The organism is Streptomyces griseochromogenes (genome assembly GCF_001542625.1).
GTDB classification, from domain to species: Bacteria; Actinomycetota; Actinomycetes; order Streptomycetales; family Streptomycetaceae; genus Streptomyces; species Streptomyces griseochromogenes.
The window spans coordinates 3365170-3480512 of record NZ_CP016279.1; the positions used below are offsets into that span (position 1 = coordinate 3365170).

The window sequence follows — 115343 nt, forward strand, 5'->3', positions numbered from 1 at the left end:
GGCTTCGCGTTCCGGTCCGCCGTGGTCGGCGGGCGGGTGCCGCAGGAGTATGTGCGTGCGGTGGAGGCCGGGTGCCGGGACGCGCTCGCCGAGGGGCCGCTGGACGGGCACCCGGTGACCGGGTTGCGGGTCACGCTGACCGACGGCTCGACCCATGTGAAGGACTCCTCCGACACGGCGTTCCGCACGGCCGGCCGACTGGGGCTGCGCGCGGCGCTCCGCGCCTGCGTGATGGCCCTGCTGGAACCGGTGGCCGAGGTCACGGTCACCGTGCCGGACGATGCCGTCGGCTCGGTGCTCGGGGACCTGGCCGCCCGGCGCGGCAGGGTCACCGGCTCCGAGAACCGGGGCGGCGCGGCGGTGCTGACCGCCACCGTGCCGCTGGCCGAACTGTTCGGCTACGCGACCCGGTTGCGCAGCCGCACCCAGGGCCGGGGCACCTTCACGACCCGGCCCGCGGGCTACGCCCCGGCGCCGCGACCGGTGCCGGTCCGGTAGCAAGGACGCATGGTTTCCGCACCACGAGCCGGCGCGGTTCGTGGTGCGGAAACCGTGCCTCGGCGTCCTGGCGCCCCCTTGGCGGCCCCACGCGCCGCTCGCCCGGGTCGAGGCCGACCCGTATTGCAACGGACGATTCAAAACGGTTAGGGTCACGTCATGGCCCGACCGAGGACTTTCGACGAGGAGCGGGCCCTGGACGCGGCGATGCGGACGTTCTGGGAGAAGGGCTACGAGGCCACCTCCACGCAGGACCTGTGTGACGCCACCGGGCTGGGGCGCAGCAGCATCTACAACACGTTCAAGAGCAAGCACGACCTGTTCCAGCGGGCGCTGCATCGCTACATGACCACGATGAACGCCGTTCAGCTGGCCGTCCTGGAGGACATCGGCCGCAGCGGCGCCGACCGTATCCGCGCCCTGTTCGCGCTGGTGCTCGACGGTGACGCGGAGAACCGCCCGCAGGGTCACAGCCTGGGCTGTCTCAGTGTGAACACGACGGTCGAACTGGCCGCCCGTGACGCCGTCGCGGCCAGGATCCTGGAGAGCGACACGGCTCGCCGGCTCGACGTCCTGCGTGCGGCGGTCGAGGCGGGCCGCCGTGACGGCAGCATCACGTCCGCCAGGGACGCGGGCGACCTGGCCAGGTTCATCAACGCCACCGTGGCGGGCCTGCGCGTCTCCGCGCAGGGCGGCGCCGACCGCGCGGCCCTGGAGTCGGTCGTGGCGATCGCTCTGGACGCGCTGACCGCCTGAGTCCGCTCGCTCCAGGGACTCCCTCGCGTGGCGCTCGCCCGTGGGCTGTCTCTCGGCTGCCCAAGTTTTGAACCAATCGATCCATAACCGAGTTCGCAACCAGATCCGCAGCCAGACCCATGACGCCTGCCTCCAGCACAGCAAGGAGAACCCACCGTGCCCCGTGCCGTATACGTTCTGGCGCTCGGCATCTTCGCCATGGTGACCAGTGAGTTCGCGGTCGCCGGACTGATGCCGCAGATGGCCGACGGCCTGCACGCCACCGTGCCGCAGATCGGATATCTCATCACCGCGTTCGCCTCCGCGATGGCCCTCGGCGGGCCGGTCATGACCGTGGCGGTGATGAAACTCCCGCCGCGCACGGCCCTGTTGGTACTCTTCGCGGTCTTCCTCGCGGGCAATGTCCTGGCCGCCACCGCGACCGGCTACGGTGTGATGCTGGCCGCCCGTGTCGTCACCGGCGTCGCGTCCCAGGCCTTCTTCGGCGTCGGGATCTCCCTGTGTGCCCGGCTGACCCGGCCGGAGATACGGGGACGCGCCGTCGCCGTGGCCATGAACGGACTGATGCTCGGCACACTGCTCGGCCTGCCCCTGTCCACACTGATCGGTGAACGGCTCGGCTGGCGCGCGGCGTTCTGGGCCGTCTCCGTTCTCGCCCTGGTCGCGGCTGGGGCCACCATGGCCGGTGTGCCCCGGCTGGAGAACGCCCCGAGCGGGGGTCTGCGCGCCGAGGCCGGTGTCTTCGCGCGGCCCCGGCTGTGGCTGGTGCTTGCCACCAGCACCCTGATCATCGGGGCCACCTTCGCCGCGTTCAGTTACTTCAACCCCATCCTGACCGGCCTCACCGGTTTCTCCGCCGGCACCGTGCCGCTGCTGCTCATCGCCTACGGCGCCGCCACCGTCGTCGGCAACATGGTCGTCGGCCGCCTCGCCGACCGGCACGCCGTGCCCGTGCTCGTCGTGGGCCTTCTGCTCAACCTGCTCTTCCTGGCGGGCTTCGCGCTTCTCGCCGACGTGCCCGCCGCGGCCGTGGTCTGCCTGCTCGGCATCGGCCTCGTCGGCGTCACCATGAACCCGGCGATGGCCACCCGCGTCCAGCGCGCCGGCAACGCCGGGCCGCTAGTCAACACCGTGCACACCTCCTTCATCACGCTCGGCGTCATCATCGGCTCGTCCCTCGGCGCGGTCGCCATCGATGCCGGGAGCCTGCGCGGTCCCCTCTGGTTCGGCGCCGCCCTGGCCGCCCTCGGCCTCCTCACCCTCCTGCCCGAGATGCGCCGCCCCGGCCGCGCGGCGGGGCGGCGAGGCAGGACGGTGGCCCGCGGAGGCACGGGGCGGGAGGCGCGGGAAAGGGCGAGGAGGGGCTGAACGGCACACGGGGTGCGGGCCATTGCTCCGGCACGGCCCGCACCCGCACACCTGGCCTGCGTTCCACCTCGCCTGTGTCCCGGCCTTGCGGTCCCGGCCTTGCGGCCCCGCCCGGCTTCCGCTCACGCGTGCGTCGGGCGGGGGCCAACGGACCGTCGAGCCTTGTCGATCGGCGGCCTCCTGCCCCTCTCAGACCAACCGTCGCTCCACCGCCGCCCGCCAAGCCGGAGTCGGTGACGTGTCCAGTGCGGGCCGCGGGCGGTGGCCGCCGGCCGAGAAGAACGCGGCCAGGGGAAGGACCGCCGCGCCCACGGTGACCGCGTCCGGGCCGAGGTGGCCGAGGGCGATGCCGACCCGGCTCGCGGGGAAGCGGAGGGCGTGCGCGAGGGCGTGGGTGCGAACCTCGTCCAGGAAGCCGCCGCCGAGCTGGAGCCCCGCCCAGCCGCCGATCAGGAGCCGTTCCGGCTGGAAGAGGTTGATCAGGTCGGCCAGGCCCGCGCCCAGATACTCGGCGGTCTCGGCGAGGACGGCCGCCGCCACCGGGTCGGGCTCCCGGCCGTCGTCGGGGCGGGCCGCGGCGAGGAGTTCGGTCAGCGCCCGTTCCTCGCCGGCCCCGGCCGACGGTCGCCCGCCCGCCTCCCGCCACCGTGCCACCAGCGCCTCCGCGCCCGCGTACGCCTCCAGGCAGCCGAGGGCGCCGCACCGGCACCGGCGGCCGCCGACCCGTACCGTCAGATGTCCCCACTCCGCGGCCCGCCCCTCGGCCGCCTCCTCGGTGACCACGCAGGCGCCGACGCCGGAGCCGAACAGGACCACGACGGCGCTCCGCGCCCCGCGTCCGGCGCCGAACCACATCTCGGCCTGGCCCAGTGTCTTGGCACCGTTGTCGATGAAGTACGGGATGTGGGAGGGGAGTTGACCGGTGGTCCGGAGCAGGTGTTCCAAGGGGACCGCGTCCCAGCCGGTCGTCTGGCCGTGCACGACGGCGCCCAGCTCGGCGGTGTCCTCGATGATGCCGGGCACGCCGATGCCGATGCCGAGCAGGTCGCCGGGGGAGAGGCGGGCCGCGGTCAGCACCTCGGCGACGCCCTCGTGCACATGGCCGACGACGGCGTCGACGTCGTACCCGCGTGGCCCCAGAGGCCGTTCCGTGCGGGCCAGTTCGGTCAGGGCGAGGTCCAGCAGCTCCACGCGGACCCGGGTCTCGCCGACGTCGACCCCGATCAGCCGCCCGCTGTCCGGCCGTATCCGCAGCAACCGGCGCGGCCGGCCCGCGTCGGAGCCGACGCTGCCCGCCTCCTCCACCAGGCCGTCGGCGAGGAGTTCGGCGACGACGTTGCTCACGGAGCCCGAACTCAGCCCGGTCGCCGGACCGAGGGCGTGCCGGCTCGTCGGGCCGTCGAAATACAACCGTTGCAGAACGGCACCGCGGCTCACCCGCCGCAGGTCACGCACCGTACGGCCGCCCAGCCCTGCCACCTGGCCTCCCTGGCTCGCATGATTCCGAGGCCCGCTCGGCCGGATGCCGCTGCCGGATCCCTTGACGAGCGTTTCTCTTGAGGTTTAACTCACATCCTAAATTAAGCCATGAGGGGCTTCGGGGGCCGAACGGGGTGTCGGCTCCCACGAGTCGCCCCGAGGGTTCTCGACTCCCGGAAAGGGACACCAGGAGCCATGCGCAGCATCCGAGCCGCGGCCGTAGGCGCCGTCACCATGTCTCTCGCCCTCGCGGCCACGGCCTGCGGAGGCGGTTCGGCCGGCGGCGGAGGGTCCGACGACTCGCCGAAGACGCTCACCTACTGGGCCTCCAACCAGGGCTCCAGCATCGCGGTCGACAAGAAGGTCCTGCAGCCCGAACTCGACAAGTTCGAGAAGCAGACCGGCATCAAGGTGAAGCTGGAGGTCGTGCCCTGGTCCGACCTGCTCAACCGGATCCTCACCGCGACCACCTCCGGCCAGGGCCCCGACGTGCTGAACATCGGCAACACCTGGAGCGCCTCCCTGCAGGCCACCGGCGCGCTGCTGCCGTGGGACGCGAAGAACTTCGCCGAGATCGGCGGCAAGGACCGGTTCGTCGATTCGGCGCTCGGCTCGACGGGCGCCCAGGGCAAGGACCCGGCCGCGGTCCCGCTCTACTCGATGGCGTACGCGCTCTACTACAACAAGCAGATCTTCGCCGACGCCGGGATCTCCAAGCCCCCGGCCACCTGGGACGAGCTGATCGCCGACGGCAAGAAGATCAAGGCGAGGGGCAAGTCGGTGCTCGGCGCCGAGGGCTCCAACCTGGCGGAGAACATCCACCACGTCTTCGTCTTCGCCAAGCAGCACGGCGCCGACTTCTTCACCCCCGACGGCAAGCCGGACTTCACCGACCCCAAGGTGGTCGACGCGGTCGAGCAGTACGTCGACCTGATGGCCAAGGACAAGGTCATCCCGCCCGGTGACGCCGAGTACGCGCAGAACCAGTCCGTCAGCGACTTCGCCAAGGGCAGGCAGGCCATGCTGCTGTGGCAGTCCGCCGCCGCCAACCTCAAGTCCCAGGGCATGAGCGAGGACGCCTACGGCATCGCACCCGTGCCCGTGCGGTCCGGCACCCCCGGCGCCGGCACCCAGACCAACTCGATGGTCGCCGGCATCGACATCGCCGTCTTCAAGAACAGTCACAACCTGGACGGCGCCACCCGGTTCGTGAAGTTCATGACCGGCGACGCCGAGCAGAAGATCCTCAACACGGCCTACAGCTCCATCCCGCCGGTCAAGACCGCCCAGGGCGACGCGGCGTTCGGCAGCCCGTCCAACGCGGTGCTGAAGAACACCCTCGCCACCAGCGCCGCCGCGCTGCCGCAGGTGGCGACCGAGTCGCAGTTCGAGACGGTGGTCGGCACGGCCGTCAAGGATCTGTTCGCCGACGCCGCCGCCGGACGCGCGGTGACCACCGACTCCGTCAAGGCGAAGCTGGTGAAGGCCCAGCAGCAGATGCCGGCGGCCTGAGCACGATGACCACCACCGCTCTGAAGGAGCCGGTACGCGAGACCTCCCCCGGTGCGGCGCGCGAACCTCACCGCCGCACCGGGCGGATCCGCCGCCTCTCCCTGCCGTACCTGCTGCTCCTGCCCGCCCTGCTCCTCGAACTCCTCGTCCATCTGGTGCCGATGGCCATCGGCATCGTGATGAGCTTCAAGGAACTCACCCAGTTCTACATCCGCGACTGGGGGAGCGCCCCCTGGTCCGGCGTCGGCAACTACAAGGTGTCGGTGGACTTCGACGCCCCCGTCGGCGAGGCCCTGCTGCACTCCTTCTTCGTCACCGTCGGCTTCACACTGCTGTCGGTCGGCCTGTGCTGGCTGATCGGCACCGCGGCCGCCGTCTTCATGCAGGACACCTTCCGCGGCCGCGGTCTGCTGCGCGCCCTGTTCCTGGTGCCGTACGCGCTGCCCGTCTACGCGGCCGTCATCACCTGGGTGTTCATGTTCCAGCACGACAACGGCCTGGTGAACCACGTCCTGCACGACCAGCTGCACCTCACCGGCAAGCCCTCGTTCTGGCTCATCGGCGACAACAGCTTCTACGCCCTGCTGACGGTGTCGGTGTGGAAGGGCTGGCCGTTCGCGTTCCTCATCGTGACGGCCGCACTGCAGAACATCCCGCACGAGCTGTACGAGGCGGCCGCGCTGGACGGCGCCGGGACATGGCAGCGGATCCGCCGCATCACCCTGCCCTCGCTGCGCCCGGTCAACCAGGTCCTGGTCCTCGTGCTGTTCCTGTGGACGTTCAACGACTTCAACACGCCGTACGTGCTGTTCGGCAAGTCCGCCCCCGAGGCCGCCGACCTCGTCTCGGTGCACATCTACCAGGCCTCGTTCGTCACCTGGAACTTCGGCACGGGATCCGCGATGTCCGTGCTCCTGCTGCTGTTCCTGCTGGTGGTGACGGGTGTGTACCTCCTGCTCACCTCGCGCGGACGGAGGGCCGCCGATGCCTAGGTCACCCATGGCCCCGTCGGGTTCCTTCCTCTGGTCCCGGCGGATCTTCCTCACGCTGCTCACCGGGTTCGTGCTGATCCCGGTGTACGTGATGGTCTCCAGCTCGCTGAAGCCGCTCGCCGACGTCACGGGCAAGTTCCGCTGGCTGCCGAGCGGGCTGACCTTCCGGCCGTACATCGACATCTGGTCGACGGTCCCGCTCGCGAAGTACTTCATGAACTCGCTGATCGTGGCGGGCGCGGCGACGATCTGCTCGGTGGTCGTCGCGGTCTTCGCCGCCTACGCCGTCAGCCGCTACGACTTCCGCGGCAAACGGGTCTTCACGGTGACCGTGCTGTCCACGCAGATGTTCCCCGGCATCCTCTTCCTCCTCCCGCTGTTCCTGATCTACGTCAACATCGGCAACGCCACCGGCATCGCCCTGTTCGGCTCGCGCGGCGGCCTGATCCTCACCTATCTGACGTTCTCGCTGCCGTTCTCCATCTGGATGCTCATCGGCTACTTCGACTCGGTGCCGCGCGAGCTGGACGAGGCGGCGCTGGTGGACGGCTGCGGCCCGCTCGGCGCACTGCTGAGGATCGTCGTACCGGCCGCGATCCCCGGCATCGTCGCGGTCGCCGTGTACGCCTTCATGACCGCGTGGGGAGAGGTGCTCTTCGCGTCCGTCATGACCAATGACACCACCCGCACCCTCGCCGTCGGCCTCCAGGGCTACTCCACCCTCTACGACGTCTACTGGAACCAGATCATGGCCGCCTCGCTCGTGGTGAGCGTGCCGGTGGTCGCCGGGTTCCTGCTCCTGCAGCGCTATCTCGTCGCCGGTCTGACGGCGGGCGCCGTCAAGTGACCGACACCCCGTATTCCGAAGGGACTTCCGTGTCCGAACCCATCGACCTCGCCGCACTCCCGCACGACTTCCTGTGGGGCACGGCGACAGCGGCGTACCAGATCGAGGGGGCCGTCGCCGAGGACGGCCGTTCACCGTCGATCTGGGACACCTTCTCGCACACCCCGGGGAAGATCGCGAACGACGACACCGGTGACGTCGCCTGCGACCACTACCACCGCTGGCGCGAGGACATCGGCCTGATGCGGCAACTGGGCGTCAACGCCTACCGGTTGTCGGTGGCCTGGCCGCGGGTGCTCCCGGGCGGGGACGGTCCGGTCAACGCCAAGGGCCTCGCCTTCTACGACGAGTTGGTGGACGCCCTGCTGGAGGCGGGCATCACCCCGTCGGTCACCCTCTACCACTGGGACCTGCCGCAGGTGCTCCAGGACCGCGGCGGCTGGCCGGAGCGGGCCACCGCGTTCACGTTCGCCGAGTACGCCTCGGCCGTCGCCGAACGCCTCGGCGACCGCGTGGGGCTCTGGGCCACCCTCAACGAGCCCTCCTGCTCTGCCTGGATCGGCCACCTGGAGGGCAAGATGGCCCCGGGCTGGACGGATCTCACGGCCGCCGTCCGCGCCTCCTACCATCTGCTGCTCGGCCACGGCCTCGCCACGCAGGCGATCCGCGCCGCCGTTCCCGGCGCCCAGGTCGGCATCGTCAACAACCTCTCCACCGTCCACGCGGCCACCGGTCGTCCCGAGGACCTGGCGGCCGCCCGCCGCCACGACGGCCATGTCAACCGCTGGTGGCTCGACCCGGTGCACGGCCGCGGCTTCCCCGCCGACATGATCGAGACGTACGGCGTCGAACTCCCCGAGCGGCCCGGCGACTTGAAGACCATCGCGGCCCCGCTGGACTGGCTCGGCCTCAACTACTACTTCCCCGCCTACGTTGCCGACGACCCCGACGGACCCGCCCCCCGCGTCCGTTCCGTGCGCCGCCCGGACGTCCCGCGCACCGGCATGGACTGGGAGATCGACGCGGGCGGCATCGAGACGCTGCTGCTGCGCCTGACCGAGGAGTACGGGGCACGGAAGATCTACGTCACCGAGAACGGCTCGGCCTACCCGGACGTGGTCCACCCCTACGGCACCGTCGACGATCCCGAGCGCCAGGACTACCTGGAGCGGCACCTCGCCGCCTGCGCCTCGGCGGCCCGCAAGGGTGCCCCGCTGGCCGGCTACTTCGCCTGGTCGCTGCTGGACAACTTCGAGTGGGCGTACGGCTACGCCAAGCGCTTCGGCCTGATCCATGTCGACTACCGCACCCAGGTGCGCACGATCAAGGGCAGCGGACACCGGTACGCGGACATCGTCCGTGTCCACCGCGGCCAGTCACGCCGGGCCGCCTGAGCCGGGGCCCGGACGGCCGGTGCGCGGGGGTGCCAGAGCCCCTGCCCACCGGCCCGCAGGGCGGAACAGAGGGGCTGACCTGTCGTTCCCTTCAGCGGCTCGGTGATCGCGCGCCCCGCTTCATGCATATCCAGTGCAAGTGCAGAAGATAAGCATTAGGCCAGCCCCCCCAGACGACCTCGACGGTGCCCGTTCCGTCATCCTGCCGCCCGTCACCCGCCACGCCCCGCTGACTGAACGGAGCGCCGGTGCCTCACGTACCTCCCGACCGTGGGAGGATCCCTCACCATGAGCGCGTCGCCGGCGGTACGGAGCCTGCGCGCCGCGGTGTTCGCCGCGGTGTGCGTGCTGCTGGCTGCCGCCGGACACGGCCTGGCCATGGGCGCCATGCCGCCCCTGTGGGCCGACGCCGCCGGCTTCTGCGCCGTCTTCGCGCTCGGCTGGGCGCTCGGCGGACGGGAGCGGTCGCTGCCCGGCATCGGCGCGGCCATGCTCCTCACCCAGGCCGGGCTGCACCTCGCCTTCGACGCGGCCCACCGGGACATCGGTCCGGGCCGTGCGCAGGCCATGCACATGGCCTCCATGCCGGGTCACACCATGGCGGCGATGCACCTCCACCCCGTGGCTCACACCGGCGCCGCCCACGCCACCGCCGCGCACCTCCTCGCCGCGCTGGCCGCCTCCTGGTGGCTCAGGCGGGGCGAGGCCGCCCTGTGGTCGCTGCTGCGCCGCGCGGTCACGCTCCTGCCGGGCCTCGTCGCCTGGTGGCGGCGCACCCCGCTGCCCGTTTCCGCCGGCCCCGCCCTGTGCGCCCCGGCCGGCCCCGAGCCGCCCCGCCGGCCCGCCCTGCGGCACGCGGTGAGCCGCCGCGGACCCCCGGCCCCGATCCCGTACCCGATCTGACCATCTGACCCACGTCACTCGTACGGAGATCCACTCACTCATGTCCGCGACACGCATCGCCCTGCGCCGTGCCGGTACCCTCACCGCCCTGACCGCCGCCGGGCTCCTCGCCGCCGCCGGCGTCGCCTCCGCGCACGTCACCGTCCACCCGGAGAGCTACGCCAAGGGAGCCACCGACGGCCTGCTGACCTTCCGCGTCCCCAACGAGGAGGACAGCGCCTCCACCACCAAGGTGCAGGTCTTCCTGCCGACCGACCACCCCGTCCTCGGCGTCCTGGTCCACCCACGGGACGGCTGGACCGCCAAGGTGACCACCACCAAGCTCAAGAAGCCGGTCAAGACCGACGACGGCACCATCACCGACGCCGTCTCCCAGATCACCTGGACCGGCGGGAAGATCGGCGCCGGACAGTACGAGGACTTCGACGTCGCCTTCGGCCAGCTGCCCGACGACACCGGCCAGTTGTCGTTCAAGACGCTGCAGACCTACTCCGACGGCAAGGTCGCCCGCTGGATCGAGGAGTCGGCCGGCGGGGACGAGCCGGAGAACCCGGCGCCGGTGCTCAAGCTCACCGCGGGCGGGCAGACCCCGGCCGCCGCGGCGGCGAAGAGCGACAGCGGGGGCAGCACGAAGACGACGGACGCGAGCGACTCCACGGCCCGCGGCCTGGGCGTCGCCGGGCTCGTGGTCGGCGTACTGGGCCTGGCGGCGGCCGCCTTCGCGATCGTACGAAGCCGGGCCGCGCGGTCGTAACCGCGCGCCCACGGGGCACGGGAAAGGGCCCGGACCGCTCGTCGGTCCGGGCCCTTCGCCGTGCGCCGGGTGCCCTCAGCGAGCCGCCAGCTCCAGCAGGCGCGGCTCCGCCGACGCCTCCTCGGCGGCGGCAGCAGGAGCGGCAGTGGCAGCGGCGGCGCTAGGACGGGAGTTCCGCCACAGCCACAGCACGTCCCGGCCGAACGACCAGACCAGCGAGCCCAGCGCCAGCAGCACGACCGCCAGATTGGCCGCGTGCGGCAGCAGCTCGGCGCCCGCCAGCAGCAGGCAGACGCCCTGGATCGCGGCGACCGTCTTGCGGGCGAAGGACGGCGGCAGCGGGGCGTTCAGCCAGGGGGCGACACGAGCCGCTGCCACGAACGCGTAGCGCATGGACCCGATCAGCAGCACCCACGGCCCCAGCTGCATCGCCACGTACACGCTCAGCACCAGGATCAGGAACGCGTCGACCTCCATGTCGAAGCGGGCGCCGAGCGCGGAGGAGGTGCCGGTGCGGCGGGCCACCTTGCCGTCCACCCCGTCCAGAAGGAGCGCCACGGCGGTCAGCCCGACCAGCAGTGTGACCGGCGGCGCGCTCTGGAAGGAGTCGGCGACCAGCGCGGTCACCCCGCCGACCAGGGTGGCCCGGCCGAGGGTGACCCGGTTGGCTGGCCCGAAGGAACTGAGCCGGGAGCGGTGCAGGGCACGGGAGAGAACCGCCCAGGTGGCGAACGCGAAGCCCAGTCCCGTCAGCCAGCCGGCCACGCCCATGCCGATCGCCGTGCCGATCAGGGACAGCAGCAGGATCTGCGCGCCCGCTCCCACAGCGGTCTCCTGCTGAAGCCTCGCGTCAAAAGTGTTGTTCAGGGCCACCGCACACCCTCCGGCCGAGTGACAGAGTCGATCAACGCCGCGTACTGTGCGCGGCCTGTGCACTTCTCGGTACGTGAACAACTTCCCGATCGTTCAGGAGGATGCCGATGAACCGGTCGGCCCGCGCGTTCTGGCTCCGCTCACCCGGCGTCGGCGAGCTGCGCGACGTCACTCTCGCGGACCCCGCCGAGGGCGAGATCGTCGTGCGCGCCCTCTACTCCGGAGTCAGCCGCGGCACGGAGACACTGGTCTTCCGCGGCAGGGTGCCCGAGAGCCAACACGCCGTCATGCGGGCGCCGTTCCAGGAGGGCGACTTCCCGGGCCCGGTGAAGTACGGCTACCTGAACGTCGGGATCGTCGAGGAAGGACCGGAGGCGCTCCTCGGGCGCACGGTCTTCTGCCTGTATCCGCATCAGAGCCGTTACGCCGTTCCGGTGAGCGCCGTGACCGTGGTGCCCGAGCGGGTGCCCGCCCGGCGGGCCGTTCTCGCGGGCACCGTGGAGACCGCCGTGAACGCCCTGTGGGACGCGGCACCGCAGATCGGCGACCGGATCGCGGTGGTCGGCGGCGGCATGGTCGGCTGCTCCGTGGCGGCCCTGCTCGCCCGCTTCCCCGGCATACGGCTGCAGCTGGTCGACGCCGACCCGGCCCGCGCCAAGACCGCCGAGGCGCTAGGCGTGGACTTCGCCGCACCCGCGGACGCGCTGGGCGACTGTGACCTCGTCATCCACGCCAGCGCCACCGAGCAGGGCCTCGCCCGCTCCCTCGAACTCCTCGCCGCCGAGGGCACGGTCGTCGAACTGAGCTGGTACGGCGACCGGCGCATCGCCCTGCCGCTCGGCGAGGCCTTCCACTCGCGCCGGCTCACCGTGCGCAGCAGCCAGGTCGGCACCGTCTCCCCGGCGGCCCGCCCCGGCCGCGGCTACGCCGAGCGGATGGCGCTCGCCCTCGATCTGCTCGCCGACCCGGCGCTGGACGCCCTCATCACCGGGGAGAGCACCTTCGAGGAGCTGCCGGAACTGATGCCGAGACTCGCCTCCGGTGAGATCCCGGCACTGTGCCACCGGATCTCGTACGGCGAAGACGGCCTGACCTGAGAAAAGAGTGAGAGAGGGCTGAACGCGGGGAAGCGAAGAGCCGTACTACACGTCATCCCCCGGCAGTGAGCCGCCGGGGGCACCAGACGCGCCGCACCTGGAGGGTCGTCCGTTGTTCAGCATCACCGTCCGCGATCACATCATGATCGCCCACAGCTTCCGCGGCGACGTGTTCGGGCCCGCGCAGCGACTGCACGGCGCCACCTTCCTCGTGGACGCCACGTTCCGCCGCGAGCAGCTGGACGAGGACAACATCGTCGTCGACATCGGCCTGGCCACCCAGGAACTGGGCGCCGTCACCGGCGAGCTGAACTACCGCAACCTCGACGACGAGCCGGAGTTCGCCGGGATCAACACCTCCACCGAGTTCCTGGCCAAGGTCATCGCCGACCGGCTCGCCGAACGCGTCCACAAGGGCGCACTCGGCGAGGGCGCCAAGGGCCTCAAGAGCCTCACCGTCACCCTGCACGAGTCGCACATCGCCTGGGCGAGTTACGAGCGTGCGCTGTGACCGATCTGGCCCTGGAGAAGACCGGGCAGGCGGCACTCGCCCATGTGCCCGCGCAACGCGCCGCCTCCTCCGCTTCCGCCGCCCCCTTCGCCTCCGAGAACGCCGGGATCGTGCCCATGTCCCTGCGCACCGTGCACTTCGTGATGCCGGGCGGCGTCGACGACCCGGCCACGCCGAGCGGCGGCAACGCCTACGACCGCCGGGTCTGCCTGGACCTGCCGGGCTTCGGCTGGCAGGCCGTGCCGCACGCCGTGCCCGGCAGCTGGCCGCGCCCCGCCCAGGCCGACCGTGACACGCTCGCCCGCACCCTGCGGGACCTGCCGGACGACACCGTCGTCCTGCTGGACGGGCTGGTCGCCTGCGGCGTCCCGGAGATCGTCGTGCCCGAGGCCGAACGGCTGCGGCTCGCGGTCCTGGTGCATCTGCCCCTCGGCGACGAGACCGGCCTGGACCCGGCCGTGGCAGCCGACCTGGACGCCCGCGAACGGGCGGTGCTGCGGGCGGTGTCCGCGGTCGTCGCCACCAGCGACTGGGCGGTCCGCCGACTCATCTCCCACCACGGCCTGGCCCCCGAACGGGTCCACGTCGCCGCACCCGGAGCCGACATCGCACCGCTCGCTCCCGGCACCGACGGCGTCACCCAGCTGCTGTGTGTCGCCGCCGTCACCCCGCGCAAGGGCCAGCACCGGCTGGTGGAGGCGCTGGCCGCGGTGACCGACCTGCCGTGGCGCTGCGTGTGCGTCGGCGGACTGACCAACGACCCCGAGTACGTCGCCCACTTGCGCGACCTGATCCGGCGGCACGGTCTCGAGGACCGCCTGCACCTCGCCGGACCGCAGGCCGGTGCCGCGCTCGACGCCGCCTACGCGACGGCCGACCTGATGGTCCTCACCTCGTACGCGGAGACCTACGGCATGGCGGTCACCGAGGCGCTCGCCCGCGGGATCCCGGTGCTGGCGACCGACGTCGGCGGTGTGCCCGAGGCCGTCGGCCGCGCCCCCGACGGCGGCGTCCCCGGCATCCTCGTCCCGCCGGAGGACCCCGCCGCGCTCGCCGCCGAACTGCGCGGCTGGTTCGGCGAACCCGACGTACGCCGCCGCCTGAAGGCCGCGGCTCGCAGCCGCCGCGCGGCTCTCGGCGGCTGGGCGGCGACCGCCCGCAGCCTGGCCGCGGTACTCGGCCGGCTTCCCGAAACCCCGAGGAGGGCGGCATGAAGGACACGACGACGGTGACCGGGGGGATCCCGGCCCAACCCGGGCCCCGCGAGACGCAGTCGGCGGCCGACGGCGACCCGTCCCAGGTCATCGCCGGGGCCGGGCCCGTGGCCCGCCCCGGCGAACGGGCCACGGTGCGGCTGCGCGAGGGCGGGCAGGAGGAGGAGCCGTCCCGGTACGCACCCGAGTGGCTGCAACTGCGCGAAGGGGCCGACGCGGCCGCCCGGGCGCAGGACCTGCTGGACCCGCTGCGGATCCGGCTGGCCAATCTGCCGGGCCGCGCGGGCGGTCTGGTCGTGCACGACCTGGGCTGTGGCACCGGCTCCATGGGCCGCTGGCTGGCGCCCCGCCTGGACGGCGCGCAGCACTGGATCCTGCACGACCGTGACCCCTACCTGCTGCACTTCGCCGCGGTGGCCTCGGCGCGCTCCGCCGCCGACGGCAGCCGGATCACGGTCGAGACACGGCGCGGCGACATCGCCCGGCTCACCCCCGACGCGCTGTCCGGGGCTTCGCTGGCGACCGCGTCGGCGCTGCTGGACGTCCTCACCCGTGAGGAGATCGAGGCCCTCGCCGACGCGTGCACCGGCGCCGGCTGTCCGGCGCTGCTCACGCTGTCCGTCGCGGGACGCGTCGAACTCACCCCCGCCCACCCCCTGGACGCCGAGATCGCCGAGGCGTTCGACGCCCACCAGCGGCGAGGCGGTCTGCTCGGCCCGGACGCGGTGACCGTGGCCTGCGAGGTGTTCGCCGAGCGCGGGGCGACGGTACGGCTGCAGCCGAGCCCCTGGCGGCTCGGCCCCGCGGAGTCCGCGCTGACCGAGCAGTGGCTGCGCGGATGGGTCGGCGCGGCCGTCGAACAGCGGCCCGGCCTGCGCGAACGCGCCGAACGCTATCTGGACGAGCGCCTGGCCGCCTGCGCGGCGGGCGAGTTGCACGTGGTCGTCCACCACAGCGACCTGCTGGCACTGCCCCGGCCGAGGGGCGGGGCGTCATGAACGGACCGACGGTGCCCACGGCCTCCGCACGGGCGGGGAGCCTCGGCCCGGCACCCGCCCCCGAAACCGTGACGGCACTGCTGGAACCGCCCGTCGGCGAGGCCACGCCCGCACCCGCGTTCCCGCGCCCCCGCACCCCCGAGCCCGCGGAGCTCAACACCCCCCGCGTCCCCCGTACCCTCCTCTCCCGTCTCAACTCCCGTGCCCTGCACACTCACTTCGGCACGGGGGTCGGGGTCGTCATCCTCGCCGTCCTGCTCTGGCGGCTGGGTACCGGCGTCCTTCTCGACGGGCTGCGGCGGATCGACACGGTGACGTTGCTGGCGGCTCTGGCGATCGGCGTGGTCACCACCGTGTTCAGCGCGTGGCGCTGGCAGCTGGTGGCCCGCGGGCTGCGGATCCGGCTGCCGTTCGGGCCCGCGCTGGCCGACTACTACCGCGCGCTGTTCCTGAACGCGGCGCTGCCCGGCGGGATCCTGGGCGATGTGCACCGGGCGGTCCGGCACGGGCAGAGCGCCGGTGACCTGCGGCGCGGAGTGAAGACGGTGGTGCTGGAGCGGGTCGCCGGGCAGATCGCGCTGACCGTGTTCGGCGCCGCGGTGCTGCTGACCCTGCCCTCGCCCGTCCGCGACGACGTCCGGGGCTTCGCCCCGCTCGCGGCCCTCGCCGCCATGGGCGCGCTCGCCGTCGTCGTCGCCGTCCGCATGAACCGTGCGTCCACCCGGCGCCGCGGCGCGCTGCGCGCCACCCTCGGCGAGGCGCGGCAGGGGCTCCTGTCCCGGCAGGCCGGGCCGGGTGTGGCGCTGTCCTCGGCCGTCATCCTCGCCGGACACGTGGCGATGTTCGTCGTCGCGGCACGGGTCGCCGGATCGGCCGCCTCCGTGCCGGTGCTGCTGCCGCTCGCGGTCCTCGCCCTGGTCGCCATGGGCCTGCCGCTGAACGTCGGCGGTTTCGGCCCCCGCGAGGGCGTCACCGCCTGGGCGTTCGGCGCCGCCGGGCTCGGCGCGAGCAACGGAGTGGCCGTCGCCGTGGTGTACGGCGTGCTCAGCTTCGTGGCGAGCCTGCCCGGCGCCGTCGTCCTCGTCGCCCGCTGGTACACCGGACTGCGCGGCTACCCCCGTACGCCCTCGCCGTCGCCCGACGTGAGCAACGCGTACGTCGCGCCGAAGGATTCCACCAGACTCGCCAGCAGTTCCTTCCCCTTTTCCGCGGACCCCAGGGAAGGACGGCCGATGACGCCCGATTCGGTATAGGCGGACATTCCCACGGTGAGCAGATGACGACGGTCGTCCGCGGTGAAATCAGCGGACTCGTAACCAGGGCGGACGAATTCGGGATGAGCGTGCAGCAGAATGGAGGTCTCGATTTCCCCCGCGTGCATGTCGGTGAGCAGCGAGGTGAGCACACCCGCCCGCTCCCGGGCCGTCTCCCAGTCCTCCGCGGCGGGGAACAGCGCCGCCTTCTCGCCGCGCGCGGAGGCCTCCTGGACGACGTTGCCCAGCACGTAGTTGCCGCCGTGCCCGTTGACCACGACCAGCGCGTCCACGCCGGAGCGGCCGAGCGACGCCGCGATGTCCCGGACCACCGCGTGCAGGGTCACGGCGGAGATGCTGACGGTCCCCGGCCAGGCCGCGTGCTCGTGCGAGCAGGAGACCGTCAGCGGAGGAAGGAGGTGCACCGGATACGCCTCGGCGATCTCCCGTGCCACGGCACAGGCGACGAGCGTGTCGGTCGCCAGCGGAAGGAAGGGACCATGCTGTTCGAAGCTGCCGACGGGAAGGACGGCGACCTGTGCTGAAACGCCCGCCCCCCGCATCCGTACGTCCTCCGTGGTGTCCGCCGGCACCACCCCGTATGCCGCCGTACGCGCGCCCGAACCACTCATCTTTTCCCCGGCCTTTCGTCTCTGCTTAGGAATCAGATCATGACAGAAAACATCGGCGTCCTCGGCAAGAAGTCCCAGCGGCGTTCGGGCGCGGAACGCGTCGTGAATGCCCCGCTGCCCACCGTGTACGGGAAATTCCAGGCGATCGGCTACCTGGACCACGACCGCGGTGACGAGCAAGTCGCCCTCGTCCACGGCGAGATCGGCTCCGAGAACGTTCTGGTCCGGCTGCACTCGGAGTGCCTGACCGGGGACGCGTTCGGCTCGCAGCACTGCGAGTGCGGGGACCAGCTGGCCTCGTCGCTGCGCGCGGTGGTCGCCGAAGGCAGCGGCATCGTCGTCTACTTGCGGGGTCACGAGGGCCGTGGCATCGGCCTCCTCGCCAAGCTGCGCGCGATGGCCCTGCAGGCGGAGGGCCTGGACACGGTCGAGGCGAACCTGGCGCTCGGCCTGCCCGTCGACGCCCGCGACTACGGCGTCGCGGCCGAGATCCTGCGCGACCTCGGGGTGCGCTCGGTCCGGCTGATGTCCAACAACCCGCGCAAGCGCGAGGCGCTGGTCCGGCACGGCATCCAGGTGGCCGAGCAGGTGCCGCTGCTGATCGAGCCGTGCGAGAGCAACATCACCTATCTGCGCACCAAGCGGGAGCGGATGGACCACATCCTGCCTCACCTGGACGCGGTCGCCCACGGCTCCTGATTCGGCGGGCTGCCGTCCGGACAGGATCAGAGGATGACCGACGACGACGTCCTCTTCCTCTCCGGCGCCGAGGTGACGCGGCTGCTCGGAGCGGACGCGGCGATCGCCTCCCAGCGGACGGCCTTCACGGCGCTCGGCACCGGCGAGGCCGATCTGCCCGGGAAGATCATGGAGCCGAGCCGCTTCGACGACAGTGTGGTCTTCGCCTACGTCTCCCGGCTGTCCGAGGACACCGGGGCGGTGGCGAAGTTCGGCAGCGTCAACCCGGGCAACGCGGCGGCCGGACTGCCCACCGTGCACGCGGTCGTCACCGCGCTGGACCCGGCGACCGGCCGGCTCGCCGCCGTCCTGGACGGCACGGCCGTGACCACGCTGCGCACGGCCGCCGGGAGCGCCGTCGCCGTGGACGCCCTCGCCGTGCCCGGCCGCACCGAACTGGCCCTGCTGGGCTCCGGCACCCAGGCCCTCGCCCACGCCCGCATGATCGCCCGGGTCCGGGAGCTGACGGCGGTACGGCTGTGGAGCCCGGACCCGCACCGGCGCGCCGCGGCCGCCGGCACCCTCGCCCGCGAACTCGGCGTGCCCGTCCGGGCGGCGGACAGCGCCGAGGAGGCCGTGACCGGGGCATCCGTGGTCGCCGCCTGCACGCTCAGCACGACACCCGTGGTGCGCGGCGCGTGGCTGGCACCCGGTTGCACCGTGGTCAGCGTCGGCTCCTTCGAGCCCACCCGCCGAGAGGTCGACACCGACGTCGTACGGCGGGCCGCGGCCGTCGTCGTCGACGACCCCGGGACGGCGGCCGGGCACGCCGGACCGATCGTGGACGCCCTGCGCGACGGCCTGCTCGACCCGGACGCCCTCGTCCCGCTGGGCGAGGTGCTCACCGGACACCGCACCGCCCGCACCACCCCCCAGGACGTCCTGTATTACAACAGCGTCGGACTCGGCATCCAGGACGCGGCGGCCGCCTGGGCCGTGATCCGTGCCGCGAGGGAGGCGGGGGCGTGAACCTCCGGGCCCGTGTGGTCGTCGTCGGCGGCGGTGTGATGGGCACGAGCATCGCCTGCCATCTCGCGCGCGCCGGGGTGCGGGACGTCGTCCTGGTCGAGCGGGACGAACTCGCCGCCGGGTCCACCTCCAAGGCCGCGGGCGGGGTACGGGCGCAGTTCTCCGACGAGCTGAACATCCGGCTCGGTGCGCGCAGCCTGGAGGCCTTCGCCCGGTTCGAGGAGGAGACCGGCCAGGACATCGGGCTGCACCGGGTCGGCTATCTCTTCCTGCTGTCCACACCCGAGCAGGTCGCCTCGTTCGAGGCGGGGGTCCGGCTGCAGAACTCCCTCGGCGTGCCGAGCCGGATGCTCACCCCGAAGCAGGCCCGCCGCCTCTCCCCGCTGATCACCACCGACGGCCTGCTGGCCGCCGCCCACTCCCCGGACGACGGCCACTGCACGCCCGAGGCGGTCGTCCACGGCTACGCGGCCACCGCCCGCGCACACGGCGCCCGCATCCTGCGCCACACCGAGGTCACCGGCATCGAACGGCAGGGCGCCACCATCACCGCCGTCGGCACCACTCTCGGCCGCATCCGCACCGATACGGTGATCTGCGCGGCCGGCGCCTGGTCGAGGGCGGTCGGCGCGATGGCGGGCGTCGACCTTCCGGTCGAACCGCTGCGCCGCCAGATCGCGGTCACCGAGCCGGTGCCGGGGCTGCCGCCCGCCCTGCCCATGACGATCGACTTCACCACCAGCCTGTACTTCCACGCCGAGGGCCCCGGCCTGCTGCTCGGCATGTCCGACCCGGACGAGCGGCCGGGCTTCGCCACCGACACCCACGACCGCTGGATCCCCCGGCTGTGCGAGGCGATGCAGCGACGCGCCCCCGCCCTGCTCGAGCTGCGCCGCACCGGCGGCTGGGCGGGCCTGTACGAGAACACCCCCGACCACAACGCGCTGATCGGCGAGGCGACTTCGGTGTCCCGCTTCCTGTACGCGACCGGCTTCTCCGGGCACGGCTTCCTGCAGGGCCCCGCCGTGGGCGAGATCGTCCGCGACCTCTATCTGGGCCGCCCGCCCTTCCTGGACGTCCGCCCCCTGAGCGCCGACCGGTTCGTGGCCGGCGCCCCGCGCCCGGAGGCCAATGTGGTGTGACCGTGCCGCACCTCGCCCCGCGGCCGGTCAGTAGATCGTGAGGGAGACGCCGCACAGGCCCATTCCGGCTTGTGCGGCGAGCCGCCACATGCGCAACGGGCCGTCCAGGACCGACTCCTCCTCGGGTGAGTAGCCGAGCCAGTCCCGTCGGCGCGCGGCGGCCCGTTCCGCCGGGTCGAACGTCAGGGCGCGTTCCAGCCGGGGCAGGGTGTCACGTACTTCGGCGGACGTGAGCAGGAAGTTGCCGCACCAGCCGGGCAGCAGCGCGGCCCGGGCCGGCCCGATGGCGTGGAAGAAGGACCAGACCGCCCAGTCCTTGCTCTGCACGGAGATGAACAGGCGGTCCCCGATACCCTCCTGGTCCCACACGTCGTGCAGCACGGAGAACGGGTCGTCGGCGGACAGCCCGTCGTACATCTTCTGGACGTGATCGCCGCCGCGGACCAACTCCAGGAAGTCCTCGGAGGGTTCGCCGGGCCAGGTGTCCCCGGTCGTCCAGCGTGCCCACCGCTCCCGGGCGAGCGGCTCGTTGCGCTCCGCCTCGATCAACGGCAGGAAGCGCGGCGCCAGTTCATTGCCGAGGTAACCGTCGTCGTGGGCGCTGATGCTCCAGGCGGTGGTGATTCCCATGGGGCAGGACCGTAGCCGAGCCGTCAGTCCGCCAAAGCCTCGTGCACCAGCCGGCGCAGCTCCGGGAAGACCTTCAGCTTCTTCGGCCGTACCTGGGTCATGAACTGCACGGTCAGATCGTGGCTCGGGTCGACCCAGAAGGCGGTGGTGGCCACGCCGGTCCAGCCGTAGGTGCCGAGGCCCTGCGGGACGACGGTGCGGGCCGGGTCGACGACCACGGAGACGTTGAAGCCGAAGCCGAGGCCCTCATTGTTCCGCTCCTGGTGGACGGGGGCGCCGAAGGAGCGCCGGTCGGCGCCGCCGGGCAGCTGGTTGCGGGTCATGCCCGCGAGCGTGCCGGGTCTCAGTACGCGGGTGCCGTCCAGCTCGCCGCCCCGGCGCAGCATCTCCATGAACCGGTGGAAGTCCTGTGCCGTGGCGACGATGCCGCCGCTGCCGGACAGGAACCGCGGCCGGCTCCGCACGGGCAGCCCCGGGACCGGTGCGATGCCGCCGTCGTCCGTCTCGCCGTACAACTCGGCCAGACGTCCGCACTGTTCGGGGGTGAGGTGGAAGCCGGCGTCGGTCATGCCGAGCGGGCGGAAGATCCGCTCGGCGAAGAACTCGTCCAGCGGCTGCCCGGAGACCAGCTCGATCACCCGGCCCAGCACATTGGAGGCGACCGAGTAGTTCCACTGCGTGCCCGGCTCGAACTGCAGCGGCAGGCTCGCGTACACCTCGACGGTCTCGGCGAGGTCGGCGCCCGGCGGTACGGAGAACTCCAGGCCCGCGGCGCGGTAGAGCGCGTCGACGGGGTGGTCGTGGTAGAAGCCGAAGGTCAGGCCCGCCGTGTGGGTGAGCAGATGACGGATCAGGATCGGGCCGTCGGCCGGACGCGTCCGCACATCGGCGCCCGAACCGCTCTCGTACACACGGGGGTCGGCGAACGCGGGAACGTAGCGGTCGACCGGGTCGTCCAGGGACAGCAGGCCCTGCTCCACCAGTTGGAGCACCGCGACCGCCGTGACCGGTTTGGTCATGGAGTAGACGCGCCACAGGGTGTCGGCCTCCACCGGCAGCCCGGCCGCGAGGTCGCGGTGGCCGTGCGTGGTGAGGTGGGCGACACGGCCGCCGCGGGCCACGGCGACCAGATAGCCGGGCAGGCGCCCTTCGTCGACGTGGCGGGCGAAGTGCTGGTCGAGGCGGTCAAGGGCCCTCGCGTCGAGCCCGACCTCGCTCGGGTCGACTTCCTGTCGCAGCTGTGCCATCGCTCTCCTTCGGTCGCGTCGTGCGCGTGCGGTCCGGCTCGCCGGCCGGGACGACCTGACGCCTCATCGTCGCGCAGGAACACCGGCTCGGACCCGCTCATCAGGGGTGTGTGTGATCGACGCGACGCCGCGACCCGGCAGGGCGCGGGCGGCCGGCACGGCACACGCGGCCACGGCGGCGAGCGCGAGCAGTGCCGTACCCGGTCCCGCGTCCATCAGCGCGGTGCCCGCGGCCACACCGATGACCGGGCCGACGTTCAGCGCGGTCTGCTGCAGCCCGCCCGCCACTCCGGCCGCCGCCACGTCCGCATGCCGTACGACGACATGGGTGGCCGCCACCATCACCGTGCCGAACCCGGCGCCGAGCAGCGCGAAGGCGCAGCAGAGCGCGAGGGTGCCGGTGGCCCGGGACAGCACGAGGACGCCCAGCGCGAGCGCCGCCGTCGCCGCTCCCGCCGTCCACCGCGCACCCACTCGGCGCAGCAGTGCCGGGCACAGCGGGGCGGACAGCACCATCAGCACCGCCAACGGCAGGCTGCGCAGGGCGCTGTGGAACGGATCGAGACCGAGCCTGCGCTGCAGCACGTACGTCTCGACGAACAGTGTGCCGAACAGCGAGGCCGACACGGCGACGAGCAGGCCGAGCGCCGCGCCGACGGCGGGGGAGCCGATGACCTCGGGCGGCAGCAGCGGGCTCGCGGTCCGCCGTTCGTGCCGTAGGAAGGCGGCACCGGCCAGCGCGGCGCCCCCGAACCCGGCCGCGGTGGCCGCACCGGAGCCGGGCGGCGCGACCAGCGTGTGCACGAAACAGGCCAGGGTGACCGCGAGGAGCAGCGCACCGGGGAGGTCCAGGGACGCCGAGGGCCGGAACCGGACCTCGTCTCCCGGGGCGGCGGCCGTCGTACGCTCCCCGCCCGCCAGGGCCGCGAGCCCGAAGCCCAGCGCCGGCAGCACACCGAGGAAGAACACCGACCGCCAGCCCAGGCCGCTCACCAGCGCACCGCCCACCAGCGGTCCCGCGGCCGCCGCCAGGCCGATCGCGCTGGTGCGCACCGCGAGCGGCATGGCCAGCCGGTCCGGCGGGAAGGCGGTCCGCAGCATGCCGAGCGTGGCCGGCTGCAGCAGCGCTCCGCACACCCCCTGCGCCACCCGCAGCCCGATCACCCAGCCGATCCCGGGCGCGAGACCGATGCCCGCCGAGGTCGCGCCGAACCCCAGCATGCCGAGCGCGAACAACCGCCGCTGCCCGTACCGGTCGCCGAGCCGCCCCGCGAACACCAGCAGGCTCGCCACCGCGACGAGATACGCGGTACTGGTCCACTGCACCTGCGTGTACGACGCGTGCAGCGCCCGTTGCAGGGAGGGCTGGGCGACCGTGAGGACCGTACCGTCCAGGGCGACGAGCACCGCGCCCGCCACGCTTGCGGCCAGCGTGAGGCGGCGGTTCACCGGGCCTCCCGCGGGCTCAGATGGGCGAGCAGGGCCGCCTCCAGCAGGGGCGCGAAGTCCTCGCCTCCGGTGGCCAGTTGGAGACTGCCCCAGTGCCACAGCTGGGCGATGCCGTGCAGGTTGGCCCACAGAGCGCCGGCCACGCGGCGGGCGTCCGCCTCGGGCCGGACGCGGCCCAGCAGATCCACGAGCAGTCCGAAGAGCGGCAGACTCGTCTCGCGCAGCCCCAGGTGTCCGCTCTCCAGCAGGTCATGACGGAACATCAGCTCGTACATGCCCGGGTTGTTTAGCGCGAACTCCAGGTAGGCGCGGGACAGTTCCGACACCTGCGTGCGCGGATCGCCACCGGCCGCCAGTGTCGCCTCGACCCGGCCGGCCAGGTCCGCGAAGCCCCGCCGGGCGATGGCGGAGAGCAGCTCCAGGTGGGTGGGGAAGTAGCGCCGGGGCGCCCCGTGCGAGACCCCCGCACGGCGGGCGATCTCCCGCAGCGTCAACGCCTGGGCGCCCTCGGCGGCCACCAGCTCCACGCCGACGTCGACCAGGCGGGCCCGCAGGCCCGTGTCGGATTCACTCATGGACACTGTCTACCAGTCGGTGGTAGACAGTGTCTACTCGGTCGGCGGGTGCCGGGAATGCGCGGACCGCCCCGCCGAGTTGAGGTGGTTATGACTCAGGACGCCACGCAGGACGCACTGCTGAAGCTGCTCTCCGAGCAGGACGGCGGGGTGCTGGTCACCCTCAGGGGTATCGCCGAGGTGAGCCCAAAAGGGGCCATGGGATGATCTTGCTCCGTGATTGATGAGCAGAATCCTGGTGAGCGGGGTGGCTGGGGTGTCGCCGAGATAAGCGCCAAGGCCGCCAGTAGTTGATCTTGAGCGGCCCGGGGTCAGTGAGGCCGCAGTTGGCGCTGGGATCGATCATGGCCGTCGCCGGTCCTCTGTGCTTCTAGGATTGCGAGGGTGACGGCAAGAACCAGTGACATCGAGAAGGCGGCCGGTGTGCTGCGTGCCGGCGGCCTGGTGGCTCTCCCGACCGAGACCGTCTACGGACTGGGCGCCAACGCTGAGGACCCCGCCGCCGTCTCGCACATCTTCCAGGTCAAGGGGCGTCCGCCCTCGCACCCGCTGATCGTCCACATTGGGAGCGCGGAGCACCTGGACGACTGGGTCGAGGACGTGCCCGCGACGGCCCGCCTGCTGGCCGAACGCTTCTGGCCGGGGCCCCTCACGCTGGTCCTGCGGCGCGGTCGCCGGGTGCCCCTGGAAGCGACCGGTGGCTTGGAGACGGTGGCCGTGCGCGTGCCCGACCACCCCGTGGCACTCGCGCTGCTGTCGGCCTTCGGTGGTGGTGTCACGGCCCCGTCCGCCAACCGCTTCGGCTCGGTGAGCCCCACGACCGCGGACGACGTCCGTGCCGAGCTCGGCGACGGGGTCGACTTCGTGCTGGACGGCGGCCCCTGCGAGGTCGGTGTCGAGTCGACCATCGTCGACGCCACGGGCGAGATCCCGACCATCCTGCGGCCCGGCGGGGTGACGCGTGAGGACCTCGAAGCGGTGCTGGGGTGCCCGCTCGTGGTCCCTGCGACCAGCCACATCCGGGTGCCGGGCCAGCATCCGTCGCACTACGCGCCGCGTGCTCGGGTCGTCCTGGTCGAGCCGGAGAAGGTCGTCGCCGAGGCGGAGCTGGCGCAGGAGCTGGGGCACCGGGTCGGCGTCTTTCTTCCGCCCGCCTTCGCCGGCGCCGAGGTGAAGGCGCACGCGGTGGTGCAGGTCCCCGGTTCGATGGCCGCCTATGCGCGCGGGTTGTACGGGTTCCTGCGCGAACTCGACCTGCGGGGGTGCGACCTCATCGTCGCGTCCCTGCCGGCGGAGGAGGGGCTGGGACTGGCGATCGCCAACCGGCTCCGCCGCGCCGCGGGGCCCCGGACCACCGTGTGACCAGCGCCGACACCCTGCCCTTACTGCTCCCGGGCGCCGGGGTCTGGCGGATTCGTGGCGGATTCGGCTGAGCTTCCGCCGGTCTGGCAGACCGGGCACAGCTCGTGCCGCCCGTCGTCGGTGACGACCGTTCCCCATCCCAGGCACACCTCGCAGCCCGCGGCCGCGCCAAGTCGGCGCGGGGGACGGTGCTGGACGCGTGGTCGGCTCCGTGAGCCATCGGGCGGTGCCCTTCCGGGGTAATCGAGCGGTGAACCCGGTGGGTTCCCCATCCGCGTATACGGGTCTCCTCACACCGGGGCAAATCACGCTGGGGCAGCCACAGCCGGGATGGTCAGGACGCGGCAGGGACCGCCGCATCAAGGCCGCGAGAGGCGACGAGCTGTGCACTGCCGTCGGCCAGCCGGTAGGACAGCCCCACCACGCCGAGGCGGCCTGCGGCCACCCGTTCGGCCAGGGCGCGAGAGCGCTCGAGCAGCAGGTCCACGGTGTGCTCGATGTGCTCGGCCAGGATCTCGTCGGCCTGGTCGCGTCCGGCGGCGCGGGCTGCCAGCACGCTCGGGGTCACCCGTTCGACAACGTCACGGACGAAGCCGCCGGGCACCCTGCCGCCGTCGGCTGCGGCACGGGCGGCTGCGATGGCCCCGCACGAGTCGTGGCCGAGCACGACGACGAGCGGGGCGTCGAGCACGCTCACGCCGTACTCGATGGAACCAAGGGCTTCTGCACCGGCGACATGCCCCGCGGTGCGCACCACGAACAGGTCGCCCAGGCCGCGGTCGAAGATGATTTCGGCGGCCAGCCGGGAGTCGGAGCACCCGAACAGCACGGCGAAGGGCTGCTGTGCCGGTGCGATCTCGGTGCGGCGTATGGCGTCCTGGTTCGGGTGCTCGGGGGCGCCTGAGACGAAGCGCTGGTTACCGGCCATGAGCAGCTCGAAGGCGCCGCGGGGCGTCGGGTTCTGGATCTCGGTCATGGCGGCAGCCTACGAGCCGGCACCAGCCGTCGCACCGCCTGGTCCCGCCGGAGCTCACCAGGTCGGGCCACACCGACGGCCTTGCCATCACCCCCAGGCGCCCGGCGAGAGCGGCCTCGGTAGGGAACCTCAGCGCGCGACGGTGCTGCCCCGCCCCGTACGCCGACCGGTCCAGGACCCTCCGTTCGTCGTCCACATCCGCACAACGAGCCAGGTGCCGCCCGCGCTGTCGGCCGAACGAGGGTGGACCGCCCGGGATCACTCGCCATCCCCGCCGTTGCGGGCCTGCGCCAGCAGCTGGGCCACCACGTCCTTCGCTCCGTCGTCGGTCTGCTCAGTGAGCGCGTCAATCACCTCGTCGCTCGTGCCGTCGAGAACCTGCTGCGTGAGGCGATCCATCAGCTCGGGGTCGGTGCCGCTGCCGGGGCCGGTGAGGTCCACCCGGGGCGGCCGACGCGGGGCGATGATCTTCGGCCCGGCCGGTGCCTCGGTCGCCTCGGCTTCGGCGAGCGCGCGGTACAGCGAGGCGATCGAAGGATGTTTGCCTGCGTTCTTGCCGGTCTTGATCGTCAGCTTCTTCGCGATCTCCGGTACAGGGACACCGCGGTCCTTCAGCGCACGGGCGAAGAGAAGCATGTCCTCGTCGATGACCTTGGGGCGTCCGCCGTGGTTGCCCTTGGCCGCGGCGGTCACCTGGCCCTCCAGGGTCTTCTCCCGGATGTAGTTGCGTTCGATCTGGGCTGCGGCGGCCAGGACGGCGAAGAACATCGCGCCCATGCCATTGGGGTCGTAGATGCCGCTGAGCGGTCCGGTGAGGAGTTCGAGCTGGACGCCGACCGCCTGGAGCTGTCCGGACAGCGTCATCAGTTCGGCGGCGTTGCGGGCCAGGCGCTTGAGCTCGTGGACGGTGAGGATGACCTCCTGGTCGGGGGCGGCCTCCTTGATGTCGTACGCCAGCTTCAGCGCCTCCTGAAGCTTCGGCCGGGCCTTCACCCGGGTGCTGATCTTCTCGGAGAAGATCCGCTTGCAGACCGGTTCCAGCGCGTCGAGTTGGGACTGGAGTTCCTGCTGGGCGGTCAAGCAGCGCGCGTACCCGATCCGGATCGGCTTTGCCGCCGAGGCGGCAGGCAGAGCCTCGGCGGGCGGGCCCGGCTTCCACGGCCGTCCCGGGCCGCGGTCCTCCGGCACGAGGACGTCGAGTTCCTCCCGGAGCGCGGGCACGAGGATGAAGCGGGCGGTGTGGTACTTCGTGGCGGTCTTCCCGCCGCGGGTGCGGCACGGGCCGCCGGCCTGGGCTTCACACTTCGGACAGTCGTTTCGTTCTACCGCGATTGCGGCTTGATCGGGCGTCAGATCCACCCCGGAAGTCTGTCAGAACTGTCTCGCACAACACCTAGGTTTTGAGAGGACTTCTGCGAGTCGCGACCTGCGGAAACGTGATCGCCCCGAGGCTCTCGCAGAACTCTCGCAACCGGTCATTTATGAGAATCACGGTGCGTGCTTCCCGGGCCCTGACCCGCCCTCCGGGGCAAGATCCTCGCGGTCCCCGCCGGTGAACAACTCCAGCAGGGCCCTGACAGGCAGGTGGGCCTCCGTCGAATGACGCAGCCTGCCGTCCAGATGGAGGATGTAGCGCGTGCGCCGTCCCTCTCGCTCCCGGCTGAGGTAGCCGGCCTGTTCGAGGTCGCCGACGATGCTCTGGGCGGTGCGTTCGGTGATGTGGCAGGCCGCGCCGATGTCACGGATACGCGCGGTGGGATCGCGTGCGGCGGCCAGCAGCACGCGCGCGTGGTTGGTGAGAAAGTCCCATCCTCTGGCCTGCTGGTCCACGATCAACGCTGCCCCCTCGATGCTGCCGTGCCGGGAACACCGGCAGCGAACTTCCCGAAACCCGCTTCATCCATTGTCTACGGGGATGCAGGATCCGTGGTGAAGGCATCCGGCTCTTCTGTCGTGGTCGGACGGGCCTTGCCGGATAGGCTCGACGGCATTCTCAGGTCCCGGGTGAGACGGTTGGGCAGGCGTTGTGGAAGATCTTTCTTCGGTCGAGACGACCATGTCGGGTCCCTGCCTGGTGGCGAAGGTGCGCGGGGCCATGGATTACGTCACGCAGCCGGAGATGCGTGAGCGGCTGGAGCAAGTGATCGCTCGCGCGGAGCGGGCCGTCGTCGTGGACCTGGCGGATGTGTCGTTCTGCGACTCGGCGGGGCTGAACGTCTTGCTGGGAGCACATCGCGAGGCGGAGAAGGCAGCGGTGGCACTGGTCCTGGCCTGCGTCCCGGGCCTGTTGCACCGGGTCCTGGAGATGACTGGAGCCGATCAGGTCCTGCGGGTCTTTGCCACCGTCGCCGACGCCGAGGCCGCCCTGAGCAGCTGACGGCACCCCGAATGAGTCCGCCCCGGTGTGCGGCCTGCGGTGACGGGGAAAGTGGCCGGTAGCCAGGGGCAAGCCGCTGCACATCGCGGCTCTGGCAGGCCGCTCCGGTCCGAACAGCGGAGCCGCCCCCTCGGGGCCCCGTAGCCGAGCCGACGGGCCGCAGGACCTCGAGGCGCCCGGCGGAACTCGCCCCGCGTCGTCCGCGGCGGCCGGGCCGCGCAGCGGGGCGCAGGCCGCCGCCGGCCAGCCGTTGGCCCTCACCTGTGACCCGAGGCCGGAACCTCACGCTGAGCTACTTGCCCCTTCGCGGCGGCTTCGGGACGCGTACAGAGCCTCCACTCACACCATGTCAAAAGTTTTGACAGCTACGCCGGTTCTCTGTTCCGTTCCTACTGGTGAAGTCCCCGATCGCGCGGATCGGGGACTTCACCAGTACGAGACCGGCCGGCGGGGGTCGGGGCGGGCCTCTGTTACGGCTCCGGGTGCCCGCTTACGCGGCCGGGGCGAGTTCGGCGCGACCGAACAGCAGGGCGTAGCCGGTGGGAAGCTGGTGCAGGATGCGGGTGATCAGGTCGGGGCCGGCGTGGGCTGTGACGGCGGCGAATACGGAGCCGGTGTCCCAGCGGGTGGTGGCCAGGGAGGCGCCGGAGCGGGCGGCGAGGTCCTTGACGAAGGCCCAGCCGGTCAGCGGCTGGGTGTCGGGGATCTGTGCGGTCAGGACCCGTGCGGCCTCCAGGGGCAGGCAGGCGGCCAGGTCGACGCGTTCGTCGCCGGTCAGCTGACGCCCGAGCCCTCCCAGGACGAGGCGGACGGCTTCGTCGGCCTTCTCGCGGGTGGGGTAGGCGCCCTCGTAGCGGACTTTCTCCAGCATCTGCTCGTACGCCGTCCCGTACGGCTGCTGGTGCCCTTGAGGTGCGCGTACGTCGGTGATCACTGCGGTGCATGCCTTTCATCGGAGCCGAGATGGGGTGGCGCCCGGGGGTGTGGCACCACCCCAGGTCTTGGTCAGGTGGGTTGTGGGCGGCCGAAGAGGAGGTCGTAGCCGGCGGGGAGCTGGAGCAGGATCTGCCCCATCAGGTCGTCGTCGGCGGTGTCGGCGACCGTGGACAGGACGGCGCTGACGTCCCAGGTCGCGGTGTGCTCGGTGGCGCCTTCGATCCAGGCCGCGGTCGCGCGGACGAACCGTTCGGGGGGCAGCGGTTCGGCGCTCTGCAGCGGGTTGAGCAGGATCAGTGCGAATTCATCCGGCAGGCGTGCGGCGAGCTGGGCTCGGACCTCGCCGACCAGGTGCGCGCCGAGCAGGGCGAGGACCACGCGGGCCGCCCGCTCCGCTTCCTGCACGGTCTCGTACTCACCGCGTTCTCTCACGTGATCGAGGAACGCTTCGCGTCGCAGAGTCATCTCGGCCGCCCCTTTCCTGTTCGGACTGTCCAGGGGTGCGGAGGACGGGTGATGAGGGGGAGATCAGGTGCCTGTCCTCCGCACCGGTCCGGCGGGCTGGTGTCAGCCGGAGATCTCCTTGCGGCCGGAGCCGACGCCGATGGAGATCTTGCGGGGCTTGGCGCGCTCGGCGATCGGGATGCGCAGGGTGAGCACGCCCGCGTCGTAGTCGGCCTGGATGTGCTCGGTGTCGAGGGTGTCGGCGAGCACGATCTGGCGGGAGAAGACGCCTAGCGGCCGCTCGGACAATTCCATCTGCACGTCGTCGGCCTTCGCCACCGGCCGGCGCTCGGCCTTGACGGTGAGCATGTTCCGCTCGACGTCGATGTCGATCGCGTCCGCGGTCATACCGGGGAGGTCGAAGGCCACCACGTACTCGTCGCCCTCGCGGTAGGCGTCCATCGGCATCGCCGACGGCTTGGACCAGGTGCCCGGGCCCATCAGCTGCTGTGCCAGCCGGTCCAGCTCACGGAAGGGGTCAGTGCGCATCAACATCGTGAAACACCTCCAGCGGTTTGTAGGCAGTTGCTGCCAATGCGCTGCACTGACACCGTTGTAACATGTCATCCAATGGATGACAAACATGATGTCGTCGACGTGATGACACAACGAGGGAGGTGCCCGTGACCGCAGCAGACCAGCCGTCCACAACCAGCACCGACGCCCACAGCCCGGCGTCGTTCCTCGCCGCCGCGGCGGCCCTCAACGCCATAAACGACGCCCTGCACACAGCCCAGCACGAGACCCCTGGCAGCCCCGGCACCGGGCCGGGCCCGGAGCAGGCCCTGGCCTCCCTGATGCTGCTGCGGCAGGTCCGCGAGCAGCTCGCCGGATGGGAGACCGGCTTGATCGAAACCGCCCGCGACGCGGGCGCCAGCTGGGCCGACCTCGCCCACCCCCTCGGCGTCACCAGCCGCCAGGCCGCCGAACGCCGCTACCTGCGCGGCCGACCCGGCCCCGCCGGAACCACCGGCGAACAGCGCGTCACTGCCACCCGCCAGGCCCGGGCCGCCAAGCGCACCACCGCCACCTGGGCCCGCCGCAACGCCGCCGACCTGCGCCGCCTCGCCGGCCAGATCACCGCCCTCACCGACCTGCCCCCCACCGCCCGCCGCCCGCTCAGCGAGCTCCACGCGGCTCTCGCCCACAACGATCCCGCAGACCTCATCGCCCCCCTGACCGCCGCCCGCCCCCACCTGGCCGCCACCCACCCCGACCTCGCCGCCCAACTCGACAGCCTCACTCCCCCCTGACCCCGCCTGGTGCACCGCAACACCATCCAGTCAGCCTCCGCCCCCGGGCGAACGAGTTGTGGCCTGGAGACCGACGGGGCCGGCCGGCGGTCTCACCTGGCCCGTTCCCTCAATGGGCAGGGCCTGGTGAGGGGCTGATGTAGTTGGCGGCCAGAGTGCCGAGGCTCCGGTTCGTGCCGGGTCTGCCGACCGGCCCCGGCCTTTCAGGCGGCCTGACCGAATCCGGCCGCGGCCGGGTCCGTCTCGCGCAGTGGGGTGAAGTCCACGTCCAGCTTCGGGTCGTACGCCTCCGGCTGGATGCCGAGCTCGTGCGTGCTGTACTCGCCGAACCGGTTGATGTGCTCGGTCAGGTACGGCGAGATGTGCGCCAGGTCCTCCGGCTCGATCGTCCAGCCCTCCTCCAGCAGCTGGCGGACGATCTCGGCGATATCCAGGGCGTTGTGGAAGATCACCGCGTTCGTCAGCAGCGCGTTGAACTTCATCGCCTTCTCCTGCTCGACGGGGTCGTTGTGGGCGATGACGCCGCGGTTGCCGAAGCCGACCCACTGGGAGAACCGGTTGAACGACTCGACCTTGTTCGTCGCCGCGGTCACCCGCCGCCGCAGCGGGGCGTCGGTGAGGTAGCGCAGCAGCTGCACGGTGCGGATGACGCGGCCGAACTCGCGGAAGGCGGTGTAGGTGGCGTTCTTCCGCGATCCCGACCGCAGCCGCTTGAGCAGCGTGGACGAGGAGATCGCTCCTTCCCGCACCGAGACGGCCACCCGCATCAGGTGCCCGAACTGCGACTCGATCAGGTCCCAGTCGATGACGTTCTTGCCCGGCTCGCCGAACAGGGCGTCGATGTGCACGTACTCGCTCTGCTTGCTGGGCCGGTAGAACGTGGAGTCCTTCCAGTTCCGGATGCTGGGCATCAGGTCGAAGCCCAGCAGATGGGCGAGTGCGAACACCGGGAAGGACTGGCCCTGGGTGTCGGCGTGCACGGTGGTCGGCTTGACCTCGGAGGTGTTCTTCAGCAGGCCCTCGATGATGTAGACCGCCTCCCACACCCCGCACGGGATGAAGTGCGTGAATAGCGCGATGTACGTGTCGGAGATGTGGTGGTAGGCGATCCCGCCCGGCTTGCCGTACCTGACGGAGGTCTCGGCGAGCAGGTTGTCGAGGTAGGTGTCCATGTGCGTGCCGTCGGCGGCCACCGCGGTGCCATCGCCCCACGCCTGGGAGATGCCGAGCTGGGCGTGCGCGTTGACCAGGTCGGCGATCGCCTCGTTCAGCAGCACAATCGAGAAGTGCCGGTTCGCCGTGTACGACAACTCATGCCCGGAGACGCCGGGGATGTGGCGCGCGGCCTCGTACGGGCCCATGTTCGTGCCCTTCACGAACGTCGTGATCACGTAGCGGCCGAAGGGGTCGGCCAGCTTCGGCTCGTTGCCGGAGGCCGGCCCGAAGCGCCGCCACCACTCCACCCAGTACGCCGTGCGGGCCAGGATGCCCATCAGCGACCGCTCCGGCATCCTGGCCTTGATCTCCTCCTCCAGCCGCTTCGCCGAGGGCCGCTGCCCCTCCGCGCGGTGCGGCTTGAGCGACGGGATGCCCGTCTCCGGGTCGATGACCAGGCCCTCGTTGTCCGGGTATCCGGCGTCCGCCGCCGCGGCGGCGTCCCGCAGCTTGTCCTCCAACTGCCGGCGGAAGAACCCGGCGTCGAACTCGGCCCTCTCGCCCTCCTCGGCGAGGCCGACCTCCACCAGGTAGGCACCCAGCTTCTCCTGCACGGCCTCCCACGCGAGCAGCTGCTTGGACCAGTCGGCGTACTCCTCCGAGCCGACGACCGCGACGTCGCCGGTGCGCAGTTCCTCGGCGAGGGCGGTGAAGACCATCGCCTCGAAGTGCTTGCGGACGAACTGGCCCGGGCGGGTCTTGTCGAGTACGGCCTTGCGCCAGTTCTGGGTGGTGAAGGAGATGTCCACCTCCCGGCCCGTCTCGTCGAAGGCGGTGATGTACTCCCCGCGGGCGGCCTGGTGCCGCTGGGCGTGCGCGAGCGCGTCCAGCACCCGCCCGTCCTCGCTGGTGGCGGTGAACTCCAGCTTCTCGGCGAGGTCGAACATCACCGCCCGGTCCCGGCCGATCTGCCCATACAGCAGCACCTCCCAGAAGTTGCCGTGATGGGCGGAGACCTTCTCGATCTGCTCGTACTGCTTGTCGAAACCGCCGAACTCCTCCACGGTCTGGGTGACCGCGCCGAGCCCGCCAGCCTGCACCACCAGGGCCTTCGTAAGGGCCAGCAGGGCCGGGGAGACGTCGCCGTCGAGCCGCATGGCCACCTCCTCGGCCGTCGCCGCCTCGTCCAGGCCGTCCAGCGCCTGCCGGGCCTCGGCGGTCATGGCCGCGGCCTTGACCAGCGCGGCCTGAGCCGGGCCGCCCTCGTCGATGTTCTTCAGCACCGTGCGGTAGTTGCCGATCAGTGCCTCGACTATCTCCCGCTCGGCCAGCCGGATCTCCTCCAGCTCCTGCTTCGCCTTCTTGACCTTCGTCGCCACCCGCTTGCAGAACATCGTCGCCAGGTCGTCACGGACCCGCATCCGTGCCTTGTGCACCAGGCAGGCCACCAGCGCCATGCGCTTGACGGGCCGGTAGTCCCGCAGCTCCGCCACATCGGCGGCGTCCGCCTCCCCGGCGAAGTCGGTGATCTTCCCCGCGGCCACCCCGTCCATCCACACGTCCGTGTCGCCGAGGCCGTCCACCCACTCCAGGCGCTTGGTCAGATTCTTGAAGTGCGACCAGCTCGGGCCTTGCGCGGGCCTCTTCAGCCGGTTGAACAGCGTGGTGCCGTCGCCGTCGCGGTCCTCCAGCAGCCGTGCCAGGCCAGCCCGCTCGGCCGGGCTGACCCGGTCGTGGATGCCGTCGCAGATCGCGGTGTTCACCTCGCGGCGGATCTTCGAGGCCATCGCGTCGAAGGTGGAGAACGCCGGCAGCTCCAGCCCGGCCTCCACCACCTTCTCCAGCGCGATGTTGATCAGATCCGCCGGGCGGTTCTTCGCCGCGGCCTCCCTGCGGATCGACTGCTCGGCGATCCGCCGGGCCTCCGCCTGGTCGTAGAGCACCCCGACCCGCTTGCGGACCAGGCCCCGGTGGTTCTTGGCGGTCTTCTCCGCCTGGTACACCGGCAGCGTGCCCTCCGGCAGCTCCACCTGGCGCCGGACGAAGTCCACCACCATGGCCGGGACGTCCTCCAGCTTCGGGAAGCACCCCATGCGCTGATACGACTTCAGCATCAGCAGCAGGGCCAGCAGATGTTCATCGCAGTCCGTGGCATCGGACGCCCACTGAAGCTCATCGATCGTCGGCGAGAAGAACAGATGCGGCTCATACGCGGTGATCAGCCGCTTGAACCGCGGGTACGCGGTCCGCTCGATCGAGGTCACAACCCACCCCAGGCCCCAGACGATGGTCAACATCACCACCAACGACACTGAGCCGAACGGGTGACGGGCCGGGACCTTACGCCTTCAAGATCATCCCACGGCCCCTTTTGGGCTCACCTCGGCGACACCCCCCTCAGGAAGGACGGCCGCCCCCAGCTGTCCAATGTCAACCACGCCTACTACCCGGACGAGCGGATCATCCGGGTCTCGCTCACCGACGACCGCGCCAAGACCCGCAACCTGCGCCGCGACCCCCGCGCCTCGTACCACGTCACCACCGCGGACCGGTGGGCGTACACGGTCGCCGAGGGCGCCGCGGACCTGTCGCCGGTCGCCGGGGACCCCCACGACGAGACGGTCGAGGAACTGGTCCGGCTCTACCGGGACGTGCGGGGCGAGCATCCGGACTGGGACGACTACCGGGCCGCCATGGTCCGCGATCGCCGGCTCGTCCTGAGGCTGCGCGTGGAGCGGGCGTACGGAATTCCCGAGGGCTGATCTCCCCCGGGACGGGCAACCCCCGGGCGCGGCCTACGGCGCCTCGGCGGTCCGTGCCTCGATGGCCCGCAGCACGGCCACCATGTCCTGGCCGCCGTGGCCCTGCGCTGCGGTCTCCTCGAACAGGGCGTGGCAGACATTCCAGGAACCGACGCTGGTCCAGGCCTTGCCGCTCGGCGAAGTGGAACGCCTCGGTCAGCCCGGTCACCAGGGTGATCAGGAACAGGTTCACCGACAGTTTCACCAGCAGGGCACCCGGGACCGCACCGACTATGACAGCGGTCATAGTAGCGGCGTTATGACGCCGGTCATAGGGTGGGCGCGACGATCGGAGGTCGGACATGGCCGAGTCGCGGCACGGACCCCGCGAGCGGATGGTCTTCAGCGCGGCCCAGCTGATCCGGCGCGACGGGGTGGGTGCGACCGGCATGCGGGACGTCGCCGCACACGCCGGGGCGCCGCGCGGGTCGCTCCAGCACTACTTCCCGGGCGGCAAGGAACAGCTGGTCAACGAAGCCGTCGCCTGGGCCGGCCGGTACGCGGGCAAGCGCGTCGCCCGCTTTCTCGCGGGGCTCGACGAGCCGACGCCGAGCGGCCTGTTCGCGGCGATGGCGGCCCAGTGGACCCACGAGTACGAGTCGGAGGGCTTCGCCGGCGGGTGCCCGGTCGCCGCCGCCACGGTGGACCGCGCCGCCACGGGCCCCTCCACCCGCGAGGCCGCGGCCGCCGCGTTCGCCACCTGGAGCGGCCCCGTCGCCGAGGCCCTGACCGGCATGGGTGTCCCCGCCGCCCGCGCCGGCTCACTCGCCACCTTGATGATCAGCGCGCTGGAGGGGGCGATCCTGATGGCCCGGGCCGAACAGGACGTACGCCCGCTGACGACCGTCGTGACGGAGCTCGGGCCGCTGCTCGACGCCTCGACGGTCTCCTCACGGTGAGACGCGGGACGGAGGTGCTTGTACCGCCAGGCGTCCCGCACTAGCCTCCGCCCGTGATCAATGGGGCACATGTGGTGATCTACAGCCGGGACGCCGAGGCCGACCGGACCTTCCTGCGGGACGTACTCGGGTGGGCGCACGTCGACGCCGGCCATGGATGGCTGATCTTCCAGGCGCCGCCCGCCGAGGTGGCCTGCCACCCCACCGACGGCGAACCGTCGCACGAGCTGATGCTGATGTGCGACGACCTGGAGGCGACCCGGGAGCAACTCGCCGAGCGAGGCGTGGAGTTCGCGGAGCCGGTCGAGGAGGCGCGCTGGGGCCGGGTCACCGCGCTCCGGCTGCCCGGCGGCGGGCGGCTCGGTCTGTACGAGCCGCGCCACCCACGGCCGTAGAGGCGCTCAGTCCGCGGCCCCTTCGGCGGTGAGCCAGGCGACCAGCATGTCGCCGACCATCGTCCGGTAGTGCTCGCGCCGCGCCGGGTCCAGCAGGTCGCGGCCGAAGAGGGCGCCGAAGGTGTGCCGATTGGCCACCCGGAAGAAGCAGAACGAGCTGATCATCGCGTGCACGTCGACGGCGTCGAGATCGGCCCTGAACCGGCCCGCCCGCTGACCGGCCTCCAGGGTCCGCCGGATCACACCCAGGGCGGGCGAGCCGACCCTGCCCAGCTTGCGCAGGGCGGCGATGTGCTGTGCCTCGTGGACATTCTCGATGCTCACCAGGCGGACGAAGTCGGGGTGGCGTTCGAGATGGTCGAAGACGAGTTCGGCCAGGCGCCGGATGGCCGTCACCGCGTCCAGGTGCTCGACGTCCAGCTGTTGCTCCGCCTCGTGCAGGTCCCCGTACAGCCGTTCCAGTACGGCCGTGAACAACTGCTCCTTGCCACCGAAGTAGTAGTAGATCATCCGCTTCGTGGTGCGGGTGCGGGCCGCGATCTCGTCCACCCGGGCGCCGTCGTAGCCGGCCCTGGCGAACTCCTGCGTCGCCACGTCGAGGATCTCGGCCCTGGTGCGCGCGGCGTCACGCGTCCGCGCGTCGGGTCCTGCCGGTTCGTCGACGATGGTCATGGAGTTCCTTCGGGCAAGGGGCGGGCGATGCTCGCTCGCGTGCCGGTGATTGTAGAAGCAGGGCCCGGCGACGCGGCCGAGTTCTTCGTCACGCCCACGGCGTCCACGGTCCGTCCGCTGCCCACGGCCCGGGGACCGGACCCGGCCACGGGAACACCGCGGCCCGGGTCACACGGGGTGACCCGGGCCGCGGGGCGGGGCTGTCAGGGGCGCCGGTTCCACTCGGCGATCACGGGCCGTCCGTGCTCCGTGGAGAGCCGGCTGACGGTGCCGGTCGCCAGCTGGAACAGACGGCCCTCGGCGGGCGGCAGACCCAGCCGGCGGGCGGTGAGCACCCGCAGGACGTGGGCGTGCGCGACCAGGATCACGTCTCCGCTGTCCGTGGCGAGCGCCCGCTCCACCCGGGCCAGCACCCGGTCGGCGCGCGCCCCGGTCTCCTCGGGCGACTCGCCGGGGTGCCCCTCGGGGCCGGGCGGTACGCCGTCGGTCCACAGGTCCCAGGCGGGGCGGGCACGATGGATGTCGACCGTGGTGACGCCCTCGTAGCCGCCGTAGTCCCACTCGTGCAGATCGGGGTCGGCCACGGCCCCGGTCAGACCCGCCAGTTCGGCGGTGCGGATCGCGCGGCCCAGCGGGCTGGTCAGCGCGAGGGCGTAGGCCCGTCCGGTGAGGAGCGGAGCGAGGGACTTGGCCTGTTCCTCACCGTGTGTGGTGAGGGGCAGGTCGGTCCAGCTGGTGTGCTGTCCCGACAGGCTCCACTCCGTCTCACCGTGGCGGACCAGCAGGAGGTCGCCCACGGTTGCTCAGTCCTTCTTCTCGACGGCGTGTCCGCCGAACTGGTTGCGCAGCGCCGCGATCATCTTCATCTGCGGGGAGTCGTCCTGCCGGGAGGCGAACCGGGCGAACAGCGAGGCGGTGATCGCCGGGAGCGGCACCGCGTTGTCGATGGCGGCCTCGACCGTCCAGCGGCCCTCGCCGGAGTCCTCCGCGTACCCGCGCAGCTTCTCCAGGTGTTCGTCCTCGTCCAGGGCGTTGACCGCGAGGTCCAGGAGCCAGGAGCGGATGACGGTCCCTTCCTGCCAGGAGCGGAACACCTCGCGGACGTTCTCCACCGAGTGGACCTTCTCGAGCAGCTCCCAGCCCTCGGCGTAGGCCTGCATCATGGCGTACTCGATGCCGTTGTGGACCATCTTCGAGAAGTGCCCGGCACCGACCCGGCCGGCGTGGACGTAACCGTAGGGGCCCTCCGGCTTCAGCGCCTCGAAGATCGGCTTCAGCCGCTCCACGTGTTCCTTGTCGCCGCCGACCATGAGGGCGTAGCCGTTCTGCAGGCCCCACACGCCGCCGGAGACGCCCGCGTCGACGAAGCCGATGCCCTTGATGCCGAGTTCGGCGGCGTGCTTCTCGTCGTCGGTCCAGCGGGAGTTGCCGCCGTCCACCACCACGTCGCCCGGGGACAGCAGGTCCTTCAGTTCGTCGACGACGGTCTGGGTGGCGGTGCCGGCCGGGACCATCACCCAGAGGGTGCGCGGCGCGTCGAGCTGCTGGACCAGCTCTTCGAGGCTCTTGACGTCGGAGACCTCGGGGTTGCGGTCGTAGCCGATGACGGTGTGGCCGGCGCGGCGGATCCGCTCGCGCATGTTGCCGCCCATCTTGCCGAGACCGATGAGACCGAGCTGCATGTCGTTCACTTCCTGAGATTGCGGTAGGCGGCGACGAGGGCCGTCGTGGACGGGTCGAGACCGGGCACGTCCGCGCCCATGGTCAGGGCGGGCTCGATGCGCTTGGCGAGGACCTTGCCCAGCTCCACGCCCCACTGGTCGAAGGAGTCGATGTTCCAGACCGCGCCCTGCACGAACACCTTGTGCTCGTAGAGGGCGATCAGCTGGCCGAGCACGGACGGGGTCGGCTCGGCGGCGAGGATCGTGGTGGTGGGGTGGTCGCCGCGGAAGGTGCGGTGCGGCACCTGCTCCTCGGGCACGCCCTCCGCGCGGACCTCCTCGGCCGTCTTGCCGAAGGCGAGGGCCTGGGTCTGGGCGAAGAAGTTGGCCATCAGCAGGTCGTGCTGGCCCTTGAGGGTGTCGCCCAGCTCGGCGACCGGCCGGGCGAAGCCGATGAAGTCGGCCGGGATCAGCTTGGTGCCCTGGTGGATCAGCTGGTAGTAGGCGTGCTGCCCGTTGGTGCCGGGTGTGCCCCACACGACCGGCCCGGTCTGCCAGTGCACGGGCCGGCCCTGCCGGTCCACCGACTTGCCGTTGGACTCCATGTCCAGCTGCTGGAGATAGGCGGTGAACTTGGAGAGGTAGTGGCTGTACGGCAGCACCGCGTGCGACTGGGCGTCGTGGAAGTTGTTGTACCAGATGCCCAACAGGCCGAGGATCAGCGGCGCGTTGGCCTCGGCGGGTGCGGTGCGGAAGTGATCGTCGATCAGGTGGAAGCCGTCGAGCATCTCCCGGAAGCGGTCCGGGCCGATGGCGATCATCAGGGACAGGCCGATCGCGGAGTCGTACGAGTACCGGCCGCCGACCCAGTCCCAGAACTCGAACATGTTGTCCGGGTCGATGCCGAACTCGGTGACCTTCTCCGCGTTGGTCGACAGGGCCACGAAGTGCTTGGCCACCGCCTTGTCCTCGCCGTCCAGGCCCGCCAGCAGCCAGGAGCGGGCCGAGGTGGCGTTGGTGATCGTCTCGATCGTGGTGAAGGTCTTGGACGCGACGATGAACAGGGTCTCCGCCGGGTCCAGGTCGCGGGTGGCCTCGTGCAGGTCGGCGCCGTCCACGTTCGACACGAACCGGAACGTCAGCTCCCGTGCCGTGTAGGCGCGCAGGGCCTCGTACGCCATCGCGGGCCCGAGGTCGGAGCCGCCGATGCCGATGTTGACGACGTTGCGGATCCGCCTGCCGGTGTGGCCGGTCCACTCGCCCGAGCGGATCCGCTCGGCGAAGGCGGCCATCTTGTCCAGGACGGCGTGCACGCGGGGCACGACGTTCTCGCCGTCGACCTCGATCACCGCGTCGCGCGGGGCGCGCAGCGCGGTGTGCAGTACGGCCCGCCGCTCCGTGATGTTGATCCTCTCGCCCCGGAACATGGCGTCCCGCAGCGCGAACACCCCGGTGGCGGTGGCGAGTTCCGTCAGGAGGGCCAGGGTCTCGTCGGTGATCAGGTGTTTGCTGTAGTCGATGTGCAGATCGCCGGCCCGTACGACGTACCGCTCGGCGCGGCCGGGGTCCGTCGCGAACAGCTCACGCAGGTGCGGCCGGCCCTCGGCACGGTGGTCGGCGAGGGCCGTCCACTCGGGCCTGCGGGTGAGCTCGGGGGTGTCTGACGGTGCGTCGGACATGTCAGGCGTTCTCCTTGGCGGCCTCGCCCTTGAGGGCGATGGCGTACATCTCGTCGGCGTCGAGGCGGCGCAGCTCCTCGGCGATGAGTTCGGAGGTGGAGCGGACCTTCAGGGCGAGGGTGCGCGGCGGCTGGCCCGGCAGGGTCAGGGTCGCGAGCGGGCCCTCGGGGCGGTCGATGACGATCTCGCCGCTCGCGGTACCGAGGCGCACGGCCGTGACGACCGGTCCGGCGGTGACCACGCGGTCCACCTTGATGCTCAGGCGGGCCTCCAGCCAGCGGGCGAGGAGTTCGGCGCTGGGGTTGTCCGCCTCGGCCTCCACGGCCGCCGACGTCACCTTCGCACGGGCCTGGTCCAGGGCGGCGGCCAGCATGGACCGCCACAGCGTGAGCCGGGTCCAGGCGAGGTCGGTGTCGCCGGGAGCGTAGTTGCGGGCCCGGGTCTCCAGTACCTCCATCGGCCGTTCGACCGCGTACAGGTCGGTGATCCGGCGCTGGGCGAGCGCGCCGAGGGGGTCCTTCGAGGGGGTGTCGGGCGCCTCCACCGGCCACCACACGACCACCGGGGCGTCCGGCAGCAGCAGCGGCAGGACCACCGAGTCGGCGTGGTCGGAGACATCGCCGTAGGTCCGCAGCACGACCGTCTCGCCGGTGCCGGCCTCCGAGCCGACCCGGACCTCGGCGTCGAGGCGGGAGGAGGTGCGGTCGCGCAGGGTACGGGCGTGGCGCTTGATGACCACCAGGGTCCGCGAGGGGTGCTCGTGCGAGGCCTCCTCGGCGGCCCTGATCGAGTCGTAGGCGTTCTCCTCGTCCGTGACGATGACCATCGTCAGGACCATGCCCACGGCCGGGGTGCCGATGGCGCGGCGGCCCTGCACCAGCGCCTTGTTGATCTTGCTTGCCGTGGTGTCGGTCAGGTCGATCTTCATGGCCTGCGCCAGCTCCGTCCGTCTCGTGCGAGCATCTCGTCTGCCTCCTCGGGACCCCATGTGCCCGACGGGTACTGCGCCGGCCTGCCGTGCCGCCCCCAGTACTCCTCGATCGGGTCGAGGATCTTCCAGGACTCTTCCACTTCCTGGTGACGGGGGAACAAATTGGCGTCGCCGAGCAGCACGTCCAGGATGAGCCGCTCGTACGCCTCCGGGCTCGACTCGGTGAACGACTCGCCGTAGGCGAAGTCCATGGACACGTCCCGGATCTCCATCGAGGTGCCCGGCACCTTCGAACCGAACCGCACGGTCATGCCCTCGTCGGGCTGGACGCGGATGACGATCGCGTTCTGGCCCAGTTCCTCGGTCGCGGTGGAGTCGAACGGGGAGTGCGGGGCCCGCTTGAAGACGACCGCGATCTCCGTGACCCGGCGGCCGAGACGCTTGCCGGTGCGCAGATAGAAGGGGACGCCCGCCCAGCGGCGGTTGTCGATGCCCAGCTTGACGGCCGCGAACGTGTCGGTCTTCGACTTCGGGTCGATGCCGTCCTCTTCGAGGTAGCCGACGACCTTCTCGCCGCCCTGCCAGCCGGCCGCGTACTGCGCCCGCACGGTGTGGCTGCCCAGGTCCTCGGGCAGCCGCACCGACTTGAGCACCTTCAGCTTCTCGGTGAGCAGCGCCTCCGCGTCGAACGCGATCGGCTCCTCCATGGCGGTGAGCGCCATCAGCTGGAGCAGATGGTTCTGGATGACGTCACGGGCCGAGCCGATGCCGTCGTAGTAGCCGGCCCGGCCGCCGATGCCGATGTCCTCGGCCATGGTGATCTGCACATGGTCGACGTAACTGCGGTTCCAGATCGGCTCGTACATCTGGTTGGCGAAGCGCAGCGCCAGGATGTTCTGGACCGTCTCCTTGCCGAGGTAGTGGTCGATGCGGAAGACCTGGTCCGGCCCGAACACGTCGTGCACGACCGCGTTCAGCTCGTGCGCCGACTTCAGGTCGTGGCCGAACGGCTTCTCGATGACCGCGCGCCGCCAGGAACCCTGCGGCGGGCTCGCCAGGCTGTGCTTCTTCAGCTGCTGCACGACCTTGGGGAAGAACTTCGGCGGGACGGAGAGGTAGAAGGCGAAGTTGCCGCCGGTGCCCCGGGAGGCGTCCAGCTCCTCGACGGCGTCCTTGAGCGCCTTGAAGGCGGTGTCGTCGTCGAAGTCGCCCGGGATGAACCGCATGCCCTCGGCGAGCTGCTGCCACACCTCCTCCCGGAACGGGGTCCGCGAGTGCTCGCGCACCGCGTCGTGGACGACCTGCGCGAAGTCCTGGTCCTCCCAGTCCCGGCGGGCGAAGCCCACCAGCGAGAAGCCCGGCGGCAGCAGGCCGCGGTTGGCCAGGTCGTACACGGCCGGCATCAGCTTCTTGCGGGACAGGTCGCCGGTCACACCGAAGATGACCAGGCCGGAGGGGCCCGCGATACGGGGCAGCCGGCGGTCGCGGGCGTCCCGCAGCGGGTTCACCCAGTCGGTGGCAGGGGCGAGGGGAACCGGCGCCGCCGCGGTGGGGGGCGTCTCGGGTTCCGGAGCCTTGGTCGTCATTACGCGTCAACTCCCTTGCTGTCCAGGGACTTGGTGACGGCGTCCAGCAGGTCCTGCCAGGCCGTCTCGAACTTGGCGACGCCCTCGTCCTCCAGCTGCTGGACGACCTCGTCGTAGGAGATGCCGAGCCGCTGGACGGCGGTGAGGTCCGCGCGGGCCTCGGCGTAGCCGCCGGTCACCGTGTCGCCGGTGATCCTGCCGTGGTCCGCGGTGGCCTTCAAGGTGGCCTCCGGCATGGTGTTGACGGTGCCGGGCGCGACCAGCTCGTCCACGTACAGCGTGTCCTTGTAGGCGGGGTCCTTCACCCCGGTGGAGGCCCACAGCGGGCGCTGCCTGTTCGCCCCGCCCCCGGCGAGCGCCTGCCAGCGGTCGGACGCGAACACCTCCTCGTAGGCCTCGTAGGCCAACCGCGCGTTGGCGAGCGCCGCCCGGCCCTTGAGCGCGAGGGCCTCGTCGGTGCCGAGGACGGTCAGCCGCTTGTCGATCTCGGTGTCCACGCGGGAGACGAAGAAGGACGCCACCGAGTGAATCCGGGACAGGTCCAGGCCTCGCTCGCGGGCCTTCTCCAGACCGGCCAGGTAGGCGGCCATGACCTCGCGGTAGCGCTCCAGGGAGAAGATCAGCGTCACGTTGACGCTGATGCCGAGGCCGATGACCTCGGTGATCGCCGGGAGACCCGCCCGGGTCGCCGGGATCTTGATCATCACGTTGGGGCGGTCGACCAGCCAGGCCAGCTGCTTGGCCTCGGCGACCGTCGCCCGGGTGTCGTGGGCGAGACGGGGGTCGACCTCGATGGAGACACGGCCGTCGCGGCCGTCCGAGGCGGTGTACACGGACCGCAGGATGTCGGCGGCCGCACGCACGTCGGCGGTCGTCATCATCCGCACCGCTTCGTCCACCGTCACATCGCGCACGGCCAGGTCCGTGAGCTGCTCCTCGTAGCCCTCGCCGGAGCCGATGGCCGCCTGGAAGATCGACGGGTTGGTGGTGACGCCGACGACGCCCCCGCTCTTCACCAGCTCGGCCAGGCCGCCCGAGGTGATCCGCTTGCGCGACAGGTCGTCCAGCCAGATCGAGACGCCTTCGTCGGCGAGGCGCTCAAGGGCTGCCGGGGTCGCGATTGCTTCGGTCACAGTGATCATCTTTCTGGTCGCGTCGGTATCAGGCGCGCGCGGCGGCCAGCGACTCGCGGGCAGCGGCGGCGACGTTCTCGGGGGTGAAGCCGAATGCGGCGAACAGGGTCTTCGCGTCGGCGGAGGCACCGAAGTGTTCGAGGGACACGATCCGTCCCGCGTCGCCCACGAACCGGTACCAGGTCAGGCCGATACCGGCCTCGACCGCGACCCGGGCCCTCACGGACGGCGGCAGGACGTGCTCGCGGTAGGACCGCGGCTGCTGTTCGAACCACTCCACGGACGGCATCGACACGACCCGCGTGCCGATGCCCTCGGCCTCCAGCCGCTCCCGCGCGGCGACGGCCAGCTGCACCTCGGAGCCGGTCGCGATGATGATCACCTCCGGGGTCTCGGTGGAGGACTCGCGCAGCACATAGCCGCCCTTGGCCGCGTCCTGGTCGGGCGCGTACGTCGGCACGCCCTGGCGGGTGAGCGCGAGCCCGTGGGGGGCCGGGTCGGTGGCGTGCCTCTTCAGGATCTCGGCCCAGACGACCACGGTCTCGTTGGCGTCGGCCGGGCGGACGACGTTCAGGCCCGGGATGGCGCGCAGTGAGGCCAGGTGCTCGACCGGCTGGTGGGTCGGGCCGTCCTCACCGAGGCCGATGGAGTCGTGCGTCCACACGTACGTCACCGGCAGCTGCATCAGCGCCGACATCCGCACCGCGTTGCGCATGTAGTCGGAGAACACCAGGAAGGTGCCGCCGTAGACGCGGGTGTTGCCGTGCAGGGCGATGCCGTTCATCTCCGCGGCCATGGAGAACTCGCGGATGCCGAAGTGGACGGTTCGGCCGTACGGGTCCGCCTCGGGCAGCGGGTTGCCCTCGGGCAGGAAGGAGCTGGTCCCGTCGATGGTGGTGTTGTTCGAGCCCGCCAGGTCGGCGGAGCCGCCCCACAGCTCCGGGAGGACCGGGCCGAGCGCCTGCAGCACCTTGCCGGAGGCGGCGCGGGTGGCGACGGACTTGCCCTCCTCGAACACCGGCAGGGCGTCCTCCCAGCCCTCGGGCAGCTCGCCCTTGCCGACCCGGTCGAAGAGCGCGGCCCGCTCGGGGTCGACCGCGCGCCACTCGGCGATCCGCTTGTCCCAGGCCGCGTGCGCCTCGGCACCCCGGTCCAGGGCCCGGCGGGTGTGCCGCAGGACCTCCTCCGTGACCTCGAAGGACTGCTCGGGGTCGAAGCCGAGGACACGCTTGGTGGCGGCGATCTCGTCCGCGCCGAGCGCGGAGCCGTGGGAGGCCTCGGTGTTCCGCGCGTTCGGGGCCGGCCAGGCGATGATCGTGCGCATCGCGATGATCGAGGGCCGGCCGGTCTCGGCCCGCGCGGCCTTCAGCGCCGTGTACAGCGCGGGCACGTCGATGTCGCCGTCGGCGGTGGGCTCGATGCGCTGGGTGTGCCAGCCGTAGGCCTCGTACCGCTTCAGCACGTCCTCGGAGAAGGCGGTCGCGGTGTCGCCCTCGATGGAGATGTGGTTGTCGTCGTAGAGGAAGACCAGGTTGCCGAGCTTCTGGTGGCCCGCGAGAGAGGAGGCCTCGGCGGAGACGCCCTCCTCCAGGTCGCCGTCGGAGACGATCGCCCAGACGGTGTGGTCGAAGGGGGAGGTGCCCTCGGGAGCCTCGGGGTCGAACAGGCCGCGCTCGTAGCGGGCGGCCATCGCCATGCCGACGGCGTTGGCGGCGCCCTGGCCGAGCGGACCGGTGGTGGTCTCGACCCCGGCGGTGTGCCCGTACTCGGGGTGACCGGGCGTCCTGGAGCCATGGGTGCGGAACGCCTTCAGGTCGTCCAGCTCCAGCTCGTACCCGGCGAGGAAGAGCTGGGTGTAGAGGGTCAGCGAGGTGTGGCCGGGAGAGAGGACGAAGCGGTCACGGCCGGCCCACTCCGGGTCGGCCGGGTCATGCCTCATCACCTTCTGAAAGATCGTGTACGCGGCGGGAGCCAGGCTCATCGCGGTGCCCGGGTGGCCGTTGCCGACCTTCTGCACGGCATCGGCCGCCAGAAGCCGGGCGGTGTCCACGGCACGCCGGTCGAGGTCGGTCCACTCGAAGCCGTCGGGTGTCTGCGTGCTCATCTTCAAGAAGTCCTCGTTCAATGCGTGATTGCTGGCCGGACGCGTTCAAACTTAAAAGTCTGACTTTTTCGGGGGAAGGGCGGGGTGTGTCAGCCTGTGGTGAATCTGGGACAGCGATCGCGTGACAGGAACGGCACGAAGAGAACATGGCGGACAGAACATCCCAAGCCGGTGGCGGCGGCATGGACGGCGACGGGATCCGGACCTTCCCCTTCCCGACCGAGTTGGCGGTCGGCGGCGTCGGCATGCAGGTCGGCCCCATGGGTACCGGCCACACCTGGCACGCCGACGCCCCGCTGCACCGCGTCCATCGCATCGACTTCCACGTGGTCATGCTCTTCACCGGCGGACCCGTACGGCACATGGTCGACTTCGCCGAGCACGAGGCCGTGGCCGGCGACCTCCTGTGGATCCGGCCCGGGCAGGTCCACCGCTTCTCCCGGACGAGCGAGTACCGCGGAACCGTCCTGACCATGCAGCCCGGCTTCCTGCCCCGCGCCACCGTCGAGGCCACCGGCCTGTACCGCTACGACCTGCCGCCCCTGCTGCACCCCGGCCCGGCCCAACTCTCCGCGCTGGGAGCCGCCCTCGAACAGCTGCGCCGCGAGTACGAGGACACCGCGACCCTGCCGCTGAGTCTGCACACGGCCGTCCTGCGGCACACCCTGACCGCGTTCCTGCTGCGCCTCGCCCATCTCGCGGCCAGTTCGGAGGAGGCCTCCAGGCGGCAGGACACCACCTTCACCCTCTTCCGCGACGCGGTGGAGAAGGGCTTCGCCGCCAACCACAGCGTCAGCGCCTACGCCGACGCGCTCGGCTACTCCCGCCGCACCCTCGTCCGCGCCGTCCGCGCGGCCACCGGCGAGACGCCGAAGGGCTTCATCGACAAGCGGGTGATCCTGGAGGCCAAACGCCTTCTCGCCCACACGGACATGCCGATCGGCCGCGTCGGGGCGGCCGTGGGCTTCCCGGACGCGGCGAATTTCTCCAAGTTCTTCCATCTGCACACCGGCGTCACGCCGGTGGTGTTCCGGGCGGAGCTGCGCTGACCGCGGGCCGTGGCCGGTCACCTCGAGGGCGGGGCGGTGTCGCGGGCCGGGCCCGCTGCGCCGGCTCGTCGCGTTCCAGCGTGTCGGCCAGGTCCGATGACGGAGCGGCGCTCCGGTGCGGTCGGGGCGGCACCGCCACCGCGCGGATGCCCCGCCGGACCCTGGCCGCGGGGCACCCGACACCCTGCTCAGTGACCGAAGTCGAACCAGTTCACGTTCACGAAGTCGGCCGGCTGGCCGCTGGTGAAGGTGAGGTAGACGTCGTGCGTGCCGGTCACCGAGGTGATGTTCGCCGGGATCGTCCGCCAGCTCTGCCAGCCCCCGGTGTCGGCCAGTGCGAAGCTGCCGATCGGGGCGTTGCCGCGGCTGTCCAGGCGCACCTCGACCAGCCCGCTCACCCCGGACGCGGCCCCGCTCGCCACCCGGGCGTAGAACTGAGTGGCCGCCGTGGAACCGAAGTTCACGCCCTTGTACAGGGCCCAGTCGCCGTTGGCGAGGGAGCCGATGTCCTGGCCGCCACCGGTGTCCGTGGCGGACTCGGTGCTCACGCCGGACTGGCTGTCGTAGGACTCGCCCTGGATGGCGCTGTAGGCGTCCCGGTTTCCGGTGGGCGGGGGAGTGGTACCGCTCCCGTTCGACCGCAGGACCTGGACGTAGTCGACGAGCATCGGGTGGCCGGACTCGGTGGCGCTGGTGGGGCCGCCGCCGAACGCGGCCGGGAAGGCGCCGCCCATCGCCACGTTCAAGATGACGAAGAAGCCGTGTCCGGTGGCGTCGGCCCAGGTGGCCGCGTCGACCTGACCGGCCGTGACCGTGTGGTAGTTGACGCCGTCGACGTAGAAGCGGATCGCTTCGGGGCTCACCGAGCGGTCCCACTCCATGGCGTAGGTGTGGAAGCCGGACTGACAGGTGCTGCCCGGGCACGCGGTGGAGTTGCCGATGCCGGTGGTCTCGTTGCAGGGGCCGCCCGGGTTCGTGCCGCAGTGCATCGTCGCCCAGACCTTGTTCATGCCCTGGACGTTCTCCATGATGTCCAGCTCGCCGACGCCCGGCCAGTTCTGGTAGTTGCCGCGGTAGGGCGAGCCCAGCATCCAGAACGCCGGCCAGTAGCCTTCGGCGGCGGTGCCGGTGACGTTCGGCATCTGGAGGCGGGCCTCGACCCGCAGCTTGCCGCCGGCCGGAGGCTGGAAGTCGGTGCGGGTGGTCTCGATGCGGCCCGAGGTCCAGCGGCCGGCCGAGTCGCGCAGCGGGGTGATGCGCAGATTGCCGTTGCCGTCGAGCGAGACGTTGTCCGTGCTGTTCGTCATCGTCTCGACCTCGCCGGTGCCCCAGTTGGCGGGGCCGCCCGGATACGAGGTCCCGGTGTCGTACTGCCAGTCCGAGGTGTTGACGCCGGAGCCGGCGGAGCCGTTGAAGTCGTCGAGGAAGACCTGGGTCCAGCCGGACGGGGGTGTGGGCGCGGAGGCGTCGGCGGGGAGGGTGGCGGCCGTGGCGAGGGCGGCCGCGAGGCCGAGCGTGGCGAGGACGGCGACGAGGGCCCGGCGCCGTCTGGGTATGCCGGAGGTTTCACTCATGGGGGTGCCTCTCGGGTACGGAGTATGCGCGCGACTGTCTCTGAGAGCGCTCTCAAAGTGGCCTCAATGTGCTCTCCGCCGCCGTGGTCGTCAAGAGTTGAAACAGAGAAAGTCCTTGCCTCCCCGCGGAGTTCACCCGATGAAGCCGCGCGCGGGCTGGACCGCGCCCCCTGCCGGCATGCCGACGCCGGAGGTGGAGTCCGCCTCGGGAGTGAAGGAGCCGGCGAACGTGGCACCGGGCGACTTCGTCGTTGCGGGTCACGTGTGCGGAAGCCGGCGTGCCGCCCTCGCCGTCGGCCGAGGTGTTCGCCGGGGAACCGCACTCGGCCGGCGCGGCCGCCGCGGGCGCGGCGCCGCGAGCGCCGAGGACGCCCCGCCGGGACCGGCTCCGCGCCTGCTGTCCGGACCGGTTCGACAGGTACGGGACGCCCACGGCGCGCCTTCCCAGGTTGTCCGTCGATGTCCGGGCGTCGTGCGCCACGTGTCTGGGGCGGGTCTTTGAATCCGTGGGGTGCCGACGCAGGATCCGGTGAGGACGGGCCGCCGCTCAGGAGGAGGCCGGCGGCCCGCCCGGAGTGTCCGGTTTCCCTCTGCCGAGCGCCGCGAGCACGAAGGTGACGCTGATGAGCAGGGACCAGGCGCCGAACTTGCCGACGTCGACGGGCTGCCAGCCGTGCAGCTGGTACGGGTAGCGCCACGCGCCCACGTACGTGGCGAGGTTCTCCGCCAGCCACAGGAAGAACCCGATCAGGGTGAACGACAGTGCGAGCGGCATGCGCCACCGTGTCCCGCGCACCGTGAAGCGCACGGAGGTGCCCGCGGTGACGGCCACGAGGAGGGCCGCGAGCGGCCAGCGGGCGTCGGGCAGCCAGTGGTGGCTGAAGAAGTTGACGTAGACGGCGGCGGCCACCAGGGCCGTCAGCCGCGGCCGGTAGCGGACCACCTCCAGGTCGAACAGGTGCCAGGCCCGGCAGATGTAGCTGCCGACGGCCGCGTAGAGGAAGCCCCCGTACAGCGGGACGCCCGCGAACTTCAGCACGGCCGGTTCCGGATAGCTCCACGAGCCGAGCGCGACCTTCACCAGCTCGAAGGCGAGGCCGATGACATGGCAGGCGGCGATGACGGCGACGTCCCGTCCGCTCTCCCAGCCGCGCCGCCAGAACAGCAGCGTGAGGAGTACGCCGTAGCAGGCGAGCAGGTCGTAGCGGGCCACCGGAAGCGGTGGCAGAACGGCCGATGCCGCCACCCCGGACAGCAGGGCGATGGCGAAGGCGCAGGCCCGGGTCTGTGTCCAGGTGAAGTCGAGCAGCTGGCTGACGGGGGAGGCCGGGAGGCCGGCCGGGTTTGTGGTGGGCATGGTGATCAGAAGGACGACATCCGGCCCGGATCCGGTTGCCCGAGAAGCCGATGAGCCCGCCCGCCGGGCTAGTCACGGGCGCGCAGCCCTGACCTCGACGGTTCGTCGTCCTTTAACTATCAGCGCTTACCTACGGTTCCGTAACCTCTCGGCCTGCTCAGCTTCACGTACCTCTTCACCCCGCAGAAGGGACGTTCTGAAGTGGTGATCTCCCACAGGTCGAGGAAGCCGCTGCCGAGGAGAGCCGCACTGCTCGCCGCCGCCGGTCTGTTCGGCGGACTACTGGCGGTTCCGGCGGTGACCGCGGCGGCCGGTACGCCTCAGGCGTGCTCCGCCGCCGACGCCGACATCTACCGGCCCCCGGACCGCGCCACCGCCACGCCGGGCGCCGTCGTCGCCTGCCGCCGGGTCGACTCGCTGCCCATGGTGATCGGCGGCCCCCCGCTGAACGCGTGGAAGGTGCAGTACGGCTCCACCGACGGGCGCGGCCGACGGGTCTCCGCCGTCGGTACCGTCGTCGTACCGCAGAAGCCGTGGACCGGTCCGGGGGAGCGGCCGCTGGTCGCGTTCGTGCCCGGCACCCTCGGCATCGGCCCGCAGTGCGCGTTCTCCAGACAGCTCGCGGGCCAGTACCAGGACGCCTACGAGGGCCCGAACATCGCGGCGCTGCTCAACGCCGGTTACGCCGTCGCCGCGACGGACGGCCAGGGATACATGGACGGCGAGGTCCATCCGTACGTCTCCGGGGCCGAGGCCGGTCACGCCGTCCTCGACATGGCCCGCGCGGCCTCCCGGGTGCCCGGCACCGGGGTGAGCCCCGATGCCGAGGTCGGGATCTGGGGCTACTCGGAGGGCGGCTCCGGCAGCCTGTGGGCGGCCCAGCTGGCCCGGTCGTACGCGCCCGAACTGCACGTCGTCGGCGCGGCCTCCGGCGGGATCCCCGCCGACCTCAAGGAGGTGGCGAGCAACCTCGACGGACAGTTCTTCGCCGGGTTCCTGGTGGACGCGTTCGTCGGTCTGTCCGTCACCCATCCGGAGCTGCCGTTCGACGACATCCTCGACGACTCCGGCCGCAAGGCCGTCAAGGACGCCGAGTCGCTGTGCGCGCTCGGCACCGTGAGCCGCTTCCCGCTCGCGCGGATCGAGCAGTACACCAAGGACGGGCTGACGCTCGACCAGATCTACGCCCTGCGCGGGTCCGACGGCACCACCTGGGGTGACGCCGTCCGGGCCAACAAGCTGGGCGCCGGGGTGGGCACCCCCGGATCCGGTGCCCGTTACGAGATCGGCTTCCCGGTGTTCCAGTACCGCGGCCTGCTGGACGAGGTGATACCGGACCGGACCGCGAGCGCCACCCGCCGCGCCTACTGCGACGCCGGCGTCGCGACCCGCTGGACCGCGTACGTGGGCGACCACCTCACCGGTGACGCCCAGGCGATCGGCGACGTGGTGAACTGGCTCGGCGACCGGTTCGGCGGCAAGGCGGACACCGGCAACTGCTGATCCCCGCACCGCGGCGGCCCTGCCGCAAAGGTCCCCGCGCCGGCTCCCCACGGCGCGGGGACCTCACGCCCGCCGGCACCGGTACCCGGGCACCCTCCCGGGGAACCACCACGTCGGAGGTGGACGGCGGCGGGGGCCCGCCGCCGTGTTGCGGTGTCCGTCCCGGTGCTGTGCCTGATCAGGCCGCTGCCACGTCCACGAAGACGGGGTTCGAGTAGAACCAGGTGTCCGCCCACGGGTCGCCGTCGCCGGGCTCGTGGGGGATCGGCCCGTGCGGGTCGACCGCCGCGCCGAGGAAGCCGGCGCCGCGCCGGTTGCCGTCGCTGCCGCGCAGCCGTACGTAGAAGGACTCGTCGCCCGCGGTCAGGGGGATGCGCAGGGTGTACGTGCCGGTGCGGCCGTCGACGTCCGCGGTGTGCACGACCCTGGTGTCCGGCGCCCGCCAGGTGTCGCGGTCGGTGACCGGGCCGCGCACGGCACCCCGGATCACGTCCACGTGCGCCAAGCGGGGCAGGATGCCCTCGGGGTTGGGCCGGGAGGCGGTCGTCACCGTCACGGACAGCGTCAGCCGCTCTCCCTCGCGCACCCGCAGCCGCCCGCCGAGCGTGACCCCCCGGCCGTGGTCGCGGTCCCGCTTGAGGCGCACGTCGAGCCCGTCCAGCAGATGCCCGTGGTCCAGCCAGACCCGGCCCGCGCGCAGGCCCGCCATCACGGCGCGGTAGCCGTAGCGGGTCACACCGACGTGGGTGCGGCTGAACTCGCCGGGCCAGAAGTCGCTGCCGGGCTGCGGGGTGCCGGTGTCGACGGGGTCGGGCAGCTTCCCGGTGTTGTCGAAGTTCCGGCCGGGCGCCCAGTCGCCGTTCTTCCAGGTGTCGAAGACGGTCCGGTGGTTGTCGGAGTTGGTGGTGATCGAGAACAGCCTGCCCTCGGCCAGCATCGAGTCCCACAGGCCGCCGACCGTCGCGGTCGCCCAGTCGAAGCCGCCGTAGGTGAGGTAGGCGTCTTGCGGGTAGCCCGCCCAGGACTGTGCGGACGGATGGTTCTGGTACTCGCCGCGGATCGCCGTGGAACCGCCCCAGCCCGGGATCGCCGCGCCCTGGGCGCCCGGCGCCCCCTCCATGCCGATCATGATCTCGGGGGCGGCGTCACGCCAGTTGCGCATCTCGTGCGGGGAGTCGATGCCGAGCCGCAGCGGGTGGTTGGCGAGGACGAGGACGTCGTCGACGTAGCCCGTGCGGCGCTGCTCGGCCAGCCACTGGACGGCCTTGACCGCGTGGGCCTCGTTGCGGGCGGTGTCCGCGTCGGCGGCGCCGCCCTTGTCGTAGCCGAGCAGCTTGCCGTCGTAGGCCAGCTCGAACCGCGTGAGCAGATCGACCTCGTGCGGGCCGGGCGCCGCGAACACCGTGCAGTGCTCGGCGGCCGGGATGTACCACTCCAGGCCCTGGAAGATCAGTTGGCGCGGGTTCTCGGCGCGGGCCTTGAGGATCTCCTGGTGCTCCAGGTGCGCGCCGTAGCGGGCGTGCCCGAAGTTGGAGTGCTCGTTGAACACCATCCAGTCCAGGCCGTACCCGGCGGCGGCCCGGGCCTGCTGGGAGAACGTGTACTTGGCGTCGTGGCTGTAGACGGAGTGCACGTGGTGGTCGCCGACCAGGTAGGCGAGGCACGGGTCGTCGCCGTCGAAGCCCCGGCCGGTGGCGGCGACGGCCGGGGTGGCGGCCCCGCCGAGGGCGAAGGCGACCCCGAACAGGCCCGCACGGCGCAGGAGTCGGCGCCTCGACACACCCTGGGCGTCGAGGCCGGCCGGGGCGACGGCCGGGTCGGCCCAGACGGGCAGCTGCTGCTCGGTCATGGTCATCCTCGGGAAGGGGGTCAGTGGGTCATGAAAGAGGTGACGGGCAGCGCCCGGGACACGATCCGGACGTCCCCGAGCCGTCCGTGCAGAATCTGGTCGATCTTCCCCGCGTACTCGTAGCCGCCGAGCAGCCACGGCAGCCCGGCCGAGGCGATACCGACGGCGGCGGGGTGCGGATTGCGGGCCACCGGACAGCCCTGGACGTACATCGTCGTGTGCCGTCCGTCGTTGACCACGGCCAGGTGCCACCACTTCTCGCGGGCGGTCTCGTCACCCCAGTTGGTGGCGAGCTGCCGCTGGTTGAGCGGATGGGCCGCCCACTGCGGGCCCGGTCCGTCGGAGATCGACAGCGTGGCGAGCGGCTCGTCGGGATCGTCCGTGACCGGTCCGACGGAGCCGTTGCGGCCGGTGCGGCTGATGAGACCGGACCAGGCGTTGTGGCCGGCGTCCCAGTCGGCGGGCAGGCGGTAGAAGGCCTCGATGGTGTAACCGCCCTCGAAGGTGGCCGAGTTGAGCGGGGCAGCGTCGACCGTGCGCAGCCAGGCGCCCTTCAGCGGGGACTTGTAGCCGTCGAACTCCAGGCTGCCGTGGCCGGGCTGGTCGGGGTGGTGGTCGGCGGACCAGGCCAGTGTGCCGCCGCCGACGCTGACCACCGTGAGGTCGTTGCCGCGCCCGGACAGATCGCGGACGGTGCCGGTCACCGCCGTACCGGCGTCGTGGCCGTCGAAGCGCCAGTACGCCACCGTGCCCGGTATCAGCATCTTCGACGCGGGCCGCGCGGGCCGGGCCGGAACCGGGTCGAATCCGGAGAAGCGCTCGGCGAAGTCGATGCCGACCGAGAAGCGGTCCGCGTCCCCGCTCAGCTCGATCTCCTGCCGCTCCAGTTCGTTCAGGCCCTCGGCGGCCCGGCCCAGGATCCACGGGGAGACGGTCTCGACGTCGATGACGCCCCGGTCCAGGTCGAAGCGGTAGAGGCGGATCATCGCCGCGCCGCCGAAGTAGCGGTTCTGATAGTTCGTCAGATGAAGGTGCACCTCGTGCCCCGCCGCGTTCTCGCGGATCGCGCGGCCCGCGGGCCAGAAGTGGCCGCCCAGTGCGAGAAAGATCTGGTCGTGGTCCTCGATCAGCCCGTCCCACAGCTGCTGCCCGTACGCGGACAGGGAGTCGTCCTCGGCGACCAGCTCGTGCGTGGTGAGGACGACCGGCGTCTTCGGATGCCGTGCGAGGACGTCCTTCGCCCAGGCGTACCCCCGCTGCGACAGCCGCCAGTCCAGCGCCAGCACCATCCACTCGCGCCCGGCGGCCCGGAACAGGTGGTAGGTGTTGTAGCCGTCCGGCGAGGCGCCCCCGAACGTCGGCCTGCTCCGGAACCGCCGCGGGCCGAACGCGTCCAGATACGGTGTCGGTCCGCGCTGGTCGTCCGTGGACGAGCGCACGTCGTGGTTGCCGGCCAGGACGCTGTAGCCGACGCCGCGCCGGTCCAGGATCCCGAACGCCTCGCCGATGGCGGCGAACTCCTCCTCGGCGCCGTTCTGCGTGAGGTCGCCCAGGTGGGACAGGAAGACGATGTTCTCGTCACCCTTGCCACCGTGCTCCAGCAGATAGCGCAGGGACGCCTCGACGGGCGCGGGGTTGATGCTCGGTCCGTCGAAGAGGTACTGGGTGTCGGGCATCACCGCGAGCGTGAAGCGGCGGCTCTCGGAGTCGGGCCGGCGCACGCTCTGCTCGGCCGCTTCCGCGACGGCCGGCAGGACGATCCCGGTGGTGGCGGCGGCGCCGAGCAGCGCGGTGGCCCTGAGGAAACCGCGTCGTCCGGCGCCGGCCTGCGCGGCCTCGCCCTGGGCATGGTCATGCGATGTACACACGTGTGCTCCGTGAGAGGTGACGGGGGAGAGGGGCGTGGGGGAGTCAGAGTGCGTGCAGGGGCCGGCTCCGGCGGTGGAGCCCGGCGGGAACGAGGCGGGCGGGGACCTGAACCGGCCGCCCGGCGACGGCAGGCCGGGACGCGGGTGCGACGGGCGCGCGCAGCCGCACCCGGGGCGCGCACACCTGCGTGCCGCGAGGTGCCCAGGGCTCGTCCTCGGCCGTCGTCACCCGCAGGGTCAGCCACGCCTCGCCGCCGTCCGGGGGCAGCGCGAAGGGCAGCGGCACGGCGGCCGTCTCGCCGGGCCGCAGATCCGGCAGCTCGGCCGGCCCGGTCAGGATCCGGCCGTCGGCCAACGACAGCTCCCAGGCGGCCGCCAGCCGGCTCAGAGCGCGCGTGCGCTGGTGGTTGGCGACGACGATCCCCTCGTGCCGGAAGCAGCGGATGCCGACCGGAGCCGCACCCTCGCGGTGCTCGTACAGGGCCGCCCGCGGCGCGCGATCGGCGAAGCCCGTGCCGCCCGCGACGAGCGGCCCGTCGTGCACCGCCTCATCGAAGCCGCCGCACACCTCGCGGCGCCCCGGCGCGCCGACACCGTTGTCATACACCCCGGCGCCCACGCGCCCGGCCGGTCTTCCATCGCTCACGCGCTGCAGAATTCCGTGGCCCCAGAACTCCCGGATGAAGCGGCCCTGAAGACCCGGCGTTGACTCGATGGCGACGCAGTGGTCCGCCCGGGTGATCCGCACCCCCCCCGGCGCGTGGATCGTCTCGTCCGCGGCCGTCGCAGCCTCCTCATCACCGGGTTCCCGGGCCTCGTGGGAGGCCACGAAGAGCGGACGAAGCTCTTCCCAGGCCGGACCGGGCTCGAAGCGGTGGTCGGACCAGAACTTGTCGGTGGAGGTGAGCATCAGCGTCCCCACCAGACGCGCACCCCGCATGAGCTGCCCACTCTGTCCGGCCATGTTCCCTCCCGTGGCGCGACCGGCACTCCAGCGCGCCGTCGTGCGCCGCCCCGGAGCCGGGGCGAGAGCCGAGCGGAACCGGGCATCGTTCCGCTCGAAGCCGACGAGTAGTGTTCATGCCGCGCCGGCGGAACGACGGCATCACCTCATCCGGCGGAAGGCGCCCGGGCGTGCGGGGGACAGGCACGTCGGTCGTCGAAGCGCCGGTCGGGCGCGGCATGATCAAGGCCGGTGACAAGTTCGTGCCCCTCTGGTGGCGACGTACGCGCCGGTCGGCCCGTTGCCCCGATCCTCACTGCGGGAGACGGGCGTCGAGGCCGTCCGGGCGGGAAAGGTTCAGGCGTGAGGCTGACGATTCTGGGCGGCGGCGGGTTCCGGGTGCCGCTCGTGTACGGGGCGCTGCTGGGGGACCGCGGCGAGGGGAGGGTCACGGAGGTCGTTCTGCACGATCTGGACGCCGGCCGGCTGGACGCGGTCACCCGGGTGCTGGCCGAGCAGGCGTCGGCTGTCGACGACGCTCCGCGCGTGCGGGCGACGACCGACCTCGACGAGGCCCTGCGCGGCGCCGACTTCGTCTTCTCCGCGATCCGCGTCGGCGGCCTGGAAGGCAGGGCGAACGACGAGCGCGTGGCGCTCGCGGAGGGTGTGCTCGGCCAGGAGACGGTCGGCGCGGGCGGGATCGCCTACGGTCTGCGGACGGTCCCGGTCGCCGTCGACATCGCGCGGCGGGTGGCCCGTCTCGCCCCCGACGCCTGGGTCATCAACTTCACCAACCCGGCGGGCCTGGTCACCGAGGCCATGTCCCGCCACCTCGGCGACCGGGTCATCGGCATCTGCGACTCGCCGGTCGGCCTCGGCCGCCGCATCGCCCGGGTGCTCGGCGTGCGCCCGAAGGACGCGTGGATCGACTACGTCGGCCTCAACCACCTCGGCTGGGTACGTGGCCTGCTGGTCGCCGGGCGCGACGAACTCCCCCGCCTGCTCGCCGACCCCGGCCTGCTCGGCTCCTTCGAGGAGGGCAAGCTGTTCGGGGCCGACTGGCTTCGCTCGCTCGGCGCGATCCCCAACGAGTACCTGCACTACTACTACTTCAACCGCGAGGCCGTACACGCCTACCAACAGGCCGAGAAGACCCGCGGCGCCTTCCTGCGCGACCAGCAGGCGCGGTTCTACGAGCAGGCCCGGCGCGCCGGCGTCCGTGCTCTGGACCTCTGGGACCGCACCCGCGCCGAGCGCGAGGCGACCTACATGGCCGAGAACCGGGAGACGGCCGGCGCCGGCGAACGCGACGCCGACGACCTCTCCGGCGGCTACGAGAAAGTCGCCCTCGCGCTGATGCGGGCCATCGCCCGGGACGAGCGCACGACCCTGATCCTCAACGTGCGCAACCAGGGCACCTTGTCGGTCCTCGACGCGGACGCCGTCATCGAGGTGCCCTGCCTGGTCGACGCCAACGGCGCCCACCCGGTCGCCGTCGCCCCGCTGCCCGGCCACGCCACCGGCCTGGTCTGCGCGGTCAAGGCCGTCGAGCGCGAGGTGCTGGCCGCCGCCGAGTCCGGTTCGCGTGCGACGGCCGTCAAGGCCTTCGCGCTGCACCCGCTGGTCGACTCCGTGAACGTCGCCCGCAGGCTGGTCGAGGGCTACACCCGGGTCCATCCGGGCCTGGCGTATCTTGAGTAAGCGCTTTCCCTCCTCGTTCACTGGAGACCGCCATGCATGATGAACGCCGCCGGATCGAGGAGCGCGTACAGCGCCTCCACACCCAGCGCATCAAGCCCGCGATCCACGCGGACAGCGTCCCCCTCGAGGTGTCGGCCTGGCAGGCCCCGGGTGAGCCGGTCTCTTTCGAGGAGGCGGCGTCCGCGTCGTACGAGCCCTTCGCGAGGGGGACTTCATGGGGGCCGCCCTGGGGTACGACCTGGTTCCGGATGAGCGGACACGTGCCGGCCTCCTTCGCGGGCCGGCGCGTCGAGGCCGTCATCGACCTCGGCTTCGTGGGGGACTGGCCCGGCAACCAGGCCGAGGCACTGGTGCACCTGAGGGACGGGACGCCGCTGAAGGCCGTCAACCCGCTCAACCAGTACGTGCCGATCGCCCGTCCCGCCGAGGGCGGCGAGCGGGTCGACTACCTGGTCGAGGCGGCGTCGAACCCGGACATCCTGGCGGACGGCTTCGCGCGGCCGACGCCGCTCGGCGATGTACTGACGGCCGGCGACCGTCCGCTGTACACCTTCCGCCGCGCCGACATCGCCGTACTCGACGAGCACGTCTGGCACCTCGACCTGGATCTCCAGGTACTGCGCGAGCTGATGCAGGAGCTCGGCGAGCACGACCCGCGCCGGCACGAGATCATGCACGCCCTCGACCGGGCCATGGACCTCCTCGACCTGGACGACATCTCCGGCTCGGCGGCCGCCGTGCGGGACGCGCTGAAGCCGGTGCTGGCCAAACCCGCGCACGCGAGCGCGCACCGCATCTCCGGCGTCGGCCACGCGCACATCGACACGGCCTGGCTGTGGCCGATCCGGGAGACCAGGCGCAAGACCTCCCGCACCTTCTCCAACGTCACCTCCCTGGCCGAGGAGTACGAGGAGTTCGTCTTCGCCTGCTCGCAGGCCCAGCAGTACGAGTGGGTGCGCGACGGCTACCCGCACGTGTGGGCCCGCATCAAGGAGTCGGTGAAGAAGGGCCAGTGGGCGCCGGTCGGCGGCATGTGGGTCGAGGCCGACGGCAACCTGCCCGGCGGCGAGGCGCTCGCCCGCCAGCTCGTCCACGGCAAGCGGTTCTTCCTCGAGCACTTCGGCATCGAGACCAAGGGCGTGTGGCTGCCGGACTCCTTCGGCTACACCGCCGCCTACCCGCAGCTCGCCAAGCTCGCCGGCAACGAGTGGTTCCTCACCCAGAAGATCTCCTGGAACCAGACCAACCCGTTCCCCCACCACACCTTCTGGTGGGAGGGCATCGACGGCACCCGCATCTTCACCCACTTCCCGCCCATCGACACCTACAACGCCCGCTTCAGCGGCGAGGAGATGTCCCGCGCGGTCCGCAACTACAGCGAGAAGGGCGCCGCCACGCGCTCACTGGCCCCCTTCGGCTGGGGCGACGGCGGTGGCGGCCCCACCCGCGAGATCATGGAGCGGGCACGGCGGCTGAAGAACCTGGAAGGGTCCCCGAAGGTCGAGATCGAACACCCCGACGCGTTCTTCGCGAAGGCCCGCGCCGAGTACCCGGACGCCCCGGTCTGGGTGGGCGAGCTCTACCTGGAGCTGCACCGCGCCACCTACACCTCCCAGGCCCGCACCAAGCAGGGCAACCGGCGCAGCGAACACCGGTTGCGCGAGGCCGAGTTGTGGGCGACCACGGCCGCGCTGCACGCGCCGGGCTACACCTACCCGTACGAGAAGCTCGACCGCCTGTGGAAGACGGTGCTGCTGCACCAGTTCCACGACATCCTCCCCGGCTCGTCCATCGCCTGGGTGCACCGCGAGGCGGAGGCCGCATACGCCCGCGTGGCGCGGGAGCTGGAGGATCTCACCGCCGAGGCCGTCGCCGCGCTCGGGGCCGGCGGGACACGGGTGTTCAACACGAGCCCCTTCGCCCGCGCGGAGGTGGTCCGCACCCCCGAGGGCACGGCGGCCTACGCCGAGGTGCCCGCGAACGGGAGCGCGCCGCTGACGGACGCCGAGCCGCCGCGGCCGGTGACGGTCGACGGGCGGGTGCTGGACAACGGCCTGGTCCGGGTGCGGGTGGCCGAGGACGGCACACTGTCGTCCCTCCACGATCTGCGTGCGGACCGCGAGGTCCTCGCCGAGCCCGGCAACCTGCTCCGCCTGCACACCGACCTCCCGAACTGCTGGGACGCCTGGGACATCGACAAGCACTACAAGAACCGGTACACGGACCTCCTGGACGCCGAGTCCGTCACCGTCGTCGAGGAGGGCCCGCTCGTCGGCGCGATCCGTGTCACGCGCTCCTTCGGCAAGGGCTCGAAGATCACCCAGACGATCAGGGTCCGCGCGGGCAGCCCTCGCGTCGACTTCGAGACGGACATCGACTGGCACGAGGCGGAGAAGATCCTCAAGGCCGCCTTCCCGGTGGACCTCCGCGCCCCGTACTCCTCTGCCGAGATCCAGTTCGGCCACGTCCAGCGCCCCACCCACACCAACACCAGCTGGGAGGCGGCCCGCTTCGAGGTCTCCGGTCACCGCTGGGTGCACATCGGCGAACCCGGCTACGGCGTCGCGATCCTCAACGACTCGACGTACGGCCACGACGTCTCCCGCACGGTCGGCGAGGACGGACGTACGACCACCACGGTCCGCCTCAGCCTGGTGCGGGCCCCGCGTGTCCCGGACCCCGGCGCGGACCAGGGCCGGCACCGCTTCACCTACTCCCTGCTGCCCGGCGCGGAGATCGCGGACGCGGTCGCCGAGGGCTACGCGCTGAACCTTCCCCTGCGGGTGGCCGGGGCGGCGGGCGCGCCGGAGCCGGTGGTGTCGGTGGACGGGGAGGGCGTCACGGTCGAGGCGGTCAAGCTCGCCGACGACCGCTCCGGCGACGTCGTCGTGCGGCTCTACGAATCCCGGGGCGGCCGGGCGGGCGGTGTGCTGCGCACCGGATTCCCACTCGCCGGTGCCCTGGTCACCGACCTGCTGGAACGGCCTCTGGAAGACGTGGACACGGCGGCCGACGGTACGGTCTCCGTCGCGCTGCGTCCCTTCCAGATCCTGACACTGCGCCTGCGGCGCGCCGAGGCGAGCTTCTGACCGGGCGCCAGAAGACGTACGTCGGGCCGGCCGGTCGCTCCCCGTGACCGCGACCGACCGACCCGATCCCCCGTACCCCGTTTCCCCCGTACCCCGTTTCCCCCGAACCCCCTTTGACGCTCCCCCCGTTGTCCCCCCCCGGGGGGTTTTCCGTGTTCCTGATATAGAGAGCGGCCGGACAGTCCCCTGATACACCCTGAGCGAAAAAAATCCCCCCGGCCCGAAAGCCGGGGGGATCCCGGTCGTGCCGGGGCGGTGCTCAGCCGGTGAAGCCGGCCGTGATCGAGGTGAACTGCCAGTTGTTCTGGCTGATGCCGGAGCAGTTCTCGGCGACACCGCCGCCCGGGCAGGGCCGGTCGCGGTTGACCGACCAGAAGGCGAGCCGGGCGATGTGGTGGGAGTCGGCCCAGTCACGGATCTGGGTCCAGATCGCCGGGGTGGTCGTCTCCTGCTGGTCGGACAGGCCGTTCATGCCGGAGATGCCGATGTGCGCGTAGGCGGTCGCGTCGTCCCAGCCGAACGTCGACTTCAGCTTCGCCTTCAGCCCCTCGGCCGCGCCCACCGTGTTGCCGTACATGTCGGAGCCGCCGCCGAAGTCGAACGGCATGATCGTGAAGACGTCGATGTCCGCGCCGAGCGACTGCGCCTGCTCGATGAGCCGGTTGCCGTAGTAGGTCGGGCCGGTGGTCGCGGTGCCGAAGGTGACGATGGTCTTCAGACCCGGGTTGTTCGCCTTGACCGTCTTCAGCGCGGTGAGGATCCTCGCCTGCACGGCCTCGTTCTCGAACTCGTCCGTGTTCTCGATGTCCATGTCGATCGCCTTGAGCGAGTAGGCGTCGATCACCTTCTGTATCGCTCCGGCGAGCGCGCTCGACGAGGAGCAGTTGGCGCCGAGTTTGCTGCCCTGCCAGCCGCCGAACGACGGCACGACGTCACCGCCCGCCGAGCGGATCTGGTTGATGGCGCTCTGGTCGACCCCGCCGGTCAGCGCCCGGCTGCCGTCCCAGGCGGGCGTGCAGCCTCCCGAGTCCAGCACGAACGCCATCGTGAACCACTTGGCGCCCGTCGCGCTCATCACCGTGGACGGGCTCGGCGGATCCCCCCAGCCCTCGTACAGATACGGCGCCGCCTGCTTGAACCCGCTGCCGCCGCCGCTGCCCGCGTCCGTCGTCACGGACACGGAGCCGGACGCCGGGGAGGTGTTCCCGGCCGCGTCCCGCGCCTTCACGCTGAAGGTGTACGACGTGCTCGGCGACAGCCCGCCGACCGTGGCGGACGTACCGGAGACGCTGAGGACCCGGCTCGATCCGCTGTAGATGTCGTACGCCGTCACACCCACGTTGTCCGTCGAGGCGTTCCACCGCAGCGAGACGCTCGAAGAGGTCTTGCCGGTCGAGGTGAGCCCGCCGGGCGCGGTCGGCGCCTGGGTGTCCCCGCCGCCTCCGCCGCCCGGGCCGTCCAGGCTGATGTCGTCCGCGTAGTACGAACCCTGCGCGTACCAGCCGTGCACATAGATGGTGGCGCTGGTCTGCGAGGCGCCGGTGGTGAAGGAGACACTGAGCGGGCTGTACGCGGACGGGGACGTCGTCCAGGTGGACGCGCCGCCGTCCACGCCGAGATAGACGTAGGAACCCCGGACCCAGCCTTGAAGGGTGTACGTCGTGTTGGGCTGGACCGCGACCGTCTGACCGCACTGCGCGTCGTCGCTGGACGTCGGCGCTCCCCGCAGGGCCGTGGATCCGCCGTGCACGGGGGAGGAGACGACCGAGCCGAGGTTGCCGGTGCAGGTCCAGGGGGAGAGGCCGCCCGACTCGAAGCCGGGGTTGGTGAGGATGTTGGCCGCCTGGGCCGTGCCCGGCAGCGCGATGGCCCCGCCGAGCGCGAGAGCGGCGGAGCCGACCAGAGCGAGGAGCCGGCGTCTGTGACGCCCGAGTATGTGGCGCACGCGATCTCCCTGTGGGGATGGGATGTTGGGGAGTACAGGGGAGTGCGGAAAGCTGCGCCATCAAAGTTGGTATGGACCAATCCGGCTGTCAAGGGTCGCGCCGGGTATTGGTCCATACCGGTGAACTGAAGCGCCCCGAAAGGGGCGCGGGGCTGTGTTCGATATGCGGCTCCGCCGCGTGGGCGCGAGCAACCAGGTACGACCCGCACCCGGCATACGACCTACAGCGGCAGCACCTCAGCCGCCGAAGCCGACTGCACATGGACCGGGGCCGCCGGCGGCAACACCTCGGCCGACTCCACCCTCTGCCGCGGAAGTGCCGCAGGCATCAGCGGACGCGGCCCCGACACCACCGTGTAGTCCTGTCCCAGGAACGGCGGCTCGATCACACCCGGGTCTTCGCCGAGGGCCAGCTGCACGGCCGCCCAAGGGGCGTTCACCCCACAGAGCGACAGCTGGTGCAGGCCGCCCGCGGGACGTGTGTTGACGTCGAGCAGGACCGGGCGGTCTCCGAACATCCGGAACTGGATGTTGGACAGGTGGTGCAGCCCGAATCCCTCCGCGATCAGCCGGGCCGGCTCCAGCCACTGCTCGTGCAGGGTGAAGCCCCGGCGGCGGCCGTTCTTGGTGCGGCCCACGGCCAGCCGGACGTGGTTGTCCGGCCCGGTCAGGCAGTCCACGGACACCTCCGGCTCCTCCAGGCGCGGCATCACCACCCAGTCCACCGGCTCCTCGGCCCGCTCCAGCGCCTCGACGACCAGGTCCAGCTGGACGTGGGGCCCGGGAAAGCCGTTCAAGTGCATCAGCGAGAAGGGTGTGCGGGTGATCACACGGAAGCCGACCCCGCCCGCGCCCGCCGCGGGCTTGAAGCACGCCTTGTGTCCGCCCGCTTCCAACTCCTCGACCGCGGCGACGAGTTCGTCCGCCGTACGCACCCGCCACCACGGCGGAACCGGCACGCCGACCGAGCGGACCGCCTCGTACGCGGTCGCCTTGTCCTCGAACACGGCCACCGCCTGCGGCGTCGGCGCCAGCAGCGCCGTACCCACCGCCGCGAAGTCGGCGCGGTGCGCCACGATCGCCGTCTGGTGCAGCCGGGGCACGAACACGTCGATGCCGCGCCGCGCGCACTGGTCCAGGGCGTACTCGACGTACGCGGCCGGGGACAGGCCCTCCGGCTCCAGGTCGGCGGTGTCGGCGGCGGCCAGCACGGGGGAGTCGGCGTCGCCGTGCGTGGCATGGATCTCGACCGCCCGGTCGCTGGGATTTCTCCGCAGCTGATCCATGAAGAACACGTTCTCCGCGTACGTGCGGTTGAGCCAGACGCGTACGCGAGAGATCATGCAGGCCGCCTTTCGGGGATTTCGGGCAGGGCGCAGCGGCCCGTGCCCGGGCAGGAGGGAGGAAGGGACACCAAACGGCCCTGTGTGAAGGGAAGTTAGAGGCGTTGGTGTTGGGCCGATCATACGGCTTTCAAGAGGGCGCGCGTGCAACGCGCAGGTTACGGATTTTCCCGTGATGTCCAACGGCGCCGCGCCCGGAATCCCCTTGTGTCCGGCCCGTGAATATGTTGTCGTGGTGCCTACGGCATGATCGGAAGGGGCGCGGGGTGGAGTCGACGGCCAGGGCCGGACAGCTGCTGGCCATCAGTGACCTGCACATCAGTTATCCGGAGAACCGCGCGCTGGTCGAGCAGATGCGCCCCCACACGGAGGACGACTGGCTGATCGTCGCCGGGGACATCGCGGAGACTGTCGAGGACATCCGCTGGACCCTCGCCACGCTCGCGGACCGCTTCCGCAAGGTCCTGTGGTCGCCGGGCAACCACGAGCTGTGGACCCATCCGAGGGACACCGTCGACCTGCGTGGCGTCGCCCGCTACGAACACCTCGTCGAACTCTGCCGTGAGCTGGGCGTGACCACGCCCGAGGACCCTTATCCGGTGTGGCAGGGCCCCGGCGGGCCGGTCGTCGTCGCCCCGCTGTTCCTCCTGTACGATTACTCGTTCCTGCCGGCCGGGTGTGTCACCAAGGCGCAGGGTCTGGCCTACGCGGAGAGCACCGGCATCATCTGCAACGACGAGTACCTGCTGCACCCCGACCCCTACCCGAGCCGCGAGGCCTGGTGCCGCGCCCGGGTGGCGGAGACGGCGCGCAGGCTCGCCGAGCTGCCCGAGGACCTGCCCACCGTCCTGGCCAACCACTATCCGTTGGACCGGCATCCGACGGACGTGCTGTGGCACCCGGAGTTCGCGATGTGGTGCGGTACCGAGCTCACCGCCGACTGGCACCACCGCTTCCGTGTCCAGACCATGGTCTACGGTCATCTGCACATCCCGCGGACCACCTGGCACGAGGGCGTCCGCTTTGAAGAGGTATCCGTGGGATACCCCCGCGAATGGCGCAAGCGTCCGGTACCCCCGGGACGACTGCGCCGCATCCTGCCGATGGAGGTCGGGCCCGGTGATCGAGGAGCTGCTCCCGGAGTCGGTGGTGGCCGTGGAAACGTACGGGGATGAGGAGGCCAGGGACACCCCGCTGTATCCCGAGGAGCAGCAGCTCGTGGCGCGGGCGGTGGACAAGCGCCGCCGCGAGTTCACGTCCGTGCGGGTCTGCGCCCGGCGCGCCATGGAGAAGCTCGGCGTCCCACCGCAGCCCGTCCTGACCGGCGAGCGCGGCGCCCCGATCTGGCCCGAGGGACTGGCCGGCAGCATGACCCATTGCGACGGCTACCGTGCCGCCGCCCTGGTCCGTGCCACGGACCTGGCCTCCCTCGGTATCGACGCCGAACCGCACGCACCGGTGCCGGACGGCGTCTTCGAGGCCATCTCGCTGCCCGCCGAACAGGACCGGCACCGCGAGCTGTCCACCACCCGGCCCGCCGTCCACTGGGACCGGCTGCTGTTCAGCGCCAAGGAGTCCGTCTACAAGGCGTGGTTCCCCCTCACCCGCGCCTGGCTCGACTTCTCCGAGGCCGACATCGAGCTGTTCCCGGCGACCGGCCAGGGCACGCGCGGCCGCTTCCACGCCCGCCTTCTCGTCCCCGGCCCGCTGGTGGGCGGCACCCGCCTGAGCGGATTCGAGGGCCGCTGGCTGGCCGAGGACGGGCTGGTGCTGACGGCGGTGACCGTCCCGCACTGCTGAGCGGGCTACGGAACGGCCACCGGGCGCCGGCTCACTCCTGCGGGCACCAGTGGCGCACCAGCCGGAAGAACTGCTCCTCGTTGCCCGCGAGTCCCGCCCGCTCCAGGGCCCGTTCCGCCTCGGCCAGCACGGCGGGTGGGACGACCACGGGACGGCCGCCGCCCGGTGGTCCGTCGAAGGCGGCGCGCACGGTGTGCAGCAGCCGGAGGTAGGCCTGTACGGCGGTGCGCTCGCGGTCGGTCAGTACGGCGGTGGGCATCGGTCGGCTCTCCCCGGTTCGGCAGCACGGTCGCGCGCCCTGCGGCGCACGTACCAGCTTGCCGTCCACCACTGACAATGCCGGTTCGCCCGGTCGCCCGCGGGAGTGCCTCACCGGGTTGGGCCGTTCAGCCCTGTGAGCCCAGATACCCCAAAGACGCCTCGATGCGGCCCGCCACGTCGTTGCGTCGGACCGGGCCGCGCAGGGCCGAACCGGCAAGCCAGGTGCGGCACTTGCTGGCCAGCAGGAGCCCGAAGGACTCGGCGTCACGCTCCTCGGACTGCTCGAAGCGGGTGCGGGCGGCGACCCGCTGCACCGCGGCCGCGAGCGCCGCAGGGTCGGAGCCCTCGCTCAGCAGACGCGTGGCGACGCCGACACCCGCCCCGTCGGTGAGGTGACCGCAGTGCCCGGCCTGCATGTGCCACAGCTCGTGGCCGAGGATCACCAACTGGTGGTCCGGCGCGGTGCGTTCCTCGACGACGACCAGGTCGCGGTCGGTCAGGTCCAGCCACAGCCCGCTGGCCGTGTCCGGCGGGAAGACCGCCGTACGGAACTGCACGGGACGGCCGCGGCGGCGGCTCATCGCCTCGCACAGCGCACGGTACAGCTCGTGCGGCGGGACAGGTCCGGGCAGGGCGAGTTCCCCGACCAGCTCGGTGCACAGCCGCCGCATGTCCCTGCCGATGCCCACAGTCCTCCCCCGGATCACGACTCGGGCCGCTTGACGCTCTCCAGGAGCATGTCCAGCCACTCCGCGACCTTGTCCCGGTGCTGGTCCGTGGGCAGTTGCGCGGCCCGCCAGGCGATCCCGCGCACCCCGTGGTCCTGCAGCAGCCGCTCCAGCGGATCGTTCGCGGCCGCGGCCGCGGCCCGCTCCCGGTCGGCGAGCTTCTGCAGCAGTTCCTGCTCGGTGCGCTGCAGCGCGCCCGCCAGCGCCTCGGGATCCTCCGCCGTGAGGAATCCCGCGTGCACGCGGAAGAACCGCTGCAGCGCGTCGCAGTGCTCCATGGTGGGCCGCCGGTCGCCGTTGATGAGCGCGCCGGCCTGCTGCCGGGACATGCCCGCGCCGTCGGCGATCTCCTGCTGGGTGTACTTGCGGCCGTTCGGTTTCAGCCGGGTACGGCGCAGCAGGTCCAGGCGCTGCAGAAAGCGCGCCTGGACGTCCGGCTCGCCCGCCGGGCGGCCGCTGAGCAGAGCCTTGACCACCGGCTCGGGGACCCCGCAGGCGACGGAGAGCCGCCCGACGTCGAAGACCTCGGAGTGCGGGACTCCGAGCCGGTCGGCGAGCCCGGTGACGCGGGCGACGACGGCCGGCAGCTGAGCGGTCTCCGTGGCGCCCGGATCCTCGTAGCCATCCGTCACCGACAGAACTCCTACGTCTCTCGAGGGCTTCAGGTGTGTCCGCGCTTCTCACGACGGATCTCGTGAACTTCCCGGAGAGTAGCGGGTGCTTCGAACTCACATCCAGGTCTCGCCACAACTGTGGCGAATTTCAGCCGTCAACCGACGTGGAATGCCACGATAGTTGACATGCGTCTTGTCTGGGCAGCAGGATCGCTTCGCCGCGCGAAGGCCGCAGAGGCAAGAGGGGTGACCTCCCGATGGCACATCAGGCAGGAGGGCAGCGGCCGGCGCCGCGGTCCGTCGTCGAGGGCTGCGATGCCCAGGCGTATCTCCAGGACTACGCCACGCTGCTGGAGGCCGTCCCTTTCCCGTCCCTGGTCGTCGACCACCGCTGGAACGTGGTCAGGGCCAACGGCGCGTTCGAGGCGCTCTTCCGTGGCGTGCGCCCTCACCCGACGGCCATGCCCGGGGACAACTTCCTCAGGTTCGTCCTGTTCCACCCGGATGCCGGCGACGTCCTCGGCGAACACGAGTCGGGCTGGTGCCTGCCGATGCTGGCCCACCTCAAGACCGCCCTTGAACGCTGCGGCCACGACCACGAACTCCAGTCGATCCGCCGCGACCTCGCCCAGGACCCGATCATGGAGGCCGCCTACCGGCAGGGCCTGCCGCACTGGATCCGTGCCGTCGGCGAGGCCGCGACGCAGCTCGACGGCGCCCTGCGCCTCCTGCTCCATCCCGACCCGCGCCGGGGCCCGACCGAGTGCCGGATCGTCGACGAGACGACCCCCACCCTGGCGGAGATCGGCTGCACACGCCTGACCATGGTCCTGCGTGACGCCCGCCGCCCGGCCGTGACCGCCCGCCGCCCGCGCCGTCGGCGCGGCACAGGCGGCCATCTGACGGTCGTCCCGGCCGCCGAGGACTGACCCGGCTCCGTCGGCGTTCAGGTCGCCGACGGGGCCGGGCAGCCCCCTCTCGGCCTCAGCTGCCGCGCGCCCGGGTTACGCAAACAGCTTGCGTAACTTGCGCTAGCCTTGCGCGCATGACGCGACGACTTGCGGAAGTGGCGAAGAAGGTCGGGGTCAGCGAGGCCACGGTCAGCCGGGTGCTCAACGGCAAGCCGGGAGTCTCCGCGGCCACCCGGCAGGCGGTGCTGTCGGCCCTCGACGTCCTCGGCTACGAGCGCCCCACCCAGCTGCGCGGTGAACGCGCCCGGCTCGTCGGCCTGGTCCTGCCGGAGCTGCAGAACCCGATCTTCCCGGCCTTCGCCGAGGTCATCGGGGGCGCGCTCGCCCAGCTCGGGCTCACCCCGGTGCTGTGCACCCAGACCAAGGGCGGCGTCTCGGAGGCGGACTACGTGGAGCTGCTGCTGCAACAGCAGGTCTCCGGCGTGGTCTTCGCGGGCGGCCTGTACGCGCAGGCGGACGCGCCGCACGACCACTACCGGCGGCTCGCCGACCGCAACATCCCGGTGGTGCTGGTCAACGCGGCCATCGAACACCTCGGCTTCCCGGGCGTGTCCTGCGACGACGCCGTCGCCGTCGAGCAGGCCTGGAGGCACCTCGCCTCCCTCGGCCACGAACGGATCGGCCTGGTCCTCGGCCCCGGCGACCATGTCCCCTCGGCGCGCAAGCTGGCCGCCGCGCGCGCCGTCGCCGGCGATCTGCCGGACGAGTTCGTCGCCCGGGCCATCTTCTCCCTGGAGGGCGGTCACGCGGCCGCCGCCCGGCTGATCGAGCGAGGCGTCACCGGCATCATCTGCGCGAGCGACCCCCTCGCCCTGGGCGCCGTCCGGGCCGCCCGCCGCAAGGGACACGACGTCCCCGGGCGCATCTCCGTCGTCGGCTACGACGACTCGGCGTTCATGAACTGCACCGAACCTCCGCTGACCACCGTCCGCCAGCCCATCGAGGCCATGGGCCGCGCGGCCGTGGAGCTGCTGAACGCCCAGATCGCGGGCACCGCCGTACCCGCCGAGGAGCTGCTGTTCGAGCCCGAGCTGGTGGTGCGCGGCTCCACCGCGCAAGCCCCGCGCGACTGAGATCGGCGACGCGACACTAACTGTCGAATAATTACAGATTCTGCGCGATATCTTGCGGCCCGGTGTCGGCGGTGCTTGAGTGTGCGGCGCCCACCGCTCCTGCCATGCGTGCCATCAGGGGGTCCACCGATGAGAAGCACCGGGTTCCGCCGCACCGTCGTCGCGATCGGCTTCTGTTCCTCCCTCGCCCTCGCCGCGTCCGCCTGCGGGTCGGGCGACGACGGCACGGCGAGCGGCAAGACCCGCATCACCGTCAACTGCGAGCCGCCCCGCAGCGCCAAGGTCGACCGGAGGTTCTTCGAGGAGGACATCGCCTCGTTCGAGAAGCGGAACCCGGACATCGACGTCGTCGCGCACGACGCGTTCCCCTGCCAGGACCCGAAGACCTTCGACGCCAAGCTCGCCGGCGGACAGATGGAGGACGTGTTCTACACGTACTTCACCGACGCCAAGCACGTCGTCGACATCCGTCAGGCGGCCGAACTCACGCCGTATCTCAGGGAGCTGAAGAGCTACGGCACCATCCAGAAGCAACTGCGGGACATCTACACCGTGGACGGGAAGGTCTACGGCATCCCGCGTACCGGCTACTCGATGGGTCTGATCTACAACCGCGAGCTGTTCGAGAAGGCCGGACTCGACCCCGACAGGCCCCCGGCGACCTGGGACGAGGTCCGCGCCGACGCCAAGAGGATCGCCGCCCTCGGCGACGGAACCGTCGGATACGCCGACTACAGCGCGCAGAACCAGGGTGGCTGGCACTTCACCGCCGAGCTGTACTCACAGGGCGGCGACGTCGTCGGCCCCGACGGCAAGAAGGCCACGGTCGACACCCCCGAGGGCCACGCCGTCCTCCAGAACCTGCACGACATGCGGTGGGCCGACGACTCCATGGGCAGCAAGCAGCTCCTCGTCATCAACGACGTGCAGCAGATGATGGGTTCGGGCAAGCTCGGCATGTACCTGTCCGCCCCGGACAACATCCCGATCCTGGTCAAGGAGAAGGGCGGCAGCTACCAGGACCTCGCCCTGGCCCCCATGCCCGGCGGCAAGGGCACGCTCATCGGCGGCGACGGCTACATGTTCGACAAGAACGACACACCCGCCCAGATCCGCGCCGGCCTGAAGTGGCTCGACCACATGTTCCTCACCCCGGGATCCGGCTTCCTCGGCGACTACGCCCGCGCCCGGAAGCACGACGCGCCGGTCGGCCTGCCCGAGCCGCGCCTGTTCACCGGCGCCGCCGACGCCAAGGACCAGCAGGTCAAGAAGGCCAACGCCAATGTCCCGGTGGCGAACTACCGGGCCTTCCTCGACGGCAACCGGCAGCTGACGATGAAGATCGAGCCGCCGGACGCCCAGCAGATCTACTCCGTCCTCGACGGTGTCGTCTCCGCCGTCCTGACCAAGAAGGACGCGGACATCGACCAGCTCCTCCGGGACGCGTCCGGCAAGATCGACAGCATTCTGGCCCGGGGCTGACCGCCATGGCCAAGACGGTCGAGCGGCGTCCTGTCGAGGAGCCCGCCGTCCACCCGGTCCCGGCTCCGCCCCCGGCGGGGAGCCGGGGGCGGAGCCGCCTGATCGACCAGGCCCGCGCCTACGCGTTCCTCCTCGGCGGCCTGATCTGCTTCGCCCTGTTCTCCTGGTACCCGGCGATCCGCGCGGTCGTCCTCGCCTTCCAGAAGTACACGCCCGGTTCGTCCCCCGAGTGGGTCGGCACCGCCAACTTCACCCGCGTCTGGCACGACCCCGAGTTCACCGAGGCCTGGCGCAACACCCTCGCCTTCACCCTGCTGGCCCTCCTGATCGGCTTCGCCGTCCCCTTCGTCCTCGCCCTCGTCCTGAACGAACTGCGGCACGCGAAGGCCTTCTTCCGAGTCGTGGTGTACCTGCCGGTGATGATCCCGCCGGTGGTCAGCGCCCTGCTGTGGAAGTGGTTCTACGACCCCGGAGCAGGGCTCGCCAATGAGACGCTGCGCTTCCTGCACCTGCCCACCTCGAACTGGTCCAACGGCACCGACACCGCGCTCCTCTCCCTCGTGATCGTGGCCACCTGGGCCAACATGGGCGGCACCGTCCTCATCTACCTGGCCGCCCTGCAGTCCATCCCCGGCGAGCTGTACGAGGCCGCCGAACTGGACGGCGCGCACCTGCTCCAGCGCATCCGGCACGTGACGATCCCGCAGACCAGGTTTGTCGTCCTGATGCTGATGCTCCTTCAGATCATCGCCACCATGCAGGTGTTCACCGAGCCGTTCGTCATCACGGGCGGCGGTCCCGAGAACGCCACCGTCACCGTCCTCTACCTCATCTACAAATACGCCTTCCTCTACAACGACTTCGGCGGCGCCTGCGCGCTCAGCGTCATGCTCCTCGTCCTGCTCGGCGCCTTCTCCGCCGTCTATCTGCGGCTCACCCGCGCCGAGGGGGACGCATGAGCGCCCGGACCCTGATCTCCCCGGCCACCCTCGCCCGCCCGCGCGGGAAGGCGATCTACTGGACGGTGTTCACCGCCGTCGTCGTCCTCTTCGCGCTCGCCTTCCTCTTCCCGGTCTACTGGATGGTGACCGGTGCGATGAAGTCCCCGGACGAGGTGGCCCGGACCCCGCCGGCACTCGTACCGAAGCACTGGCATCTCGCCGGCTACACCGACGCCTTCGACCTGATGCAGCTGCCGCGGCACCTGTGGAACACGGTGGTGCAGGCGGCCGGTGCCTGGGCGTTCCAGCTGGTGTTCTGCACGGCGGCCGCCTACGCGCTGTCCAGGCTGAGGCCCGCCTTCGGCAAGGTGATCCTCGGCGGCATCCTCGCCACCCTGATGGTCCCGGCGCAGGCGCTGGTCGTACCCAAGTACCTGACCGTCGCCGACCTCCCGCTGATCCACACCAGCCTGCTCAACGACCCCCTCGCCATCTGGCTCCCGGCCGTCGCCAACGCCTTCAACCTCTACCTGCTGAAGCGGTTCTTCGACCAGCTGCCGCGCGATGTCCTGGAGGCCGCCGAGATCGACGGCGCGGGCAGGCTGCGCATCCTGTGGTCGGTCGTGCTGCCCATGTCCCGGCCGGTGCTCGCAGTGGTGTCGATCTTCGCCCTCGTCGCGGTGTGGCAGGACTTCCTGTGGCCGCTGATGGTCTTCTCCGACACCGGCGAGCAGCCGATCAGTGTGGCACTCGTCCAGCTGTCGCAGAACATCCAGCTCACCGTGCTGATCGCCGCGATGGTGATCGCCAGCATCCCGATGGTGGCGCTGTTCCTCGTCTTCCAGCGGCACATCATCGCCGGGATCGGCGCGGGCAGCACCAAGGGCTGACACAGCCGCCCCGTCTACAGAAAGGCAAGCCCGTGGGACAGCCCACCCATGCCCCGAAGGATCCTGACTGGTGGCGCTCGGCCGTCATCTACCAGGTGTACGTCCGCAGCTTCGCGGACGGTGACGGAGACGGCACCGGCGACCTCGCGGGAGTCCGCGCCAGGCTGCCGTACCTCGCCGAACTCGGCGTGGACGCCCTGTGGTTCAGCCCCTGGTACCTGTCGCCCATGAAGGACGGCGGTTACGACGTCGCCGACTACCGTGCCGTCGACCCGGCGTTCGGCACCCTCGCCGAGGCCGAGAAGCTCATCGCCGAGGCGAGCGGGCTGGGCATCCGGACCATCGTCGACATCGTGCCCAACCATGTCTCCGACCGGCACCCCTGGTTCCGGGCGGCCCTGGCCGCCGGGCCCGGCAGCCCGGAGCGGGAACTGTTCCACTTCCGGCGCGGGCGCGGCACGCACGGCGAACTCCCGCCCAACGACTGGCCCTCGCAGTTCGCCGGCTCGTCCGCCCCGGTGTGGACCCGGCTGCCCGACGGCGACTGGTACCTGCATCTGTTCACCCCCGAGCAGCCCGATCTGAACTGGGCCCATCCGGCGGTCCGCCAGGAGCACGAGGACATCCTGTGCTTCTGGTTCGAGCGCGGTGCGGCCGGCGTCCGCATCGACTCGGCGGCCCTGCTAGCCAAGGACCCCAGGCTGCCCGACCTGGCCGGCCATCCGGGCCCGCACCCGTTCGTCGACCGCGACGAACTCCACGACATCTACCGCTCCTGGCGGTCCGTGGCCGACGCCTACGGCGGTGTGTTCGTCGGCGAGGTCTGGCTCCCCGACCCCGAACGCTTCGCCCGCTACCTGCGCCCCGACGAACTCCACACCGCCTTCAACTTCTCCTTCCTGACCTGCCCCTGGGACGCCGAGCGGCTGCGCGCCTGCGTCGACACCACCCTCGCCGAGCACGCGCCCGTCGCGGCTCCGGCCACCTGGGTGCTGTCCAACCACGACGTGACGCGCACCGTCACCCGCTACGGCCGCGAGCACACGGGTTTCGACTTCGCCGCCAAGGCCTTCGGCACCCCGACGGACCTGGCGCTGGGCACCCGCCGGGCCCGCGCGGCGGCGCTGCTGACGCTGGCGCTGCCCGGGGCCGTCTACGTCTACCAGGGGGAGGAGCTGGGGCTCCCGGAGGCCGAGCTCCCGCTGGACCGCATCCAGGATCCGATGCACTTCCGATCGGACGGTGCCGACCCGGGCCGGGACGGCTGCCGGGTACCGCTGCCCTGGGCGGCCGACGCCCCGTACGCGGGATTCGGCTCGCGCGCGGAGCCGTGGCTTCCACAGCCGCTCGACTGGACCTCGTACGCGGTCGACATTCAGCGGCGGGACCCGCACTCCATGCTCTCCCTCTACCGCGACGCCATCGTCACCCGCCCGGTCTTCGGCGACGGCCCGCTGACCTGGCTGCCCGCCCCCGAGGGTGTGCTCGCCTTCGCCCGCGCCCAGGGCGTGATCTGCGTCGTGAACCTCTCCGCCGCACCCGCCGCCCTGCCCACGCACTCCCGACTCCTGCTCAGCAGCGGCCCGCTGGACGACGCGGGCCGGCTGCCGCGCGACACGGCGGCCTGGCTGCGCGCCTGAGCCGCACGCGCACCGCTCGCCATCCCCGCACCCCCACCACGAAGGGATCAGCACATGCGCAGCACCACAGCCGTATATGTCAGGCGCATGCCAGCCATCGGGGCGGTCGTCGCCCTCGCCGCCGGCATGCTCGTCGCCGTGGCGCCCGCCGCGCACGCGGCCGCGGGCGCCACGCTCCCCTTCACCTCCGTCGAGGCCGAGTCGGCGAGCACCACCGGCACGAAGATCGGCCCCGACTACACACAGGGCACCCTCGCCTCGGAGGCCTCCGGACGGCAGGCCGTACGACTGACCTCCGGGCAGCGCGTGGAGTTCACCGTGCCGCGCGCCTCCAATGCCGTGAACGTCGCCTACAGCGTCCCGGACGGCCAGTCCGGCTCGCTCGACGTCTATGTCAACGGCACCAGACTCGCCAAGACGCTCCCGGTGACCTCCAAGTACTCCTACATCGACACCGGCTGGATCCCCGGCGCGAAGACCCACCACTTCTTCGACAACGCCCGGCTGCTGCTGGGACAGAACGTCCAGGCGGGCGACAGGATCGCCTTCGAACCGACGGGTACCCAGGTCACCGTGGACGTCGCCGACTTCGAGCAGGTCGATGCGGCCGCCTCCCAGCCCGCCGGTTCGGTGTCCGTCGTGTCCAAGGGCGCCGACCCCAGCGGCAACGGCGACTCCACCCAGGCCTTCCGGGACGCCATCGCGGCCGCCCAGGGCAAAGTGGTGTGGATCCCGCCGGGCGACTACCGGATCACCTCCTCGCTCAGCGGTGTGCAGAACGTGACCCTCCAGGGCGCGGGCAGCTGGTACTCGGTCGTGCACACCTCCCGGTTCATCGACCAGTCCAGCTCCTCGGGCGCGGTCCACCTCAAGGACTTCGCGGTCATCGGTGAGGTCACCGGGCGCGTCGACTCCAGCCCTGACAATTTCGTCAACGGCTCGCTGGGACCGGGGAGTTCCGTCTCCGGCATGTGGATCCAGCACATGAAGGTCGGCCTGTGGCTGATGGGCGACAACGACAACCTGGTGGTGGAGAACAACCGCATCCTCGACACCACCGCCGACGGCCTGAACCTCAACGGCACCGCCAAGGGCGTGCGGGTCCGGAACAACTTCCTGCGCGACCAGGGTGACGACGCGCTCGCCATGTGGTCGCTGTACTCCCCGGACACGGACTCCAGCTTCGAGAACAACACGATCTCGCAGCCCAACCTCGCCAACGGCATCGCGATCTACGGCGGCACCGACATCGCCGTGAAGAACAACCTGATCTCCGACACCAACGCCCTCGGCAGCGGCATCGCGATCTCGAACCAGAAGTTCCTCGACCCCTTCCACCCCCTGTCCGGCACCATCACCGTCGACGGCAACACCCTCGTCCGCACCGGCGCGATGAACCCCAACTGGAACCACCCGATGGGCGCCCTGCGCGTCGACTCCTACGACAGCGCGATCAACGCGACGGTCGACATCACCAACACGACGATCACCGACAGCCCCTACAGCGCCTTCGAGTTCGTCTCCGGAGGCGGGCAGGGGTATCCGGTCAGGAACGTCGACGTGACCGGAGCGACCGTGAAGAACACGGGGACGGTCGTGGTCCAGGCCGAGGCGCAGGGCGCGGCCGCCTTCCGCGACGTCACGGCCACCCAGGTGGGCGCCGCCGGCATCTACGACTGCCCCTACCCGGCGAATTCCGGCTCCTTCACCCTCTCCGACGGCGGCGGCAACTCCGGCTGGTCCAGTACCTGGCCGGACTGCTCCACCTGGCCGCAGCCCGGCCAGGGCAACCCCGACCCCGACCCGAACCGCAACCTCGCCAAGGGCCGCCCGGCCACCGCGACCGGCTCGCAGGACGTGTACACGCCCGGCAAGGCGGTCGACGGCGACGCGGGCAGCTACTGGGAGTCGGCCAACAACGCCTTCCCGCAGTCCTGGACGACCGACCTCGGCTCGTCCTACGCCGTCCGCCGCCTGGTGCTGAAACTGCCCCCGTCCCCGGCCTGGGGGGCCCGCACCCAGACCATCACGGTGCTCGGCAGCACCGACGGCTCGAACTACTCCACGGTCGTCGGATCGCAGGGCTACCGCTTCGACCCGGCCACCGGCAACACCGCCACCGTCGCCCTGCCCGACGGCACCGGCCTGCGCCACCTCCGGCTCACCGTCAGCGCCAACTCGGGCTGGCCCGCCGGACAGTTCAGCGAGGTGGAGGCGTACCTGACGCCCTGATCCGAAACCGGGTCACAGATCCGGCGCCGGACGGAAGGGGCGTCACGGCACCGTCGCACCTCTTCCGTCTCACGGCAGGGAATCGGCGGACGAGGGCGCTGCCCGGCCGTCCGCCGAGCACGCCTCGAGTCGTTCCGCGGCCAGATAGCAGCGGGTGAGGCCGATACGGACGTCCCGTGCGCCGGCCGAGCACTTGACCACGTAGAACAGACCGACGTTGATGCCGGAGACGACGCAGGCGTAGGCGATGACATCGAGCAGGACACCCTGGACGAGGAGAGCGGAGAAGGACCAGACGATGACGACGTAGATGAGCATGGACGGGCCCCACATCGCGTACTTGGAGAGGCCGTTGATGTTCTTGGGCTGGGCGACGGTGCCGATACCGGCCTCGTGCGCCTGGGCGGCTCCCCGCAGGGCGTACCGGTATCCGAAGTGGTTGACGCAGAAGGCACTGGTGATGCCCACCGCGCTGCCGAGGGTCCACATGCGGGGGGCGAAGAGATTGATGGGGACGACGAGGAGGCCGACGATCAGGGCGTTGGCCCGTACCCAGAACTCGGCGACGAGCCCCGGTCTGCCGAGTGTGGGGGGCTTGCCGGGCCATCGGCTGGACAGGCCGGCGTAGATGCTCTGGTAGTACTTCACCGCGCAGAGCGCGAACGTCAGACCGGTCATCCGCGCGGCCAGCCGGTCCGCGCCGGTGCTCGCGCGCTGCGCCGCACCGATCATGTCCGGCAGCGGTATCGGTACACCGAGGTCGTGCAGGCTCAGCGGTACGACCGTCACCAAGCAGACCAGCCACATCGTTCCGCTGAGCCAGGACCATGCGGTGAGCCAGTCGGCCTGCTTGACACTCCGGTCGAGCAGACGGCGCTCCGGCTCGGGGGAGGCGACCATCTGACGGCGCCGGCACGTCCCGAGGCGCAGCTGCCGGCGGGGCGAGCCGGCCATGGGCGCGAGCAGTCGCACCGCGCGGACCCAGCGGCGCTGCTCGTCTTCGAGCGCGCCGCCCTCAGCCGTGACCAGCGCTTCGAACTCGCGCTCGAAGACTGCCTGGAGCCGTTGATGCGGGCTGTTGCCCCGCGGGTCGTGCCGCCCGACGAGTACGCCGACCTCGGGGAAGAGCAGCAGCCGCCGCTCGGGTGCCGGGTCGATGAGGTCTTCGACGAGTCTGGCGAGCGTCGGCGTCACGGCGTAGAACGCGTCGGGCGCGGTGCCGTCGGGATTGCGGTCGATTCCGCAGGTGCCGATGATGATCTGGCCCAGCGAGTACAGATCGGCGTGGGCGTCGGGCTTCTCGCCGGCCCGCAGCTCCGGTGCCGCGTACAACTCGTCCATGCGCTGGGTCCCGGTGAAGGAACGGCCTTGCAGGTGGTTGCGGCCGAGGTCGATGAAGCGCATGCGCCATTCCCCGGCGTCGCCGGGCGGTGGCGCCTCGACGACGATGTTGCGGGGATTGAGGTCCGCGTGGCACAGGTTCGCCGTGTGGAGTTCGTCGAGCGCCTTGAGCAGCGGCGGGACGACGCGGGGCAGCAGGCCGAACTGGGGCCGCACCTCTGGCTCCAGGAGGGGACGCGGCACCACTCCCTCCAGCGTGGGCCGGTCGTCGGCCGGCCGGGGGTAGTCCTCGGTCAGGACGTCGTGCAGGGTCCTGCCGGCCGCCTGTTCCATGAGGATCCAGGTGCAGGCACTGGCGTACACCTCCACCGTGCTCGTGAGCGATTCCTTCGCATCGGGTGAGTCGGTCCACGGCGAGTAGTCCTGCTGATACGAGAAGGTGGCCTGCGAGATGGCGGGGACCTGCGCGTACGGCAGCAGCACACACTTCAGCACCAGAGGGTGCGCGCTCCTGGACGGTACGCCGTCCCTCAGGTGCGCGCTCAGGATCACCGAGGTGGTGCCGAATCTGAACAGCCGCATGCGGCCGAAGTCCAGGTCTTCCCAGGCTTCGAGACTGCGTTCGTACGACGCGTACTCCTCGGCGTCTTCTTCGCCCGGCCTCGGCTTGTGCGCCAGTCTCTCCGGAAGCGGGGGTCTGTACATGATGCGCAGGGCCTCGCCGACGGCGGGCAGGCTGAGCAGCAGGTTGGCGTGCGCCTCGCGTTCCTCGAGGGCTTTTGCGGCGTTCCGGTCCACACGGACGCGGGTGGCGATGTCCAGGTGCTGGCGCGCCTCGGCGTCCTGCAGCGTGAGCAGCGTCAGCGCCAGTACGCCGAGGCGCGCTGCCGCCTGTTCCACGGAACGCTCCGCCCTGGAGGCCGGGCCGCGGCCGGTGAGCACCCGGTGCACGAGCGCGGTGAGCCGGCCGGGCAGTTCCCAGCCCGGCCGGGCCGGCCCGGGGCCCGTCTGCGCCGGGCCGGACGGCATGACGCGAGCCGACACCTCTTCGAAGGGGCCGCCGTAGGTCACCCCGTAACTGTGCGAGTCGAGAGGGGCCGACTCCAGCACGAGGCGCCATCCGGTCTCCACATGGTCCCGGGCGCCCGCGTCGCCCGCGGAGTCCCGCCGCTCGCCGGGCAGGACCGTGGCCATGCGGCCCGCGGCCTCCACCTCGTTCTCCAGCTCACCGATGCGTGAGCGGATTTCATGGGTGAGGAGTCCGTGCCGGCCGAAGTCGGCGGCGATGCTGATGACGCTTTCCATGATGCCGAACTGCACGATCGTCTCCGGTCGCTTGCGGGAGTGCGCGGGTCACAGGACAGGGCGCCGGCGAAACGGATGTCACGGCCCGCGGCTCACCAGGCCTGTGACACGGTCATCCTCGGGATGGCCCGCCGGTACTCCTTCTCCACGGCCCAGTACATGACTTCGTAACCCGCCCGCGCTCCGGCGATGAGCTTGCCGAAACCCATTTCGTGGCGCTTGACCTCGGGGGTCCCCGGCACGGGCGCGAGATCCAGTACGTGCGGCCGCGCCGTCGGGGTACGGCGTTCACGGTGAAGACCGAGACGAGCGGCCCGGTACTCCTCGACGGACCGGACGTACCCGCGGCCCAGGCCAGGGCGCAGCCGTTCGAGCCGCCGCTCCACGATGCGGTTGAGGAGGGTGGGCCCGGTGCGGGGCTTGGCCATGGGCCGGGTACTGAGCGACAGGACGTGGGTGCACTGTTTCCTGGCGAGGAGGAAGGGGTGTGCGGTCAGCACTCCGCCGTCCACGGTGCGCAGGCCGCGGTAGGGGCAGGTGCCGCTGACCGCGAGCGGAAGCCAGCACGTCGAACGCAGCGCCGCGGCGAGGTCGGCCCGGTCCTCGAACCCTGTCACGTCCAGGGTCTCCAGCCCGTCGACGTCGGTGATCATCACGTGGAGCGGGATGTCGGACCCCAGCACGCGCTCGTAGTCGAGCCTCTTGACCTCCCCCACGACCCGGTCGATCGCGTAGCCCACGTCGAGCACGTCCCGACGGCGCAGGGCCCGGCGGAAATCGAGGAACTCGGGCGTGGTGAGGTCGTCGTAGTAGATGGACAGCGGGTACCAGGTACGGCCGGCGAGGAAGTATGCCGCGTTGATGGCGCCGGAGGAGCATCCGTAGACGACGTCGAAGGCGGGGATGAGGTCCATGTCTTCCAGGGCCGAGAGCATGGCCGCGGAGACGATCCCGCGCAGGCCCCCGCCCTCGACGGCGAGCCCCAGCCGTTCGCCGTCGTTCCGCCTGCCCGGGCGGCTCTTCTGCGCGCGGCGGGTCCGTAACAGTTCCAGCACGGGGTGGTCCGGGGACCACGGCGGTGCGAGGGCGGCGCGAGGGGGTTCAGAGACCACGGTCATGAAAGACCTCCTTGGGCCGAGGGACAGCACAGGGTTCGAAGCGGAGCCTGCTGACTCCCGTCGCCTGGCCGACGATCAGGCATGCGCTGTCGGCCTCCCAGGCGCAGTCCGTGAGGGGAGACATCAGGCGGTGGCACGCGAGGACGGCGAGGGTCTCGGCGTCCCAGCACCAGACGAGACCGTCCCGGCCGATGCCGGCGAGATGACGGCCGTCGTCGGACAGGGCCAGCGATGTGACCGGGTGACGCAGTTCCTGCTCGGCGGTGACACGGCCCTGCTCGGTGACGCGCGACAGAGTGCGCGCGGCGCGGTAGAGAACGCCCCGTCCCCAGTGCAGGGCCGTCGGAGGCGGTGTGTCGTCACGGCCGACGACGGGGCCCGGCAGCCGGTGGGCGCGCAGCGGCCCGACGGGGCCGTGGCCCCCCGTGATGTCGAAGGCCGACGTGCTCAGGACCGAGACGTCGAGGTCGTACAGGTCGGTGGTGTCGGTCAGCCAGAGGTGCCGCGACGAGGCGTCGAAGCAGCAGGCACGGAAGGCCCGTTGCCCGACGGAGCGGGCCGAGGGCTCCGGCCCGGTCATGCGCCACAGCAGCGCCTCGCCGTCGCGCCCGATCGTCGCCGCCCAGGTGCCGTCGGGTGCCGCCGCGGCGGCGACCACGGCCGTACGGTGCCGCGGGCTCAGTGCCTCCTCCTCGGCGGCGGTGCGGCGGACCACGGCGTCCGCGGTCTCGATCCCGGCGCGGCACACCGTGGCACCGGCGGCGGTGAGCCGGCGGTGGACGACGCGCCCCTGCTCACAGCCGAGCAGGAGCCAGCCGCCCGCGTCCGAGGGGGCGGCCGCCACAAGAGCCGGCGCGGGGGCGCCGAACGGCTCCCGCGCACGGGAATCCGGTGACGTGCCGGCGCTCCGGGCCCTGCCGGTCGTGCCGATCTCGCGGACGGCGCGTACGGCCTTGCCCACCCGCAGACAGGCGATCACGGGCGGGGCCGGTTCCGGCGCGGCCGGACCGCCCGCCGGCAGCCGGTCGAGGTTCCACAGGCGGACGAACCCATCGTGACCGGCGGTCACCATGCGGGTGCCGTCCCGGGTGAGACAGAGCGTCCTGCCTGCCGCGGTATGTGCCCGCGACCGTACGGTGCGCGGGGCCTGCTTGTCGTCGGGGCCGGGCCTGTCGTGCAGCGTGGCGAAGCCGTCGGCGTCCAGCGTGGCGAGTCGGCGGCCGTCCTCGGTCAGTGCCGCGGCCACCACCTCAGGGCCTTGGTCCCAAGGGCCGACGGCGGGGGCGGGGGCCGTGTCCCGGGGTGCGCGTCCCTCGTCGCCCTCGCCGGTCCACCAAGCCGCGAGCCGGGCCTCGCCGCGCCCGCCGAACCCCAGTAGCCGCAGGCGCGGTCGCCCACGGTCACCGGCAGGTGTCCCGTTTCCTTCCGGGTCCTTCCGGTGGGCCTCGCTCCGGGGGAGCAGCTTCACCAGATCGCTCCACTGCCACGCCTGCCGGGACTGGGTGATCAGCCGCGTGCCCGACTCGATGTCCCAGGCGCTGATGGAGCCCGCGTCGGTGACCGTCAGCAGAGTGTGCCCGTCGACGACCGCCGCGCCCGCGACGGGATGGCGATGGGCACATGTGTGGGCGATGCCGAGCGACTCCCCGGAGTCCGCCGCGGGCACCTTCACCAGGTGGACGCTCCGGTCGCCGCGCCCCAGACAGACGGCCAGGCCGGCCGAGATGCCTCGGCAGCCCCGGAAGCCGCCCGGTGCCGTGGACAGGGGATCGCCGTATGCCGTACCGGCCTGAAGATCCCAGAGGCGGACGGCCCCGTCGTCGCCGAGCAGCAGGGCCCGGTGTCCGTCCAGCAGCACGCAGTCGCCGAGCCCGGTCTTGGTGTGGTCGGCCGTGGCCAGCAGCACACCGGTGGGCAGTTCCCACAGCCGGGCGAAGCCCTGTTCGTCGGTGGTCAGCATGAGCGTCCCGTCCTCGTGGACGCAGCAGCCGGTGACCGGACCGCCCTGTCCGCCCAGCACTCGGACGACCGCCGGTGGCTCGGCGTCCGACGCGTGCTCCAGGAGCCAGTGGGGGCCCTCGGGGGCGAGCGTGCGCCACAGGGCCGCCCCGGGTGTGACCCGGCTCCGGCCGTGCAGCACCGAGATGTCGGTTCCGGGCGGGTCGGCGGCGTCGACGAGATGGGCCCAGGGGGAGAGGACTTCTGCCAGGTCGTGCCCCTCGACGCGGATGGCGAGGAGGTCGCGCAGCGCCGCACCCATGCCACCGGCCCCGCGGGCGCGGTGCAGGATCCAGTGAGGGTCGCTGACCAGGTCCCGGCGCTCCGCGTACCGGCCGGCCGCGGCCAGCCTGCCGGGCAGATCACGCCACGCGTAGCCCGCTCCGCACCGGCCGGGGGCGGTGCGCAGGGGGGACCACCGTGTCCAAGCGCTCTCCCCGGGCCGATCGGAGCCGGACTCCCGTCCGGGGGCGTGCGCGTCGGCCCGGCCGGGGACGAGCGTGCGAGCCGCCTCCAGCAGGGCCTTGCCCGCGACGGTGGACTGCTCGTCGTCCAGGGCGGGCAGGGTGTCGAGCAGAGAGGGCCGCACGGACAGGACCAGCGTCGGCCCGGCCCCGTCCTCGGCGACGGGAGCCAGGAACTCGGCGGCGAGGGCCAGTTCGGCGAACATGTGCCGGACGGAGACATCGGACTGACCAAGTGCCCGCCACCACCGGGCGAGCAGGCACAGCGGCAGGTCCGTGTCGCGCTCCAGCAGGCGCAGGGGGGCCGGCGAGGCGAGCGCCACCGCGGTGGTGTGCCCCGGCAGGCCGTCCGCCATCGAGTGCCGGACCATGCCGTCCCGCGCCCTCTCCTCGACGCGTACGACCCAGTCGGCGTGCGCGGGCGGCGCGGCCCCCCGGTCGGCGCACCGCAGGAAGTGTGTGACTTCATCGGTGAACTCCGGGGGAACCCGGGGGCCTGCGACGGCCCGGTTCAGGACGAACGGCAGCTTGGCCGCCCCGTTGAGGTCGTTGATCCACGGATTCGGCCGCCGGCGGCGCAGGAGATGAGCGCGCGTCTCCTCGAACACGAGGTCCAGGGGGAGCAGTTCCGGTCCTCCTGTCCTGCCCTGGCGGAGAACGTGGAGGAGCGCGCCGGTGAAGGCGGTGTACCTCTCACCGGGCGGAGCCACGGCAGCGGCGGTCGGTCCGGAGGCGGCGACGACCACGGCCCCCGGGATGTCCGTCCGTCGTTCGAGGTCGCTCCCTTGCAGTCCGAAGGCCCGGGCCGCGTAGCAGCAGTCGAGGACGACGATCCGTCGGCGAGCATTGCTGCGCCGGACATGCCACTGCACCTTGCCGTAGTCGAGGGCCTTGTCCAGACGCACCCTGCTGCTGTCGCGCAGGGCCAGCAGCAGGTTCTCCTGGTCGTCGATCAGTCCGTGACCGCAGTAGTACACGAGCAGGGTGTCGGTGGTCGTCCGGTCGGCGGTCGCCTCGTAGAGCGCGTCGAGGACGTCATCCGTGCGCCTCGGGTCCGGGAGGAGCCGGCAGCGCGACGGGTCGAGGTTCCAGTCGTTCCGCACGAAGTCCCGGAGCGCGTTCATGCTGTCCACCGCCGACGGCAGATCACCCGGGTTCTCGGGGTCGGCATAACGTCCGGCCGCGATGAGGACGGCCCGCGAGCTACGGGGATCGGGCAGGGCTGGGGGAGGACCGAGGGCAGGGGCGTCGGCTGCTCCCTCAGCCATCCTCACCGCCGAGCAGCTCCTCCAGGAGCCGCTGCTCCGTCGCGGGGTCCACGCCGTCGAGCCTGACGGCCTCCCGGCCGGGCCGTACGATCGTCACGGTGACCGAAGGCGCCCGGCCGCGCCGCCAGTTGTCGATGCCGAGCCAGAGGGAGGCCGCGTTGAACCCGGTGCTCAGGACGAGTGAGAGGACATCGAACCACGCGGACTGGTAAGTGGTCTCGGGCGGTTCGAGGGCCGTCAGCTCCCGGCTCAGCGTCCCCGTCCTCACCTCCGGGTCGCGGTCGAGCCACCTGTCGAGCGACCGCAGAGCGTGGTGGGCGTCGTCCTGGCCGTCAACCTTGATCAAGAGCTTGATCGGTGAGCCGGTTTCGCTCATGTCTCTTCCCCCCGGAAGTCCCCCTCGTCAGCCGGCCGACCGGCTGACCGAACGCACCGGGCCGCCGGCTCGTCGAACCGTTCACCCAGTGTGCAGCCAGTGTTACCCCACCGCGCGGGTTTCACCCACTCTGGGTAAGTCTTGTCCAGGTTGATACAAGAGCCGGTACCTTCTGGAGATTTGGCGCACGCCCCCGCCGTACCAACGACTTTCACATGGGCGCCACCGGACCCTTCCCTGACGTTTGCTGCTCTTGGAACACTCGCAGCGCGCAGATTCCGTCATCTGGCGGGCATCGCGCACGTCAGGACGAGAGGAACTCACTCATGACCGAAGTCAACCGGCGGCGCTTTCTCCAACTCGCGGGCGCCACGACGGCGTTCACCGCGCTCTCCAACAGCATCCAGCGCGCGGCCGCCCTGCCCGCCCATCACCGCACGGGTTCGGTCCAGGACGTCGAGCACATCGTCGTCCTGATGCAGGAGAACCGTTCATTCGACCACTACTTCGGTTCGCTCCGGGGCGTGCGGGGCTTCGGTGACCCGCGTCCGGTGACCCAGAACGGCAAGTCGGTCTGGAAGCAGTCCGACGGCACGAAGGACATCCTCCCCTTCCACCCGGACGCGGACGACCTGGGCCTCGCCTTCATCCAGGACCTTCCGCACGGCTGGAACGACGGGCACGCCGCCTTCAACGGGGGCAAGTACGACAAGTGGGTGCCCTCCAAGTCGTCTACGACGATGGCGTACCTGACGCGTGACGACATACCGTTCCACTACGCGCTCGCCGACGCCTTCACCGTCTGCGACGCCTACCACTGCTCGTTCATCGGCTCCACCGACCCCAACCGCTACTACATGTGGACGGGCTACACCGGCAACGACGGCAAGGGCGGCGGCCCGGTCCTCGGCAACGACGAGGCGGGCTACTCCTGGACGACGTACCCGGAGCGACTGGAGCAGGCCGGGGTCTCCTGGAAGATCTACCAGGACGTCGGCGACGGCCTGGACGCGAACGGCTCCTGGGGCTGGATCCAGGACGCCTACCGCGGCAACTACGGCGACAACTCGCTGCTCTACTTCAACCAGTACCGGAACGCCAAGCCCGGCGACCCGCTCTACGACAAGGCCCGCACCGGCACCGACGCGCGCAAGGGCGAGGGCTTCTTCGACCAGCTGAAGGCGGACGTCAAGGCGGGCAAGCTGCCCCAGGTCTCCTGGATCGCCGCCCCCGAGGCCTTCACCGAGCACCCCAACTGGCCCGCCAACTACGGCGCCTGGTACGTCTCGCAGGTCCTGGACGCGCTCACCTCCAACCCCGAGGTGTGGGCCAAGACCGCGCTGTTCATCACCTACGACGAGAACGACGGCTTCTTCGACCACGTGATCCCGCCCTTCCCGCCGGCCTCCGCCGCCCAGGGCCAGTCGACCGTGGACCCCGCACTGGACCTGTTCAAGGGCGACGGCAGCCACCCCGCCGGCCCCTACGGGCTCGGCCAGCGCGTGCCGATGCTGGTCGTCTCGCCGTGGAGCAAGGGCGGTTACGTCTGCTCCGAGACCTTCGACCACACCTCGATCATCCGGTTCATCGAGCGCCGCTTCGGCGTCAAGGAGCCGAACATCTCGCCCTGGCGCCGGGTGGTCTGCGGCGACCTGACCTCCGCCTTCGACTTCTCCCGCAAGGACGCGGGGCCGGTCACGCTGCCGTCCACGGCCGGCTACCAGCCGCCGGACCACGACCGGCACCCCGACTACAAGCCCACCCCGCCCGCCAACCCGTCCCTGCCCAAGCAGGAGCGCGGCAGCCGCCCCACCCGCCCCCTCAAGTACAACCCGGTGGTGGACGGTTCCGCCGACACGGCGGCCGGCAAGTTCACGCTCTCCTTCACCTCCGGCGCACAGGCGGGCGCCGCGTTCCTGGTCACCTCGGACAACCGCACCGACGGCCCCTGGCCCTACACCACCGAGGCCGGCAAGACCCTCTCCGACACCTGGAACTCGGCCTACTCGGGCGGCTCGTACGACCTCGCCGTGCACGGCCCGAACGGCTTCCAGCGCCTCTTCAAGGGCCGTAACAAGGCCGCCGGACCCGAGGTCACCGCCCGGCACGTCGGCGACGACGTCGAACTCACCTTCACCAACAAGGGATCCGGCACGGTGAAGCTGAAGCTCGTGAACCGCTACGGCGGCAGCCCGGTCGCCGTGACCGTGCGGCCCGGGGCCACCGTGCGGCACACGGTCGGCCTCGTGGCGAGCAAGCGCTGGTACGACCTCACGGTCACCTCGGACGCCGATCCGGCCTTCCTGCGCGGCTTCGCCGGCCACGTCGAGAACGGGCACACCGGCGTCAGCGACCCGGCCATCATCACGGGGTGAACGGGCGATGAACACCGCTCCGTGCGGACTGGTCAGGTACCGGTCACATCAAGGTAGTGTGCCCCGGTGACTACCCAATCAAACACTCCCGCAGGCTGGTACCCCGATCCGCACGGGGCGGTCGAGACGCTCCGGTACTGGGACGGCGCGCAGTGGACCGAGCACACGAGCCCGGCCCAGCAGGCCGCGGGGCAGGCTCCGCAGCAGCAGGCCGTTCCGCAGCAGCAGGCGGCTCCCCAGCAGTACGGGGTCCCGCAGCAGCAGGCAGCTCCTCAGCAGTACGGCGTCCCGCAGCAGCAGGCCGCCGACGCCAAGGTGCAGCGTCAGGTGCAGCAGCAGGCCGGAGTCGCGGCCGGCGGCCCCGGCGGCGGCACCCTGTTCACCGAGCCCGTCCTGGTCGTGAACCAGAAGGCCAAGCTGATCGAGCTGACCAACGAGTACAAGGTCATGGATCAGCACGGCCGAGACATCGGCTCGGTCGTCGAGGTCGGCCAGAGCGCGCTGAAGAAGATCCTGCGCTTCGTCTCCAGCCTCGACCAGTTCATGACGCACAAGCTGGAGATCCGCGACGCCTACGGCCAGCCGCAGCTGGTGCTGACCCGGCCCGCGAAGATCTTCAAGTCCCGGGTCGTCGTCACCCGCCCGGACGGCTCTCCGGTCGGCGAGATCGTCCAGAAGAACATGATCGGTAAGATCAACTTCGCGATGAACGCGAACGGCCAGCAGGTCGGCGCGATCAAGGCGGAGAACTGGCGGGCCTGGAACTTCGCGATCGTCGACCACTCGGACAACGAGGTGGCCCGGATCACCAAGACCTGGGAAGGCCTCGCCAAGACGCTGTTCACGACGGCGGACAACTACGTCCTGCAGATCCACTACCAGCTGCCCGAGCCGCTGCTGAGCCTCGTGGTGGCGACGGCCCTGACCGTCGACACCGCGCTCAAGCAGGACTCGCGGGGTCTTGGCTGAGCTCGTTCCACGGGGACACGGCGACGGCGGCCGGTGCGGGCGGACATTCCGCGCACCGGCCGCCGCTGTTTTCCGCGCGGTCCGCGTTCTTGCTCAGAGTGCGGTGAGATGCCCCGGCTGCTTCGGCTGTCCGGGCTGGCGGGGCACCAGCACCGGTTCCGTCGTCGCCGTGCCGGGCGCCAGGGCCAGGACCGCGGCGACCGGGTGCTCGTCGTGCCCGTCGCTCCCGTCGTGCCCGTCCTGTTCGCCCCCGGCGTCGCGCTCGCCCGGTCCGTCGTGCTCGCGCCGCCCGTCGGCCGGACCGGGGCCGGGTGCCGCCCGGGTCAGCAGGACCACGCCCCAGCCGGCCAGGCCCGCCCCGGCCAGCGCCAGCAGCACCCCGTCGGCGCCGCCCCGCAGGCCCTGCCCGAGCAGGGTCAGTCCGATGACCGCGGCGGCCACCGGGTTGGCCAGGGTGACCACGGCCAGCGGGGCGCCCAGACCGCCGCGGTAGGCCGTCTGCGACAGCAGCAGCCCGCCGGTGGCGAACCCGGCGACGAGCACGGCGACCACGATCACCTCGACGCTCAGCGCCGGACCGGAACGGCCCGTGGCCGCCACCGTCACCGTCTGGGTGAGCGCGGAGGCGACACCCGAGGCGAAGCCGGAGGCGGTCGCGTGCCTGAGGCCCGGCCGGGCGCCCGGCCGGGAGAGCATGCCGATCAGGGCGGCGGTCGTACCGGCGACCGCCAGCGCCTCGGTCAGGCTCAGCACCCGTGCGGGTGCCGGGCCCGAGGCGGTGATCAGCAGCGCGCCGAGACCGAGCAGCGTGAACGTCGTACCGCGCCACTCCACCGCGCTGACGCGCCGCCCGGCCGCCCGTGCCCCGAGCGGCACCGCCGCGACGAGGGTGAGCGCGCCCAGCGGCTGGACCAGGGTCAGCGGGCCGTACTTGAGGGACACGACGTGCAGCAGTGCGGCGGCCGCGTTCAGGCCGATCGCCGACCACCACGCACCGGTGCCGAGCAGCCGCACCAGGCTCGCGCCGGGGCTGCGGGAGGCGAGACGTTCCTGAGCCACGGCGGCCGCGGCATAGGCGACGGCCGAGACCAGCGACAGACCGACGGCGAGCAGGGTTGCGACGCTCATCGGCCCGCTCCCGCCAGGACCGTCTCCTGCGGGACGAGCGGCCGTGCGCCGCGTTCCGCCGTGCCGGACGTCCGCCGCGGCCGGTGCACGACCGCCAGGGCGGCGCCGAGCATGACGGTCGCCACGATCGCGTCGAGCCAGTAGTGGTTCGCCGTGCCCACGATCACCAGCAGGGTGATCAGGGGGTGCAGCAGCCACAACCAGCGCCGGCGGGACCGGGTCGCCGCCATCAGTCCGATCGCCACCATCAGGGCCCAGCCGAAGTGCAGCGAGGGCATCGCCGCGAACTGGTTGGAGAGATGGTCGCTGGAGGGCGGGCCGTAGACGGAAGGGCCGTAGATCCGGGCGGTGTCCACCAGGCCGGTGCCGGTCAGCATCCGCGGCGGGGCCAGCGGGAACGCGAACGGCAGCACCAGGGCCGCGGAGGTCACCACGGCCAGGACCCGGCGGGCCCACACATAGTGCTCGGGCCGCCTCAGGTACAGCCAGACCAGGAAGGCCAGGGTGGCCGGGAAGTGGACGGTCGCGTAGTAGGTGTTCGCCAGACGGGCGAGGGAGTCGCCGTGCAGCAGTGCGGACTGCACGGCGGTCTCGTGGGGAAGGTGCACGGCCCGTTCGAGGTCCCACACGCGGTGGGCGTTGCGGAAGGCGTCCGGCGTGTGACCGGTGGCCAGCCGGCGCCCGAGCTTGTAGACGAGGAAGAGCCCTGCGACGAGCAGGAACTCACGCAGCAGCGGCGGGCGCGCCGCGGCTATCGCGTCCGGCTCCGCTTCTGCTTCTGCAGGCTCGGTTCGGGCATTCATCCCCCGGCCCCTTCGCTGACGGTCGTGCGTGTGGTGGTGCGTGCCGGTCCCGGACCGAGCCCGGAACCCATCGATACGTCTCCGTACCGATACGCCAGTGTACCGATACGCTTGAGTACCGGTACACTGACGTATCGATTGATGTGCGACACACTGGAGACAGGTTCTGCGGCGGCCCTTCGGGGCAGCCGCGGTGGGCCGTAGGCGAGTGAGGAGAAGCAACGCATGACGTCGCAGGCCGCGGACGGACCGGAGACGGTCGCCGCCTCGCGCCGCTCCAAGATCACGCCCGAGCGTGAGCGGGAGTTCTTCGACGCCGTGCTGGAGCAGATCCGCGAGTGCGGCTACGACTCCGTGACCATGGAGGGCGTCGCCGCCAGCACCCGCTGCAGCAAGTCCACGCTCTACCGGCAGTGGAAGACCAAGCCCCAGTTCGTCGCGGCCGCGCTGCGCGCCAGCCGCAAGGTGCGCTTCGCCGGCATCGACACCGGCTCGCTCGCCGAGGACCTGCGCCAGGCCGCGCGGGCGGCGGGCGACTGGTCCAACAAGGACGCCAGGCTCATGCAGGCCCTCGGCCACGCGGTCACGGCCGACCACGAACTGGCGCAGGCGCTGCGCGAGGCGGTCGTGCTGCCCGAGATCGCCGCGCTCGAGGAGATGCTGGAGCGGGGCGTGCGGCGGGGCGAGGTGCGGGCCGGTCATCCCGCGCTGGAGTACATCCCGGCCATGATGTTCGGCGTGCTGCGCGTCCGCCCGGTGCTGAGCGGGCAGAACGCCGACGTCGACTATCTCGTCCGTTTCGTGGAGGCCGCTGTGCTGCCCGCACTCGGACTGACCTAGGACTCAGGCCGCCGTCCACGGGATGACGGACGGTGGCCTGCCCGCGCCGCACCGTGGGGACGGGGGCGGCGCGCACCCCCCGGCCGGGTGGGGTTCCTCTTGAGCGGAGGGGGACCCCACCCGGCCGACTTTTCGTGCGTCAGACGTTCTGGCCGTCTCCGTCGCCGGACGACACCTTGATCCCCTTGAGGATCTCGTCGATGACCGACAGTTTCTGCCCGACGTCCACGCCGAAGCGCACCACGACGATCCGCTTGGCGTCGTTGGGCGAGGGGAAGGCGACCGACTCGACATAGCCGTCGGCGCCCTTGCTGGTGGCGGCCTTCCAGCGCACCAGGTAACCCTTCTGCCCGGCCACCGTCACCGCCTGCGAGGCCAGCAGCCGGTGCGAGGTGATACTGCCGTAGGTGGTGCCGCCGTAGGACTCCTTGGCGTTGGCCGCGATGTCCGCCTTGGCCACCGCCTCGGCCGTCGCGCCGTCCGTGCCGAGCGCGACGGCGGGCGCCGAGTAGGCGCCGCCCGCGGTGCACGACTGTGAGCTGTCACCGGGGCACTTGTAGGAGTCGTCGGAGGTCACCTGCGCGCCGACGCTGATCGTCTGCCCGGTCCACCCTTGCGGGACGGGCAGACTGATCCCGCTGACCGGGTCCGGCACCGTGCCCCCGCCCTTGATCTTGGGAGCCGCGGACTGCCCCGGCGACGGTGACTCGCCCGGCCCGCCGGACCCGCCGGACCCGCCCGATCCACCGCCGGGCCCGCCCTGCCCGCCGTTCTGCCCGCCCTGCCCTTGCTGCGACGCGCGGTCGCCACCGCCGCTGCCGCTGTCGTCCTTGGTGAGGGCGTAGACGCCGACCCCGATGCTCACCAGGACCGCGGCCGCCGCCGCGACGGCTATGCCCGTGCGCAGACCGCGCCGGGGCGCCGCCGGCGGCTGGGCGGGGTACGCCGGATAGCCCGGGTGTGCCCCGTACGCCGGGGGAGTCGGCTGCCCGCCGTCGGCCGGATACTGCGCCGGGGGACCCCACGTGGCGGCCGTCCCGGCGGGGCGGGTCTGGTCCGTCCATGCCTTGCCGTCCCACCAGCGCTCGGTGGGCGGACCGTCATTCGTCTGCCCGGGGTCGGGGTACCACCCGGGAGGAGTCACCTGCGTCATGTCTCCACCGTATGAGGCATCGGTGAAAGCGGGATGAGAAGTTCCGCCCCCAATTCCAGGAACCCGGATTTTTCGCCCCGTTTTCCGCGCGCAGGTCTCTGTGCGCAGGTTCCTGTGCGCAGCGTCATCGATCACGGAAGCCGAGCCGGAACCCGATACCGCCGCCCGCCGGTCGGCGCGGTGCGACCAGGGTCTAAGGTCCGACTGTTCGTTGATCGAATCTGCAAAACTCCTTCACACCTGAGGACGTTGATGAGACGAAGAACCTTCACCGGTCCGGCCGCGGTGTTCATGTCGGCCGCCGGCCTGGCCGCATCGCTGCTGGGCGCGGGCCCGGCCGGTGCCGTCACCGGACAGCCGGTGATCACTCTCGACGCACCGGCGCCGGCGGCCCTGCCGGCCGCACCCGCCACGGACGACCTGCACTTCGACTTCCAGACCAAGGCCAGGCATCTCCAGGCCGACGACGCCACCCTGACCGTGGACGCCCGGGGCCTGTCGAAGGTCGCCAAGGTGGCGTTCTCGGACAACTGCACGGTCCACGGCCTGGTCGCCACGTGTTCCGAGTCGTTCGATGCGGACTCGGCGTCCACCACCCACCTCGGCGCCATGACCCGGCTGACCCTGACCGCGCTCAGGGGCGCCCGGCTGGGCACCACGGGAACGTACAAGATCACCGGCAAGTCCGCGCACGCACGGATCGCGGGCGGCACGGGAACCGTCACCGTGGGAGGGCCCTCCTTCGGTCTCGACAGCCTCGCCGACCACACCAACCTGAAGGTCGGCAGCGACCTCGCCGAACCGGTCCGGTTCACCAACGTGGGCAACCGCCCGGCCAAGGGCGTCCAGACGGTCCTCGCCGCCTCACCCGGCCTGGACTTCGGCCGGCACTACTCCAACTGCAAGTACGGGTCCAACGGCGCGATCCACTTCGCGGTCTGCTATCCCAAGGGCACCATCGACATCGGAGAGACGGCCGCGCTGGCCGATCCGGTGCGCCTGCACGTGAACTCCGCCGCCCTGCACACCTACCTCGACGTCCGCACCGCGCCCCTGGGCCAGCCGGGCTGGCCGGAGGGACAGGGGATCAAGTGGACGTGGGGCAGGGGGTCCGCGCTGGGACTGAAGGTGATCAAGGCGGGCCGGCACTCCTCCGCCCCCGCGGGCTCGGTCTCCCTGCCACAGACGGGCACCGTCACGGATTACCGGATCGCATCCCTGCGGGCCCGCAACCAGGCCGACTTCGCCGTCTCCGGCGCGAGCGCCCACGCCGCTGCCGGCAAGACGGCGCCCCTCGCCTTCCACCAGACCGCCAATGGTCCGGCGACGCTGTACGACCGCAGCGGCGGTGAGGGACTGCCCACCGTCTGGGTGACCCTCCCGCCCGGCACCACCGCCGTCGGCCACTCGGCCAACTGCTCCCCGTGGCAGGAGAACAACCCGACGGCCGAGGCCAAGGGACCCTACGTCTGCGGTCTGCCGAGCTACGTCGTGCCCAAGGGCCAGGTCACGAACTTCACTCTGACCCTCCGGGTCGACCAGATGGTCCGGCAGGCCAAGGGCAAGGTCCAGCTGGTCTGGGGCCCGGACCCGGCCCACTCCCGCCGGCCGGACTTCGACCCGAAGAGCGGCAACGACTCCGCCGTGCTCACCGTGAACTGAGCCTCGCCTCAGCGGCGGCTGAGCGATGGGCGGGCTGATGCCGAGCCGGGCGTGCTCGGCATCAGCCCGCCAGCCCCATGAGCCTCGGCGAGATGTACCCCGTCGACCCGGACGACGCCCGCGTGACCAACGGGCCGTGGCTGTACGGCCTCATGGGCGCACCCCCGCCCACGCCCTCGTACTCGGACCGGCGTCCGACAACGGCCCCTACGGCTGCCTCACCCACCCGCAGCCGTCCTTGCACCCCGCTCACCCGCGGCCCCGGCCAGCCGCCCGCGGACGACGAGGACGGCCTGGCCGGACGGATCACCGCACACGTCGACCGGTGACCCCGTCCTTCGGACGAACCCGGCGGTGTCGGACCCGTACGGCATCATGACGGAAACGCCAGGGGCCCCGGCCCCACACCAGCGAAGGGTCAGCCCGGTGAGTACGGTCCCGCCCCCCGAAGGATCCGACGGGGAATCAGAGGAGCAGTCCTCCATATCCGACGCGCAGTGGGCCGCGTTCCTCCGGGACGCCGCCGAAGGCGATGGCGCCGCCGCGCCGAAGGAGCCGTCGGCGCGGGCCAGGATGGTGAACCGGCGGCTGCGGGCCGCGCGCGGGGCGGAGCCGAAGGCCCGCAGGCCGAAGGGACGTGGGTTCCGCGAGTGGGCGGGGGCCGCGGTCCCCTGGGTGGCCGTGGCGGCCGTTGTGCTGGTCGTCGGCTACCAGCAGAACCTGTTCTCGTGGGGCGGGCCGCCCGCGTCGGGCCCGGCCGAGGCCGTGGCACTGCCGGGCGGCGGTGTCTCCGACGGCGATCAGTGCGGAACCAAGGGCTACCACCACTTCCCGCTCCCCGCGTCCGCCTCCTCACCCGAGCCGCAGTCCACGGGCCCGCGTCCCGGCCCGCAGCTCGAACTCGGCTCCTTCGGCTATGAGCAGTTGTCCGGCCGAACCCCCGGCCGGCTCGGCATCGGGCTGCTCTTCGCACAAGGCCCGAAGGGCTCGCTCCAGGTGTCCCGGACCCTGGGCGGAGAGGGCGTCGCGGTGGAGATCGAGGGCCCGGACGGACTGGTCGGCGGCGCGCACGGCCTCCCCGTCACCTGGCACACCCCCAGGAAGGCCGGCCGCGAGGACAAGACGCACATCGACCTGACCGGCGGCGCCGACGCCGAGGTCGCGCTCCCGGCCCGGGCCCTGTGCCCCGGCTACGACGGCAACGCCGTGATGAAGAAACTCGTGCCGCCGATCGACTCCAAGAACACCATCACCGGGCAGCCGGCCTACACCCTGACGGTGTCCGTCCGCGATCCGGGTGTCGGAGAACTGCGCAAGTCGATCGGCTCTCCCGCCGGCGGCAACCTGCTCAGCGCGAACAACCTCGTGCCCGACGGCCCCTGAACGCGGCAGACGCCACTCCGCCACGGGCGCCGGCACATCACGCCTCCACCACCAGCCGCACCGGAACGCCCCGCTGAGCGGGCGGCAGGCGCAGGCCGTCGCGTCCCGGTGTCACCGATCCCAGCACGCTCGGACGGCGGGCGCCGGTGCTGCGGGGGTCCGTGCCCGGCAGGCCGTGGACGGTGAGGAAGCCGAGGACGGCGAAGGCGTAGGCCTCCTTCGCCGGCGCGGGCAGGCCCAGCTCGTCCGAGGTCCGCAGCGGGATCCCGGGCAGCTGATGCCCCAGTTCCCGCACGAGCACCGGGTTGCGGGTACCCCCGCCCGAGGCGATCACCTCCGTGGCCCCGACGGACCGTACCGCCTCGGCGACCGTCCGCGCCGTCAGCAGGGTGAGCGTCGCCAGCGCGTCCGGTGCGCTCAGGCCGTCCAGCCCGGCCGCCCGCAGGTATCCGGCGTGGAACAGCTCCTTGCCCGTCGTCTTGGGCGGCTCCAGCGCGTAGTACGGCTCCGCGAGCAGCCGGTCCAGCAGCGGCCGGTACGGCAGCCCGCGCGCGGCCAGCGCGCCCCCGGCGTCGTAGGCCAGGCGCCCGCCGCTGAACTCCCGGGCCGCCGCGTCCAGCAGCGCACAGCCCGGCCCGGTGTCGAACGCCGTCCCGTCCGGCGCGGTCAGATTGGCGATGCCGCCGATGTTCAGCGCGACCGGCGTACCCGGCCTGCCCCACAGCCACAGCAGGTCGACCAGACTCACCAGGGGCGCGCCCTGGCCGCCCGCGGCGACGTCCCGGGCGCGCAGATCGGCGACCACCGGCAGCCCGGTCGCCTCGGCGATCCACGCGGGCTGCCCCAGCTGGAGTGTGCCGTGCACCCGGCCGTCCTCGGCCCAGTGGTAGACGGTCTGACCGTGCGAGACCACCAACTCCGCGCGCCCGCCGCACAGTTCGCGGTCGGCCCGGACCGCCGCCGCGGCGAAGGCCTGCCCGATCCGGGTGTCGAGCCGGCACACCTCGGCGAGCGGTACGGCGGTCGGTGGCAGCGCCGCCGCGAGCGCCTCGCGCAGCCCGCCGTCGTACGGCGCGCTCACCATTCCCAGCGGCTTCAGGGCCAGCGTGTCGCCGTCCAGGCGCAGCTCCGCGGCCGCCGCGTCCACCGCGTCGTACGACGTCCCCGACATCAGTCCGATCACCCGCACCGGACATCAACTCCCTTCGTCACAGTGCCGTTTCCCCAAGGTCAGTGCGCTCACCGCGCACGCCGCCGCCGCGTAGTAGGCGGGCACGTCCACGTTCCCGGTCCGCCGCACGGCCTCGGTGATGATCAGCCCCGCGCATCCGGAGAAGACCGCGTTCGACAGGGAGTACGCCAGCCCGAGGCCCGTCCATCGCACCCGCGTCGGGAACATCTCGGCGAGCAGCGCGGGCCCGGGCCCGGCCATCAGCCCCACCATCGCGCCCGCGGCACAGGTGGCCACGCCCTTGACGACGGCCGAGGTCCCCGCGTCCTGGAGCAGGTTGAACAGCGGCACCGCGAGCCCGGCCACCAGCACCGCCCCCGTCAGCATCACAGGCCGCCGCCCGATCCGGTCGCTGAGCAGCCCCGCCGGCAGGATCGCCGCGGCGAACCCCACGTTGGCGGGCACGGTGGCGAGCAGCGCCTGCCGGACGTCCGCATGCAGGGCGGTCTGCAGATACGAGGGCAGCACGACGAGGAACGTGTATCCGGCCGCCGCCCAGCCCATGACCCGCCCGGCACCCAGCAGCACCGCCGCGGCGGACACCCCGGCACCCCCGGGACCGCCGTCCGCCTTGTCCTGGGCCCGGAACTCCGGTGTCTCCGCCAGCCCCGCCCGCAGCCACAGCGCCACAAGACCGAGGGGCAACGCCAGCAGGAACGGCAAACGCCAGCCCCAGTCGCCGAGCCGGGCCCCGCTGAGCGCGGTGGCGGTCGCCGCGGCGGCCCCCGCCCCGCCCAGCAGGCCCAGCGCCACCGTGCACGACTGCCACGCGCCGTACAGTCCGCGTCTGCCCGGCGGCGCGAACTCCGTCAGGAGCGCCACCGCCCCGCCGAACTCCCCTCCCGCCGCGAGCCCCTGAACGATCCTCAGGAACGTCAGCAGCCATGGAGCCAGGGCGCCGGCCGTGCCGTACGTCGGCAGCGCGCCGATCAGGGTCGTCGCGGCCGTCATCAGCGCGATCACCCCGAGCAGCACCGGCCGTCGCCCGATCCGGTCGCCCAGCCTGCCGAACAGGACGGCGCCGAGGGGCCGGAAGAAGAACGCCAGCGCGAAGGAGGCGTATGTGCGGACCAGGCCCTCGGCCGCGCTCCCGCCCGCCGGGGTGAAGAACCGCTCGGCCAGCACCGTGGCCAGATAGCCGTACACGCCGAACTCGTACCACTCGACGAAGTTGCCCACCGACCCCGCCGCCACCGCGCGCAACGTCGGCGCACGGACCGCCGTACCGCCGCGATCGCCGTCGTTGCCGCGGTCTTCGAAAATAAGCTTCATCCCAGGCCCTGTTGACGGATCGTCCACTGTGCATCGGCTGGTCGGGCAGGGTGCGCGTCGCCCGGCCGCACCCACTTTCACCCGGCGGTGCCACACCTGCCCGGACCTGCCTCCGCACATCCCATCGGACGGCTACGCTCGTGGTCTGTACGTCATTCGGGCGACCTGGGGAGGTAACGGGATGACGGAGGGACGGCCGCCGACGGCCGGCTCGGCTGCCCTGTGGGAGCGGGACGCGGAGATCGCCACCGTCACACAGGCGCTCGACGTCCTGTGCGCCGATCAGTCGTCCGCGGGCAGCCTGCTGGTCTTCCGGGGCGAGGCCGGACTCGGCAAGACCGCGCTGCTGAACGAGACGCGTCGCATGGCCGAGCGCCGCGGCGAGACTCTGCGGTCCGTCCCGTTCAACGTGGTGCGGCAGCTGCTGCAGCCCGCGCTGCTCTCCCTCCTGCCGGAGGAGGCCCGCGAGTATCTCGGCGACTGGTACGAGATCGCCGGCCCGGCCCTCGGCATAGTGGACCCCGGAGAGGGCAGCGCCGACCCCCAGTACGTCTGCGACGGACTCGTCGCGGCCGTGCGCCGGCTCGCCCGCCGCGAGTGGCCGCTGGTGCTGCTCATCGACGACGCGCACTGGGCCGACCAGGAGACCCTGCGCTGGCTGGCCGCGTTCGCCGAGCGCCTGGACGACCTGTCCGTGCTGATCGTGGTCGCCCGGCGCCCGGGCGAGGTGAGCGGCGACAGCGCCCGCCACCTCGAGGCGGTGGCCGCCGCGGGCCGCCCCGTCAACAACCTGATCGCCCTCACCCCGCAGGCCACCGCCGGAATCACCCGCGCCTCGGTCGGCCGGCACGCCGACGACCCGTTCTGCCGCGAGGTCTGGGCGGTCACCGGAGGCAACCCCTACGACACCGTCGAGCTCCTCGCCAAGGTGCAGGACAGCGAACTCCAGCCGGTCGAGGGCCGGGCCGGCGAACTGCGCGCCCTGAACCGTTCCGCCCGCGGCGGCGGCCTGGTCGACCGGCTCAAGGGACTCGGCATCGAGGCCACCCGGTTCGCCTGGGCCGCCGCCATCCTCGGCACCGGCATCTCCGCCGACCTGGTCGCCCGGCTCGCCTCCATGAACCCCGACATCGCCGAGCGCTGCGCCGAACTGCTGTGCACCGCCCGCATCCTCACCGAACCCGACCCGGCGGGCGGCGCCGAGACGGACGACGGCGAGCTGGAGTTCGTCCACCCGCTGATCGCCACCGCCGTCTACAACTCCATTCCGCCCGGTGTGTGCACCGCCATGCACGGCGTCGCCGCGCAGATCCTCACCGAGACGGGACACGGCGCCGCCGAGGCCTCCCGGCATCTGCTGAAGGTGCACCCGGACGACGACGAGGAACTCGTCGAGCAGCTGCGTGAGGCAGCCCGCGAGCACCTGGCCGTGGGCGCGCCCGACGCGGCCCGCCGCTGTCTGGAACGCGCCCTGCTCGAACCGCCGGTGCCCGAGGTCCACGCGCGCGTGCTCTACGAACTGGGCTGCGCCACCCTCCTGACCGCGCCCGCGACCACCATCGACCACCTGCAGAACGCGCTCGCCATGCCCGGCCTCGACGGCGCGGAACGCGTCGACGCCGTCTTCCGCCTCTCCCAGGCCCTGCTCCACAACGACCAGCTGGAGGAGGCCGTCCGCACCGTCGAGGCCGAGGCCGCCCGGCACGAGCCCGGCCCCGCCCGGATGCGGCTGCAGGCGGTGCAGTACATGTGGGAGGGCATCTACGCGGGCGAGGCCACCTCACCCGATCGCTCCGAGCGCCTCGCCGAACTCGCCCGGACCTGCACCGGCCAGGACAACGCCGAGCGCGCGCTGCTGATACTGCGCGGTTTCGACGCCATGACCCACGGCGAGAGCGCCGAGGAGGTCGTCGAGCTGTGCGACCGCGCGCTCGTCAACGGCCGGCTTGCACCGGGACTCGGCTGGACCGACACCGAGTGGGGCATAGAACTCCTGCTGATGCTGTCCAACGCGTACGCCTTCGCCGACCGGCTCGACCGGGCCGAGGCCCTGTACACCGAAGCCCTGCGCACCTACGAGACCGCCCAGTGGACCGGCGGCCACCTCGCACTGGCCCACGCCTACGTGGGGTTCGGACACCGCAGGCGAGGACGGCTCAGGGAGGCCGAGACGTCCCTGCGCGAGGGGCTGCGCCTGGCCGAGCGCGTCGGCCGCGGCCTGCCCCTGTACTGGACCGCCACCTGCAACCTCGTCGACACCCTGCTCGCCCGCGGCCAGGTCGGCGAGGCGTGGTCGATCGCCGAACAGTACGGATTCATCCCGCCCTACCCGTCCACGATCGTGCTGCCGGACCCGCGCTCCGTGCGCGGCCGGCTGCTGCTTGCGGTCGGCCGCGTCGACGACGCGATCAACGAACTGGAGGCGGCGGGGAAGGCGGCTGCCGTACGCGGCCACCACAACCCGGTGATGGTCCCCTGGATGGTCGACCTCGCCCGGGCCCTCGCCACCCGGGACCCGGCCCGCGCCGCCCAGCTCGCCGGTGACGCCCGCCGCCAGGCCGAGCGGTTCGGTACGGACACCGCCATCGGCGAGGCCCTGCGCTGCGCGGCCGCCCTGGAGTCCGGCCCGCGCGCGGTACACCTCGCCTCCCAGGCCGTCGCCTATCTGGAAGCCTCGCCCTGTCAGTACGAACACGCGGCCGCCCGGGTCGAGTACGGCATCGCGGCCCGCTCGGTCGCCGAACTCAACCGGGGTCTGGCGCTCGCCCGTTCGTGCGGTGCGGACGGGCTGGTGAACCAAGCGCGGGAGGTGCTGGAGAAAGGGCGGGGGCTGAGGTAGGGCACACCGCTGCGGCAGGTCACGACGGGTGGTATGCGGTCGGCTGAACACCGCACACCACCCACGTTCACATGACCAGTTCGAAGGCGATGTACCGGCCGAGCCCGGCGGTGGCGCCGGTGATCAGAGCCGTGGACATGCTCCTGTTCCAGGCACGGCCCGAGGCCGCGAAGGAGATGCCGTTGCGACTACGACCGGCAGGGTCACCCGCGGCGGGACTCCTCCTGCTCCTCCTCGGCGAGCACCCGCTGGGCCGTCGCGAACGCCGAGTTGGCCGAGGGCACCCCGCAGTACACGGCGGTCTGGAGCAGCACCGCCCCGATCTCCTCCGGTGTCAGCCCGCCCCGCCGAGCCGCCCGGACGTGCATCGCCAGCTCGTCGTGGTGGCCGTGCGCGACCAGCGCGGTCAGTGTGATCATGCTGCGCTCGCGGCGCGAGAGGGTCGGGTCGGTCCAGATCTCTCCCCAGGCGTAGCGGGAGATGAAGTCCTGGAACCGTGCGGTGAACGGGGTCTGCCGGGCCTGCGCTCGGTCCACATGTGCGTCGCCCAGCACCTCCCGGCGCACCGCCATCCCGCTCGCCGGAGCCCCGTTCAGCTGGGTGCGCAGGGCGGTCAGGACGGCCCCCGGGCACTCGGCGGGCGCGAGGTGGGAGGCCCCGGGCAGCTCCACGAGCGCGGCCCCGGGCACGGCGTCCGCGATCTCCCGCAGCTGGGCGGGCGGCGTCGCGGGATCCTGCCGGCCCGCCACGAGCAGGGTGGGTACGGCGATGTCGGGGAGCCGTTCGCGCAGGTCGAAGGCGGCCAGTGCGTCGCAGCAGGCGGCGTACCCCTCCGGGTCGGCCTCCCGGTGGTCCTGTACCAGCCGCGGCACGGTGAAGCCGGGCGTGAACCAGCGTGCGTCGGCGCTGTCCGCGAGCCACTCCAGGCCCTCGCGGCGTACCCGCTCGGCACGCTCCTGCCAGGGCGCGGCGCCGCCGAAGTGGGCGGACGAGCAGATGACCGCGAGGGAGGTGAGCCGCTCGGGGTGGTGCAGGGCCAGGTACAGGCCGATCGCGCCGCCCAATGACACGCCCGCGTAGGCGAACCGCTCGATGCCGAGCGCGTCGGCGAGTTCCAGCACCAGCGCGGCCAGGTCTGCGACGGTGGCCCCCGGCCCGATCAGGCCGGCCGGCGAGCCACCGTGCCCCGGCAGGTCCCAGCGCACCACCCGGTGGGTGATCGACAGCTCGGGCGCGACCGCGTCCCACAGCGCGTAGGAGGTGCCGAGCGAGGGACCGAGCAGCAGCGGGGGAGCGGAGGCCGGGCCTTCTTCCCTGTGGTTGAGGAGTTTCACGGTCAACGTCGCTCCAGGGCACGGTCGGTGAGGGGACCGGCGAAGCCGGTGTAGTGCGCGGGGTCGATGAGGTCGTCCAGTTCGGACGCCTCCAACTCCACTTTCTCCGCGAGGAGTTCACGCAGAGGGCGGTCTTCCGTGCGGGCGCGGCCGGCCAGTTCGGTCAGCAGCCGCTTCGAGCGCGCGCTGCCGAGTGCGGGGGCCAGCGCGGCGGACAGCCGTTCGGAGACGATCAGGCCCCCGGTCGCCTCCAGGTTCCGGCGCATCGCGGTGGGACACACGCGCAGCCCCTCGGCCAGCTCCGCCGCGTGGGCGGCCGCTCCGCCCACCAGCCGGAGCAGGTCACGCAACGGCTCCCACTCGGCGTGCCAGGCACCGGCCGGCCGTTCGTCCCCGGCGGCCAGGGAGCCGTAGAGGACGGCGGCGAGCTGCGGGGCCTGCCGGGCGGCTGCCGCGAGGAGCGTGGACCGCACCGGGTTCGCCTTGTGCGGCATCGCCGACGAACCTCCGCCGCTGCCCTCGCCCACCTCGCCGATCTCGGTGCGCGACAGGGTCAGCACGTCCGCGGCGAGTTTGCCCAGCGCCCCCGCCGTGAGGGCCAGACACCCGGCCAGGTCGGCGATGGGGGTGCGGAGCGTGTGCCAGGGCAACGCCGGTGCGGCGAGGCCGACTTCACGGGCGTACGCCTCGGTGAGCGCGGCCGCGTCCTCGGCGCCGTACGCCCGGAAAGCGGCCAAGGTACCGGCCGCGCCACCCAGTTGGACGGGGAGCGAGTCCCGTACTCGGGCGACGCGATCGCGCGCGTCCAGGACCAGCGCACGCCAGCCTGCCGCCTTCAGCCCGAACGTCGTCGGTACGGCGTGCTGCGTGAGCGTCCGCCCGGGCATCACCGTGTCCCGGTGCTCGGCGGCGAGGGCGGCCAGCGCCCGCTCGGTCCGGCCCAGATCGGCGAGGACCAGCTCCAGGGTGCGCACGGCGACCAGCATCGTCGCCGTGTCCATGATGTCCTGGCTGGTCGCGCCCCGGTGGACGTAGGGGCCGTACTCCTCGCCGACCGCCGCGGTCAGATCGGCGACCAGCGGGATGACCGGGTTGCCGCCGGCGGGGGTGCGAGCCGCCAGGGAGCGGATGCCGAAGCCGGCCGGGTCGGCCGCCTCGGTCACCGCCGCCGCGGCCGCGGCCGGGGCGAGCCCCAGCGCGGCCTGCGCCCGGGTGAGGCCGGCCTCGGCGTCGAGCAGCGCCCGCAGATACGCGTGGTCGCCGGTCTCCGACGCGGCACCGGACAGTCCCCACCCGGGGGCGAGCAGGCCGGTGTCCGCGTACGGGGGAGGCGTAAATGTCACTGGAACTCCAGGAAGACCGTCTCGCCTTCGCCCTGAAGGCGGATGTCGAAACGGTAGGTGCCGCTGCCCTCGTCGCCGGCGATCAGCGTGTCGCGTCGCTCGCCCACCTGGGTGAGCAGCGGGTCGGTGGCGAGTGCCCTTTCGTCGCCCGGCAGGTAGATCCGGGTGAACAGGTGCATGAGCAGGCCGCGGGCGAAGACGCACACGCTCAGATAGGGGGCGCTGTGCCCGCGAGCGCCGGGTCGCAGTGTCCGCGCGTACCAGTGGCCGTTCGCGTCCGTCTGGATCCGCCCCCAACCGGTGAACTCCACCCCGTTGCGGCCCAGATGGCCGCCGGTGGCCTGGTCCCGGCGGATGGAGCCGTCCGCCTGGGGGACGCTCCCGTCGGGAGCCGGTCCCCACAGTTCCACCAACGCGTCGGGCAGCGGCCTGCCCTCGCCGTCGAGGACGTAGCCGTGCACGGTGATCGTGTCGGGGTGCGCCAGGGGCGCGATCTCCTCACCGCCGGGGAACGGCAGCGCGTACCCGTAGAAGGGGCCGACCGTGTGGGACGGGGTGGGCGGCACACCCTGAGGGCTGCTGGTGTCGATCTTCGTCATCGCGGGGTCAGCGTCCTTCCTCGATCCAGGTGGCGGCCGGGCCGTCCAGCACGATGTCCCAGTGGTAGCCGAGGGAGAACTCCGGCACCGACAGGCCGTGGTCATAGGTGGCGACCAGTCGCTGCCGGGCCGCGTCGTCCGTCACGGACTGCAGGATCGGGTCGTAGGGGAAGAGCGGGTCGTTCGGGAAGTACATCTGCGTCACCAGCCGCTGGGTGAACGCCGTGCCGAAGACCGAGAAGTGGATGTGCGCCGGACGCCAGGCGCCCACGTGGTTGCGCCAGGGGTAGGGACCCGGCTGGATGGTGGTGAAGTGGTAGCGGCCCTCGGTGTCCGTGAGGGTGCGGCCGACGCCGGTGAAGTTCGGATCCAGCGGGGCGTCGTGCTGTTCGCGCTGGTGGGCGTAGCGTCCTGCGGAGTTGGCCTGCCAGATCTCGATCAGCTGGCCGCGGACCGGGCATCCGGAACTGTCCAGGAGCCGGCCGGACACGGTGATCCGCTCGCCGATCGGCTGACTGGTGTGCTGCCGGGTGAGGTCGTTGTCGATCTCCGTGAGGTCGCGTTCCCCGAAGGCGGGGGAGTGCAGTTCCACCAGTTCGGGGTCCTGGCCGGTGTCGATGGCGACCAGGGCCTGCTTGGGGTGGCGGAGTGCGGAGGAGCGGTAGGGCGCGTAGTCGCGGCGGGGGTGGTGCTCGACGGGCGCGCCGTCGGCTATCCGCTTCTCGTACGCGGCGTGCTCGGCCGCGATCTCCCGGTCGATGTCCTGCTGGGTGAGAGCCATGGGGTACCTGGTGCTTCCTTACCGTTCGAGGACGAGGGCGAGGCCCTGGCCCACGCCGATGCAGAGGGTGGCCACGCCGATGCCGGAGCCGCGGCGGGCGAGCTGGTGGGCGACGGTGCCGGCGAGGCGGGCGCCGGAGGCGCCGAGGGGATGGCCGAGGGCGATCGCCCCGCCCTGGGGGTTGAGCAGGGCCGGGTCGAACTCGGGCCACTCGGCGAGACAGCCGAGGACCTGGGCGGCGAACGCCTCGTTCAGTTCGAGGACCGACAGGTCGTCGAATCCCTTTCCCGCCTTGGCGAGGGCGCGGTCGACCGCCTCGACGGGGGCGAGTCCGAAGTACCGCGGGTCGATCGCCGACACTCCGGTCGCCGAGACCCGGGCCAGGGGTTCGCGGCCGGTGGCCCTCAGGCCCTTCTCGTCGGTGAGCAGCAGTGCGGCGGCGCCGTCGCTCAGCGGGGAGGCGTTGGCCGCGGTGACCGTGCCCTCGTCGCGGAAGGACGGCTTGAGCTTCGCCATCGCGGTCAGGGAGGCGTCGGGCCGTACGCCCTCGTCGGCGACGAAGACGACCGGGTCGCCCTTGCGCCGCGGGACGGGCACGGGCACCGACTCGGCGTCGAGCAGGCCCTGTTCCCGCGCGGCGGCCGCCTTGCGGTGGGAGGCGAGCGCGAACTCGTCCTGCCGCTCGCGGGTGATCTTGTGTTTGTCGGCGATCAGCTCGGCGGACTCGCCGAGCGGGATGGTCCACCGCGGGTCCATCCCGGGGTTGACCAGGCGCCAGCCGAGCGTGGTCGAGTACAGCTCGGTGTGGGCGGCCGGGAAGGGCCTGTCGGACTTCGGCAGGACATACGGTGCCCGGGTCATCGACTCGACCCCGCCCGCCACGGCGATGGAGGCGTCCCCCACCGCGATGGCGCGGGTGGCCTGGACGACCGCTTCGAGGCCGGAGGCGCACAGCCGGTTGACCGTCACGCCCGGTACCGAGGCCGGCAGACCCGCGAGCAGGGCTGCCATGCGGGCGACGTTGCGATTCTCCTCCCCGGCGCCATTGGCGTTGCCGAAATAGACGTCCTCGATGCGGGAGGGGTCCAGGCCGGGGCTGCGGGAGAGGAGTTCGCGCAGGGTGTGGGCGGCGAGGTCGTCCGGCCGGACCGAGGACAGGCCGCCGTTGTAGCGGCCGAACGGGGTGCGGACGGCGTCGACGATGTAGACCGGGTTCATGGCAGATCCTTTGTGACGGTCAGTTTCGCATCCGTCCTGGCGACGACCTCGTCGACGCTCACGCCAGGGGCGGTCTCGACGAGGGCGAGTCCCTCGTCCGTGACGTCCAGCACGCCCAGATCGGTGATGACCCGGTTCACACACGCCTTGCCCGTGAGCGGCAGCGTGCACCGCTGAAGGATCTTCGGCGAGCCGTCCTTGGCCGTGTGCGTCATCACGACGACGACCGTACGGGCGCCGTGCACCAGGTCCATCGCGCCGCCGATCCCGGTGACCAGCTTGCCGGGGACGGCCCAGTTGGCCAGGTCCCCGTCCGCGGACACCTGCATCGCGCCCAGCACGGCCACGTCGATATGGCCGCCCCGGATCATCGCGAAGCTGAGCGCGGAGTCGAAGTAGGAGGCGCCCGGCAGGACCGTGACGGTCTCCTTGCCCGCGTTGATCAGGTCCGGGTCGACCTCGTCCGCGGCGGGGTACGGGCCGGTACCGAGGATGCCGTTCTCCGACTCGAGGACCACCTCGACGCCCGGGGGCAGGTGGTTCGGGATCAGTGTCGGCAGGCCGATGCCGAGATTGACGTACTGGCCGTCCCGCAGCTCGCGGGCCGCGCGGGCGGCCATCTGCTCGCGTGTCCAGGCCATCAGGACCTCACCGTCCGCTGCTCGATCCTCTTGTCCACCGCCTGCTCGGGGGTCAGCGCCACCACGCGCTGCACGAAGACGCCGGGCAGGTGCACCGCGTCCGGGCCGATCTGGCCCGGCTCGACCAGCTGCTCCACCTCGGCGATGGTCACACGGCCCGCCATGGCGGCCAACGGGTTGAAGTTCCGGGAGGACTTGTTGAAGACGAGATTGCCGTGCCGGTCGCCCCTGGCGGCGCGGACCAGGGCGAAGTCGGTGCGGATGCCTCGCTCCAGAACGTACTCCGCGCCGTCGAACTCCCGCACCTCCTTCGGCGGCGAGGCGAGCGCGACGCCGCCCTCTCCGTCGTAGCGCCAGGGCAGTCCGCCTTCGGCGACCTGCGTGCCCACGCCCGCCGGGGTGTAGAAGGCGGGGATGCCGGCGCCGCCCGCGCGCAGCCGTTCGGCCAGCGTGCCCTGCGGGATCAGCTCCACCTCCAGTTCGCCGGACAGGTACTGGCGGGCGAACTCCTTGTTGCCGCCGATGTAGGAGCCGGTCACACGGGCGATCCGGCCGGCGGCGAGCAGCACCGCGAGGCCGGACTCCATCGCCCCGCAGTTGTTCGACACCACGCCCAGACCGCTCGTCCCGCGCTCGTACAGCGCCTGGATCAGTACGTTCGGCACACCGCTCAGCCCGAAGCCGCCGACCGCGAGGGACGCGCCGTCGGGGACATCGGCCACCGCCTCACCGGCCGTGGCGACCACCTTGTCCATCCGTGAAGCCTCATCTCTGGAATTAATCAGCGCACTGAGTATTTCAGCGAGATGCTTTTCACGCTGCCACCAGACATCAAAACCGTCAAGACCTCGTAGTGCGGGGGATCAGAGGGCGGACAGGTGGGTCATCGGGCGAGTATCGTTCAGTACACCAACGAATCCATCCGAGGAGCGCAGATGGCCGCCGTGGACCTCACCACCCATCCCGGGCATCTGGCCCGGCGGCTTCAGCAGGCGCACTACCTGCTGTGGAACACCATGGTCTCGGAGGAGATCACCTCGCCGCAGTTCGCTGTCCTGAACGCGCTCGTCGCCGAGCCGGGCCTCGACCAGCGGACCGTGGGGGAGCGGGTGGGCCTGGACCGGTCGACCATCGCCGAGGTCATCAGCAGGCTCGGCCGCCGCGGGCTGCTGGACAAGACCCGTGACCCGCAGGACGGCCGCCGCTTCCTGCTCCGCCTCACCGACGACGGGCTGCGCACCCACCGCAAGCTGACCGTGCGCACGGCCCGGATGAACCAGGTCTTCCTCGCCCCTCTCTCCGCCGAGGAGCAGACCGACTTCTTCGACCTGATCCGCCGGGTCGCGGACGCGGCCGAGGACCTGCGCAATCCGGCGGAGCCGCCGATCGCCCAGGAGGGCTGACCGGCGCGCGGTCAGGAGGAAGCCGCGGCGAACACCACCCACACCTGGCCCTCGGCGAAGTTCATCCGGCCGCCCTTCGCCGCCTTGAAAGTCGTACCGCCGGTCGCCGACGGCCGTGACCAGGTGGCGTCGAAGGACCGCCCGCCCCGCAGCACCTCGGCCTTCCCCGAGCCGACCGTCTCGGTGTACGGCGTGTGGCTGCCGAGCATGTCGTGGTAGCCGGAGGAGCGGATCTTCACGTGCTGTACGACGACCGTGGCCGGGGCGAGCCGCGCGCCGCCGGCCGTCACCGCGGGCTTGCCGTCCATCGCGACCAGCCAGTGACCGTGCCGCGCGGACCAGGTGAAGGTGAAGCGCGCCGCCGGGTAGCGCACGGTCCGTGAGGTCTCGGGGGTGCCGCCGGAGGGCGCCGGGCCGTAGCGGAATCCGGTGGTCAACGTGGCTTTGCCCGGGGCGCCGGACAACAGCCGGGCGGGGTGCAGGTAGAGGTTGTGCGGCGCAGCCTTGCCGGAGCCCCGGTAATAGGCGTAAGCGGCGTCGTCGGGTGACTTGGCGCGCAGGGGCGCCCGGTGGATCAGCGGCAGCAGCTTGTGCTGGGCCCCGGAGAACGCCAGGACCGGCTTGTCGAACTGGCGCAACAGCTCCAGGTCGGACTCGCGGGCGCTGCGCACCGGGCCGACCGACTTCGGGAGCTTGGTGGCATACACCGCCATCAGACGGCTCAGCCCGCCCTCGACCTGCTCCGCGTACACGATGTCCGCCGCGTCGACTCCCGTCTGCGGGCGGGCGGCGGGCACGTTGTCGATCTTCACGGCGAGTGGTGAGCGGGCCGCGGACGCGGGCGCCCCGTGGGTCGGTGCCGGGGGCCTGCGCGGGGCGCGGGAGTCGTCGCCGGGGCCCTGCCGCGCGCAGCCCGCCGTCAGGGAGGCCGTCAGGGTGGCGCCCACCAGTGCCGCCGTCAGTACCGCGCGTCGCGTGCGCGCCCCATGTCCGATGCCCACCGTTGCACCCCGTTCCCCTGGGTCGATTGTGTGCTCATCAGGTCATCGCATGCCATACCCGGTCGATGTCGATCGCGCGCGTTCGGTGGGCCGATCGGGTGCACCACGTGACCCGGGCGGGTCAGCCGTCTGCCCGGAGTGGAGTACGGCGCGGGGGTGTGCGGATACCAGCGCGCCGACGCGGACCTCGCCCCGGCGCTTCGGTGTCGGCCGTCTCGTCGCGCCCCATGGAGCCATCGGCGGGACTCTTGCGGCGGCACGACCGAGGGGACCCTCCGGCGCAAGCGGGACGGCGCGGTCAAGGTCCCGATGCTGTCCTAGGGTCCCGATGCTGTCCTAAGGAGTGCCTTCCCCGGCTCCCAGGATCTCCGCGAGGTCGTAGCGCACGGGCTCCTCCAGCTGGGCGTAGGTGCAGCTCTCCGGGGTGCGGTCCGGACGCCAGCGGCGGAAGCGGGCCGTGTGCCGGAAGCGGGCGCCGTTCTCCATGTGGTCGTAGGCCACCTCCGCGACCCGCTCCGGCTTCAACGGCACCCAGGACAGGTCCTTCTTGCCCGACCAGCGGCTCGGCGCCCCCGGCAGCCGAGCCGTCTCATGAGCCGCTTCGTCCCCCCAGGCCGCCCACGGATGCCCGGTCGCGTCGTCCATGCGCAGCGGCTCCAGCTCCTCGACCAGCTCGGCGCGCCGTTTCATGGGGAACGCGGCCGACACGCCCACATGCTGGAGGGCGCCCCGGTCGTCGTACAGCCCCAGCAGCAGCGAACCCACCACCGGGCCGCTCTTGTGGAAGCGGTAACCCGCCACGACGACATCCGCCGTCCGCTCGTGCTTGATCTTGAACATCGCCCGCTCGTCCTGCAGATAGCGCCCGGTGAGCGGCTTGGCCACGACCCCGTCCAGCCCGGCCCCTTCGTACTGCTCGAACCACCGCTGCGCCATCTCCACGTCGGTGGTCGCCGGCGCCAGATGCACCGGAGCGCTCACACCTGAAAGAGCCCGGTCCAACAGTGCCCGCCGGTCGGTCAGCGGCACATCGAGCAGGGAGTGGTCGTCCAGCGCCAGCAGGTCGAAAGCGACGAAGGACGCCGGGGTCCTCTCGGCCAGCATCCGCACCCGCGAGTCCGCCGGATGGATCCGCTCGGTCAGCGCGTCGAAGTCCAGCCGCCCCTCCCGCGCGATCACGATCTCCCCGTCCAGCACGCACCGCTCGGGCACCCGTTCCTTGAGCGCCACGACCAGCTCCGGGAAATACCTGGTCAGCGGCTTTCCGGTACGGCTGCCCAGCTCGATCTCGTCCCCGTCCCGGAACACGATCGCCCGGAAACCGTCCCACTTCGCCTCGTAGTGCATGCCCGGCGGGATCTTCGCCACCGACTTGGCGAGCATCGGCTTCACGGGCGGCATCACCGGCAGATCCATGCCTCCGATTCTGCTCGCACACATCCGTTGATGCCCGGTATGCGTGGTGTGCTCGGTGCGCCTACCGTTGCCGCATGGGTGATGCGGTGCAACTGGAGGTGGCGGGCCGGACCGTACGGCTGTCCAGCCCGGACAAGGTCTTCTTCCCCGAGCGCGGATTCACCAAGCTGGACCTCGCCCAGTACTACGCCTCCGTCGGCCCCGGCATCCTGCGCGCCCTGCGCGACCGCCCCACCACCCTCCAGCGCTACCCGGACGGTGTCGGCGGGGAGTGGTTCTACCAGAAGCGCGCCCCCAAGGGCATGCCCGACTGGATCCCGACCGCCCACATCACCTTTCCCAGTGGCCGCAGCGCCGACGAGATGTGCCCCACAGAGGAGGCCGCCGTGGTGTGGGCCGCCCAGTACGGCACGCTCACCTTCCATCCCTGGCCGGTCCGCCGCACCCATGTCGACCACCCCGACGAACTCCGCATCGACCTCGACCCGCAGCCTGGCACCGACTACGGCGACGCCGCGCGCGCCGCCCACGAACTGCGCGCCGTCCTCGACGAGTTCGGCGGCCTGCGTGGCTGGCCCAAGACCTCCGGCGGCCGCGGCCTCCACGTCTTCGTGCCCATCGAACCCCGCTGGACCTTCACCCAGGTGCGGCGCGCCGCGATCGCGGTCGGCCGGGAGATGGAACGCCGGATGCCCGACCAGGTGACCATCAAGTGGTGGAAGGAGGAGCGCGGCGAGCGCATCTTCCTGGACTACAACCAGACCGCCCGCGACCGCACCATCGCCTCCGCCTACTCCGTACGACCCCGCCCGCACGCCCCCGTCTCCGCACCTCTGCGCTGGGAGGAGGTCGGCGTGGCCCATCCCCGGGACTTCGACCTGGCCACCATGCCGGCCCGCTTCGCCGAACTCGGCGACGTGCACGCCGACATGGACGACCACGCCTACTCGCTCGACGCCCTCCTGGAACTGGCCCGCCGCGACGAACACGAGCACGGCCTCGGTGATCTGCCCTACCCGCCGGAGTACCCGAAGATGCCCGGCGAGCCGAAGCGGGTCCAGCCGAGCCGGGCCCGGCGGGAGGAGACGTCCTGACGGCTGCCGCCTCAGCGCACCGGGGTGTCGATCCGCTCGCCGAACCCGGCCAGCACACGCCGGCAGTCCGTCTGGAGGGCCACGTCCGCGGCGACGTCGTAGCGCATATTGCCGCGGGAGTCGTCGTTGTTGTGGCGGCGCGAGGAGGCCAGCTCGGTGCGTATCAGCGGCAGGGCCGGCGCGGCCGCGGGGCCCATGTCCGCCAGGCAGGCGGCTATGGCGGGGCGTTGGGCGGGCGCGGCCGGCCACTCGGCCAGGAGCACGGGGAGCGCCTCGTCCGTCTCACCCGTGACCCGCCACAGGCCGACGGCCGCCCGGGCCGGCGTCCGGCCGGCCGCGATCAGCTCGCGCAATCGGGGTGCGAGCGCCGCACCGGACCGGCCCAGGGCCTCGGTGAGGTTGATGGCGGCGTACCAAGGGCTCCACGTCCGGGCCCGAAGGCACTCGCCGACGAGAGGCAGCACGGGCTCCGCCTCGCCGGTCAGGGCACACAGGGCCCGGGCGACATGAATGCGGCGCTCGTCCGCGAGGGTGTCGTCCTCCCACAGCCGCCGGACCCGGGGAAGGGCTTCGGCGGCCTCGGGGCCGAAGGCGGACAGGGCATCCAGGGCCCCCTCCGTCGTCCGGAAGTCCTCGGCTTCGGTCAGGACGTGCGTCAGCAGCGGCACCGAATCGGCGTGCCGGAGCACGCCCAGGGCGTCGAGAAGGCGGTCCTGGTCCACGGACGGTGTCCCGTGGTCCAGTTGGGCCAGCCGGTCGTGGAGCACGGGGCCGAGCGGGGCCGCCGCTGCGGGGCCGAGCGCCTCCATCCACCGGGCCAGCTTCTCGGGGATCTCGACCACTTCCAGGATGTGGGTGAGAGCCGGCACGATCCGGTCGTCGCCCTGAAGGGCCAGCACCTCGAAGGCCATGCCGACGGCCAGGTCCTGGAACGGCGTGTCGGCTTCCAGCGACCGGTCCTCCCAGCTCTCCAGATAGGCCGCCACTCCTTCGGACACGCGGTGTGCCGCCGGTGCCAGATACCGCAGCTCCGACAGCACCGACTTCTGCAGCCGCAGATCGTCGTCGGCGAGCAGCCGGGCCAGCGCCAGCAGCGGCTCGTCGTCCGGGGCCCGCCATCCGGTCAGCAGCCGTCCCGCCATGCCGACCGCATGTCGGCGCTGACGCGGGCCGGGGCTGCCCAACTGGCCGACGAGGAGCGGGAACCGCAGCTCGACGCGGTGGCGCAGCTCCGTGTGCAGCTCTTCCAGCAACTCCGCCGCGTCGTCCAGGTCGAGGCTGCGCCGGTGCTCCGCGTGCAACTCGCGCACGTGGGAGATCAGAGTGTCGGTGCGGGGCCGCTCGGGGGCGGCGGGCGGCGAGCCGAGTTCGTCGGCCTCCCGGGCCAGGCGCATGACGTCCAGCGCGATGTCCGCGGTGTCCGGCGGCAGTTCACCAGGTGCACAGCGCGCCAGGAGGGTCAGTGCCGTGATCCGGAGCTGGGGATCGGGCGTGCCGGACACGAGGTCCTTCAGCACCCGCGCGGCCTCGCCGCCCAGGCCGGAGGGGTGCCGCACGGCCAGCGTGCCCAGGGCGCGCACCAGGGACCGCACGGCCTCCGGATCCGCTTCCCCGGGCACGCGATCGCACAGGGCACCGAACATCCGCACCGGGTCCGGGTGCAGCCGCGCCAGCGCACCCGGCACGGCGGCGCGCACCCCGGGATCCGGATCGCCCAGCAGCCCGAGGAAGGCCCCGGCCCGCTCGCGGACCAGGTCACGCGCCACGAAGAAGTGCCGCATCCAGTCCTCGTGTTCGTCCTCGTCGAATTCGGTGAGGTCCTCGGCCTCCCCGTCCTCGTCGTCCGACGCGTGGGCGATGCTGCACAGCAGCCCGATCACGGCACCCCGGTCGCCGATGGTCGGGTTCGCGATCAGCTCGAACAGGAACGGGACGCAGGCGACGGTGCTGTCGTACACATCCCCCTGGTGGTGCACCGCGCCGTACATGCCGTCCAGCGCGATCTCCCGGCGCTCCGGGTCGTCCGACGCCAACCCCCACAACAACTCCGGCACATCGGTCGCCGAGTCCGTGTACGCATGCCCCATCGACGCCCAGTCGACGTCGTCGATCCCCCTGAACACCGTGCCTCCCCGTGGTCCATGGCGCCTGTTCCGCCACTGATCACAGCATGCCGCACGCCACTGACAACGGGCCGGACCTGTGGACAACCCGCCTGTGGACAACGGGTTCAGGTGAGATCGAGCACGCTCCATTCGATGTCTCGATGAGCGGGAAGCCGGTGTACGGGCACGCCCGGGCGGTGCGCTCGGCCACGGTGAGGGCGTAGCGGTCGGAGATCCATCCCGCACCGGGCACCGGACTGCAGGACCACAGAGGTTCACCTGTGACACTCCACCGGCGCAGACCGGGCGCGCTCACTGGCTGCTCGTCGCCCGTGCCCGACCGGGCGGCCGCCGGCACGAAGCCTCCGTCGGGCAGGGCCTGGGCACAGGGCCGCCAGGGCAGCCCGCGCCCAGACAAGTCTCGTGGCAGGAACCGTCGGCGACGATGACCACCAAGGCCTCATAGGGATCGGGTCCCTGCTGCTCGGGCGGACGCTCGACGAGCAGCCAGTGCGCGCGGCCGAACGCGTCGGCCGAACTGTGGACGATGTGCCAGTCGCGACAGGTGCGCGGCAGGCGCGCGCAGGGCGCGAGCCGCGTCTCGGGGCGCTCAGTCGGCATGAGCCCTTCTCATCGTCATGCGACGATCTTCTCCGGGCCGGAAGCCTCGGCGTCACTCCCTTTCAGCCACCGCGACCGGACCGCACCGCGGTTATCCTGATCGCCAGCCGCCGAGGAGGAGTCCCGAAGTGACCGAGGGTGTGTCGCGTCCCACGCTGGAGGCCGTCGCCGCGAGGGCCGGGGTGTCCCGGGCCACCGTGTCGCGGGTGGTCAACGGCGGGGACGGCGTCAGGGAGCCGCTCGTCACACGGGTCCGGCAGGCGGTCGAGGAGCTCGGCTACGTTCCCAACCAGGCGGCGCGCAGCCTGGTCACCAAGCGGCACGACGCCGTCGCGGTCGTCATCGCCGAGCCCGAGGCCCGGGTCTTCGCCGACCCCTTCTTCGCGCTGCAACTGCGCGGCATCAGCAAGGAGCTGACGGCCCACGACAACCAGCTCGTGCTGCTGCTGACCGAGGGCCGTGCCGACCACGCGCGCGTGGCCCGCTATCTCGCCGGAGGCCATGTCGACGGCGCGCTCGTCTTCTCCCTGCACCTCGACGACCCGCTGCCCGGCCTGATCCGCAACGCGGGCGTGCCCACCGTGTTCGGCGGCCGGCCCGACTGGAGCGACGGCACCCCCGGCCCGGTCTACGTGGACAGCGACAACCGCGGCGGTGCCCGCGAGGCCGTACGGCACCTCGTGGGCCTCGGCCGGACCCGGATCGCGCACATCACCGGCGCACTGGACCAGACCTCGGCGGTGGACCGGCTCGACGGCTACCGCGACGTCATGGGTGATGTGGACCCGCGGCTCGTCGTGGAGAGCGACTTCACCCCGGGCGGCGGCGAACGTGCCATGCGGGAACTCCTCGACCGCTGTCCGGACGTCGACGCGGTGTTCGCCGCCAACGACCTCACCGCGTTCGGCGCACTGCGCGTCCTGCGCGAGCGAGGGCGGCGCGTGCCCGAGGATGTGGCTGTGATCGGTTTCGACGACGTGCTGCCCGTCGCCGAAGAGACCGATCCGCCCCTCACCACGGTGCGTCAGGACATCGAGGAGATGGGTCGGCTCATGGCACGCCTTCTGCTGGACGGCCGAGCCGACCGGAGCGGCCGCCGGGGTGACAGCGTCGGCGGGGAGCCGGCGGACGAGGCGGCGGCCGGTGTGATCCTG

96 protein-coding genes and 3 pseudogenes (2 of these 99 only partly in view) are annotated in these 115343 nt (G+C 71.7%); 46 read left to right on the forward strand and 53 right to left on the reverse strand.

Translation table 11 applies throughout. From position 1 onward, the window contains the following. From fusA to AVL59_RS14405, 3 genes are all read left to right on the forward strand, one after another. Positions 1 to 498, forward strand: the 3' end of a protein-coding gene (fusA, locus tag AVL59_RS14395; protein WP_067303753.1) for an elongation factor G. The gene continues 1560 nt to the left of window position 1, outside the view; only the last 498 of its 2058 coding nucleotides appear in the window; its start codon lies beyond the left edge, outside the window; the stop codon is at positions 496 to 498. A 159-nt stretch (positions 499 to 657) separates the two neighbouring features. Then, positions 658 to 1254, forward strand: coding sequence for a TetR/AcrR family transcriptional regulator (locus tag AVL59_RS14400; RefSeq protein WP_067303756.1), 597 nt, complete (start codon positions 658 to 660; stop codon positions 1252 to 1254). A 156-nt stretch (positions 1255 to 1410) separates the two neighbouring features. After that, positions 1411 to 2622: an MFS transporter gene (locus AVL59_RS14405; protein WP_067303759.1), complete on the forward strand. Its 1212-nt coding sequence runs from the start codon at positions 1411 to 1413 to the stop codon at positions 2620 to 2622. Positions 2623 to 2811: 189 nt separating this feature from the next. Here AVL59_RS14405 and AVL59_RS14410 read toward each other — a convergent pair whose 3' ends face one another. Next, a complete protein-coding gene (locus AVL59_RS14410; protein ID WP_067303762.1) occupies positions 2812 to 4101 on the reverse strand; it encodes an ROK family protein in 1290 nt (429 codons plus the stop codon). 195 nt (positions 4102 to 4296) lie between these two features. Between AVL59_RS14410 and AVL59_RS14415 the strand changes: the two genes are divergently transcribed. The 6 genes from AVL59_RS14415 to AVL59_RS14440 all read left to right on the forward strand — a co-directional run bounded on the left by AVL59_RS14415 (position 4297) and on the right by AVL59_RS14440 (position 10503). Beyond that, positions 4297 to 5613: an ABC transporter substrate-binding protein gene (locus AVL59_RS14415; RefSeq protein ID WP_067303764.1), complete on the forward strand. Its 1317-nt coding sequence runs from the start codon at positions 4297 to 4299 to the stop codon at positions 5611 to 5613. A gap of 5 nt (positions 5614 to 5618) precedes the next feature. After that, positions 5619 to 6605, forward strand: coding sequence for a carbohydrate ABC transporter permease (locus tag AVL59_RS14420; protein WP_067303767.1), 987 nt, complete (start codon positions 5619 to 5621; stop codon positions 6603 to 6605). A gap of 7 nt (positions 6606 to 6612) precedes the next feature. Further along, the gene (locus tag AVL59_RS14425) at positions 6613 to 7452 is read left to right on the forward strand and encodes a carbohydrate ABC transporter permease (RefSeq protein WP_067303770.1); all 840 of its coding nucleotides are present in this window, start codon (positions 6613 to 6615) and stop codon (positions 7450 to 7452) included. A 29-nt stretch (positions 7453 to 7481) separates the two neighbouring features. Continuing rightward, positions 7482 to 8846 carry a GH1 family beta-glucosidase gene (locus AVL59_RS14430; RefSeq protein ID WP_067303772.1) on the forward strand — a complete coding sequence of 455 codons (1365 nt, stop codon included), beginning with the start codon at positions 7482 to 7484 and terminating at the stop codon, positions 8844 to 8846. Positions 8847 to 9134: 288 nt separating this feature from the next. Next, complete coding sequence (locus AVL59_RS14435) at positions 9135 to 9749, forward strand: hypothetical protein (RefSeq protein WP_067303775.1); 615 nt, start codon at positions 9135 to 9137, stop codon at positions 9747 to 9749. A 40-nt stretch (positions 9750 to 9789) separates the two neighbouring features. Further along, positions 9790 to 10503 (forward strand): YcnI family protein, encoded by a 714-nt coding sequence (locus AVL59_RS14440; protein ID WP_067303778.1) that lies wholly within the window; start codon positions 9790 to 9792, stop codon positions 10501 to 10503. Between the two features lie 75 nt (positions 10504 to 10578). On the opposite strand, the gene AVL59_RS14445 is transcribed toward AVL59_RS14440, so the two are convergent. Further along, positions 10579 to 11376, reverse strand: coding sequence for a CDP-alcohol phosphatidyltransferase family protein (locus tag AVL59_RS14445; RefSeq protein ID WP_067303780.1), 798 nt, complete (start codon positions 11374 to 11376; stop codon positions 10579 to 10581). Positions 11377 to 11483: 107 nt separating this feature from the next. Here AVL59_RS14445 and AVL59_RS14450 point away from each other — a divergent pair, with 107 nt between their 5' ends. The 5 genes and pseudogenes from AVL59_RS14450 to AVL59_RS54175 form a co-directional block, all read left to right on the forward strand. Then, positions 11484 to 12473, forward strand: coding sequence for a zinc-dependent alcohol dehydrogenase (locus tag AVL59_RS14450; RefSeq protein ID WP_067303782.1), 990 nt, complete (start codon positions 11484 to 11486; stop codon positions 12471 to 12473). Between the two features lie 112 nt (positions 12474 to 12585). Then, positions 12586 to 12984: a 6-pyruvoyl trahydropterin synthase family protein gene (locus AVL59_RS14455; RefSeq protein WP_067303784.1), complete on the forward strand. Its 399-nt coding sequence runs from the start codon at positions 12586 to 12588 to the stop codon at positions 12982 to 12984. Beyond that, a complete protein-coding gene (locus tag AVL59_RS14460) occupies positions 12981 to 14198 on the forward strand; it encodes a glycosyltransferase family 4 protein (protein WP_067303786.1) in 1218 nt (405 codons plus the stop codon). Before AVL59_RS14455 ends, AVL59_RS14460 begins: the two co-directional genes overlap by 4 nt. After that, positions 14195 to 15196, forward strand: a complete 1002-nt coding sequence (locus AVL59_RS50440) for a methyltransferase domain-containing protein (protein ID WP_067303789.1) — start codon at positions 14195 to 14197, stop codon at positions 15194 to 15196. The genes AVL59_RS14460 and AVL59_RS50440 overlap by 4 nt, the downstream gene beginning before the upstream one ends. Then, a pseudogene (locus AVL59_RS54175) lies at positions 15193 to 16206 on the forward strand (lysylphosphatidylglycerol synthase transmembrane domain-containing protein); the annotation flags it as partial. The gene AVL59_RS50440 and the pseudogene AVL59_RS54175, both read left to right, overlap by 4 nt. Before the next feature lie 101 nt (positions 16207 to 16307). Here AVL59_RS54175 and AVL59_RS48010 read toward each other — a convergent pair. Beyond that, positions 16308 to 17081: a creatininase family protein gene (locus AVL59_RS48010; RefSeq protein ID WP_079146696.1), complete on the reverse strand. Its 774-nt coding sequence runs from the start codon at positions 17079 to 17081 to the stop codon at positions 16308 to 16310. Between the two features lie 39 nt (positions 17082 to 17120). On the opposite strand from AVL59_RS48010, the gene ribA reads away from it, so the two are divergent. From ribA to AVL59_RS14485, 3 genes are read left to right on the forward strand one after another with little or no spacing between them, the layout of a single operon-like run. Further along, the gene (gene ribA, locus AVL59_RS14475) at positions 17121 to 17780 is read left to right on the forward strand and encodes a GTP cyclohydrolase II (RefSeq protein ID WP_067303792.1); all 660 of its coding nucleotides are present in this window, start codon (positions 17121 to 17123) and stop codon (positions 17778 to 17780) included. 33 nt (positions 17781 to 17813) lie between these two features. Next, positions 17814 to 18788: an ornithine cyclodeaminase family protein gene (locus tag AVL59_RS14480; RefSeq protein WP_067303795.1), complete on the forward strand. Its 975-nt coding sequence runs from the start codon at positions 17814 to 17816 to the stop codon at positions 18786 to 18788. Next, a complete protein-coding gene (locus tag AVL59_RS14485) occupies positions 18785 to 19930 on the forward strand; it encodes an NAD(P)/FAD-dependent oxidoreductase (protein ID WP_067303797.1) in 1146 nt (381 codons plus the stop codon). The genes AVL59_RS14480 and AVL59_RS14485 overlap by 4 nt, the downstream gene beginning before the upstream one ends. Before the next feature lie 27 nt (positions 19931 to 19957). On the opposite strand, the gene AVL59_RS14490 is transcribed toward AVL59_RS14485, so the two are convergent. The 4 genes from AVL59_RS14490 to AVL59_RS14505 all read right to left on the reverse strand — a co-directional run bounded on the left by AVL59_RS14490 (position 19958) and on the right by AVL59_RS14505 (position 23831). Further along, on the reverse strand, positions 19958 to 20560 hold the full coding sequence (locus AVL59_RS14490) for a hypothetical protein (protein WP_067303800.1): 603 nt from the start codon (positions 20558 to 20560) through the stop codon (positions 19958 to 19960). A 23-nt stretch (positions 20561 to 20583) separates the two neighbouring features. Next, positions 20584 to 21807, reverse strand: coding sequence for a serine hydrolase domain-containing protein (locus AVL59_RS14495; RefSeq protein ID WP_067303802.1), 1224 nt, complete (start codon positions 21805 to 21807; stop codon positions 20584 to 20586). Between the two features lie 63 nt (positions 21808 to 21870). Then, entirely contained in the window at positions 21871 to 23256 is a 1386-nt protein-coding gene (locus AVL59_RS14500; RefSeq protein WP_067303805.1) for an MFS transporter, read from the reverse strand. Continuing rightward, a complete protein-coding gene (locus AVL59_RS14505) occupies positions 23253 to 23831 on the reverse strand; it encodes a TetR/AcrR family transcriptional regulator (RefSeq protein WP_067303808.1) in 579 nt (192 codons plus the stop codon). The genes AVL59_RS14500 and AVL59_RS14505 overlap by 4 nt, the downstream gene beginning before the upstream one ends. A 384-nt stretch (positions 23832 to 24215) precedes the next feature. Between AVL59_RS14505 and AVL59_RS14510 the strand changes: the two genes are divergently transcribed. Further along, positions 24216 to 25193 carry an L-threonylcarbamoyladenylate synthase gene (locus tag AVL59_RS14510; RefSeq protein WP_067303810.1) on the forward strand — a complete coding sequence of 326 codons (978 nt, stop codon included), beginning with the start codon at positions 24216 to 24218 and terminating at the stop codon, positions 25191 to 25193. A 334-nt stretch (positions 25194 to 25527) separates the two neighbouring features. On the opposite strand, the gene AVL59_RS14515 is transcribed toward AVL59_RS14510, so the two are convergent. The 3 genes from AVL59_RS14515 to AVL59_RS14525 all read right to left on the reverse strand — a co-directional run bounded on the left by AVL59_RS14515 (position 25528) and on the right by AVL59_RS14525 (position 27999). Beyond that, positions 25528 to 26169, reverse strand: a complete 642-nt coding sequence (locus AVL59_RS14515; RefSeq protein WP_067303813.1) for a carbonic anhydrase — start codon at positions 26167 to 26169, stop codon at positions 25528 to 25530. A 258-nt stretch (positions 26170 to 26427) separates the two neighbouring features. Further along, positions 26428 to 27528, reverse strand: a complete 1101-nt coding sequence (locus AVL59_RS14520; RefSeq protein WP_067303816.1) for a recombinase family protein — start codon at positions 27526 to 27528, stop codon at positions 26428 to 26430. Between the two features lie 129 nt (positions 27529 to 27657). Further along, positions 27658 to 27999: a helix-turn-helix transcriptional regulator gene (locus AVL59_RS14525; protein ID WP_237281873.1), complete on the reverse strand. Its 342-nt coding sequence runs from the start codon at positions 27997 to 27999 to the stop codon at positions 27658 to 27660. Positions 28000 to 28225: 226 nt separating this feature from the next. On the opposite strand from AVL59_RS14525, the gene AVL59_RS14530 reads away from it, so the two are divergent. Further along, on the forward strand, positions 28226 to 28546 hold the full coding sequence (locus AVL59_RS14530; protein ID WP_257785081.1) for an STAS domain-containing protein: 321 nt from the start codon (positions 28226 to 28228) through the stop codon (positions 28544 to 28546). Positions 28547 to 29036: 490 nt separating this feature from the next. Here AVL59_RS14530 and AVL59_RS14535 read toward each other — a convergent pair whose 3' ends face one another. From AVL59_RS14535 to AVL59_RS14545, 3 genes are all read right to left on the reverse strand, one after another. Continuing rightward, positions 29037 to 29480 carry a DUF2267 domain-containing protein gene (locus tag AVL59_RS14535; protein WP_067303823.1) on the reverse strand — a complete coding sequence of 148 codons (444 nt, stop codon included), beginning with the start codon at positions 29478 to 29480 and terminating at the stop codon, positions 29037 to 29039. Between the two features lie 71 nt (positions 29481 to 29551). Further along, the gene (locus AVL59_RS14540) at positions 29552 to 29947 is read right to left on the reverse strand and encodes a DUF2267 domain-containing protein (RefSeq protein ID WP_067303826.1); all 396 of its coding nucleotides are present in this window, start codon (positions 29945 to 29947) and stop codon (positions 29552 to 29554) included. A 102-nt stretch (positions 29948 to 30049) separates the two neighbouring features. After that, a complete protein-coding gene (locus AVL59_RS14545; RefSeq protein WP_067303829.1) occupies positions 30050 to 30481 on the reverse strand; it encodes an Hsp20/alpha crystallin family protein in 432 nt (143 codons plus the stop codon). Positions 30482 to 30609: 128 nt separating this feature from the next. On the opposite strand from AVL59_RS14545, the gene AVL59_RS14550 reads away from it, so the two are divergent. Beyond that, positions 30610 to 31239 (forward strand): type III effector protein, encoded by a 630-nt coding sequence (locus AVL59_RS14550; protein WP_067303830.1) that lies wholly within the window; start codon positions 30610 to 30612, stop codon positions 31237 to 31239. A gap of 203 nt (positions 31240 to 31442) precedes the next feature. Here the strand turns inward: AVL59_RS14550 and AVL59_RS14555 are convergent, their stop codons facing one another. Further along, entirely contained in the window at positions 31443 to 34691 is a 3249-nt protein-coding gene (locus tag AVL59_RS14555) for a Tn3 family transposase (protein WP_159399914.1), read from the reverse strand. A 27-nt stretch (positions 34692 to 34718) separates the two neighbouring features. On the opposite strand from AVL59_RS14555, the gene AVL59_RS14560 reads away from it, so the two are divergent. Continuing rightward, positions 34719 to 35156 (forward strand): TIGR03618 family F420-dependent PPOX class oxidoreductase, encoded by a 438-nt coding sequence (locus tag AVL59_RS14560; RefSeq protein ID WP_067303836.1) that lies wholly within the window; start codon positions 34719 to 34721, stop codon positions 35154 to 35156. Between the two features lie 33 nt (positions 35157 to 35189). Here AVL59_RS14560 and AVL59_RS54180 read toward each other — a convergent pair. Then, a pseudogene (locus tag AVL59_RS54180) lies at positions 35190 to 35424 on the reverse strand (NAD(P)-dependent oxidoreductase); the annotation flags it as partial. Positions 35425 to 35497: 73 nt separating this feature from the next. Here AVL59_RS54180 and AVL59_RS14565 point away from each other — a divergent pair. Both AVL59_RS14565 and AVL59_RS14570 read left to right on the forward strand, forming a co-directional pair. Then, a complete protein-coding gene (locus tag AVL59_RS14565; protein WP_067303839.1) occupies positions 35498 to 36094 on the forward strand; it encodes a TetR/AcrR family transcriptional regulator in 597 nt (198 codons plus the stop codon). A 53-nt stretch (positions 36095 to 36147) separates the two neighbouring features. After that, positions 36148 to 36489, forward strand: a complete 342-nt coding sequence (locus AVL59_RS14570) for a VOC family protein (RefSeq protein ID WP_067303842.1) — start codon at positions 36148 to 36150, stop codon at positions 36487 to 36489. A gap of 6 nt (positions 36490 to 36495) precedes the next feature. On the opposite strand, the gene AVL59_RS14575 is transcribed toward AVL59_RS14570, so the two are convergent. The 8 genes from AVL59_RS14575 to tkt form a co-directional block, all read right to left on the reverse strand. Further along, positions 36496 to 37161 carry a TetR/AcrR family transcriptional regulator gene (locus AVL59_RS14575; protein WP_067303845.1) on the reverse strand — a complete coding sequence of 222 codons (666 nt, stop codon included), beginning with the start codon at positions 37159 to 37161 and terminating at the stop codon, positions 36496 to 36498. Between the two features lie 203 nt (positions 37162 to 37364). After that, positions 37365 to 37958 (reverse strand): histidine phosphatase family protein, encoded by a 594-nt coding sequence (locus tag AVL59_RS14580; RefSeq protein WP_067303847.1) that lies wholly within the window; start codon positions 37956 to 37958, stop codon positions 37365 to 37367. Positions 37959 to 37964: 6 nt separating this feature from the next. Further along, complete coding sequence (gene gnd, locus AVL59_RS14585) at positions 37965 to 38843, reverse strand: phosphogluconate dehydrogenase (NAD(+)-dependent, decarboxylating) (RefSeq protein ID WP_067317275.1); 879 nt, start codon at positions 38841 to 38843, stop codon at positions 37965 to 37967. Between the two features lie 5 nt (positions 38844 to 38848). Beyond that, positions 38849 to 40501, reverse strand: coding sequence for a glucose-6-phosphate isomerase (pgi, locus tag AVL59_RS14590; RefSeq protein ID WP_067303849.1), 1653 nt, complete (start codon positions 40499 to 40501; stop codon positions 38849 to 38851). Between the two features lies 1 nt (position 40502). Further along, positions 40503 to 41429, reverse strand: coding sequence for a glucose-6-phosphate dehydrogenase assembly protein OpcA (opcA, locus tag AVL59_RS14595; protein WP_067303852.1), 927 nt, complete (start codon positions 41427 to 41429; stop codon positions 40503 to 40505). After that, positions 41426 to 43018, reverse strand: coding sequence for a glucose-6-phosphate dehydrogenase (gene zwf, locus AVL59_RS14600; RefSeq protein WP_067303855.1), 1593 nt, complete (start codon positions 43016 to 43018; stop codon positions 41426 to 41428). Before zwf ends, opcA begins: the two co-directional genes overlap by 4 nt. Then, positions 43018 to 44160, reverse strand: a complete 1143-nt coding sequence (gene tal, locus AVL59_RS14605; protein WP_067303858.1) for a transaldolase — start codon at positions 44158 to 44160, stop codon at positions 43018 to 43020. The genes zwf and tal overlap by 1 nt, the downstream gene beginning before the upstream one ends. Positions 44161 to 44179: 19 nt before the next feature. Beyond that, positions 44180 to 46255, reverse strand: coding sequence for a transketolase (gene tkt, locus AVL59_RS14610; protein ID WP_067317277.1), 2076 nt, complete (start codon positions 46253 to 46255; stop codon positions 44180 to 44182). Between the two features lie 146 nt (positions 46256 to 46401). On the opposite strand from tkt, the gene AVL59_RS14615 reads away from it, so the two are divergent. Next, on the forward strand, positions 46402 to 47304 hold the full coding sequence (locus tag AVL59_RS14615; RefSeq protein WP_067303861.1) for a helix-turn-helix domain-containing protein: 903 nt from the start codon (positions 46402 to 46404) through the stop codon (positions 47302 to 47304). 188 nt (positions 47305 to 47492) lie between these two features. Here the strand turns inward: AVL59_RS14615 and AVL59_RS14620 are convergent, their stop codons facing one another. Both AVL59_RS14620 and AVL59_RS14625 read right to left on the reverse strand, forming a co-directional pair. Further along, entirely contained in the window at positions 47493 to 48878 is a 1386-nt protein-coding gene (locus AVL59_RS14620; protein ID WP_067303864.1) for a glycoside hydrolase family 16 protein, read from the reverse strand. Positions 48879 to 49425: 547 nt separating this feature from the next. Beyond that, positions 49426 to 50235: a DUF817 domain-containing protein gene (locus AVL59_RS14625; protein ID WP_067303866.1), complete on the reverse strand. Its 810-nt coding sequence runs from the start codon at positions 50233 to 50235 to the stop codon at positions 49426 to 49428. Between the two features lie 201 nt (positions 50236 to 50436). Between AVL59_RS14625 and AVL59_RS14630 the strand changes: the two genes are divergently transcribed. Next, positions 50437 to 51738 (forward strand): lipase family protein, encoded by a 1302-nt coding sequence (locus AVL59_RS14630; RefSeq protein WP_237281507.1) that lies wholly within the window; start codon positions 50437 to 50439, stop codon positions 51736 to 51738. Between the two features lie 178 nt (positions 51739 to 51916). On the opposite strand, the gene AVL59_RS14635 is transcribed toward AVL59_RS14630, so the two are convergent. From AVL59_RS14635 to AVL59_RS54185, 3 genes and pseudogenes are all read right to left on the reverse strand, one after another. After that, positions 51917 to 53587 carry a histidinol-phosphatase gene (locus AVL59_RS14635; protein ID WP_067303869.1) on the reverse strand — a complete coding sequence of 557 codons (1671 nt, stop codon included), beginning with the start codon at positions 53585 to 53587 and terminating at the stop codon, positions 51917 to 51919. 20 nt (positions 53588 to 53607) lie between these two features. Continuing rightward, positions 53608 to 55455, reverse strand: a complete 1848-nt coding sequence (locus AVL59_RS14640) for a LamG-like jellyroll fold domain-containing protein (RefSeq protein ID WP_067303872.1) — start codon at positions 55453 to 55455, stop codon at positions 53608 to 53610. Between the two features lie 103 nt (positions 55456 to 55558). Next, positions 55559 to 56227, reverse strand: a pseudogene (locus tag AVL59_RS54185) (DUF4981 domain-containing protein); the annotation flags it as partial. Between the two features lie 534 nt (positions 56228 to 56761). On the opposite strand from AVL59_RS54185, the gene AVL59_RS14650 reads away from it, so the two are divergent. Both AVL59_RS14650 and AVL59_RS14655 read left to right on the forward strand, forming a co-directional pair. Next, entirely contained in the window at positions 56762 to 58099 is a 1338-nt protein-coding gene (locus AVL59_RS14650; protein ID WP_067303876.1) for a 6-phospho-beta-glucosidase, read from the forward strand. 32 nt (positions 58100 to 58131) lie between these two features. Next, on the forward strand, positions 58132 to 61188 hold the full coding sequence (locus AVL59_RS14655; protein WP_067303879.1) for an alpha-mannosidase: 3057 nt from the start codon (positions 58132 to 58134) through the stop codon (positions 61186 to 61188). A 259-nt stretch (positions 61189 to 61447) separates the two neighbouring features. Here AVL59_RS14655 and AVL59_RS14660 read toward each other — a convergent pair whose 3' ends face one another. Together AVL59_RS14660 and AVL59_RS14665 are read right to left on the reverse strand one after the other, a co-directional pair. Further along, entirely contained in the window at positions 61448 to 63133 is a 1686-nt protein-coding gene (locus AVL59_RS14660) for a carbohydrate binding domain-containing protein (RefSeq protein ID WP_067303881.1), read from the reverse strand. A gap of 221 nt (positions 63134 to 63354) precedes the next feature. Continuing rightward, complete coding sequence (locus AVL59_RS14665; RefSeq protein ID WP_067303884.1) at positions 63355 to 64476, reverse strand: ATP-grasp domain-containing protein; 1122 nt, start codon at positions 64474 to 64476, stop codon at positions 63355 to 63357. Positions 64477 to 64742: 266 nt separating this feature from the next. Between AVL59_RS14665 and AVL59_RS14670 the strand changes: the two genes are divergently transcribed. Together AVL59_RS14670 and AVL59_RS14675 are read left to right on the forward strand one after the other, a co-directional pair. Next, positions 64743 to 65651 (forward strand): metallophosphoesterase family protein, encoded by a 909-nt coding sequence (locus tag AVL59_RS14670; RefSeq protein ID WP_067303886.1) that lies wholly within the window; start codon positions 64743 to 64745, stop codon positions 65649 to 65651. Continuing rightward, complete coding sequence (locus AVL59_RS14675) at positions 65596 to 66276, forward strand: 4'-phosphopantetheinyl transferase family protein (protein WP_067303888.1); 681 nt, start codon at positions 65596 to 65598, stop codon at positions 66274 to 66276. Before AVL59_RS14670 ends, AVL59_RS14675 begins: the two co-directional genes overlap by 56 nt. Before the next feature lie 31 nt (positions 66277 to 66307). Here the strand turns inward: AVL59_RS14675 and AVL59_RS14680 are convergent, their stop codons facing one another. The 3 genes from AVL59_RS14680 to AVL59_RS14690 all read right to left on the reverse strand — a co-directional run bounded on the left by AVL59_RS14680 (position 66308) and on the right by AVL59_RS14690 (position 67897). Next, complete coding sequence (locus AVL59_RS14680) at positions 66308 to 66535, reverse strand: hypothetical protein (protein WP_067303891.1); 228 nt, start codon at positions 66533 to 66535, stop codon at positions 66308 to 66310. Positions 66536 to 66662: 127 nt separating this feature from the next. Next, positions 66663 to 67208: a toxin-antitoxin system, toxin component gene (locus tag AVL59_RS14685; protein WP_067317280.1), complete on the reverse strand. Its 546-nt coding sequence runs from the start codon at positions 67206 to 67208 to the stop codon at positions 66663 to 66665. A gap of 32 nt (positions 67209 to 67240) precedes the next feature. Further along, positions 67241 to 67897 carry a helix-turn-helix domain-containing protein gene (locus tag AVL59_RS14690; RefSeq protein ID WP_067303893.1) on the reverse strand — a complete coding sequence of 219 codons (657 nt, stop codon included), beginning with the start codon at positions 67895 to 67897 and terminating at the stop codon, positions 67241 to 67243. A gap of 239 nt (positions 67898 to 68136) precedes the next feature. Here AVL59_RS14690 and AVL59_RS14695 point away from each other — a divergent pair, with 239 nt between their 5' ends. From AVL59_RS14695 to AVL59_RS14725, 7 genes are all read left to right on the forward strand, one after another. Then, on the forward strand, positions 68137 to 68808 hold the full coding sequence (locus AVL59_RS14695; protein ID WP_067303896.1) for an MmyB family transcriptional regulator: 672 nt from the start codon (positions 68137 to 68139) through the stop codon (positions 68806 to 68808). 116 nt (positions 68809 to 68924) lie between these two features. Next, positions 68925 to 69923, forward strand: a complete 999-nt coding sequence (locus tag AVL59_RS14700; RefSeq protein WP_208870377.1) for a LacI family DNA-binding transcriptional regulator — start codon at positions 68925 to 68927, stop codon at positions 69921 to 69923. Between the two features lie 129 nt (positions 69924 to 70052). Further along, the gene (locus AVL59_RS14705) at positions 70053 to 71405 is read left to right on the forward strand and encodes an ABC transporter substrate-binding protein (RefSeq protein WP_067303902.1); all 1353 of its coding nucleotides are present in this window, start codon (positions 70053 to 70055) and stop codon (positions 71403 to 71405) included. 5 nt (positions 71406 to 71410) lie between these two features. Then, positions 71411 to 72364 carry a carbohydrate ABC transporter permease gene (locus AVL59_RS14710; RefSeq protein WP_067303904.1) on the forward strand — a complete coding sequence of 318 codons (954 nt, stop codon included), beginning with the start codon at positions 71411 to 71413 and terminating at the stop codon, positions 72362 to 72364. Then, entirely contained in the window at positions 72361 to 73236 is an 876-nt protein-coding gene (locus AVL59_RS14715) for a carbohydrate ABC transporter permease (RefSeq protein WP_067303906.1), read from the forward strand. The genes AVL59_RS14710 and AVL59_RS14715 overlap by 4 nt, the downstream gene beginning before the upstream one ends. A 32-nt stretch (positions 73237 to 73268) precedes the next feature. Beyond that, the gene (locus AVL59_RS14720) at positions 73269 to 74876 is read left to right on the forward strand and encodes a glycoside hydrolase family 13 protein (protein WP_067303909.1); all 1608 of its coding nucleotides are present in this window, start codon (positions 73269 to 73271) and stop codon (positions 74874 to 74876) included. Between the two features lie 87 nt (positions 74877 to 74963). After that, positions 74964 to 77108, forward strand: a complete 2145-nt coding sequence (locus AVL59_RS14725; protein ID WP_372450380.1) for a galactose-binding domain-containing protein — start codon at positions 74964 to 74966, stop codon at positions 77106 to 77108. Positions 77109 to 77177: 69 nt separating this feature from the next. Here the strand turns inward: AVL59_RS14725 and AVL59_RS14730 are convergent, their stop codons facing one another. From AVL59_RS14730 to AVL59_RS14745, 4 genes are all read right to left on the reverse strand, one after another. After that, positions 77178 to 79769 (reverse strand): protein kinase domain-containing protein, encoded by a 2592-nt coding sequence (locus AVL59_RS14730; RefSeq protein ID WP_067303914.1) that lies wholly within the window; start codon positions 79767 to 79769, stop codon positions 77178 to 77180. 77 nt (positions 79770 to 79846) lie between these two features. Beyond that, positions 79847 to 80872 carry a patatin-like phospholipase family protein gene (locus AVL59_RS14735; RefSeq protein WP_079146698.1) on the reverse strand — a complete coding sequence of 342 codons (1026 nt, stop codon included), beginning with the start codon at positions 80870 to 80872 and terminating at the stop codon, positions 79847 to 79849. Beyond that, complete coding sequence (locus AVL59_RS14740; RefSeq protein ID WP_107407366.1) at positions 80856 to 84602, reverse strand: WD40 repeat domain-containing protein; 3747 nt, start codon at positions 84600 to 84602, stop codon at positions 80856 to 80858. The genes AVL59_RS14735 and AVL59_RS14740 overlap by 17 nt, the downstream gene beginning before the upstream one ends. Continuing rightward, positions 84595 to 84978, reverse strand: coding sequence for an effector-associated constant component EACC1 (locus AVL59_RS14745; protein WP_067303920.1), 384 nt, complete (start codon positions 84976 to 84978; stop codon positions 84595 to 84597). Before AVL59_RS14745 ends, AVL59_RS14740 begins: the two co-directional genes overlap by 8 nt. 326 nt (positions 84979 to 85304) lie before the next feature. Here AVL59_RS14745 and AVL59_RS14750 point away from each other — a divergent pair, with 326 nt between their 5' ends. Together AVL59_RS14750 and AVL59_RS14755 are read left to right on the forward strand one after the other, a co-directional pair. Beyond that, complete coding sequence (locus AVL59_RS14750) at positions 85305 to 87353, forward strand: phosphocholine-specific phospholipase C (RefSeq protein WP_067303922.1); 2049 nt, start codon at positions 85305 to 85307, stop codon at positions 87351 to 87353. A 66-nt stretch (positions 87354 to 87419) separates the two neighbouring features. Further along, positions 87420 to 88322, forward strand: coding sequence for an LURP-one-related family protein (locus tag AVL59_RS14755; RefSeq protein WP_067303924.1), 903 nt, complete (start codon positions 87420 to 87422; stop codon positions 88320 to 88322). A 93-nt stretch (positions 88323 to 88415) separates the two neighbouring features. Here the strand turns inward: AVL59_RS14755 and AVL59_RS14760 are convergent, their stop codons facing one another. Together AVL59_RS14760 and AVL59_RS14765 are read right to left on the reverse strand one after the other, a co-directional pair. After that, positions 88416 to 89450 carry a DMT family protein gene (locus AVL59_RS14760; RefSeq protein WP_067303926.1) on the reverse strand — a complete coding sequence of 345 codons (1035 nt, stop codon included), beginning with the start codon at positions 89448 to 89450 and terminating at the stop codon, positions 88416 to 88418. Next, positions 89447 to 90253: a phosphatase PAP2 family protein gene (locus tag AVL59_RS14765; RefSeq protein WP_067303929.1), complete on the reverse strand. Its 807-nt coding sequence runs from the start codon at positions 90251 to 90253 to the stop codon at positions 89447 to 89449. Before AVL59_RS14765 ends, AVL59_RS14760 begins: the two co-directional genes overlap by 4 nt. Positions 90254 to 90478: 225 nt before the next feature. On the opposite strand from AVL59_RS14765, the gene AVL59_RS14770 reads away from it, so the two are divergent. Next, on the forward strand, positions 90479 to 91093 hold the full coding sequence (locus AVL59_RS14770) for a TetR/AcrR family transcriptional regulator (protein WP_067303932.1): 615 nt from the start codon (positions 90479 to 90481) through the stop codon (positions 91091 to 91093). 139 nt (positions 91094 to 91232) lie between these two features. Here the strand turns inward: AVL59_RS14770 and AVL59_RS14775 are convergent, their stop codons facing one another. Then, positions 91233 to 92246, reverse strand: a complete 1014-nt coding sequence (locus tag AVL59_RS14775) for a DUF2510 domain-containing protein (RefSeq protein WP_067303935.1) — start codon at positions 92244 to 92246, stop codon at positions 91233 to 91235. A gap of 252 nt (positions 92247 to 92498) precedes the next feature. On the opposite strand from AVL59_RS14775, the gene AVL59_RS14780 reads away from it, so the two are divergent. The 3 genes from AVL59_RS14780 (at position 92499) to AVL59_RS14790 (ending at position 95291) form a co-directional block, all read left to right on the forward strand. Further along, a complete protein-coding gene (locus tag AVL59_RS14780; protein WP_159399916.1) occupies positions 92499 to 93908 on the forward strand; it encodes a hypothetical protein in 1410 nt (469 codons plus the stop codon). Positions 93909 to 93985: 77 nt separating this feature from the next. After that, complete coding sequence (locus tag AVL59_RS52965) at positions 93986 to 94237, forward strand: hypothetical protein (protein WP_162494758.1); 252 nt, start codon at positions 93986 to 93988, stop codon at positions 94235 to 94237. Positions 94238 to 94334: 97 nt separating this feature from the next. Further along, positions 94335 to 95291 carry a hypothetical protein gene (locus AVL59_RS14790; protein ID WP_237281508.1) on the forward strand — a complete coding sequence of 319 codons (957 nt, stop codon included), beginning with the start codon at positions 94335 to 94337 and terminating at the stop codon, positions 95289 to 95291. A gap of 37 nt (positions 95292 to 95328) precedes the next feature. Here the strand turns inward: AVL59_RS14790 and AVL59_RS14795 are convergent, their stop codons facing one another. Next, complete coding sequence (locus AVL59_RS14795) at positions 95329 to 96480, reverse strand: anhydro-N-acetylmuramic acid kinase (protein ID WP_067303942.1); 1152 nt, start codon at positions 96478 to 96480, stop codon at positions 95329 to 95331. 6 nt (positions 96481 to 96486) lie between these two features. Further along, on the reverse strand, positions 96487 to 97794 hold the full coding sequence (locus tag AVL59_RS14800) for an MFS transporter (RefSeq protein ID WP_079146699.1): 1308 nt from the start codon (positions 97792 to 97794) through the stop codon (positions 96487 to 96489). Between the two features lie 181 nt (positions 97795 to 97975). On the opposite strand from AVL59_RS14800, the gene AVL59_RS14805 reads away from it, so the two are divergent. Further along, positions 97976 to 100633, forward strand: a complete 2658-nt coding sequence (locus AVL59_RS14805) for an ATP-binding protein (RefSeq protein WP_067303945.1) — start codon at positions 97976 to 97978, stop codon at positions 100631 to 100633. Positions 100634 to 100836: 203 nt separating this feature from the next. Here the strand turns inward: AVL59_RS14805 and pcaDC are convergent, their stop codons facing one another. From pcaDC to AVL59_RS14840, 7 genes are read right to left on the reverse strand one after another with little or no spacing between them, the layout of a single operon-like run. Next, positions 100837 to 101973 carry a bifunctional 3-oxoadipate enol-lactonase/4-carboxymuconolactone decarboxylase PcaDC gene (gene pcaDC / locus AVL59_RS14810; RefSeq protein ID WP_067303948.1) on the reverse strand — a complete coding sequence of 379 codons (1137 nt, stop codon included), beginning with the start codon at positions 101971 to 101973 and terminating at the stop codon, positions 100837 to 100839. Further along, complete coding sequence (pcaB, locus tag AVL59_RS14815) at positions 101970 to 103310, reverse strand: 3-carboxy-cis,cis-muconate cycloisomerase (RefSeq protein WP_067303950.1); 1341 nt, start codon at positions 103308 to 103310, stop codon at positions 101970 to 101972. Before pcaB ends, pcaDC begins: the two co-directional genes overlap by 4 nt. Next, positions 103307 to 103909 (reverse strand): protocatechuate 3,4-dioxygenase subunit alpha, encoded by a 603-nt coding sequence (gene pcaG / locus AVL59_RS14820; protein ID WP_067303953.1) that lies wholly within the window; start codon positions 103907 to 103909, stop codon positions 103307 to 103309. The genes pcaB and pcaG overlap by 4 nt, the downstream gene beginning before the upstream one ends. Before the next feature lie 7 nt (positions 103910 to 103916). Continuing rightward, a complete protein-coding gene (pcaH, locus tag AVL59_RS14825) occupies positions 103917 to 104690 on the reverse strand; it encodes a protocatechuate 3,4-dioxygenase subunit beta (RefSeq protein WP_067303956.1) in 774 nt (257 codons plus the stop codon). Between the two features lie 18 nt (positions 104691 to 104708). Continuing rightward, a complete protein-coding gene (locus AVL59_RS14830; RefSeq protein WP_067303958.1) occupies positions 104709 to 105908 on the reverse strand; it encodes a thiolase family protein in 1200 nt (399 codons plus the stop codon). Beyond that, positions 105905 to 106549, reverse strand: a complete 645-nt coding sequence (locus tag AVL59_RS14835) for a CoA transferase subunit B (RefSeq protein WP_067303961.1) — start codon at positions 106547 to 106549, stop codon at positions 105905 to 105907. The genes AVL59_RS14830 and AVL59_RS14835 overlap by 4 nt, the downstream gene beginning before the upstream one ends. Next, a complete protein-coding gene (locus AVL59_RS14840; protein ID WP_067303963.1) occupies positions 106549 to 107304 on the reverse strand; it encodes a CoA transferase subunit A in 756 nt (251 codons plus the stop codon). The genes AVL59_RS14835 and AVL59_RS14840 overlap by 1 nt, the downstream gene beginning before the upstream one ends. A gap of 180 nt (positions 107305 to 107484) precedes the next feature. Between AVL59_RS14840 and AVL59_RS14845 the strand changes: the two genes are divergently transcribed. Next, positions 107485 to 107952, forward strand: coding sequence for a MarR family winged helix-turn-helix transcriptional regulator (locus AVL59_RS14845; RefSeq protein WP_067303966.1), 468 nt, complete (start codon positions 107485 to 107487; stop codon positions 107950 to 107952). A gap of 11 nt (positions 107953 to 107963) precedes the next feature. On the opposite strand, the gene AVL59_RS14850 is transcribed toward AVL59_RS14845, so the two are convergent. Both AVL59_RS14850 and AVL59_RS14855 read right to left on the reverse strand, forming a co-directional pair. Beyond that, positions 107964 to 108947 (reverse strand): DUF3048 domain-containing protein, encoded by a 984-nt coding sequence (locus AVL59_RS14850; RefSeq protein ID WP_067317288.1) that lies wholly within the window; start codon positions 108945 to 108947, stop codon positions 107964 to 107966. A 342-nt stretch (positions 108948 to 109289) separates the two neighbouring features. Next, a complete protein-coding gene (locus AVL59_RS14855) occupies positions 109290 to 110369 on the reverse strand; it encodes an ATP-dependent DNA ligase (RefSeq protein WP_067303969.1) in 1080 nt (359 codons plus the stop codon). Between the two features lie 74 nt (positions 110370 to 110443). Here AVL59_RS14855 and ligD point away from each other — a divergent pair, with 74 nt between their 5' ends. After that, complete coding sequence (gene ligD, locus AVL59_RS14860; protein ID WP_208870378.1) at positions 110444 to 111463, forward strand: non-homologous end-joining DNA ligase; 1020 nt, start codon at positions 110444 to 110446, stop codon at positions 111461 to 111463. 11 nt (positions 111464 to 111474) lie between these two features. On the opposite strand, the gene AVL59_RS14865 is transcribed toward ligD, so the two are convergent. Both AVL59_RS14865 and AVL59_RS53560 read right to left on the reverse strand, forming a co-directional pair. Beyond that, complete coding sequence (locus AVL59_RS14865; RefSeq protein ID WP_099053064.1) at positions 111475 to 113586, reverse strand: HEAT repeat domain-containing protein; 2112 nt, start codon at positions 113584 to 113586, stop codon at positions 111475 to 111477. 294 nt (positions 113587 to 113880) lie between these two features. Beyond that, positions 113881 to 114189, reverse strand: coding sequence for a hypothetical protein (locus AVL59_RS53560; protein WP_208870379.1), 309 nt, complete (start codon positions 114187 to 114189; stop codon positions 113881 to 113883). A gap of 128 nt (positions 114190 to 114317) precedes the next feature. Between AVL59_RS53560 and AVL59_RS14870 the strand changes: the two genes are divergently transcribed. Then, positions 114318 to 115343 carry the 5' portion of a LacI family DNA-binding transcriptional regulator gene (locus tag AVL59_RS14870; protein ID WP_067303971.1) on the forward strand. 33 nt of this gene lie beyond the right edge of the window, so the window shows 1026 of its 1059 coding nt (coding positions 1-1026); it begins with the start codon at positions 114318 to 114320; its stop codon lies beyond the right edge, outside the window.

Excerpts from the sequence above, each read along its gene's own strand:
- AVL59_RS14400 (WP_067303756.1), top strand. The coding sequence starts at position 658 with ATGGCCCGACCGAGGACTTTCGACGAGGAGCGGGCCCTGGACGCGGCG.
- AVL59_RS14415 (WP_067303764.1), top strand. The coding sequence starts at position 4,297 with ATGCGCAGCATCCGAGCCGCGGCCGTAGGCGCCGTCACCATGTCTCTC.
- AVL59_RS14420 (WP_067303767.1), top strand. The coding sequence starts at position 5,619 with ATGACCACCACCGCTCTGAAGGAGCCGGTACGCGAGACCTCCCCCGGT.
- AVL59_RS14425 (WP_067303770.1), top strand. The coding sequence starts at position 6,613 with ATGGCCCCGTCGGGTTCCTTCCTCTGGTCCCGGCGGATCTTCCTCACG.
- AVL59_RS14435 (WP_067303775.1), top strand. The coding sequence starts at position 9,135 with ATGAGCGCGTCGCCGGCGGTACGGAGCCTGCGCGCCGCGGTGTTCGCC.
- AVL59_RS14440 (WP_067303778.1), top strand. The coding sequence starts at position 9,790 with ATGTCCGCGACACGCATCGCCCTGCGCCGTGCCGGTACCCTCACCGCC.
- AVL59_RS14450 (WP_067303782.1), top strand. The coding sequence starts at position 11,484 with ATGAACCGGTCGGCCCGCGCGTTCTGGCTCCGCTCACCCGGCGTCGGC.
- AVL59_RS50440 (WP_067303789.1), top strand. The coding sequence starts at position 14,195 with ATGAAGGACACGACGACGGTGACCGGGGGGATCCCGGCCCAACCCGGG.
- AVL59_RS48010 (WP_079146696.1), bottom strand. The coding sequence starts at position 17,081 with ATGAGTGGTTCGGGCGCGCGTACGGCGGCATACGGGGTGGTGCCGGCG.
- ribA (WP_067303792.1), top strand. The coding sequence starts at position 17,121 with ATGACAGAAAACATCGGCGTCCTCGGCAAGAAGTCCCAGCGGCGTTCG.
- AVL59_RS14480 (WP_067303795.1), top strand. The coding sequence starts at position 17,814 with ATGACCGACGACGACGTCCTCTTCCTCTCCGGCGCCGAGGTGACGCGG.
- AVL59_RS14490 (WP_067303800.1), bottom strand. The coding sequence starts at position 20,560 with ATGGGAATCACCACCGCCTGGAGCATCAGCGCCCACGACGACGGTTAC.
- AVL59_RS14495 (WP_067303802.1), bottom strand. The coding sequence starts at position 21,807 with ATGGCACAGCTGCGACAGGAAGTCGACCCGAGCGAGGTCGGGCTCGAC.
- AVL59_RS14505 (WP_067303808.1), bottom strand. The coding sequence starts at position 23,831 with ATGAGTGAATCCGACACGGGCCTGCGGGCCCGCCTGGTCGACGTCGGC.
- AVL59_RS14515 (WP_067303813.1), bottom strand. The coding sequence starts at position 26,169 with ATGACCGAGATCCAGAACCCGACGCCCCGCGGCGCCTTCGAGCTGCTC.
- AVL59_RS14530 (WP_257785081.1), top strand. The coding sequence starts at position 28,226 with ATGTCGGGTCCCTGCCTGGTGGCGAAGGTGCGCGGGGCCATGGATTAC.
- AVL59_RS14540 (WP_067303826.1), bottom strand. The coding sequence starts at position 29,947 with ATGACTCTGCGACGCGAAGCGTTCCTCGATCACGTGAGAGAACGCGGT.
- AVL59_RS14545 (WP_067303829.1), bottom strand. The coding sequence starts at position 30,481 with ATGTTGATGCGCACTGACCCCTTCCGTGAGCTGGACCGGCTGGCACAG.
- AVL59_RS14555 (WP_159399914.1), bottom strand. The coding sequence starts at position 34,691 with ATGTTGACCATCGTCTGGGGCCTGGGGTGGGTTGTGACCTCGATCGAG.
- AVL59_RS14565 (WP_067303839.1), top strand. The coding sequence starts at position 35,498 with ATGGCCGAGTCGCGGCACGGACCCCGCGAGCGGATGGTCTTCAGCGCG.
- AVL59_RS14575 (WP_067303845.1), bottom strand. The coding sequence starts at position 37,161 with ATGACCATCGTCGACGAACCGGCAGGACCCGACGCGCGGACGCGTGAC.
- gnd (WP_067317275.1), bottom strand. The coding sequence starts at position 38,843 with ATGCAGCTCGGTCTCATCGGTCTCGGCAAGATGGGCGGCAACATGCGC.
- pgi (WP_067303849.1), bottom strand. The coding sequence starts at position 40,501 with ATGTCCGACGCACCGTCAGACACCCCCGAGCTCACCCGCAGGCCCGAG.
- opcA (WP_067303852.1), bottom strand. The coding sequence starts at position 41,429 with ATGAAGATCGACCTGACCGACACCACGGCAAGCAAGATCAACAAGGCG.
- zwf (WP_067303855.1), bottom strand. The coding sequence starts at position 43,018 with ATGACGACCAAGGCTCCGGAACCCGAGACGCCCCCCACCGCGGCGGCG.
- tal (WP_067303858.1), bottom strand. The coding sequence starts at position 44,160 with ATGATCACTGTGACCGAAGCAATCGCGACCCCGGCAGCCCTTGAGCGC.
- tkt (WP_067317277.1), bottom strand. The coding sequence starts at position 46,255 with ATGAGCACGCAGACACCCGACGGCTTCGAGTGGACCGACCTCGACCGG.
- AVL59_RS14615 (WP_067303861.1), top strand. The coding sequence starts at position 46,402 with ATGGCGGACAGAACATCCCAAGCCGGTGGCGGCGGCATGGACGGCGAC.
- AVL59_RS14620 (WP_067303864.1), bottom strand. The coding sequence starts at position 48,878 with ATGAGTGAAACCTCCGGCATACCCAGACGGCGCCGGGCCCTCGTCGCC.
- AVL59_RS14625 (WP_067303866.1), bottom strand. The coding sequence starts at position 50,235 with ATGCCCACCACAAACCCGGCCGGCCTCCCGGCCTCCCCCGTCAGCCAG.
- AVL59_RS14635 (WP_067303869.1), bottom strand. The coding sequence starts at position 53,587 with ATGACCGAGCAGCAGCTGCCCGTCTGGGCCGACCCGGCCGTCGCCCCG.
- AVL59_RS14655 (WP_067303879.1), top strand. The coding sequence starts at position 58,132 with ATGCATGATGAACGCCGCCGGATCGAGGAGCGCGTACAGCGCCTCCAC.
- AVL59_RS14665 (WP_067303884.1), bottom strand. The coding sequence starts at position 64,476 with ATGATCTCTCGCGTACGCGTCTGGCTCAACCGCACGTACGCGGAGAAC.
- AVL59_RS14680 (WP_067303891.1), bottom strand. The coding sequence starts at position 66,535 with ATGCCCACCGCCGTACTGACCGACCGCGAGCGCACCGCCGTACAGGCC.
- AVL59_RS14685 (WP_067317280.1), bottom strand. The coding sequence starts at position 67,208 with ATGCGGCGGCTGTGCACCGAGCTGGTCGGGGAACTCGCCCTGCCCGGA.
- AVL59_RS14695 (WP_067303896.1), top strand. The coding sequence starts at position 68,137 with ATGGCACATCAGGCAGGAGGGCAGCGGCCGGCGCCGCGGTCCGTCGTC.
- AVL59_RS14700 (WP_208870377.1), top strand. The coding sequence starts at position 68,925 with ATGACGCGACGACTTGCGGAAGTGGCGAAGAAGGTCGGGGTCAGCGAG.
- AVL59_RS14705 (WP_067303902.1), top strand. The coding sequence starts at position 70,053 with ATGAGAAGCACCGGGTTCCGCCGCACCGTCGTCGCGATCGGCTTCTGT.
- AVL59_RS14710 (WP_067303904.1), top strand. The coding sequence starts at position 71,411 with ATGGCCAAGACGGTCGAGCGGCGTCCTGTCGAGGAGCCCGCCGTCCAC.
- AVL59_RS14715 (WP_067303906.1), top strand. The coding sequence starts at position 72,361 with ATGAGCGCCCGGACCCTGATCTCCCCGGCCACCCTCGCCCGCCCGCGC.
- AVL59_RS14725 (WP_372450380.1), top strand. The coding sequence starts at position 74,964 with ATGCCAGCCATCGGGGCGGTCGTCGCCCTCGCCGCCGGCATGCTCGTC.
- AVL59_RS14735 (WP_079146698.1), bottom strand. The coding sequence starts at position 80,872 with ATGACCGTGGTCTCTGAACCCCCTCGCGCCGCCCTCGCACCGCCGTGG.
- AVL59_RS14740 (WP_107407366.1), bottom strand. The coding sequence starts at position 84,602 with ATGGCTGAGGGAGCAGCCGACGCCCCTGCCCTCGGTCCTCCCCCAGCC.
- AVL59_RS14745 (WP_067303920.1), bottom strand. The coding sequence starts at position 84,978 with ATGAGCGAAACCGGCTCACCGATCAAGCTCTTGATCAAGGTTGACGGC.
- AVL59_RS14750 (WP_067303922.1), top strand. The coding sequence starts at position 85,305 with ATGACCGAAGTCAACCGGCGGCGCTTTCTCCAACTCGCGGGCGCCACG.
- AVL59_RS14760 (WP_067303926.1), bottom strand. The coding sequence starts at position 89,450 with ATGAGCGTCGCAACCCTGCTCGCCGTCGGTCTGTCGCTGGTCTCGGCC.
- AVL59_RS14765 (WP_067303929.1), bottom strand. The coding sequence starts at position 90,253 with ATGAATGCCCGAACCGAGCCTGCAGAAGCAGAAGCGGAGCCGGACGCG.
- AVL59_RS14770 (WP_067303932.1), top strand. The coding sequence starts at position 90,479 with ATGACGTCGCAGGCCGCGGACGGACCGGAGACGGTCGCCGCCTCGCGC.
- AVL59_RS14775 (WP_067303935.1), bottom strand. The coding sequence starts at position 92,246 with ATGACGCAGGTGACTCCTCCCGGGTGGTACCCCGACCCCGGGCAGACG.
- AVL59_RS14780 (WP_159399916.1), top strand. The coding sequence starts at position 92,499 with ATGAGACGAAGAACCTTCACCGGTCCGGCCGCGGTGTTCATGTCGGCC.
- AVL59_RS52965 (WP_162494758.1), top strand. The coding sequence starts at position 93,986 with ATGAGCCTCGGCGAGATGTACCCCGTCGACCCGGACGACGCCCGCGTG.
- AVL59_RS14800 (WP_079146699.1), bottom strand. The coding sequence starts at position 97,794 with ATGAAGCTTATTTTCGAAGACCGCGGCAACGACGGCGATCGCGGCGGT.
- AVL59_RS14805 (WP_067303945.1), top strand. The coding sequence starts at position 97,976 with ATGACGGAGGGACGGCCGCCGACGGCCGGCTCGGCTGCCCTGTGGGAG.
- pcaG (WP_067303953.1), bottom strand. The coding sequence starts at position 103,909 with ATGACGAAGATCGACACCAGCAGCCCTCAGGGTGTGCCGCCCACCCCG.
- pcaH (WP_067303956.1), bottom strand. The coding sequence starts at position 104,690 with ATGGCTCTCACCCAGCAGGACATCGACCGGGAGATCGCGGCCGAGCAC.
- AVL59_RS14830 (WP_067303958.1), bottom strand. The coding sequence starts at position 105,908 with ATGAACCCGGTCTACATCGTCGACGCCGTCCGCACCCCGTTCGGCCGC.
- AVL59_RS14835 (WP_067303961.1), bottom strand. The coding sequence starts at position 106,549 with ATGGCCTGGACACGCGAGCAGATGGCCGCCCGCGCGGCCCGCGAGCTG.
- AVL59_RS14840 (WP_067303963.1), bottom strand. The coding sequence starts at position 107,304 with ATGGACAAGGTGGTCGCCACGGCCGGTGAGGCGGTGGCCGATGTCCCC.
- AVL59_RS14845 (WP_067303966.1), top strand. The coding sequence starts at position 107,485 with ATGGCCGCCGTGGACCTCACCACCCATCCCGGGCATCTGGCCCGGCGG.
- AVL59_RS14855 (WP_067303969.1), bottom strand. The coding sequence starts at position 110,369 with ATGGATCTGCCGGTGATGCCGCCCGTGAAGCCGATGCTCGCCAAGTCG.
- ligD (WP_208870378.1), top strand. The coding sequence starts at position 110,444 with ATGGGTGATGCGGTGCAACTGGAGGTGGCGGGCCGGACCGTACGGCTG.
- AVL59_RS53560 (WP_208870379.1), bottom strand. The coding sequence starts at position 114,189 with ATGCCGACTGAGCGCCCCGAGACGCGGCTCGCGCCCTGCGCGCGCCTG.